Genomic DNA, 98,003 nt, shown 5'->3' on the forward strand with positions numbered 1-98,003 from the left:
TTTTATGGCGGAGACTTTTTTGCGTTGAAATATACTATTAAGTTATATTTATAAGTTTATACTTATTTTATAAAATTTCGGTTATATTTTGCATGGCAGGTAGAAACTTAAAAATGTAAAGGGAAATAAAAAATAGGTGATAAAGAAGATGAATACGGCGATTTACGGTAAATTTACACTTAAAAAACAGGATTGTCAGGCGGGGAAATACCCCTTGATTTTAAAAAATGAAAGCAGTATTATAATGGCAGATAGGGAACAAAACACCTTATCGAAATACGTTATTATTTATATTTTATGATAATTTATTCAAAATTATCCAGGAGGATGAGTACTATGAGCGCAAATGTAAAATTACTGATTGCCGTTGGCGCACTGATGTCGTTCAGCTTCATTGCTAATCTTCTTTAATATATAGTATTACATTATTACATTACTCCACAGGAGGGTGAATCACATGAACACAAACGTAAAACTTCTGATTGCTGTAGCTGCATTGATGTCGTTCAGCTTCATTGCAAATCTTATCTGATTGCATAAAGTAAAAGAACCGCTGTTGCCTGACGGAACAGCGGTTTTTTGGTGTCTGAAATGGGTGAGTATCGGACAATTGAGCTTCTGCTCTTAATTTGTACTACATTGTATGGTTAGAACTTTTTGTGCACAAATTAGAGGTTAACTGCCATACCTTATATCAAATCGAGCCAGGCGGGAAAGAAAATTATATGAAAATGGCACGTTCAAGACTTACAGTGACGAAATAGCCCAGTGCCGCAGATGGCCAGGATATTAAAAATTAAGCCTCGGACGGTACAGGAAACCCTAATTTTATTATACCGGTAAAGGAAAAATGTCAGGAATTGCAACGAAAACGGACCGCTCCTCTTGTTCGAAGTGATGACCGTAGCTGCAGTTCAGGGCGTGTATTCCCTACGTCGTATCAGCGAACCATTCCGTATCAATATTGAATATATGTAGTTGCTGAAAAAGCAGCCGGCCTCCGACTATATGACAATGTTTGGCCGTTTCTTTTACGACTCCTGGTGGAAGAAACGGCCATTTGTTTATCCATCTTGTGTGTCAGTTGCCTTAACTTGAGTCTGTATATTTTATGGAATGGTATACTGAAGTCTGAGATGATGACAGCCGTTCATCGAGGGGAAAGCATAGATGCTATCTCTAAGAGGGTATCCCAGCGGGTGGATGTCGGAATCAGTAATGCACGACGTCTGGTCCGGACAGAGCTGAATTACGTTGAAAATCAGAGTGCCATGGACGGTATCAAAGAAGCAGGGATGAAGTATTACCGCTTTTCTGCGACACTGGACCGCCGGACGTCAGCGACCTGCCGGGGACACGATGGCCATGTTTATCCCATTGGCGAATATCAGCCAGGCAGTACGGCCCCACCACTTCACCCGAACTGCCGTTCCACAATCGCCGGCAGCCTGTACGGGCCGGATAAAAAGAAGACCGGGACACGCATTGCCAGGAATGATAAGGGCAAGACATACTATGTTCCGGCTGACATGACATACCAGCAATGGTATGATAAATATATACAGCCAAGTATGATTCCGTCGGGTAAAGGTAATTGGAAAACCGACGATGATGATAAAATCATCGTTACGCAAAGGATTCCAGCCTTATCGCATTATCGTCCTTCGCTGAAAGGTACACCAAATAGTGTCGTAGAATATACTACAATGCGAGGAACGCAAAGGAATTATGCGTTGTATGATGAAAATGGGTTTATAGCAGTCCAGATAGATTATGGCAATCATGGCAACAGTAAACAGCACCCATATGGTGCTAACGGTGAACATAAGCATCTATGGACGTGGTAAGACGGAAAGCCAAAGAGAAGTAAGACTCAGGACTTAAGCGCAAAAGAGCAACATGTGTTCAGGGGGTGATTTTATGCCAGTAAAACAGTTTATGGATACTATAGATGTGGCTGATCTTGAGTTTGAATATAAGGGGAAGTGGTATTACATTTGTCCTGTGGATAATGGCTACAGCTGTGGTGAGGCTGGCAAAGATGACACCATTTTTAAAACAAAAGAAGATATTCTCGATAGATTTCTTATAGGTGGTATCTCATTCAGAGAAGTACTCCCTGATATTAATTGGTAAACGCATAAAATATCTTAAAGCACCAAGTGAAAGCGAGGTGCTTTTTTCATGCCCAAATGGAGGTGGCAGGTATGCAGTGTGTAACGGCAGATGAAGCGGTAACGCGCATTATTGCCAATGTGCAAAGTATCCGTGGTGAGCCGGCAGAGGATGCGGTTCTTATGATGTATGCAGATAAATTTGTCGGTTTTGTCTTGGATTATTGCAACCGAGAAGATTTCCCTAAAACGCTGATCTATACAGCGACGGATTACATATCACAATGGCTGGAAGATAAAGCGAATGGCGGGCGTCAGGGTGCATTGAAGAGCCTGGAGCAGAATGATACAAAATTCCAATTTGCTGTATCAGATATGACGCAATCGGGAAGCCAGACCGATGCGGATCTGCAATCTTTTACAGCCTGTCTTGCACTCTATCGATATCCGTTAAAACGTGTATAATGTAATCATAAGGAGGTGCAGTAGGATTATGGATGGAACATTTAGTGAGAAAGCTTTATTTGAAGTAATGACCGCGGCAGAAGCCGCAGAAAAATGGGGACTGAATCCGAGATCCATACAGCAAGCCTGTACTGGGTATAAGGGTGGGAAACCTAGATTTTTGGACACAGAGGCACGGAAGGCTGGAAGAATATGGCTCGTTACAAAAACAGGCATGGAACGACTATATGGACCTGAGCCAATTAAGTAGCGAGATTAAGCGACGCTAGATATTGACATTTAGGTGAGCTCATAGAGGAATAAAAAAAGAACGCTCCCGATTTTTCGAGAACGTTCTTTTTGCATGCAACCTTATACAACCAGCTTACAGGAAAAGTGACCTGGAAAGAAATATAAAGCATAAGAGTTTGCATTAGTCTCTTTTGGTGCGCCTAGAAGGATTCGAACCTTCGCACCCGGTTCCGGAGACCGTAAAAGACAAGGATACGCCAGTTATATCTATCTTGATAGAACGGCATAAATACGGCATTTCCCTACATTTTAGCAGGAGCGTGTTTTACACTGGTTTATCTATTTAAGCGGCAGAATAAGCGGCAAAATAAGCGGCAGATTATTGACGGCTTTTTATGGCGTCTTCGACCAGCGAGTTGAGGTACATCGTTGGAGTGGCGATGCGTGATTGCAGGACTTCTGCATAATATTTAGCGGTGGTGTCGATATTGGAGTGGCGGGCGAACTGGCTGGCTTCTTTCAGGTTGACTTTCTGCATGGCGTAAGTGACGGCCATTTTCCGGAAGCCCTGGGTATTGACCTTAGGCAGGTCATGTTTCTTCAAAAAGTCATGGAGCCAGTGCGTGAATGTGGACGGCAGAATAGGGGATCCATCTACATTCGTAAAGAATTTCGTACAATGAGGCATATTGAAGTATTGTTCTTTTTGTACTCGTTCTGCGTTGTACCGCTTCAATATATCTAATGTCATAGGGGCTATATACATTGTTTGTGCGCTGGAGGCCGTTTTTGTTTCCTGACGATAGATTACCTTGCCATCTACGAAAACGCCTGTTACAGCGACGCGCAGCGTCCCTCTTGCAAAATCCACGTTTGCTTCATCCAGTCCGCATATCTCTGACCGGCGCAGCCCGTCCGTAAAAGCCAGCATAAAGAACGCCTGATATTTTAGAGGAGCTTCAGTAAGCAGCAGATACAGAAACTGGGACAAATCCTGCTCCTGCATGATGGGCTGAGGCTTTGTCCGCTGCTTTGGCGGATCTACACGGGAACAGGGATTTTCATCTATCAGTTCCCAGCGGACCGCTTTATTCATGATGGCAGAGAGAAGTTTGAAATGCATCGCAATCGTCCGGCTGGACAACGGGCCTCGTTTATCAGCCCTGGCATTCGGTCCCTGGAGGGCCTTGATGAATAGATGGATATGTTTAGGCTTTAGTTTGTTGACGTGGATATGGCCAAGTAATTTATTGATTCTGGCAATAAGCTGCAGGTTCCGCTCTTGTGTCGTCGGCGACTGCTGGCAGCCGTAATTATCCCACCAGTATTTGATGATATCGGCAACTGTCCTGTCTGTTCGTGTCCGAACTCCTGATTTCAAAAGCTTTCGTTCAAAGACCACGGCTTCCCGCATGGCGGCTGTTTTGTTTAATTCGCCAGGCAATGTTTTGGTTCGTTTCCGTTGACGACCTAATTCATCGTACCCTAAATATGCTGTAGCTTCCCAGTTTTCTCCATGTTTTCTAATAGTAGCCATAATTGTGTCCCCTTTCTAGTGCTATTAACTGTATTCATCTTTATATTTGATAGCGATATAGTAGGAACCGTGCTTTTTTGTAATCACAACACCCCTTCATTCGTGCACAATTCAGAACGATTGTTCGGCTATGATTGTGAAAATTTACCCCCGTCCCAAGTGGATGGGGGATTTTTGTTTATTTATAGAATGCATATCCCTAATTTTTATAGGTGCTTGTATACAGACTAGCTTACCAGAACATCTACAAGTTAATAGGTTGACCTCCATACCATATATCCAACTGAGCCAGGAGGGAAGGGGTATATATCTACATCGGTTTTGACATCTTGAGTATGGCCGTCAGCGAATAACACCTGCACATATGTGAAGCACCCAGAAGCATCTGGCTTTACATACATTTTAAATAAATATGCAACGGCATTAATTGAATTTGGTTGAGGTACATCCGTAACTTTTACCCATAATTCTGTATGATCAGGATATTTTTGCACTGATCCATTATCTACGTAAACATTAGCCCCATTGTTATTCCCTATCCAATACCAACTGGAAGCAAAAGATGGCATTGTTAATGACAAAAATAAACATAACAAAATGGCTATTTTCTTAGTAGCAGACGCTTTCCCCATGAAAATCATCACCTTTCTAAAACTTTCTTTGCACCTCAAAATGATGTATTTTTGAGGCAAAACATGAAATAGCTATCAAAAACGACTACTTTTTGTAATTTCATTGTCGTTTTTTGATGGTTAAAACTTCCTTTAGCACCGTGCTCCAGAACGGTACCGGATTTTTTTTTTTTAATATTTTGAGATATCTTGCGCTTTTCAAAAGATAGTTACAATTTACGACAAATTAAGCGCAACTATCTAACGCAAAAACGCACTTTTGCAATGGTTACATTATTGATAATCTTGAATGATTAAGTCTCGAATGCGATTGGCAGCATCAACACGTTCAATTACACTGGGCGACCAACTATATCTAGTTGCACGACCTTTTCCCAAAGAAAAAATGATATGATTGTCGATAAGCGTGTTCAATGCTTTGCGAACCTTATAAGCTGATAAGCCTGTGTCTGATATAATTTGCGATTTACTAACATTCTTTTTTTCATTGATGTAAGCTAATACTTTTCTTGTATCATCATCTAATTCTGGATGTGCTCCACGTGGAGTAGCAACCCATAATTTCAGCGTAGTTGAATCAGTGGTGACTTCAAGTTCAGGCATTTGATATTTGTTGGCAATTGCAAATGTAAGAATTGTTTTTCCGCCTGTGCCCGCACGGTCAGATATACCCATTCGTCTGAAAAAGGTAATCAGTGTGTTATTACGCGGCAGAGATTTTCCACCTGCAAAAAATTGGGTAACAGAAACACGCATCATTCCGGGATTGTGAAAAGTATAAAAATAATTATCAACAACAACTTTTATATCAGAAGTATTATCAAAATAATCAGCGTGGATAAGCATGTTTGCAAGAGCTTCACGTAAGGCGGTCTTTAGCTCCACGGGAGACTTACGGATGCTATTTTCATCAAGTTCAAAAGAGTCTTCGATGGTTGCATTTAATTTTTCACGAACAATTTGGAAAAATCCAAATACATTCAAGTCTTTGTAGTTAAGGTCTCCAGTAGAAACACGATCAATCCACCTGTCAGTGGCAGAAATGCCACGACGGTTTATATATTCCAGGTGAAATTGTGGCAATTTGCTACGGATTGCATCATATGTTCCTAGAAATAAAAGGCCAGCGATTGTAAGTTTAGGTCTTCTTTTATCTTTTCGATCTAATTGGAATACACCCATTTCTATCAGAAATTCCAGATTATCCATTTCCAGATAATGCATCGATGGATTTCTAGCATTAATTATATTTTTGAATGCTAAAACACTTTCAAGATTCAAATCTTCAAGAGTATATTCATCTAATAATTCACTATCTAGGTCATCAGAAGCATTTCGTATAAAACGTCGAAGCTCATCATCAGAAACAATATAATCTCCTTCGTTTTTTCGTATATAGGTATAAGCGTAATTGTTGTTAAGATAAACTGGCTTTTTCGATTGCTCTTGTTCTGGAATAAAAATCGAGATTATACATTTACCGTCGATAGTATGCTTTATCACATTTTTATTTTCTAATAGATTGTGGCTTATTTTTGATTTATTATTGGCAGTGTTAAAAAGATCTCGAATGATCTGGTCCGGATTATTTACTCCAGTGATAGAGATATGCGGCTTTTCTTTGACTCCTAAGATAATAAAACCACCATGCGTATTTGCAAAAGCAGAGTATGTTTCCCAAATGTCTTTCGGTAATTTATTTAATGATTCTTTAAATTCAAGCTCATTAGATTCTGCTTGTTCACACAAATTATTAATAATTTGCGTGAGATCTTGTTTTATAGACAAATTAACCCCTCCTGGAAAGTGTGTGAATTTTTGCGCAATAATTATGTAGCGCCATATGAAAGATATGTTGCGTAGGAATGGCAATCAGTATTTTGCGTGCGAAAATCGTGCGAGAATCGTGCGAAAATCGTGCGAAAATCAGGTGAAGGAGTGAGGGTACGATAGCTAGGAACCCTTGCAATGCAATGGATGGGAGCGATTTTCATCGTGCGATAATCGTGCGATAATCGTGCGAAAATTGTGTGTTTCATCATGGTCTTTTTCTTTCTGTATTACCTTTCTTAAAGTTTCCCTCGCAGCTCAACGACTCTGCCGAGGATACGGACGGGAAGGTTTTTTATTTCTTTGTTTGAGTAAAAGTGTGGCTCGTAAACAGATGTATTTGTTGCAATCAGTGTGATACCTTCTTCCTGTTTTTTCACACGTTTGACCGTGGCTTCGTTACCATTTACCAGGACAATGGCGACGTCCCCGGATTCTACGTCTTCCTGTTTGCGGACAATGACAACATCGCCTTCCATCATCCTCGGTTCCATCGAATGGCCACGGATTTTTAATGCAAAAAACTCTCCTGTTGCGGCAAGTTCAGGGGTGATTTCTTCGTAGTCAAGTATTTCCTCCACGGCTTCGATAGGGATGCCTGCCACGACGCGGCCCAGCACCGGGATGCGGATGCCGCGGCCTTTTGGAGATGCTGTTTTTGTCGATGGGAGTAAATTCTCTAATGGGGTATTTGTTGCAGTAGCTATTAATTGCAGAGTGGAAACACTAGGGTTATACCTATTTTTTTCTATATCACCAATATAAGAACGAGAAAGATCAGTCTTTTTAGCCAGCTCTAATTGTGTCAGTCCAGCTGATTTTCTTGCATCTTTAATTCGTTCGCCGATACTTTTCATGGGAAATCCCTCCGTATTTCTTTTTGTGCGGTTTTTCCGTCCTTAAATGATATTATAATATAAATATGACGGAAATACTATACACTTATTTTGCAAGACGGAAATACAAGTATTTTTAAGAAAGCAGGAGGTGATACAAGTGAATAAGATTGGAGATGTACTAAAATCCGCTCGTGAAAAAGCTGGATTGACTCAAATGGAACTATCTAATAAAGTCGGTGTTTCGCGTGCGTATTATGCAGACGTTGAAAGAGGCCGATACACCCCTAGTTTGAAAGTATTATCACGATTGGCCGATATTTTAGGAATCGACCTTAATTTTTTAAAATTAGATGACGGAAATACAAGTAATTAAGGAGGCTGCATATGCCACTCTCTGATTCTATTGTACCGAGAAAGGAGGGAAACAAACATGTCAGGAATTGCGACGAAAGCAGCCAACTCCGTATTCTACAAGGCACGGATGGAGGCAAAGGAAGAAAATGAGATGCTCAGCAGCCGTGAAGGCGCGGCCGAAGTCCTCGGTATCGACCGGACCCGGCTGGCCCGCATCGAATTGGGAACTCTGACACCATACCCGGAAGAAGCCGTATTGATGGCCGACGCATACAACGCGCCGAACCTGATGAACCACTTCTGCACGGCGGAATGTCCAATCGGTAAACGCATCATGATGCAGGCCGACCTGGAACAGCTGGATAAGATGGCCATAGACATACTGACCGCAGTCCACGGAGTCGCCAACGTCAGCGACGCAGTACTGACCATCGTCGCCGACGGCAGAGTCAGCGGCGAAGAAATGGCCGAACTGCAGAAGGTGTTGCAAAATATGCAACAAGTGGCCAAAGCGGCGTCAGAGTTGCAGATCTATATCTCCAAAGCGAAAGGAGGCGTAAGAAAATTATGATTTTGAATGCAAACGATGTCATCAAACAGTATTTTACTGGGGCAGATGGCAAGCCGATGTTCTCCCGGGACATGATTTACCGCATGGCCAGGAGAAAAGAAATCCCGTCTATGAAAATCGGGCGCCGTGTTTTGTTCAGTGATAAAGCGATGGATCAATGGATAGCTGAGCAAAATGAATTACCTATTCCGGAATAGAAGGAGGCACGTAAATGACGGACAAGGAAAAGAGGCCATGCGAAGACATGGAACAGAAGAAACTTGACATAAAAGCTTTTTTACATGTGAAAAAAGGGCAACCATTGCCTGATTGCCCTTTCAGATTAAAAGTAACCGGTAAAACAAATGTTGATGTGATTGTTGGGGACGAAGCTGTTACAAAGAAAGCTTAGAAGAAAGATAATCATTCGTTGCCTGTTTAAGCATATCATCCCATGAATCGAAATCGGTAGCGTGTGAAACAAATTGGTCCCATACGTCATCAGGAATAGCTTCAAAATCTTCTTGTGAATCTACTACAAAGTTTCCGGCTTTTAAGAATTCATCAAAAGAAGAACAATCAGTATGCTTTTCCATAAAAGTTTTTGTGAACAACTTATCAAAGCTGATTGTGTGGGTACCTTCAAGATCGTGTACATTCTTTTCTAGACCCTTTAATGAATCTATCAACTCATCAAAACCATTAATGTTTGTACTCATAATACTCACCTCCCTTCATGGCCATTATACCAGACCGGGAGGAGAAAGGAGGAAATCATGGATCATGACATTTACAAGGGATTGCCCCCAATTTTAATGGCAAAGGACGTGTCCGAATTCTTAAGGATTGGCATGAATCAGGCCTACGAGATCATCAATGAAATCGGGTTCAGGCATGGGCGCACAGTCCGGTGTACAAAAAATCAATTAGTTGGCTTCGTGGAAGGAGGCGGAAGAAATGAAGACGGAACTACAAGAACCGCGGCCATGGATTAATTCCCGGCATCAGGCACACGTAGACGAAGAAATACAGACCGAACCGGATATCAGCATGGAGGCCTGGGATGAGATATTCAGGCTGCAGCGTCAGGCAGACAATGCCATGGCAGGATGCCTGTTCCTGGCCGGTATCATCGTCATGACATTCATGATTGCCTATATCATGTTTGTGAACGGCCTGATTGTACATTAAAAAAGCCGCTTACCTGTTGGCGCAGGCAAACGGCACATACAAAATAACTCACGTATATTATAGCAGGAGGAACTCAAAATGTCATTATCAAGATGCGAATTAGTTTTATCCGTAAAAGATGCAGAACGAGACCACAACAGATGGCTGGAACTTCGCAACATGGGCATCGGAGGCAGTGATGCATCGGTCATCGTTGGCGATAACCCTTGGAAAAGCCCATACGCGTTATGGCTCGAAAAGACGGGTCAGCTGGTGCCGGAAGACATCAGCGACAAAGAACCGGTTTACTGGGGCACGACGCTCGAAGACGTCGTAGCAAAGGAATTTACCAAGCGGTCCGGGAAACGGGTACGCCGCTGCGGCACTATGCAGAGTGTGGAAAATTCATGGATGCTGGCGAACGTAGACCGCCTGGTCATCGGGGAAGAGGCGGGGCTGGAATGCAAGACAGCTAATTCCTTCAGTATAAAAGAATGGGAAGATGATGGACTTCCGGATCCATACTATTGGCAATGTCAGCATTACATGATGGTAACCGGCCTTCCGGTCTGGTACATCGCCGTTCTCATCGGCGGACAGCATTACGACTATAAGTGTATTCCAAGGAACGATGAAGATATTACCTACTTGTTCCAGAAAGAATATGATTTTTGGAAACGCGTAAAATCTATGACGCCGCCGCCCATTGATGGAAGTGCATCTACGACAGAGGCACTGAAAGAGCAGTACCCCGGCGGGCAAACGGATCCGGTAGATCTTCCAGAGGAAGCAGCGGATGCATTATCTATCATTGATAATGCCAAGGAAGAAAAGAAGCGACTTGATGGCATAATCACGACACAGGAGAACATCATTAAGTGCATCATGGGAGACGATGAAATCGCCACTATAGGCGAACGGAAGATTACATGGAAGCGCCAGAAAGGACGCATCACGGTCGATACGAAAAAATTAAAGAAGGAATTTCCCGACGCCTACGAAGCCTGCATGAAACAGAGCAAGCCGACACGGATATTCCGGGTATAACTAGAGAGGAGAAAAAAGAATGGCAACTACTAAAGGAGGACTGGCCACATCCAAGAAAGTGGCCCCGGCGGCAGCATCGCCGATGAAGAACATGCAGGATCTGATTATTTCCATGAAAGGGCAGATTGAAGCGGCTCTTCCATCAGTCATCACGGGAGAACGGTTCGCGCGTATGGTCCTTACGGCCATGAGCAATACGCCGCAACTGGCATCCTGCACGCCTAAGAGCTTCTTAGGGGCCATGATGCAGGCGGCTCAGCTCGGACTTGAACCGAACACGCCACTGGGGGAAGCCTACCTCATCCCGTTCCGGAACCATGGAACGCTCGAATGCCAGTTCCAGGTGGGATATAAGGGGATGATTTCCCTGGCTCATCGCAGCGGCCTGTATGTACAGGCTCATGAGGTACACGAAAACGACGAATTCGACGTTGAATACGGCTTAGATCCGAAACTGGTCCATAAGCCTGTATTCAAGGACCGGGGGAATGTCGTAGCTTACTACGGCATGTGGAAAGACAAAGACGGGAATTTCGGATTCGAGGTCATGAGCCGGGAAGATATCGAAGCCCATGCCAGGAAATACAGCCAGAGTTACGGCAAAGGATTCTCACCATGGAAAACGAATTTCGACGAGATGGCCAAGAAGACCGTCATCAAAAAGGCGCTGAAATACGCACCGCTGACTACGGAGTTCATCCGCGGTGTAACAGCCGACGGGACCATCAAGACCGAACTCAGCAAGGATATGGTCGATGTCCGGGACGAAACAAATTACACCGACATCGAGGCCGAACCGGTCCCGGATAACGTAGATTCGAAGACAGGGGAAGTACATGATACACATCTGAATCATGAAACGGAAGATGACCGGATTTTAGAAGAATCATTAAATATGTGAGACAAGGTAATAACCGGGGATGCCTAAAAAGCGTCCCCGGCATCATGGCCAAAGGAGGGGCACACATACAATGACGAATAAAGAGGAATTCATCAAGCTTGCAAAGACTCATATAAAGCGGCCAGGCATCGATTATCTTTTGAGGACGATGGCTGCCCATGATTTTTTTACCGCCCCGGCTTCGACACGGTTCCACGGATCGTATGAAGGCGGCTTGGTAGAACACAGTCTCAATGTATATGACGAACTTAACCGACTGATTAATTATTACATGATGCCGGAATATACATCGGAAACAATTGCCATCGTTTCCTTGTTCCATGATTTGTGCAAGATGGATTATTACAAGATTGATTACCGCAACCGCAAGAACGAACAAGGAAAATGGGAACGGGTACCATACTATACCTGCGATGACCAGTTCCCTCTGGGGCATGGCGAAAAATCGGTCATGATTCTGCAGCAGTATATCAACCTTACGATGACAGAAATCATGGCCATCAACTGGCATATGGGCTTCTCGGATATCCGGACCCATGAATTTTCTGGTATTAACGCGATCGGCGGCGCTATGGAAAAGTACCCGCTGGTCGTATTGATGCATATGGCCGATTTGGCTGCTACGTATTTTGACGAAGGGAGACCTGAACAACAATGAAACAGCTCAACAAGATTAAGATCGTAGGAGATAAGGAAAAAATCAATCTTTTGTTTACGGATTATACCGACGGTTCGCACATGCTGACTCATGAGATAACGGGTGACGAACTGGCCCAGCCGGAGTTATATACGGCGATGGATGCCCTGAACCGGCACGTATTACAGATTCTTGACCTTCCCGATTCGTTCATCAACCGGATTCATCCTTATTCCGTAAGTTTCCGCCGGAACGGAAAGGACGGTGACCAGATGGCAGCGGTTATCAGTGCAAAATTCGATGTACCTGCAGGCGAAACTCAGATTGCCATCAATACGCCGGTGAAGAAATATCCGGAAGACGAAGTTGATAACCAAGACCCGGTGCATTTCTTCACTCCAGATGCAGTAAAGGCCCTGAACGAACTGGAATCCCAGGCAATGGCCTATATCAACGGAAAGCGTGCCCAGATGAGTTTATTCGAAGGGCAGGACGACGAAGATGAAGAGCCTGAAACAGAAGCACGGGAAGCTGACGAAAACGATTCTATCATTCCATTCAGCGCTTCCATCTAAGATTTACCGTACGATGTAACAGCATGACGGGAGAGAATCCATATGAAAAAAGGACTGGATTATTTCTCCTTTGATGTCGATTCGCTTGACCTGTAATGGAATGTGGGAAGCGGACGCGGTTCCGTTTCCCCATCCTGCAAGGGAGGTGATGCGATGGCCAGGCCGACGAAACAGGGACTTGATTATTTTCCCCTGGATGTCGGGTTTTTGCAGAACGTGAAAGTAAGACGAATAATGAGAGCGTGCGGAATACAGTCTATCCCGGTGCTAATCAGCCTGCTGGCTAATACCTATTGTGATGAGGGGTATTTCCTACGGTGGGACAGTGATATGCCTTTTCTGATTGCCGACGAGCTTGGGGTCAGCGAGGGCGCAGTTACCGCGGTTGTCGATAAGGCGACGCAGGTAGACTTCTTTAACGCCAATATGTATCAAAAATACGGCGTGCTGACGTCGGATGGGATTCAAAAGCGATTTTTTGAAGCAACAGCCCGCAGAACGTCAGTCCGTTACGACGCGAGATTTCTGCTCATAAACGTTTCTGACTACAAAAACCTAGTTAATGTATACAAAAACTCGATTAATGATGACAGTAATGAACAAAGTAAAGTAAAGGAAAGTAAAGTAAAGAAAAGTAGTAGTACGGGCGGCGACGGACTGACAGACGTCATCAATGCCTATCGGAAAAACATCTATCCTATGCCGGGTGAAATGGATCTTGAAAAACTCAAGGCCATGACGGCAGACTTTGGCAGTGACATTGTCGTGAAGGCAATCAACAGGGCTGTAGTCAGGAATAAACGAAACCTGGCATACGTGCATGGCATATTGAAACGCTGGCAGGCTAACGGATATGACGAGGAAGATGCCAGGAAGCATGACCCACTGGAAGAGCAGTACGACAAGATTCCTTTTTAGGAGGGAAACAACATGGAAAACGTATCAAACGTGCTGACAGATACGCAGCGTAGAATAAAGGCAAAAATTGAGCGGGCCAGGATGATGGCCTATACCAGGGAGACAGCCGCACCAGAATTGGCTACACCTCCCGATGGAATCCAGTGCAACCGCTGCGGCAATACAGGATGGATCTATCAGATCAGTGACGACGGATACGAAAGCGTGACGGCCTGCCCGGACTGCTATGAACGGCGTCAGGTAGTGCGGCGGCTCAAACAGAGCGGTATCAGCCCGCAGGATTATGCACGGTTCACACTGGATACATTTGATGCATATAAGACGCCGGACAGTGCAAAGATGAAGACACTGGCCGTGCGGTATCTGAAAGAGCATGTGACGGACGGCCCGGGATTCGGGATATTCGGAAGCAGTGGCATGGGAAAGACCCATCTCTGCATTGCCGTCTGCCAGGAACTCACACGGCGGTACCATGAGCCACACTATTATTTCAGCTACCGGGCAGAAATGCCCATGCTGGTGAAATCGGCGAAAAGCTTCCAGGACGACTATGAAGCATCCATGCATAAATGGAAGACCTGCCAGAACCTGTATATCGACGATGTTTTCAAGCTGTCGGATACAGGGAACGGGAAACTGGATGCACAGGAATTGAGAGTGTTCTTCGACCTGATTAATGCCAGGTACCTGAATCATAAGACGACGCTCTTTTCGAGCGAATATACCGTGAATGAGATGGCAAGGATTGATGGTGCACTGGGAAGCAGGGTGTACGAAATGATCAAGCCATATGGATTATCTGTAAATGGCCCAAATCAACGGCTGATAGGGTAGCGCTGAAGGAGGATGATCATATGAAATGGGTACGGACTGCCGAGCAGGTGCCGGATACATCGGTGCGTGTTCTGGTAGCGATGCACGTAACGACGCCATACCCGCTTGTAACGGGCGGTACGTTCCACGGCGACTATTGGACCGTCGATATGATTACCAGGCCTGTACGGGTCCAGGAGGTGCCATTTTGGGCGCCTATCGTACGGCCACCGAGAGCATAGGAGGATACGACATGGAAAAGAACCTATGCAATGACCTCGTGGCCATGCTTCTGTCACTGTCACGGCATGCCCAGCGGCATAATCATTACTTAAAGCAGAAGTCATGGCAGCGTTCCATCCGACATACGAAACAACGGAGCCACGTAAGGCATGCGAAATATGGATATAAGGGAGGAAAATAAAATGAAATTCGGAAAATATAGTCCAGATGTATCAAGCGAGGTGAGTAGCATGTGGGAAAAAACGCCGTATTGGACATACTCACTAAATGATGAATCGTGCCTTATCTCATTTGAGTACGCATCAAAGGGGCAGGCAATTAATGCGGCAATGGAAGATGCAGAAATAGAAGGAGCGAAACGGGTATGGATCGGACGGATTAATGAATACAGGACGTTAGTAGATGCAGAATCGGTTATTAATCAAGTACAGTTTGATGGAGCTGATGCGGCGGCAGAAGAAGATGTGAGCTGGCCGTTTGAATGTCTTGATAAAGTAGCCGACGATGATTTCGACGAGCTTGAATATATGCTTACAGAAGCATACAGAAAATGGGAAGATAAACATCCTGAATACAAACCAAAGGCGTATATGATAACGGATATCGAAGAATTCCAGGCAAGTAAGACAGATAAATGAAGGTGGTTTAATTGTTAAAAATTTTGGAGTTGTTCGGCGGCATTGGAAGCCCAAGGGTAGCATTACGAAATATGGGTATTCCTGTAAAGTCAATAGATTATGTGGAAATTGATGAAAAAGCAGTACGCAGCTATAATGCCATGTTTAAGAGCAAACTTCCATATAAGCCGCAGGACGTTCGCGGCTGGAATTTAAAGCCGGACATTCTTATTCATGGCAGCCCATGTCAGGACTTCTCGATTGCGGGCCATCAAAAGGGAGCGGACCCAGGTAGCGGCACACGATCATCGCTTATGTGGGAAACATTAAACATCGTTAAAAATATGGGATTGTGGAGACCTAAAGTCATTATCTGGGAAAACGTGAAGAATGTACGGTCAAAATACATGGTACATAACCATGAGCGGTACATGACCGAATTGAAAAAGCTGGGATATACAAGCAGTTTTCACATGTTAGACGCTAGAGACTTTGGCCTACCACAGGCCAGACAGCGAATATTTACTATCTCGGTGTTGGACGGTCAAGATTTTGACTTTTATGCACTCAAACAAAAGCCTATGCAACCCATTGCCAACTATCTAGAGGACGGACAAGTAGACGATTTTTATACCGTCAAAGCGCCAAGCATGTTACGAGCAATTGGAAAAACAGGGACTATACGCCGTCTGCCGATTATCAAAGATTACTGCTACACAATCACGGAACGACCGGACAGGGCGCCGGGGAGTGGTTGCCTTTCCATAGGTAATGGCAAATACAGATACTTGACTGAAAAAGAGTGTTGGCGGTTACAGGGATACAGCGATGAAGACTTTGAAGCGGCCGCTAAAGTGAGTAGCCGCAGAACCCTTTATAGGCAAGCAGGAAATAGCATTCCCGTACCGATTTTTGAAAGTATTTTTAATGTACTGCTATAAAATCTCATGGAAATGATGCAGATGGCGTTGCACTTTGATAGCGCAATGGAAAGCAAGGAATACGTAGAAAGGATGATGAGCGATGATCGCTGAAACAAGAATAATCTACGAAAGGCTACTAAAACAATATGCCGACAGCTTTAGACAGGCCGGAAAAGATGGAAGTGAAGAAAACGTCCGACGCTTTCAGGTCATGCATGATTTAGTGCTAAAACTGCTACAAATCAAGTTCGATAAGAAACTAGCGACCCGTATTTTAGATGCAATCGCCGCACGATCGCTGAACCATCACGTGGGCTATGATGATATTGATGATAGTGTTGACGACATTCGCGCACTGGACGCCATCGATTTTTTGTGGATGTACTGCCAACAGCGGGGAACGGGCGTTAACTGTAAAGGGTGCGCGATTTTCGATTGGTGCGTCGGGATGAGGGCCAACAAATGCCCTGGCAATCTAACAACCGGAGTAATAAATGACAATGAATAATATGAATCCGCAATGGTTAATATTACGGAGGTGATAACGAATGTATCAAGTACCAACAAATGATGGTATTGGCGTTACGGTATGCACTGGATAGAAGGAGCTACATATGTTATGGAACAAAGCAACGGAATGGATACCGATACAAAGGAGGCCGGTGATGGCGAGTAAGATAAACAGCAAGAAGATCATCGTGGACGGCATCCCATTCGACAGCAAAACAGAGGCGAAATATTACTGCCGCCTGAAGAAGCTGAAAGAGGATGGTAAAATTCGTCACATCGAGTGCCATCCAAAATATGAGCTACAGCCGGCCTGCGAACGGTATGGCAGGAAATACCGGCCGATGTACTACATTGCCGACTTCCTCGTCATCCAGGATGACGGGCAGAAAATTGTCATCGATATAAAAGGATATGGCATGGAAGACGCGGCATTGAAGCGCAAACTCTTCGTCTATAAGTATCCGGATCTGGAGCTCCGATGGATCGCAGCATCGAATAAATACAGCGAAACGGGCTGGATCGATTACGATGATCTGCAAAAAATCCGGCGTAAGGCCAGGAATGCGAGGGAACGGGGCTTGTCAATGACATAAATGTAATAGATAATCCATAAGCGGACAGGCTGACAAGGTCTGTCTGCTCCTCGCGTTATAAGGAGGGGAATCATGTATCACAACGACTATACCGTATTAGTAAAAGAATATCTGAACCGCTACACCGAGTTCAAGCAATACGTGGCAAATGTGGAGGCGGAAATTGAAGATTACAAAGAGATGCTGAAGCTATCGGCCGCTCCTAATGTCCCCAACCTGTCTGCAACTGGAGGTTGTGGCGGTGGAGATGGGACAAGCCAGCAGGAGAGGGCGTATTTCAAACGGGAAGACTTAGAGAAGCGGCTTGAAGACAGTTATCATGACCTTCTGGAAATGCTGCCGAAAATCCGCAAATTGGACCGGTCCCTGGACGCACTGAAAGCGACGAATCCCGTGGACTATCGCATCATCCGCGCCCGCTATATTGATGGCTCATCATGGGAAAGCACGGCCAGCTATGCAGGCGCCAGCGTGACCTATTGCCGTAATGAAGCACGCAAGGCCCTGCGGAGGCTGACCGGGGCCATGTTCGGGGAGGAATCCATCCCAATCCAGACGCACCTGGTATTTATCGACAATGATGATGGAAATTGTGGATAACTTTTTTTTCGTGTCGTTTTTTGACAGAATCGAGCAGAAAATAAAATATTTGAATACGGAAAAAGTTGGTCGGACGTGGTACGATAATAGCGTGGGAGTTGGGGATGACGCGAGGGAGGCTAATGCCCCGTACAAGTTCATCGGCTGACCTTGCGCATCCCACACACTGTCACGATATGCCCCTTCTTGTTTTCGGACTGCGGCGCCATGATGAATAATCATTGTGCCGCTTCCCTCTCCTTTGAGGGCATATTTATCATAGGCGCGTAGCTCAATCGGTAGAGTGGTGGTCTCCAAAACCATAGGTTGAAGGTTTGAATCCTTTCGCGCCTGCCAAATTGAATATATAGGGACTTAGCTGTGCTTGTCTGCGTGAATAGACCGGACATGGCAGCGGGTCCCTTTTTTCATGCCTGAAAGAATGAAAGAGGATGGTGGTGAGCATGTGACATGGCTAAACTGACGGAGAAACAGAAACGATTTGTTGATTATTATATCGAGACCGGGAATGCCAGCGAAGCGGCAAGAAGGGCCGGGTATAGTAAGGGAAGTATCGCAACTGCAAATAAGTGGTTAATCCCCAGAAATCACCATTTTAAGCCCGATTTGGCCGCGGCTATAGATGAACGCCTGCAGGAGCTGAAAAACGAGCGTACAGCGTCTCTCAGCGAAGTTTTGGAGTTCATGACGAGTACGATGCGCGGGGAAATAGAAGAAGATGTCGTGGTGACAGAAGGAACCGGCGACGGCTGCAGTGAAGCGCGGATTATTCAAAAACAGGTATCAGCACGGGATAGGCTGGAAGCGGCGAAGGCCCTTGAAAAACGATTAGGCCGGTTCCTTGCTCTTGAGAAGGAAGAGCAGGAACTCCGTAATGAAAAGCTCAGGGCGGAGGTCGCTGAGCTGAGCGCTGAAAAAGCGGATGATGATACGGTGCAGATTATTGACGATTTGTGTAAAGCTGAAGACGAGAAATTATAATTGCAAAAAAAAGACTGCGCATCGCACTGTGCAGTCTTTTAAGAGAAAAAAGATTCTTAACCCTTTGGTGGATATGGATCGTTGCCATGGGAATCTTTTTGGCTGATTTTGCCATCTCGATTGTGAATGACCAATTCCGTTCTTTGATTTTTGGAAATTTCACGGGCTTTATCAATGGCTTCTTGTTTTGTGTTGGTTAAGATGGTTGCGCGAGAATTTCCTTCCCCTTTGACGGCCCATTTGGTTCCGCGTGGGACAACATGTTGATTTGGCATAAATAATCACCTCCTTTTACTAAATTATATCATCAGGGAGGATATATGTCACAGAAGGTAATCAATCTGTATCGATGGGAAGTAGTTACTTTTCCATGGGGCACTGCTGTGAAAGAGCAGCGTACAGGTAAATGGATAGCACTTTTTTTGAGCCCTACAGGACAGATGGTCAATGTAGAAAAAATATCAGTTAAGCTTCATGAAAATGGGATTGAATTCTTGTGATTACAAGATGAGAGGTTAGATAAATGAAAATAGTGAAACTGAGTAATATCATAGCCCCTCATTTCTGGGAACTGCATCGGGATATCCGGAGTCATGGCCATACGTATTACTGGCTGGAAGGCGGGCGCGGATCCACGAAGTCATCTGATATCAGTATTGAGATACCGCCGCTCATGATCAAGAATCCGGAGTGTCATGCTGTTGTGCTCCGGAAAGTCGGCAACACTATCAAAAACAGCGTTTATCCGCAGATGCAGTGGGGCATTGATGCCCTGGGGCTGACGGATAAGTTCCGCTTCAAAACGTCGCCTCATGAGATTACGTATAAGAAGACCGGCCAGAAGATTCTGTTCTTTGGTGTCGATGACCCACAGAAAATCAAGTCCATCAAACTGCCGTTCGGTTATGTCGGGATCTGCTGGATAGAAGAACTGGACCAGTTCAGTGGTATGGAAGAGATCCGCAACCTCAACCAGTCACTGCTTCGTGGTGGTCCAATTTTCTGGGAGTTCTGTTCATTCAATCCGCCGAAGTCACAAAACAACTGGGTCAATGAAGAGAAACTCTTTGATGATCCGGACAGACTGGTCCATCATTCGACGTATCTGGGCGTGCCCCGGAAATGGCTGGGAGAACGGTTCTTTGAAGACGCGGAAAAGCTCAAAATCAAGAATGAAATGGCTTACCGTCATGAGTACCTGGGTGAAGTCACAGGCACAGGCGGGGCTGTCTTCGAGAACGTCGAAGATATGGACATGAGTGACAAATTTGTCGGAAATTTTGACAGGTTGTACTACGGCCTGGACTTCGGTTTTGCCGTAGATCCATTAGCTTATGTCGCTATGTACTACGATGCGAAACGAGAAGATCTGTATATTTTCGATGAAATCTATCAGCAGAAACTGACGAACAGCCAGGCGGCTGGATGGATAGCACAGCGAACCGGCGACAGGCTGATTATTGCTGATAGTGCAGAACCGAAATCTATCAAAGAAATGAAAGATTACGGACTACACATTACAGGTGCACGTAAAGGGCCGGACAGCGTAGAGCATGGAATCAAGTGGCTGCAGGACCGAGCGCATATTTATATCGATAAACGGCGATGCCCGAATACATTCCGTGAATTTATCAGTTATGAATACGAGCGGAATCGGGAAGGGCAGTTCATCAGTGCCTACCCGGACAAAAACAACCATGCTATTGATGCAGTACGATACGGCATGGGACCGGCAATGCCGCGGGCAGGTATCCATATTTTGAGGTGATTACATGGATTTAGAGACAGCAAAAAAGGTAATCAAACGATACATGGCAGGGCATGGAGAGTTCCAGGCACATGCGTGGACCGCAGAACGGTATTATCGTGTGCAGAATGATATCTTATTCCCTCCGTCAAAAAAAGAAAAGGAAGAAAAAGAAAATCCGCTCCGCCATGCAGATAACCGTCTGCCACACAGCTTCTATAAGCTACTGGTCAATCAGAAAGTAGCGTATATGTTTACGATACCGCCTACATTCGATGTAAAGAACGATGACCAGAACCAGCTGATTACGCAGTCATTGGGGGATTATTATGGAAAACGTTGTAAGGATTTGGCCGTCAATGCATCCAACGCAGGGATAGCATGGGTACATTACTGGATGGACAGCGAAAACGGTTTCACCTGGGGCGTCGTCCCCTCGGGAGAAGTGATTCCGGTCTGGTCTCCTAAACTGGATCATCAGCTTTTGGCTGTGCTCAGAGTATATCGCGATTTTGATGACAACGGGGATGTATACGACGTTTATGAATACTGGAATGATACAGAGTGCCAGGCATTCCGTAAGCGGGCCAGTGACGATATTGCTACAGGTTTGATGCCATGGCCATGTTTTACGGAATTTTATGATGCCGGTATATCGTCTGCAGCCAACCAGTTTATTCATCAGTTAGGAGACGTCCCTTTTATCCCGTTCTGCAATAATAATCTGACAAGCAGTGATCTGGACGACGTGAAGCCACTGATTGATGCATATGACAAAACCTATAGCGGATTCATGAATGACCTGGAAGATGTGCAGGAGGTTATTTTCGTCCTTACCAACTATGGCAGCGAAGACCTGGCGCCTTTCCTGAAGAACCTGAAATATTACAAGGCAATCAATATTGAGAACAATGGCAATGGTGATGCTTCCGGTGTTTCCACGCTGACTATCGAAATACCTGTCGAGGCGCGGGATAAAATGCTGGAACTGACCCGGAAATCTATTTTCGATATGGGACAGGGAATAGATCCACAGCAGCAGGGACTGGATAAGACGTCCGGAGAAGCGATGAAATTCCTGTATGCTCTGTTGGAACTCAAAGCGGGGATGATGGAAACGGAATTCCGGTTGGGATTCAACAAGCTGATACGGGCTATTTTACGTGTCCATGGACAGCAGTGCCAGAACATCATACAGACCTGGACCCGTACCAGTATCCGAAATGACGCAGAACTGGTTGATATGTGTAGTAAATCCAATGGTATTATCAGCCGTAAAACCATTCTCAAGAATCATCCTTTTGTCGAAAACGTAGATGATGAAGAAAAAGAGCTGGATGAGGAAGAAAAGAATCAAGCTGATAAAGACGATATCTATGGCGATTTGGACGGCAAGGGAGGTGATGGCGATGTATAAATGGCTCAAACGATATGCAGAGCAGTTCAGCGAAGATTTCCCGTTTAAATCTGTGATGGATAAGACGGAATATGAAATCTGCCGGATCATTCAGGAATGCTGTGAAAGAAATACAAAGTATGGGGCATCCGGGACTGGCTCCACAGGAACGACTACGTAAATAGGCTGGTATTACTTTGGCGCGGGTCGGTAACCGCGGTAAAAACCGGAAAGGAGATATAAAATGACGATTGAAGAATTAATCCAGAAATTGGGGATTGCTGATGATAAAAGAGAAGAAGCTTCCAAAACTCTTCATGATTATCTGGATGGCAATTATGTAACAAAATCTCGTTTCAATGAGGTCAACGAGGAAAAGAAGACCCTGAAGACAACAGTTGCAGAACGAGACAAGCAACTGGAAACCCTGAAGAATAGCAAAGGCGATACAGAAGCCTTGAAAGCGCAAATCAAACAGCTTCAGACGGAAAATAATCAGGCAAAAGAAAAATATGAAGACCAGATGAAGAATCTGAAACTGACTACGGCCATTCAACTGGCTATAGGTGATAGTGCGCAGGATGTCGGGATTGTTTCCGGATTATTTGACAGGGATAAGCTCATCCTTGGTGAAGATGGAAAAGTCACTGGCCTTGATGAACAGCTTAAGGCACTCAAGGAAAGTAAACCATTTTTGTTTAAAGCAGCACCTGGTAATCCGCCGAAATACAGCCCTAATGGTGGCGGCGGAAATAATTTGAAGAATCCCTTTGCTAAAGAGACATTCAATATGACAGAACAGGGCAAGCTGTTGCGTGAAAATCCAGAACAGGCCAAAGCCTTTGCAGCGGCCGTTGGAGTCACACTCAATGTATAGGAGGTAATGAATCATGGCAGGAACAACTTTGACAGACGTCATTGTACCGGAACTCTTTAATCCGTATGTCATCCAGCGGACAATGGAAAAATCGGCATTTTTCAGTAGCGGTATCATTACACGGAATGCAGCTTTCGATGCATTAGCCAGTGAAGCGGCCCGTACACATAATATGCCTTTCTTTGAAGATCTTTCTGGTGATGCCCAGAATATCGTAGAAGGAAAGTCAATCGAATTCCAGAAAATCACGTCTAATAAAGACGTATCGACAACTATCATGCGTCAGCAGAAATGGAGTGCTACCTCTCTTTCGGCGGCACTGGCAGGTAGTGACCCGATGCGTGCCATCGGAGACCTGGTTGCTGATTACTGGGCCCGTCAGTATCAGAAAGAACTGATTAATATTTTGACTGGCGTCTTTGGAGCCGATACGATGGCGGACCATGTGCTGGATATTTCTAAAAAGACAGGCAATGCCGCTAATATCAGTGCGTCTGCCGTCATTGATACTCTGCAGCTTCTGGGTGACGCTCAGGATCAGCTGACAGCGGTTGTTATGCATTCCGCAACCAAAGCATACCTTAAAAAACAGAATCTCATTACGACGGAACGGGATAGCACTTCCGTGGAATTCGATACGTATCAGGGACGCCGCGTCATTGTAGACGATGGATGCCCGGCCGCTGATGGTGTTTATACGACGTACTTCTTCGGATCGGGAGCAGTAGCTTATGGTGAAGGGAACCCGGTAGGTTTCGTGCAGACAGAAACGAAACGCGACCCGGACCTTGGCGCCGGTATCAACATGCTTTACAACCGTCGCTGCTTCATCATGCACCCCCGTGGAATCGCATGGCAGAATGCTGTACGTGCCAACGTAGAATCTCCATCCAGAGAAGAACTGGCAACGGCAACGAACTGGAAACGCGTGTATGAACCGAAAGCCATCCGTATCGTAGCATTGAAACATAAAGTAGGCTGATAAGGTCAGGTGATGGATGTGGACAGCGAAGAGTATTGGGCACAGAGAGCCATAGAGCGGGAAAAAGAATGGCACAAGAAATGCCAGGAAACCATTGAAAAGGAACTGGCCCGGTACTATCTTGCATCGCTGGGCCATATCCAGACCGATATAGCGGCACTGTATGGCCGGTTTGCCAAAGATAATGCACTGTCAGTCGAAGAAGCGCGCAGGCTGATTACGGGAAGTGAATACCGGCAGTGGCGTATGACGATTGAGGAATATATCAGGCAGATAAAGGAAAACGGGGACAAAGGTCTTGAACGGGAACTGAATGTCCTGGCCATGCGCAGCCGTATCAGCCGGCTGGATAAGCTGTACAGTGAAACCTTGATGGAACTGGATGCGTTAGGACATAAGGTTTCTGAGACTATGACGGATTTCCTCACAGATGCATACAAAGACAATTATTATCATGGGCTGTTTGATATTGGGAAGGAAATCGGATTGCCGGCCTCCTTTGCTAAAGTCAACCGTGATGATCTGACGCAGGTGCTCCGGAATCGATGGAGCGGGATGAATTACAGCCAGCGAATCTGGAAAAATCAGCGGCTGCTGGTACGAACACTAAAGTCTGAGATGATGACAGCCGTTCATCGAGGGGAAAGCATAGATGCTATCTCTAAGAGGGTATCCCAGCGGGTGGATGTCGGAATCAGTAATGCACGACGTCTGGTCCGGACAGAGCTGAATTACGTTGAAAATCAGAGTGCCATGGACGGTATCAAAGAAGCAGGGATGAAGTATTACCGCTTTTCTGCGACACTGGACCGCCGGACGTCAGCGACCTGCCGGGGACACGATGGCCATGTTTATCCCATTGGCGAATATCAGCCAGGCAGTACGGCCCCACCACTTCACCCGAACTGCCGTTCCACAATCGCCGGCAGCCTGTACGGGCCGGATAAAAAGAAGACCGGGACACGCATTGCCAGGAATGACAAGGGCAAGACGTATTATGTGCCAGCTGACATGACGTATGAAGAATGGTATAATAAACATATCGAATCAACTATTATACCAACTGGCAATGCAAACTGGAAAACTAATGAACAAGGATATGTTATTGTCACGAAGCAAATTCCCAAGATTATTAAACATTACCGGACTGCCACACATGCAGAACCTAATTCTGTAGTTATGCATTATGGAAAACCCGGACCACATGAGCAAATGGACTATGATTTTTATGATGAGAATGGGTATTTGGCAATGCAGATTCATTGTGGAAATCATCTTATGCCAAGAAAACATAAATTCGGTGAGTTTGGTGAACATGCAGCACATTGGGAATGGACGCAAAAAGAGGGGAAGTGGAAAGGGCACCCATTACCAAATACTGAATTAACAGAGAAGGAAAGGAGGCTGGTACATGATGGTATTGAGTTTAAACGAACTCAGAGATGAAATGGAAAATTGGACCGCTTATGAAAATTCTTTTGTTTATAAGGGCGTTGAATATGGACTACTCCATAATGCAAAAGATGGCAGTTATTATTTTGGACTGTGCAATACTCTGGATGATCATGGCCAGACTTTTCCCGATTTTGACTCTGCAGTAAATGCTTTGCTTGTAGATGGCCATTCTATTGCGGAGTTAATGCCGCAACTCAATTGGACTTAAGCCCAGTTGAATACTTAGCACTCACGATGTGGGTGCTTTTTTCATGCCCAAATGGAGGTGGCAGGTATGCAGTGTGTAACGGCAGATGAAGCGGTAACGCGCATTATTGCCAATGTGCAAAGTATCCGTGGTGAGCCGGCAGAGGATGCATCTCTTACGATGTATGCAAATAAATTTGTCGGTTTTGTCCTGGATTATTGCAACCGGGAAGATTTCCCTAAAACGCTGATCTATACAGCAACGGATTATATATCCAAATGGCTGGAAGACAAAGCGAATGGCGGGCGTCAGGGTGCATTGAAGAGCCTGGAGCAGAATGATACAAAATTCCAATTTGCCGTATCAGATATGACGCAATCGGGAAGCCAGACCGATGCAGATCTGCAATCTTTTACAGCCTGTCTTGCACCGTATCGAAAAGTCAGGTGGCCCGTATGACGATGCCATGGAACCGATGTAAGAATCTGCTCATGAAGTACATGTATAAAGACAGCGTCACCGTGTACCGGCAGCAGCCAGTAAAAGACGACGAAAGTGCCGATGATTATACGACGCAAGCCATCTATCAGGATATTCCGTGCCACCTGACACAATATGGAAAGGAACTGCAGAGCGGACAGAATCCGCGGGAATTCTTCACGAAGACGGACCTGCGCATCTGCCTGGATCCAGAATACGACATTTTGCCGAACGATGTCCTAGTCATCGTGCATGTCGGCCAAACCTTTACGCTTAATGCCGCGAAGGCTTTCAAGTATCCGGACCATCAGGAAATCAGCGTCCGCAGAGAGGATGAGGCGTAATGGGAATGCATTTTGGTGGCTTCGACGCCTTCGATGAGCGATTAGCCAAAATCGAGGAACAGGGAGCCAGAAAGATGAATCAGTTCGTCGCCCAGGAAGCAGAAGTAATCCGAGGGAAAGTCCAGAACAATACTCCTGTAAGAAAGGTTAACGGCGGCCGACTGAAAGGCGGCTGGAAACGGTCACGGGCCGTGCAGGGTAAAGCTGTGGTCTATAATAACGTTGAATATGCTGCCCATGTCGAGTATGGGCACCGGACGCGTGGTGGCAAAGGCTTCGTGAAGGGAAGTAAGATGCTCCATCGCGGGATGCTGCAGGCGGAAAAGACGTTCCGGGATGATGCCGATACTATCATAAAGGCGGTGCTTGATGAATGATTACACTGCGTGAAATCAAAGCGGCCATCGTAAACGTACTGAAAACAAAATACCCGGAATGCAGGGTGCACTTCGATAATGTAGAAAAATCGGATGCGCCTTATTTTTATGTCGAACTGATGCCGACAGCGACAACAGTCGATGATGTATATAGTGACCGGCTGGTACAGGTGGATATTACCTACATCCACCCGAAAGACGCCATGGGCCGGGTTAACCGCACAGCTGTTTATGATGTAGCAGATACTCTTGACAGGACAATCCGGCCGGTGCTGGCCATTATGGACCGGCACATCACTATTTTGGATGCAGAGATGACTGTCGTGGATGACATCCTGCATTATATTTTTAATCTTGATTTCCGTGACGCCTGGACCGATGAAGAAGCCGGCCGTGTCCAGTATGAACTGATGCAGTCGATGCAGTTGCAGGTGAACGGGACTGATCTGACAGAGGAGGAATAGACTATGCCAGCACAGGAACAGGAATTATTCGGTCTGCCGCAGGTACTGATTAATTTCCGTACGAAAGGCACGACAGCAATCAAACGGAGTGCCATGGGGATCGTTGCGATGATTCTCCACAATGAATCGAAAGATGAAATCCATAACTATACGATCCGGGATGTATCGGATATCCCGGAAACGGGTCTTACCGATGAAAACGTAGACCTTATAAAGAAATGTCTGCTCGGGACGCCGCTCCGGGTCCTGGTATATACACTGCCCCTTTCCACTGTAGAAGGAGCGACTAAGACACAGGCCAACGTCCTCAAGATGCTGGCCAATATCAAATGGAACTGGCTCTGTGCCCCGACATCCACGACGCAGGAACAGAATGACCTGGCATCTTGGATTAAGACGCAGCGCACGACGAAACGGAAAACTTTCAAGGCCGTATTGTCTGAACAGGCCGCCGACCATGAAGGTGTTGTCAACTTCTGCACGAACGATATCAAGGTGCAGACTGACACCGACAGCTCTGGCAATCCTGTCTATACAACGTATACGTCGTTACAGTATACAGCCCGAATTGCTGGTATTTTGGCAGGACTGTCTCTGGACCGCAGCGCTACGTACTTTAAGCTGACGGAAGTCGAAAGCGTAGAGGTCTACGAAGATATCGATACACTGATTGATAAAGGCGAACTGCTCCTGATTGATGAACAGGACGGCGATGGCGTCAAGATTGCCCGCGCCTGCAATTCCCTTACGACCTTCACCACGGACAAAGGTGAAGAATTCCGTAAGATTAAAATCATTGAAGGCATGGACATGATTACCGATGATATCCGGGATACGTTCAAGAAATATTACGTCGGCAAGGTCATCAACGACTACAACCATAAGATGCTGTTCATTTCGGCCATCCTGGTCTATTTCTCAGAAATCAAAGGGAACGTACTGGATGCCGATGCAGATAATACAGTTGACATCAACGAACAGTATCAGAGCAATTATGCCAAGCTTCACGGCGATGATCCGACAACGATGTCGGTCATGGAAATCCGCCAGTACAATACCGGTGATACGGTTGCTCTGGTCGGCAATATCCGTCTCGTAGATGCTATGGAAAATCTGACGATTGATTTTACCCTGTAAGGAGGTCTTATAAATGGCAAGAAGCCCATTTGATGTGCAGTATCGAGGTTGTAGACGCTGGAACGGGTCCCACGGCAAGGTATGGTGGGACAATGAATTGCTTTTTGAAATCGAAAAGTTTGAGGTAAACGTAGAGCCACAGCGTGAAGATGTGCTGATCGGTAACAGCGTAGACAGCAAAATCGTATCACTGAAAGGCACCGGGACGATTACAATCAAGAGCGTCATTAACCGCAATCTGAATAAATTCCTCGAAGAATGGAAAGCCGGGCACGATCCGCGGACGACACTGGTAGGTCTGCTGGAGGATCCAGATATGATTGATGCCCAAAAAGAACGCGTCTCAATCGATAATGTCTGGTTCAACAAATTGGATCTGATGAGTTTTGAAAAAGGCAAGGTAGTTGAAAAAGAATATCCCTTCGGCTTCACGCCGGAAGATACAGCTTATGTAGAAACCGTAGAATAGGAGGAGTGTTACATGGCAGTCAGTGTGCAGGATCTGATTAATCAGAAAGAAAAAATCGAGCAGAAGAAACAGGAAACATTTGATATCACTACCAGCGTCGGGGTAATGACCGTAAAGAAAATGTCTGGGAGCCTGATGGCCGACATTATCGATATGTCGGATGGCGGGGATGAATACTGCATCCTCAACAGCGTCGTAGCTCCGAATCTGAAAGACGCGGCACTGCAGCAGGCGTATGGCTGTGCAGAACCGACGGATATTGTCGATAAGCTCTTTGACGCCGGGGAAGTACCGGCTATTGCAAGAAAAATAGCCAGCCTGTCCGGATACGGAGAAAACATCGAAGCAAAGGTACATGAAGAAGTAAAAAACTGATTGAGGAGAACTGGGAAGCGGCTACGGCCGCTTTTCTGGTTCTCAGGGGTCATACACTGGACTGGTTCTTCCATCTGGATCCAGTGGAAAAGATATTCTGCTATCAGGCCATGATGCATGAACAGGAACGGCAGGAGCGGCTGATACTGCTGCCATTAAAAGTGAGAGGAGACCGGATGCTATGAGCAATTACATACTGAGCGCTACACTGGAACTCAAGGACCAGTTTACGGCGCAGGTCAATAAAGCAAGGTCCGGCTTCAAGGGCTTGACGGAAACCCTGAAAAACACAGGGAGCGCTTCGGATGCGGCCGCCGCCGGAATGGGAAAAGCCGGCACAGCGGCTGTCAAAGCAGCCGGCCAGGCGGACCGTGCCAAACGGGCCTTCCAGGGCATCCGCGGCATCTACGAAGCGACTATCCGCGCCAAGGATGACGCCACGGCGAAGATTCAGAGGGTCAAGACGGAGCTGAACGGACTCAAGGGGAAAACATACACAGTTGCCCTTAATATCAAACAGAATGGCGGTCTAAACGGGTTGAAAGACAAAGCTGGCAGTGTGGCCAACGGCATGTTGCTAGGAACGAGCGCTCAGATGTTGGCCGGTGCTGGTATCGGCTTCGGTATTTATGACACATTGAAAACCAGTATGGATTTCAGTGCAGCACTTTCTGGAGTAAAAGCCTTAGTGCCTGCAGGTGAAGATGCCGAAGCTGTAATGGATGCCGTTAAGAACAAAGCTATGGAATTGGGGCAAGCCACTGCGTTCGGGGACGTGGATGTTGCAAATGGCATGGCTGAGCTTTTAAAAGCGGGCCTTAGCCTGCAAGAGGTCTTAAATGGCGCAACGAAAGCTGCACTTGACCTTGTAACAGCTGGGGATTTGAGCCTGCCAGAAGCCGCAAAGACTATGTCAATTATGATGAATGTCTTTGATTTAAACGATGCATCCCACGCAGCCGACATCCTTACCGGCGCGGCTAATGCCTCGGCAACCAATGTACATGAAATGTCATATGCTATGGCCGAAGCTGCAGCCGGGGCCAAGTCGATGGGGGTGTCCTTTGAGGATACAAATGCGACGTTGGCACTATTTGCTAAAAATGGGTTGCTTGGCTCTGACGCTGGTACTTCTTTAAAAACGATGCTTTCTCGTCTGGTCCCTCAAACAGATCAGGCAGCTAAAGATTTCCAACGGTTAGGGCTTATGTCAGAAGATGGCTCAAACAAGTTCTTTGATGCTACGGGCAAGTTAAAGCCTATGAGAGAAGTGGCTGAAACCCTGAAAAAATCCTTGCAAGGCATGACTGCCGAGCAGAAACAAGCGGCATTATATACTATATTTGGGTCCGATGCCATTCGGGCAGCTACTTTCTTAGCCCAAGATGGTGCTGAAGGTATTGATAAAATGACGGCTGCCATGAAGCGTTTTACTGCATCTGGTGTGGCCGAAACCAAGATGGCTAACCTGCGTGGCGACATTGAGCAGCTGTCTGGGTCTTGGGAGAATCTTCAGATACTGATTATGGACGGCAAAGGGGAGAACGGCCTGCGGAGCTTCGTCCAAGAAGCAGATAAGCTCTTGAGCCACTTTAGCGGGAACGTAGAAAAGAATGGCCTTGGTATACGCTCTATCTTGTCCCTAATTGGGGAGGGCATCAAGGATTTGAAAGATAAATTCCTGGCCTTTGACGGTATCGGGTCTGTACTGGCAGGAGGTGCCCTGGCATTCGGGCTGAAGAAACTATATGACTTAGCACAAAAAGTACGCAGTTCCGTCCAGGGGCTGATAACGAAATCATCGAAGCCGCCTGCAGGACCAGAATCAAGTACGACAGGCGTAAAAGATATGATGGTATCAGCCAGGACCGTCATTGTAAATGGGAAGGAATCGCCATCGAATACGCCTTCCACTCAAGTACCGGGAACTCCAGGGACAAAGACACCATCTAAAACGAAGACGCCGTCATCGTCCCGTATCGGAGGTGTAATGAGGCGTCTTCCTGTATTGGGTGGATTGACGTATCTGGCTGGATCTGCGCTGAATGTTGCGTATGCCCCGGAAGAAGAACGGGGCGCAGCGATAAGCGGTGCTGTTGGTGGTGGGCTGGGATGGCTCGGCGGTGCGAAATTAGGAGCTATGGCCGGCGGTTTGGCTGGGCCTGTCGGCGCTGCTATAGGCGGTTTAGCTGGTGGGATAGGCGGTGGCCTTTTGGGCGAAAAACTAGGTGATGCGTTCGCGCGGATTGACTGGAACCGGATGAAGCAGCCATTCTCCCGTGCCCTGTCTGAAATGAAAGCCGATTTTGCTAACATGGGACCACGGTTTGATGCTGATGTACAGGACATGGCACAGAAAATGGGCCAGGCATGGGAGGATATGAAGACATCGGCAGGGCAAAAACTGGACAGCCTGAATGACTGGGCCAGTGATACCTGGGACGATATCCAGCAGGGAGCTGAATACACTGGGCAGGGAATCGTGAATAGTTTTTCCGAAGCCTGCGCAAATGCAGAAAATGCCTGGGCTGATTTCTGTAGCTGGTTTGATAGCAATGTTTGCCAGCCTTTGGCAGGGCTGGCCAGTTCCGCTGCAGATAAACTGACGGAATTAGGCTCTGCAGCGGCATCCGTCCCTACGTTTGGTGGTTCGGGACCGTTAGACAGTGCGTTTTCATCTATTTTCCCGCTCGGGCACAACGCATCCGGCTCGTCCTATTATTCCGGTGGCTGGACAGAAATCAATGAACGGGGCGGCGAAATCGTAGACCTGCCGCAGGGAAGCCGTATCTATCCACATGCTACGACTGAACGCATGATTCAGAATGAACTGGATGGCAGCATGCCGGCAGGCGGCCCGGTCGTCGTCAAAGGCAATACCTTCTATGTCCGGGAGGAAGCCGATATAGACCGCATCGCCTATAAACTAGCTAAACTGATTTCCCAGGGACATGTCAATTACGGAGGTGGTTACTGATGAGGATGGGCACGTTAGGCAATACGATTCAGGTCCTTTCGGCCATCTTCTCCAGTGGCGGAGTAAGCGGAAGACGGCAGATCATCATTGAAGGTCCTACAGGGCGCCTGGTCATACCGGTAACGCCGGCAAAGTATACTGTCGGAGATGGCCAAAAGAATAAAGTCGTCGATATTACACAGGTTGGGGAAGCTACAGTGTTTGGGATGCCCAAAGCCCGGACACTGTCATTTTCCTGCTTCTTCCCGTCTACTGTGCATGATTATCCGTTCGTCGTAGGTGATTACACAGACCCGACTGCTTGTGTTGAGAAGCTGACAGAATGGAAAGCGTCCCGGAAGCCGGTACGTGTCATCATTACAGATTCTCCAGTAAACATGCAGATGGCCATCATGGAGTTCTCCTACTGGGAGCAGGACGGCAGCCGGGATATCTACTATACGCTCAATTTCATGGAGTACAAAGAACTCAATGTCCCGGCGGCCAATAATGATAAGCCGATTGATGACGCGACAGGGCTTAAAGTGCGGCCGGTTGACCTGGATGCCAAAATCAAGGAAGAGCAGGCCAATGTCTCTAAAGGGAAAGCGTTGTTCCAAAAAGGATGCGACGTAATGGATATCGCTAAGAAGGCCTACGGGGATTATACCCATTGGCGTCGCGTTATCAAGAGTAATAACCTGAAGAGTCTGGTCATCAATAACGCCGGGCAAATCCGGAAGTGGGTGATTAAGAATTGATCATCAAACATAAGCAGGTTGTCACTGAAACAACAAAAGACGCAAGCGGACGGGAGACAACGACTCAGAAAGACGTGCTGAATGACATATCACGTCTGACAGTTGGTAAGATTACATGGGAAGGCTCGCGATTGCAGGTGGCCCGGAAACTGACATTTTCTTATGTCCAGGACGCCCGGGACCCGAACCTTCCGAACTATGTCATCAACTGTGGTGAGACGGTCTATGGTTATGATGAAGACGGGAACCTACAGTTCCAGGGCAATGTGTACAGTGTCGAAAAAAATGTACAGCAGTCTACCGTCACAGTCATGGCCTACGATAATCTGTTCATACTTTGCCGGTCTAAAACGACGCGGAAATTCACGAATATGCTGGCTGAGGACATTGCAAAAGCGGTCTGTAGTGAACTGGGTATCAAAGTCGGGAAACTGGCTGAAACAGGCAAGAAAGTCTCGTTTATTGCCCAGGAGAAAACAGGTTATCAGATCATCATGATTGCCTATACAGATGCAGCCAATCAAATCAACACCCAGAAGGAAAACAAGGATGATCCGGACGTTCTCTTCCATCCGGTCATGCGCGGCGATGAACTGGATGTCATCAAAAAAGGCGAACTCATCGAAGGGCTGGATGCCAATCAATACGTAAATATTGAGAACAGCCAGTATAAAGAATCCATCGAAAGCATGGTCAACAGCGTCATGATCACCGACCAGCAGGGCAACGTCACGGGCTACCAGACAAAAGATGAATGGATCCAGAAGTATTCCATGGTCCAGGACGTCTATAAGACGAATCCGAACGACAATGCCCAGGCAGAAATCAACAAGCTGTTCAAAGGGCCGGAACGGTCCGGGGTATTAGAAATGATTGGGGATTATGCCGCAAAGTCTTCCTACTCCATCCAGATTAGGGATATCCTGACGGAATTGTGCGGGAAATTCTGGATTAAATCTGATACGCATACATTTGAAAACGGTATCCATGAAATGCAATTGGAAATCGAGTTCGAAAACATTATGAACAAAGAAGAAAAGCCGAAAGAGATACAGACGAAGACAGGCCGCACATCGTCTGCGATTGGCAGTGCGAATTTGGCAGCGTCTGAAGGTGTACAGGCCGGTTTTGCCGCCTGGGAAGGAGCTACCATGCCAGACGGGCCGAATGGCTGTGTCGAAGCGGCTACACGTATTGGCAGCTATTACAGTCCTTTCCTGAAGCAGGAATGTGACAATGGTGTTGCCTCGGTCCCGACCTTGATGTCTGATGCCGGCGACGCCGTCATTCCTTTCGATGAATCGAACCTGGAAGTCGGGGACTGTGTTGTGTTCGATGGTGATGCGCACGTGGTTGTCTATGCAGGGGACGGCACGTATGTAGGAAATAACTCCAGTGGGAATGGAGGTGCTGGAGCTGTTGGTACTGGCGGTATCTATAATATTGGCATGACCCCGACGTCTATTATCAAGACGAGCCGGATGTAAGGAGATGATATTATGCCGGAACATATTCCATCTGCATCTCAATCAGCATCAGCCATTGTAGATATCATGCATACAGTAGCCCGGGGCGAACTGCCAAGAGGCGCCCAGGTCGGCATCGTCGAAGCCCCGCCTCCTGATATCGTTGTCCGGATGAATAATATACCATTGACGAAGAAGGACCTGTATATTTCAAGGTATCTGATGCCGGATTATACCCGTCATATGGTCGGGCAGACCAGTAACCGGGCTGGTGGTTCCGGAGACGCAGCGTATGAAAGTCATAACCATCCCATCGATAACGATGAGACGTGGACGGATACACTGAAACCGGGGACGCTGGTCCTCCTGATACCAATTTACGGCCAGAATGAGCAATTATACTGGCTGGCAGACAGTGGGGTGAAGTTATGAGTGCAGAATACCCCTTTACTGGGGCTGTATCGGTCAATACTTATACGTCAGATCTGCCAGTCCCTAAGGAATATGCCTGGGACTTCGATAAGGACTGTTTTTTGTATGACAAAATAGGCAGGCACGTCGTCGTTGAAAAGGACGAGGCCATCAAGGTATGGATCTACAAAGCCCTCAGCACGGAGCGTTTCCGCTACCTGGCATACAGCTGGCAGTATGGCATTGAACTCAGGCCGTTCATAGGCAAGGTCATGGGGGTACAGCAGAGATACAGTGAAATCAAACGGATTATCATTGAATGCCTGATGGTAAATCCGTACATCAGGAGTATTGACAATGTAGATATATCACATGATGGAGACAAAGTTTCTATTGCTATTACGATTACGACGATTTATGGGGAGGTGAGCGTCGATGTATGAAGCCAGAGAGCAGGATGAGATTTTAAAAGAACTGCAGGAAAACTCGAGTTCAACTGTATCGAGTTTTGAAGGCACCTTTACGTATGATTCGTTTGCTGCCAATAGTATCGAGTTCGCCAAACAGGAAGTTGAACGGGAACAAGCCTATAAAGCCATGTTTGCCCGGACCAGCTGGGGCGAATACCTTGAAATGAGGGCGGAGGAACATGGCATTTTCCGGCGACAGGCCGTCAAGGCCAAAGGAACGGCCACGGTATCCGGCAATGGGACTGTGCCACAAGGAAGTGTATTCCAGACGGCCACAGGTGTTGCTTTCTACACGACGAAAGCCGTCACAATTACCCGGTCCGGTGATGTACCTATTGAGTGCAGTACTGCGGGGGCAACTGGAAATGTAAAAGCTGGTACGATTACCGTCATCCCTATGTCTATCCCAGGTATCAGCTCCGTGACGAATGCCGACGCTACCTATGACGGATTTGATGAAGAGGACGACGCCACCTTATACAACCGGTTGATTTTTAAAGTACGGCAACCAGCTACTTCCGGGAATGTGAATGATTATATCGAGTGGGCGACATCTATAGCTGGTGTTGGTCATGTGACAGTCGTTCCACTCTGGAACGGTAACGGCACGGTAAAAGTCATCATTACAGACTCTAGCGGAAATCCGGCGTCATCGAATCTGTTGACACAAGTGGCCACCGCTATTGAAGCAAAACACCCTATCGGGGCTACAGTGTCTGTGGTCGCGCCGGCTATTTTAGAATTGCATATTGCGCTGACACCTACTGAGGGCAAAGGCGATGCCAACGCTATCAAAACGCTGTTGAACAATTACTTCGCGTCAAAAAATTTCGGTGGCGAGAAAGTTTCTTATGCGGTTGTAGGTAAAATGATTATCGACGATGAATCGACAAATGTCACAGATTATGATTCTCTCACTATCAACGGCGATACGAAAAACATTTCCTTAACAGACAAGCAGATACCGAAAGTAACGGAGGTGGTGCTGAATGGCTGATACTCCGGATTTTCAATTCTTACGGAATACAAAGGTTGACTTAAGCCGATATCTTCCGGCCTTCCTGTTCCGCGATGCCGTTTTTTCCAATACGTTGAATACCTTATCCTATGAGCATGAATTGCAACGGCTGACACTAACAGACGCTGCCAAGCAGGCATTTGTCCAGACCGCAACCTGGGGTCTGGATGACTGGGAAGAATTTGTAGGACTAGAACATGCCCAGGTAGATACAGTACAGACTAGAAGAAATAAGATCCTGATGAAGCTGACAGGCGTTGAGTCTGTGACGGTACCATTTCTTGAGGCTCTTATTAATCAATATATCGATGATAAAAGCGGCACCGTAACAGACCATCCTGAAACGTATAGCGCAGATTTCAACATCCCGCTTGTTGATAAAGCGAGTCTGCTTGGTATTGCCAAAGACGTGCGTACATATATTCCAGCTCATATCGGACAGGTGTATAAAGCGCACGCAGATACAAACGTAGAGAACCACATTGCCTTGCTGAAATCCACGGTAAAAACCATTGATGTTTATCCAGCAGCCATCGAAAAAATCGCCCCAGAATCGACATTCTACGTTGCTATGGCGATGACAACGACAGAAAGACTTACTTTGTATATAGGAGGTATTTGATGGCAACTTACAACCAATTTGTAGTGACAGATGCCGGGCGCGCCCTGCTGGCTAAAGCGGTCGCGAATAAAGGCACGTTCACGGTATCGTCTATCAAGACGAGCTCACATACGTATACGCAGAGCGCGATTGCAGCGCTCACATCGCTCGACGATATAAGACAGAGCTTCCCACTGGCATCAGCCACTACAGTAGACAGTACAACTATCAAACTCGAATTCAATGTTACCAATGTCGGCCTGTCCGCGTCGTATACGCTGGCCACGCTAGGCGTCTACGCGACGTACAATAACTCCGAGACGCTTTTTGCCGTCAGCACGGCGAATAACCCTGACGTGATGAATGCCGAGCAGGCAGGCGCGCTGGTACGCAATATCTTGACCACGGTCTACATCAAGACCTCGAATGCATCGAGTATCAGCATCGCCGTCGCAATGGACACGTACGTTACAAAAGCGATGCTCGACGCCGCAGAGACAAAAGCCCTGGATCGCGCACACCCGATTGGCAGCGTTTATTTGAATATCGGTGGTACAGATCCCGCAACGGCTTTTGGCGGCACCTGGAAGAAAATTGAAGGGTCGTACCTGCTGGCGTCGGGAAGCTATGCCGGAAAGACGCTTACAGCTGGCAAGACGGTCGGCGAGGAAATGCATAATATTACTATCACAGAGATGCCAATGCATAGCCACGGAGGCACGACAGATACGGGTGGTAAGCATAGACACTGGACGAATGGCGCGCTACCGCGCGATTTACAATGGGATGCGTGTGAAGGAAATGATAACGAGCCGGCAATAGGCTACGGCGACGGTTGCTGGCGGGGCCATCGAGTGGATGGCCATACGTCTTCGGACGGCGACCACACACACGAATTCACAACAAACGACGCAGGCGGCGGCGCGGGGATGTTGATTATGCCGCTCGCCACCGTCGTTGATGCATGGTATCGCACAGCATGAGGAGGTGAAACAGCATGTCAAATTTTTCGAGTGGCTACGCGCTGACGAATGCCGGAGCAAAGCTCATGGCAGATGTCGAAGCTGGCAAGCTCACGCTCAAGCTGACAAAGATGCAGCTCGGCAGCGGGCTGGCAAATACCGTCGATGATTATGCCGCACGATCGGCGCTCTTTGCACCGCAGAATACGATGGTCATCACGAGCATCACGACAGAGGACGTCGGCGATGTGCGCACGTGCTTACTCACTGCATCCCTGACAAGCGAAGCAGTAAACTCTGGCTATGAAGCGACAGAGCTAGGCGTTTTCGCGCAAGACAGTACTGACAAAGAAATCCTTTACGGGGTTTGCTATGACAGCATGCCTGGCTACATTGCATGTAAGACTGACGGTAATAATGTACAGATGGTTTTCCATGTGCGCATCGTCACGACGAGTAAAGCAATTGTCGAATTGGTACTACCAAAGACCGCCGAAGAGCTTGTTGCGCTGACACAGGAAAATTCCGCCAAAGCCATTGACTTCGCTACCGCTGCGGCAAAAAGCGCAGCTGATGCATCTACAAGCGATAGCTACGCTCAGGCCGCGATGAGTAGTGCGGCAGATTATGCCAGCAAAGCAAAAAGCAGCGCTACAGACGCAGCCTTGAGTGCCACCACCGCATCTAATCAGGCCGCCGCGGCTGCCGCATCGCATTCCGCGATAGCTGACGTGCAGGTCAGCGTAGAAAGGATGTATCGCGCCATGCGCTACGACATCGTAGGACCGCCGCCGGAGTACATGACGATTGCGAATTTCATTGTCGGCGCAGGCCCGGCGGCCATGGCATCGAGATAAAGGAGGTGAGGACACATGGCAGATACAACAACGGAAGGAACCGGCGGCTACTCTCGCATACAGCACTCCATCGCAACCGCAGCAGAATGGGAGAAATACAACCCGGCCATACGCCCGGGCGAATTGCTCTTTGTCAAAAAGCCCGACGGAAAGACAAGCGTCAAAGTAAACACCGGAGACAGCGACGCCCGATATGAGGACATCGACACTGTGTGGGACCAGGGTGTAGCAGAGCAGCTACAAACCAACCTGGCTGACACAAAAGCGGCATCCAGCGCGGCAGTAGACGCAAAGAACGCGGCCCAGACATACGCCCAGCAAGCGGAAGCGACAGCGAATGCTATCAAAGAAAAGGAGATTCTGGCCATCACGGACAGCGTGAGTCTAGCAATTAACACCGAGGATGGCGGCCTGGATCTCGTCATTACGACACAGTAAGGAGGATGAAACATGGCAACAGATATTGTAAATTTTCCGCGGCGCGAAGACTACACGCGCATCGCCGCGGCCATTGAATCACAAAACGATATTTTTAGGAATCATTTTAAAACAGCTGGAGAATCGGCAGTAAGGTCATGGGAGGGATTCCGCAACCTTTGCCGTGCCGGCGGCATCCGCACATACTACAGTGTAGGCGACCAGCTCCAATGCAAAAAAGGAGACACGACATTAACATGGGATATCGTGCATATCGGCGATGTCGAAGAGACGGGCGGCAACTACGTCATCTTGCAGACGCACGACTGCTTGCCAATGGACACAATGGAGTTTGACTCGCGTGAGGCGATTTTCTGCACGAAGACAGAACTTCCGGCAGGCACGTACCATTTTACGACGTCCACGTCCGGCATTACGGACCCGAATTGGACAGACTCTAGCAAATCTGGCTGGACAAAGAGCTGGCAGTTTACGACGACAAAAGCTGTGCCAGCTGGCGGCCAAATCAATTTTGCAAAAGGGATGGACTGGAATACGAGCCTTGCTCCGCTCGGCATCGCGACATACTCGACGCCGGCGGACACGACAGCGCTTGAGACGGTCACGCTTACAGAGGGCACCAATGGCACAGACCTTGCGACACTTGGCACGGTCAATCATGCGCAGCGCGTCTGCTATGGCTACAACCGCTGGAGCCAGTCTGGACTCAGACAATGGCTCAACAGCAAAGCAGGCGCGGGTGCATGGTGGAGCCCGCGCAATGATTTTGACCGACCTGAGCATTATGCGACATGGGCGGGCTTTATGAATGACCTCGATGCCGATTTCCTCGCCGTCGTCGCAAAGTCGAACCTCATCACGGACATCAATAAAATCAGTGACGCCGGCGGTCACGAAACGACACAGGACTACTTCTTCTTGCCGGCGATGGTCAATCTCAATGGTGGCAATAACTTCTACTCTAATCCCGGCTCGGCCGTGCAGGACATCGAAGATACGGTCGTCTGGGATTACTACACGAAATTCCGCCGCGATGGCAAAACAGGAACAAATGCCGAACAAGACGATAACCGCCGCAAGTACAAACAGGGGACCTCAACGGAATGGTCCTGGTGGGAACGGTCGCCGCACTGCGATCTTGCGTACTGCGTGCGCGTCACCGATGGCGGTCGCACCTGGTGGTTCAACAGCGCGTACAGCTGGAACGGCGTCGCCCCGGCTTGCCGCATCGAATAATCAATAAATCCGCCGCCCCTCGGCGGCGGATGGATAGAGGAGAAGAGAAATGGCTATACCGAAATCAAAGCGCACGACCACGCCGCTCAGCGTGCTTGTCGAAGCCGATACACTCGCATGCTACACGATACTAATTTGCACCGACGAAAGACGCTTTCCAAAGCGCTACCGCTGGTGTCTGACACAGCAGATTATTGATGTAGCCGTGCAAGCAAAGATGCATATCGCAAAAGCGAACTCAGTCTACGTCAATGACCGCGAGAGCGCGACACTCCGGCGCACGTATCAGCAGAAAGCCGTTGCTGACATTGCGGCACTCAGCGCCGCGATGGATACCGCTTTCAAGCTTTTCAGTGGCTTGCGTCACATCGACACGACGAGCAAGCCGAAGAAACGCATCAATATTGCGACGTGGACGGCGCAGCTCGATAAAGTCAAATCACTGCTCCTCGCGTGGAAGAAATCAGATACCGATTACAACTGCACCCGAAGAAGTGCCGTGTCGTGCCTGTGTCACGCGGCTTCAAATGGCTCGGTTTCCGGATGCGCGTCAAGCCGTCTGGCAAGATACTCGTCACGCTGAATAAGGACAAAATCTATCACGAGCGCAGAAAGCTCAAGAAGATGGTCAAGCTCATCAAAGCTGGCAAGCTGCCACGCGATACAGCCGAGGTAAGCCTGCGATGTTGGGCCGCTCATGCCGAGCATGGCAACAATTATAACGTCATCAAAAAGATGTATGAATATTATAGAAATCTATGGAGGGATGAAGATGTTTAAAGCAATCACAATGGAAGAGCGCTTACAGAAGGCGGAAACAACAAACCGAGCCCTGCGCTCTCAGCTCGATCAGAGCGTAGCACAAACGGCGTATGTCGCAATGATGAGCGGCGTAGACCTGCCGACAACAGAAACGACAAATATGGCGGAAGGAGGCGAAAACGATGAGTAAATGGTACGCAAAAATCAAGGGCTGGTATGAAGCCGGATGGTGGACGAAAAAAATGGTCAAGAATGCAGTCGTGAAAGAAAAAATTACGGCTGACGAATATAAGACGATTACGAGCGAAGACTATGTCGCTGATTGAAATTATTGACGTGCAGTGCGAAATCATCAAGATGCAGAGCAAACTAATAAAAAATATGGCCATTGAAATTGGTCAGGAAAATATCTTTGCAGAAGAGATGAGCCGCATTAATGCACTGAAAGAAAGAATCGAGGCGCAGAATGAATGAAAGCGAATTGGCAGTAAAATTAGATCGAATCGAGCAGCAGTTAACAGAGCTAAACAGAGAAGTCGTGCAAGCGATTGAATCCGGCAAATCGGCACATCATCGAATCGATGACTTAAAACGTGACATCTGCTGGACACTAGGCACAAGTGTGACAGTAGTTGGGATTTTTGCGTCAGTACTTACGTCGGTGCTGTCGCGTATGTAGGTGATGCCTATGATTGATAAAATCAATATCGTGGATTTAACGGTCATCATCGGTCTCGTCGTAGCGCTGGTGCTGGCCATTTTTTATGATCAAAATGAACTGGCTATGAGCATTGCCAGCGGGCTACTCGGCTATATCGGTGGCAATATCAAGACCGCCGCTACGACGAATAGGAGGAATGACGATGAAAGTGTACATTAATCCCGGCCACGATTTAGAGTATGACAGCGGCGCCGTACATACTGCCACGGATGGTACGGTAGACCTCAGAGAGTGTGACGTAGCCGCAAAAATCGGGGCAAAAGTAAAAGAATACCTCGAAGCGGCCGGATGTGAATGCCGGCTCCTGCAGTCCGATAATCTTTACTATGACAGCGACCACGACGACCGCCCCGTTGCTGTTTGCGCAGATGCCAACGACTGGGGAGCAGACGTTTTCGTGAGCATCCATTGCAATGCCGCTAATACGCTTGCACAAGGCACGGAAGTAGAATGCTATAAACGTCTGTCTGACGGAGGAGCATTGGCCGTCTTCATCCAGCGCCAGATTGTAAATGCCCTGGGCACGGTAGACCGTGGCGTCAAAGAGATGCCCCAGCTTATCGTGCTCAAACATACGGATATGCCTGCAGTACTCGTAGAGACGGCGTTTATTGACAATGACGATGATGCAGATCTGCTGGCTACCCGGTCGGATGAATTAGCTGCAGCCATTGCAAGAGGAATTACAGATTATCAGTGCAGTTTATGTTAATACTGGGAGGTGATCATTATCTGTCACTCTGAAAGGTGGTGATTGTCTCGGTATTTAAAATGCTATATATTATTGTGTTTATTGTATATATGGAGGAATGAATCATGAGCAAATGGACAGAAGTACGTGATGGATTAGTGTCTGCATTAGATGTTAATGAAGTGGCTGAAGCGGCAAAAGACCAGCTGACAGCCAGCTTAATCAATGATGGTATGCCGGCAATCGAAGCGGTAGCGGATAAATTTGTAGAGCAGGTACAGGCACAGGCCGCGTCTGAAACCGGCTGGAATGCGATTCGTGATAAATTTGTGTTGCCGCTGTTAATCAACGGCATGATTTGGCTGGCAAAATTGGTGCTGAACAAGAGCACTACAACAAAAACTGAATGACAGCTAAAATAAAGAAATCCCGTCAAGTCAGTATGCACTGGTTTGATGGGATTTCTTTGTTTGTTCTACATTACTATTTACATGCAATTATATTTATTTTTACGTAGTTTCAATGTAATAAGCGGCAAAAATAAGCGGCAAAGTAAAAAACAAGCGGCATCACATCGCTGTGAAACCGCTTGTTTACTGTGGTGCGCCTAGAAGGATTCGAACCTTCGCACCCGGTTCCGGAGACCGGTGCTCTATCCCCTGAGCTATAGGCGCATGTCATATAACGTACTTTCATATAATATCACGAATTAAAAATTATTTCAAGCCCGGACTGGCAGGTTCTTGTCATATTTTTACTGGCAACGTGTATCTATATATGGTATTATATACAATAGGCTAAAAATGGAGTTGACGCGATGATGGAACGTATCTATCTGGATCATGCAGCGGCAACTCCTCTGGATCAGAGGGTGCTGACTGCCATGATGCCGTATCTGACAAGTCAATATGGAAATCCGTCCAGCCTGCATTATTTTGGGCAGCAGGCCCGTGCGGCTGTACAGCTGGCACGACGACAGCTTGCTCATTGCCTGGGCGTTGCAGCCGGTGATGTGGTATTTACCAGCGGCGGCACGGAAGCAGATAATCTGGCCATACAAGGTTACCTGCGGGCCAATCATCCCCATGGTGGTCACTTGATTACGTCTGCTGTGGAGCATCAGGCTGTGCTGAATACGTTCAGGGCATTGGAGGCAGAAGGATATTCCCTGACCGTGCTTCCCGTTGATTCTGATGGCCGCGTCTGTCCGGAAACGTTACGACAGGCAATCCGTCCCGATACGGTACTCATTTCCATCATGTATGCCAATAATGAGACCGGCACGGTACAGCCTGTACAGAAACTAGGGGCTATAGCCAGGGAACATGATATCGTGTTTCACGTCGATGCCGTCCAGGCCTTTGGCTATCTGCCGGTACATCCTATAGAGGACGGCATTGATCTGCTGACTGTGTGCAGCCATAAAATATATGGACCAAAAGGAATGGGCGCTTTGTATATCCGCAAGGGAATACAGCTGGCTTCAGAGGCCCATGGGGGACCGCAGGAGCACCGGCTGCGTGCGGGAACCGAAAATGTAGCCGGCATCGTCGGATTTGGTATGGCTGCAGCCCTGCTTGAAGCGGAACGGCCGGAACGAATCGAAAAAGTCCGTATGTTAAAAAATCTGGTGTATCACGAGATGATTGAAGGTAACGGGATATTGCATCTCAATGGCACGTTATCCGGATCTTTGCCCAACATCATTGATTTCAGTGTAGACGGTATGGAAAGTCCGGTCCTTTTGATTGCCCTGGACCGGCAGGGAATTGCCGTGTCGGCCGGCTCGGCCTGCGAAGCCGGTGCTGTTGAGCCTTCCCATGTGCTGATGGCTATGGGAACTGATGATAAATGGCTCCGCAGTAGTATCCGCATGTCCTTTGGTCCGGAAAATACAGTCGAAGAGGTCAGGAAGACTATACAAGCCATCCGGGATATTACCAGACCTCTTAGAAAAGGAGTATAGATTATGACGAAATGTGTCGCCGTGGCTATGAGCGGCGGTGTCGATAGTTCTGTAACGGCAGCGCTCCTGAAGGAACAGGGCTACGATGTCATTGGCATTACGCTGCGTTTATGGGAAGAAGATCCATCCTGCCCGGCAGTCGAAAATGTTCATTCCTGCTGTTCTCTGTCTGCCGTTGATGATGCCAAGGCAGTGGCTTCTGTCATTGGCATTCCCCATTATACCCTGGATTATAGAGAATTATTCCATAACGATGTCATCGATTATTTTGTCCAGTCCTATGTAAAAGGACAGACCCCCAATCCATGCATCGCCTGCAATAAATGTATTAAATTCGGCCTGCTCTGGCAGCAGGCGCAGCAATTTGGCGCCCAATACCTGGCAACGGGCCATTATGCCCGCATTGTGTATAATGAAGCGCGTGGCATTTATGAACTGCTGCGGGGAACGGACCGGCGCAAAGATCAGTCATACGTCCTGTATCAGTTGACACAGGATTTGCTGCCACATATTGTATTTCCCATGGCAGAACTGGAAAAAGTACAGACGCGGGAACTGGCAAAACAATTCGGGCTTCCTGTTTTCAATAAGCCGGAAAGCCAGGATATATGCTTTATTCCCGATAATGATTATAAAGGTTTTTTAAAGAAGCGGGTCCCGCAATGCTTTAAACCGGGGAATTTCGTTGATGTACACGGCCATGTTGTCGGACGTCATCAGGGCATTCCCTGTTATACTATCGGCCAGCGCCGTGGCCTGCATCTCGGCGGTCCCGGAGGTCCGTATTATGTCGTCGCACTCGATGTGAAACGCAACCAGGTCATCGTCGGTTCAGAAACGGATTTGTTCCGTACAGAAGTCCGGGCCCGGGACCTCTCGTGGGTGGAAGGCCGGCCGCAGGGGACGTTTGCAGCATTGGGAAAGATACGTTATGCTGCCAAAGAATCTCCTTGTACGGTGTATCCCGGCAAGGATACGATGCGCGTCGTATTTGACACGCCGCAGCGGGCTGTGACGGCCGGACAGGCACTGGTATTGTATGACCGGGAAACGGGAGAACGGGTTCTCGGCGGTGGTGTCATTATTTAATGCTAGAGGAGTAATGAACGTGGCAACTAAATATATCCGTAATTTTTCAATTATTGCACACATTGACCATGGCAAATCGACGCTGGCAGACCGGCTTCTGGAAATGACCGGTACCGTTTCCAAAAGAGAAATGGAAGACCAGCTCCTGGATACGATGGATCTGGAACGGGAACGGGGCATAACGATCAAAGCCCAGTCGGCCCGCCTGATTTATGATGCCAAAGACGGTCATCAGTATACGCTGAATCTGATTGATACGCCGGGGCATGTTGACTTTAATTATGAAGTATCCCGCAGCCTGGCTGCCTGTGACGGGGCACTCCTGATCGTCGATGCGACCCAGGGCGTAGAAGCACAGACGCTGGCCAACGTATACCTGGCTCTGGAACATGACCTGGAAATCATCCCGATCATCAATAAAATCGACCTTCCCAGTGCAGACCCCGAACGGGTGCGCAAAGAGATAGAAGATGTCATCGGCCTCGATGCCAGTGATGCTATTGAAGTCAGTGCCAAAACAGGGCTTGGTGTCGATAAGGTGCTCGAAGCCATCGTACAGCGGATTCCGGCACCAGAAGATGCACCGGATAAGCCGCTGCGGGCCCTGATTTTCGATTCACATTTTGATTCGTACAAAGGAGCCATTGCCAATATCCGCATCATGGAAGGTAGTCTCAAAACAGGGGACCGGATCCGCATGATGTCCAGCGGGATGGAATTTGAAGTGACAGAAACAGGCGTCTTTATTCCCCAGATGCACCCCGTCGCGTCCCTTGAATGCGGCAGTGTCGGCTATCTGGCGGCGAGCATGAAAAATGTCCGCGATTGCCGCGTCGGTGATACGGTCACGCTGGCGGACCGTCCGGCAGCAGAACCACTGCCGGGATACCGCAAGGCGACGCCTATGGTATATTGCGGGCTTTACCCTGTAGAAACCAATGATTATGATAATCTGCGGGATGCCCTGGAAAAACTGCATCTCAATGATGCGGCCCTGTTATTTGAACCGGAAACATCGACGGCTCTGGGATTCGGGTTCCGCTGCGGCTTCCTGGGACTTCTCCATATGGACGTCGTCAAGGAACGGCTGGAACGGGAGTATGGTCTGTCTCTGATTACGACGGCTCCGTCGGTTATTTATCATGTATATTGCACAGATGGCACGATGGTCGCCGTCGATAATCCATCTCTTATGCCGGATATGACGAAAATTGATCATATCGAAGAACCCTTTGTCAAGACGACCATCATCATCCCGAAAGATATGGTAGGGACGGTCATGGAAATTTCCCAGAACCGGCGCGGTCAGTATCTGACCATGGATTATCTCGATGAAACCCGGGTTTCCGTCGTGTATAATCTGCCGTTGTGTGAAATACTGTATGATTATTTTGATACGTTGAAATCTTCGACGCGGGGATATGCTTCTCTGGATTATGAGCTCAATGGGTATCAAGCATCACCTATGGTGAAGATGGATATCCTGATCAACGGGGAAGTGGTCGATGCGCTGAGCGTCATCGTACATAAAGAATTTGCAGCCCGCCGTGGCCGGGCTCTGGTAGAAAAACTCCGCAGCCTCATCCCGCGGCAGCTTTTCCAGATTCCTATCCAGGCTGCTATCGGCAATAAAATCATTGCCCGGGAAAATGTAGCGGCTTTGCGCAAAGACGTACTGGCCAAATGTTATGGCGGTGATATTTCCCGTAAGCGCAAACTTCTGGAAAAACAGAAGGAAGGGAAGAAACGCATGAAGCAGGTTGGCAGTGTTGAAATCCCTCAGGAAGCCTTTATGGCCGTATTACAGGTAGATGAAAAATAATGACAGGTCTGTATATTCATATTCCGTTCTGCCGTCATAAGTGCCGATATTGCGATTTTCCCTCTTATGGCGGAGTAGAATCGTATATACCGGCTTATACGGAGGCCCTCTGCCGGGAAATCAGCACTTCTCCCCGGGAGGGCCTCGCTGTCGATACGATTTATTTTGGCGGCGGCACACCGTCGCTATTGACCATTCCTCAGATTGCATCCGTTCTGCAGGCGGTGACACAGCATTTTGTCGTCGATTCCCATGCGGAGATCACACTGGAAGGCAATCCGGACAGTCTGGACGGAGACTATCTGAAACAACTGCGCAGGCTGGGGATCAACCGGCTGAGCATGGGTATACAGAGTTTCCAGCCGCAGCTTCTGCACTCTCTGGGACGGATTCATTCACGCCGTCAGGCTGTAGAGGCAGTGGAATATGCAGTGCGGGCTGGTTTTGACAATCTGTCTGCCGATCTGATGTATGGCCTGCCCGGACAGACTCTGCAGATGGTATCCGATGATTTGGAGCAGCTTTTTCAGCTTCCCCTGTGTCATACCTCCGTATACAGCCTGATTCTGGAACAGGGCACCTGCCTGCATCATGATGTGACAACCGGTGCAGTATCGTTGCCGCCGGATGAACAGGTAGATGCCATGGCGTCTTTAGTCCATCAGGCTTTTGATGCGCATGGTTTTGACCATTATGAGATTTCTAGCTATGCCCGTCCGGGACGGCGGTCCCGTCATAATGTCAAGTATTGGACTTATGTACCCTACCTGGGATTCGGCGTTTCGGCTCATTCATTTGATGGCAGTGTACGGACAGCGCACATTGCCAATATTCCTCAGTATATCCGTGACGCCGGCAGACAATCTGTACTGGCGGAATCCGTCATTATTGATACAAAACGGGCACAGGAAGATTATTGTTTTCTCGCATTGCGTATGCGTGATGGCATCCTATATGATGACTTTGCCCGCCGTTTCGGCGTCTCGGTGGAATCAGAGTTTGGCAAAGTGGTGGAACGGCTGATGGCACAAGGGCTGCTGGAACAGACAGAGCGTGGCTGTCGTCTCACCAGCCTGGGACTGGCCTATGGAAATTATGTATTCAGCCAGTTTATCCGCTGATCCGGGGGAAGCGGCAGATATGGAAGGGAGTGTACCCATATGGTAGCAGATATTATCATCAATATAACGGCCAAACAAGTACAACAGACGTTTTCCTACGTCATTCCCGATGGTCTTCCCGTACGTACCGGATCCCGTGTTCTCGTCCCTTTCGGTCCGCGCCGGGAAGAAGGGATTGTACTGGCTGTACGGGAAGAACGGGATAGTGACCGTCAGTATCAGCTGAAGCCTGTCCTTTCTCTGTTATCATCACAGGCCGGGTTCCGGGACGAAATGATTCAGACCGCCTTGTGGATCAGCCAGTATTATCTTTGCGGGCTGGCAGATGCGCTGCGGCTTTTCATGATTGAAAAAAAGGGCATTACCCGGCGGGTTTATGTCCGCCCGGGCCCTGAACCGGCCGTGACAGAGGAAGAGAAGAGCATAGCAGCCTATGTGAAGGACCATAGTCCGGCAGAAAAAAAGCAGGTGTGCCGCCGGTTTGCTCCTGATTGTGTGGAGCAAATGATCCGGCAGAACCAGCTGGTCCAGGAGGATTATCTCCAGAATCAGATTGCCGATAAAACGGAAAAATGGCTGGCCTTCCAGTCCGACGATACGGCGGGTATCCTGAAACGGCGCCCCAGGCAGGCGGCTTTGCTGGAAGAACTGAAACGTGTCCGATCCGCTCCTTTCTCATACTGGATCCGCAAGGGGTATTCGCGGGATGTTCTGCTGCACCTGTGCCAGAGTGGATGTGCTGTGATGGAAGAAAAGCTGAGTCAGACCAGGGACCTGACACATCCGCTCAAAGGAGATGTTCCGTTTACGCTTACGGAAGAACAGCAGCGGGCTGTTGATGCGGTGCGGAACGACAGGGACGGATGCACCTATGTCCTTCACGGCGTCACGGGCAGTGGCAAGACGGAAGTGTATATGCAGCTGACAGAAGATGTACTCCAAAAAGGGGAACAGGTACTGGTCCTCGTTCCGGAAATCGCCCTGACCGGGCAGATTGTACGCCGGTTTATCCGCCGCTTTGGCAATGATGTCGTTGTCATGCACAGTCAGTTGTCTAAAGGGGAACGGCGGAATAACTGGCTGCGTATGGCAAATGGGGAGAGCCATATCTGTATCGGCGCCCGTTCGGCCGTCTTTACGGCAGTCCGCTCCCTGGGACTGGTCATCGTCGATGAAGAACACGACAGCTCCTATAAACAGGAAGAGTCACCGCGGTATCATGCTGTCGAAGTGGCGCGCAGGCGGGCTGCGTATTATGGCTGCCCCGTCCTGCTGGGAAGCGCTACCCCGTCTATTGCCGATTATTACCGGACACAGACCGGTCAGTACGTACTCCTGGAATTGACGCAGCGCGTGCTCAACCGGCCGCTGCCGTCGGTGCAGGTCGTTGATATGCGGGAAGAACTGGCCCGCGGCAACCGGCGCGTCATATCAGATGCCATGACAGACCTCTTGCAGGAAACGCTGCAGCAGAAGCAGCAGGCGATTATCTTGTTGAATCGTCGTGGATTTTCTACGTTTGTCATGTGCCGTAAATGCGGCTACGTTGTCAAGTGTGACACCTGTGATGTCGCTATGGTCTACCATAAACAGCAGGACCGGCTGCGCTGTCATTACTGTGATGCGGAAAAGCCGGTTCCCCTGCGGTGTCCGGCCTGTGGTAGCAAATATATCAAATTTTTCGGAACGGGTACGGAAAAAGTAGAAGAACAGCTTCGGGAACAATTTCCCCATGCCCGGATTGTCCGCCTTGATCAGGATACAACGGCCCGTAAGAATAGTGGTGACCATATTATTGAAGCCTTCCGGCGTCATGAATATGATATTTTACTGGGAACCCAGATGGTCGCCAAGGGGCATGATTTTGCCGATGTCAGTGCCGTGGGGATACTGGCTGCGGACAGTCTGCTCAATCTGCCGGCCTACTGGGCGGGGGAACGGACATTCCAGCTGCTGACCCAGGCTGCCGGCCGTGCCGGGCGCGGCACGATTCCCGGACGGGTCGTCATGCAGACCTATGCGCCGGAACATTATGTCATTCAATGTGCACAGCGGCAGGACTATGCGGCCTTTTATGCACAGGAAATACAGTACCGGAAGGAACTGTTGTATCCGCCATTTCATCAGATATTGAAAATCGTCATTACTGATGAGAATGAAAAAGCCTTGTGGGATACGGGAAATACACTGTCCCTCCTGCTGCAGAACTGGCATAGTGAAAGTGGCAGTGACACGGCCGTCATCGGTCCCTTTGTCGATATCATCAAAAAAGTGCGGAATAAATACCGCATTGTTATTTTATTGAAAGGACCGGATCTGGCATCAGTGAAAGAGTTTATCCGCACGAAACGGGAATTCTGGCGTCCCGGTGTTATCCTCGATGTAGACAGCATGGGCTGAAAGACCTGTTCCTTTCAAAAGAAAGCTGTTATAATGAATATGAATAGTTTTTATGAGCAACAGAATTGTATTATTACTATGTATTGAGGTGGGTATTATGGCACTCTTAAAAATTGTCAAAGCAGGTGCGCCGATTTTAAAAGAAACGGCTGCTCCGGTCAAGACTATTACGAAAAATACAAAACGATTACTGAATGATATGGCAGAAACCATGTATGAAGCAGAAGGCGTCGGGCTGGCAGCTCCGCAGATTGGCAAATCTCTGCAGATGATTGTCCTCGATGACGGTAATGGCCTCATCGAACTGATCAACCCGGAATTATTGGAAGCATCAGAAGAATTGCAGGATGGTCCTGAAGGCTGTCTCAGCGTTCCCGGATATTACGGCGACGTAAAGCGGAGCCAGCGTATCAAGGTACGGGCCCTGAACCGTCATGGCAAAGTTATCGTATATGAACCAGAAGGATTTCTGGCCCGGATTTTCCAGCATGAAATGGATCATCTCGTGGGAACCCTGTTTATTGAAAAAGCAACGAACTTGCGGAAAGTAGAAGAATAATGGAACCATTACAAATCGTCTTTATGGGTACGCCTGATTTTTCTGTCCCGTCGCTGAAAGCGATTCATGCTGCCGGTTTTACGATCCGGGCTGTTTACACGCAGCCGGACAAGCAGCGGGGACGGGGCAAAAAAGTATCGGCTTCTCCTGTCAAAGAATGTGCGGAAAAGCTGGGAATCCCTGTGTTTCAGCCACAAACTCTGAAAGACCCCGATATCATTGCAGGGCTGGCTGACCTGAAACCTGATGTCATCGTCGTCATTGCGTATGGCAAAATTCTTCCAAAGGCAATCCTCGATATTCCCCGGTATGGATGCCTGAATGTACATGGCTCGCTCCTGCCGGCATACAGGGGGGCAGCTCCTATACAGTATGCCATCAAGGATGGGGTACGGACCAGCGGCGTCACGATTATGATGCTGGACGAAGGTATGGACACGGGGAAAATGCTGAAAAAGGCAGAAATCGTCCTCGATGCCAAGGAAACGACGGGCACGTTATTTGATAAACTGGCTATTGTCGGTGCTGAAACGCTGATTCCAGTACTGAAAGACCTGCCTGCCTATGAAGCGGCAGCACAGAGCCAGGACGAATCGAAAGCGACCTATACGGCAAAAATTACAAAAGAAATGACTCATATCGATTTTTCCCAGCCGGCTGTCGTCATTGAACGGCTTATACGCACACTGGACCCTCATCCGGGTGCCTATATCCTTCATGAAGGACACCGCCTGAAACTATGGGCAGCCGATGTCGTTCCAGGTACGGAAGCCGAACCGGGGACGATTATTGAAGTCACGAAAACCTATATTACCGTACAGACCGGCTGCGATGCCCTGCGTATTCGGGAAGTACAGCCGGAAAGCCGTAAACGTATGGCGACGGCACAATTCCTGCAGGGGTGCCATCTGACCGTTGGCAGCATGTTATAAGGAGAGATGTGCCATATGGCCAAAGAGATGAATTTCTTCCTCGGCTATGCCGCACTGGCCGCCGGTGTTACGGCTGTCTGTTTATGGCTGGTATGGGCTGTGATGAAACCGGGGCTGGCGTATTACATATCCGATATGGCACTGGCAGTGGATATCTTCTTTGGACTCCTCCTATGCGGAACGGGATTGTTGTTTCTGCTGCTTCTGATGCTTGGTTTCACGTCGTGGGAACAGCCTGTACGGATCCGGCAGATTCTCCTGCAGTACATTGGATTTCTTTATCCGGTGATGCGGAAGCTTGCCTGGACGGATACGCGGAAAGAGATGCTGGCCCGCTCTTATATACAATTTTTAAACGGACTGGTCCTGAAACAGAATCTGCGTATTCCTGCAGAACAGGTACTGATTCTGGCACCTCATTGCCTGCAATGGGATCAGTGTCCCCATAAAATAACGCGCTGTGTAGATAACTGCCGGCAGTGCGGTCATTGTACGATTGGCAGTCTGCTGGCTGTTTCCCGCAGTCTGGGCGCCCATCTGGCCGTTGCGTCCGGCGGGACCCAGGCCAGACAGCTCGTTGGCACATTGCGCCCCAGGGCCATCGTGGCTATTGCCTGTGAGCGGGATCTCATCAGCGGCATGGAAGACGTCCTTCCGCTTCCCGTCTTAGGCCTTTTAAATGAAAGACCCTATGGTCCATGTTTTAATACTCAAGTAGATGTACCGGTCCTGTGCCGGCTTTTAGAACGACTGACAGGAGAAGATTATGAACGTACGCGAAACAGCATTTCACAGTTTACTCACCATATGTAAAGATGATGGATATAGCAATATCGTCGTCTCCAGGACGATTCAGAAAGACCATATGACGGACAGGGACCGCCGTTTTTATACGGAACTGGTTTATGGAACCATCCGCTATCTGAATTATCTGGACTGGATCATTGAAAAGCTGAGTTCCCGTACCATCAAAAAGCTTGACCCTGTGTGTCTGGTCATTTTACGCATGGGATTATATCAGATATTTGGTATGTCCAAAATACCCGAATCGGCGGCTTGCAATGAAGCGGTCAAGATGGCACGGCGTTTTGGCAACCGCGGTATGGCTGGCTTTGTCAATGCCCTGTTACGGAATAGTATCCGCCGCCGCTTGGAATTCCAGATTCCCGGTCTTGCTGAAGATGCTCCGCTTCATCTGTCTCTGACGTATCATCAGCCCCTGTGGCTGGTCAAAAAATGGATTCATGAGTATGGTACAGATGACTCGGTACGTATTTGCCAGTACTTCGATTCTATTCCCGACCTGTGTCTGAGGACGAACACACAGCGTATCAGCCGTGATGAACTGTTGCAGCGGTTTTCCCAGCGGGGACTAGAGGCTGTGGCGGCCTCTTTTGCGCCGGAAGGAATTTATCTTAAGGATAATCCGGGCATTCAGGATTTGCAGGAAATCCATGACGGACTGGCCATGATACAGGATGAACCGTCCCAGCTCGTCGCCCATGCACTGGATCCGCAGCCTCATGAACTCATTTTTGACGTCTGCGCGGCCCCAGGAGGCAAGACGACCCATATAGCGGCCCTGGCCGGCCCGGATACTACCGTCTATGGCTGTGATATCTATGAACATAAACTGAAACTCATTGAAAGCAATGCCCGTACGTTGCACCTTGCCAATGTACGGACCTTGTTGCAGGATGCCTGTACCATCGGCGAAAAGTATAGAGGAAAGGCCGACCGGGTACTGGTAGACGCACCCTGCTCCGGTCTTGGTGTCCTTAGGCGCAAACTGGATCTGCGCTGGCGGAAACGGGCAGAGGACTTGCAGAAACTGCCTGCACTGCAGAGCCGTATTCTGGAAAGCGCAGCTGCCTGCGTCCGGCCAGGTGGTGTTCTTGTCTATAGTACCTGCACGATGAATGATGGGGAAAACAGTCAGGTTGTCCAGAATTTCCTGCAGAATCATCAGGAATACAAGGCAGAAAACATCGGTACTCTCTGCGGACTCAATAAGTCCGGTCCATTCATCCAGCTCCTGCCGCAGGATGATGGGATGGATGGTTTCTTTATCGCACGTCTGAGAAAGGAAGAACATTGTGACTGATATTTTGAGCATGACAGAAAAGGAATTGCGTCATTTTCTGGAAACGAATGGCATGAAGCAGTTCCGGGCCAGTCAGATTTTTCATTACTTGTATAAGGATAATATCTGGCAATGGCAGGATATGCGCCTGCTTCCGCAAAAAGACAGAGAGTATCTCCAGGAGAAAGCACCGCTCTATATTCCTGATGTCGTGTCCCGGCTGGATGCGCCTGATGGGACCGTCAAGTTGCTGTTGAGGCTTTTTGATGGCAACACCGTGGAAACTGTACTCATGCGCCATCCCTACGGCAATTCGATCTGTCTGTCATCCCAGGTAGGCTGTGCCGTAAATTGTGCTTTCTGTGCATCAGCTAAAAATGGTTTTGTCCGCAATCTGACAACGGGAGAAATGATATCCCAGCTCCTGGCATTCCGGAAATATGTGACGGCAGACCTCCATTCCATCGTGCTCATGGGAACTGGTGAACCGCTGCTGAATTATGATGCTGTCATCAAATTTATGCGGCTGATTCACGAAAAGGATACTTTTTATCTTGGATATCGCAATATGACTCTTTCTACGTCAGGTATTGTTCCCCGCATGTACGATCTGGCAGCGGAACAGATGCCCATTACGCTGGCTGTTTCCCTCCATGCGCCGACAGATGAACTGCGCAGGCAGATTATGCCTATTGCACAGCAGTATCCTCTGGAAAAGGTACTGGAAGCAGCAGACCATTATTTCCAGGAAACAGGGCGGAAGGTCACCTTTGAATATATCCTGATCAAAGATGTGAACTGTAATTCTGCCTGTGCCCGCGGTCTCATTGATTTACTGGGAGGCAAGAATGTATTAGTCAATGCCATCCCTATTAATGATAACTATGATGTAGGATTATACCGGCCCGGTCATAAAGCTATACAGGATTTTGTGGAAACACTGCAGCGCCATGGTCTGTCGGTCACACTGCGCCGGGAAATGGGCAGTAAAATCCAGGCTGCCTGCGGACAGTTGCGCATAAAGCATCTGAATCCGTAAGAAGCAATTGACAGCATTCTTCAGATATGCTATGTATTATAGGAGTATAGAGTATACGCACCGTCGAGAGGACGTGAGAATTTGGGAACATATGGTGAATCTAAAATAGGCCTGGTGCGCAAAGTCAATGAAGATTCATACTATATCAGTGCTGATCAGGATGTATTGGCCGTTGCCGATGGCATGGGCGGATACGTTGGTGGCGAAATAGCCAGCAAGACAGCTGTTAAAGCGATTGCCTATTATTTTGATAATTACACATTTACAGCTCCCGTACAATTGGAAAAAGCCGTTCAATATGCCAATTCCTGCATTCTCAGCAAGACGATGATTGATCCGTCGCTGAAGGGGATGGGAACGACTGTATCGTTAGTGACCTTATCGGGCGAACGGGCTTTCTGGGCACATGTCGGCGACAGCCGGATTTATCTGTATCATGATCATGAATTGCAGCAAATCTCGAAAGACCATACGATTGTACAGGTCCTGATGGAAAAAGGAAAAATCACAGAAGAAGAAGCCAAGGATCATCCGAAGCGGCATGTTCTTACCCGTGCCGTCGGCGTTGACCGCAATTTATTAGTAGACAGCGGAATTTTCCAGATACATCATGGTGACCGGCTGCTCCTTTGTTCTGACGGATTAACCTCTTTTGTCAGCCAGGAAGAATTATGTGAGGCACTGGGGAATACAGCACTCAGTGAACGGGAAATCATTAATACGTTATTTGACCGTGTGTATGAAAATGGTGCAAAAGATAATGTGACAGCTGTACTTAAAACCGTTGAGTGAACAGATACCTGCTATGAAAGTGGTGGAAATCAGAAATGATTGGTCATATCTTAGACAATCGATATAAGATATTGGAAAAAGTGGGTAGCGGCGGCATGGCCAGCGTGTACAAGGCACAGGATATCCTCCTGGACCGTATTGTCGCGGTCAAGGTCCTGCATAGCAAATATGCCAGTGATCACGATTTCGTCGTGCGCTTCCGTCAGGAAGCCCAGGCTGCGGCCAAATTGTCCCATCCCAATATTGTAAATATATATGACGTCGGTTACGACGAAAATGCGCATTATATCGTTATGGAATATGTGCGCGGCGAAACACTGAAGGAATATATTGAAAAACATGGACATCTGCCAATCAATACGTCTATCCAGATTACTTTTGATATTGGCGAAGCATTGGAACACGCCCATGCGAACGGGATTGTCCATTGTGATATCAAACCGCACAATATCCTGGTGACAGAAACCGGGCGGATCAAAGTGGCCGATTTTGGCATTGCCAGAGCCATTAATTCCAGTGCGACTAATAAAGGGGATAACTCTGTTCTTGGATCGGTTCATTATTTTTCACCGGAACAGGCCAGCGGTGGTAAAATCGATGAACGGACGGATATTTATTCCCTCGGCGTCGTCATGTATGAAATGATGACCGGCGTCGTCCCCTTTGAAGGAGATACGGCTATCAGTGTGGCCCTGCAGCATGTGCAGGACGATATCCCCCTGCCGAGCAAGTACAACCGCCGGATCCCGCAGCTGGTAGAACGATGCATACTGAAGGCCATGGCCAAGAATCCGGACGACCGGTTCCAGTCTGTTACAGAAATGATGTCGGAACTGCGAATGGCCCAGGGATTTGTCAATACTAATAAGGCCAAGGGCGCACCGCCGATTATCAAAAATAATTTTAATACGCAGAAACTGCAGCCGCTGAAAGAACGGCAGGAACCCAGAAAGAAGGGCATTATTGCCCGTTTTGTCGATTCAATCAGCAATCATTCCAAAAAATCTATTATTATCGGGATGATGCTGGTATTTGTAGCGACTTTTGCCTGGGCCTTTTTCTCCTTCGGTAACTTCTGGAGTACAGAAAATATCACCGTACCCGATGTGACGGGAAAACAGGTGGAAATCGCCAAGAGTATATTGAAGAAGAAAAATCTCGATGTGTCTGTCAAAGAAGTGGAAAGCTCCGATGTGCCAATTGGTGAAGTCATCAGTCAGACTCCGTCAGGTGGTGCTGTCGTCAAAGCACAGCGGACGATCCATCTGACAGTCAGCAAGGGCAATAAGGGAGAAGAAGTGCTGATCCCGGATCTGAAAGGGCTGACGATGGATGAGGCAGAAAAAATCCTGAAAGAAATAGGCCTTTCCATTGGTAAGGTCAAGTATGAAGCCAGTGATTCTGTCGAAAATGGACATATCATCAGTCAGAGCCCCAAATCGCCTAATAAAGTAGAAAAGGGTACGAAAATCAACCTCGTGGTCTGCCGAAAGAGCAGCGATGAAACGAAACAGACCAAGGCACTGCCGGATACATCGGGCATGAGCCTTGACGCGGCAATTAAAGCCCTGCAGGATGCAGGTTATAATGTCGGAAATATTTCCAATCTCGACAGCTCCAAAGACCAGAGCCAGGCGAAAGTTACGGGTCAGTCCCAGCAGGGCGATTCCGTCGATTTGTCTGTTGAATACCCGGCAGCAGCGCCGGCAGCCGATCCCAACGCCAATAATCAGGAACAGGCCGGTACGACTCATACGGGTATGGTCAATATCAGCGTTCCGTCTGGTGCTTCCAGCCAGCATGTCCAGATTGTCGTCAGCGATGATAATGGGTCCCGTGTCGTCTATGACCGGAATCAGTCTGGCGGGGACAGTATCAGCAAGAGCGTCAGTGGGACAGGCCGTACGAGAGTCAAAGTATATATCAATAATTCACTGGTTCAGGACCAGTACATTTAATACGCCCCAGGGCAGAGGAGGATTATGACAACAGGCCGGGTCATCAAGAATTACAATGGTTTTTATTACGTCGATACAGGAAAACAGGAGCTGGTGGAATGCCGGCGCAGAGGTAAATTGAAAGCAAAGATTCTCGTAGGGGACCAGTTATCCCTGACGATGGTGGATAACCACAAGGGCGTTATCGAGGCCGTCCTGCCACGGACGAATGCGCTCCGGCGCCCGGCGGTGGCCAATATCGACCAGATGTTCATCATCATGGCCGCCCAGTCACCGGACCCCAACCAGTTCCTGGTGGATAAAATGCTCATGACGTGTGAATACGCCGGCATCCATCCAAAGCTCTGCTTTAATAAGTGTGACCTGGACCGGGATACGGCAGAACAGTACCAGGCTTTTTATCAGGACTGCGGATATGACGTGTATCTCGTATCGGCCCGGACAGGGGAAGGGATAGATGCGCTTCTGCGGCTTCTGCCGCAGAAGATGACAGCCTTCGGCGGTCCGTCCGGCGTAGGAAAGTCCAGCTTGTTGTCGCGGATTCTGGGACGGGATTTGTCTGTCGGCCAGGTCAGTGAGAAAATCAAACGGGGCCGTCATACGACACGGCATTCAGAGATACTCCGCGTAGATGATCACACCTATGTGGTTGATACGCCGGGATTCAGCTCCCTGGAATTTGAAAACCTGGAACCGAGAGAACTGATACAATTGTTCCCTGACATGATGCCGTATACCGGTACCTGCCGGTTTAATTCGTGTCTTCATTATCATGAACCGGACTGCAGTGTCAAACAGGCTGTCACAGAAGGGGCGATAAAGGAAGAACGCTATATGACGTATTGCAAAATTTTGGAGTCTATTCTGGAAAGGAAACGATTTGCATGGTAACTATCTGTCCGTCTATTTTATCAGCCGATTTTGCCCGCCTGGCCGATGAAGTCAAAGACGTTGAAAAAGGCGGCGCTGATTATATTCACCTCGATCTGATGGATGGACATTTCGTGCCCAATCTGACCTTTGGTGTGCCCGTGATTGCCAGTCTGCGCAAGTATACGGCAGTTCCTTTTGATGCCCATCTCATGGTAGAACACCCGGAAACGTATATCGACGGGCTGAAGGCGGCTGGCGTCACCTATGTGACGGTCCATCAGGAAGCCTGTACTCATCTGGACCGGGTCATCCAGCAGATCCACGAAGCCGGTATGAAAGCAGGTGTCGCGCTCAACCCGGCAACCCCGGTCTCTTCCCTGGAATGTGTGGCCGGAATCGTCGATATGATCCTTATCATGAGTGTCAACCCCGGCTTTGGCGGTCAGACATTCATCTCTTATGCGCTGGATAAAATCCGTGCAGCCCGGTCTCTCCTGACGAAGTGCGGCAATACGACGGCTGTCATTGAAGTCGATGGCGGTGTCAATGGCAAGACCGTCCAGGCTGTGAAAGATGCGGGAGCGGATTTCCTCGTAGCCGGCAGTGCCGTCTTTGGCGCGGCGGACAGGACCGCAGCTATTGCAGCTCTGCGCTGAGGATATGCGGCGCTTGTATTTCTTTTTTTCTTATGGTAAAATACTTTTTGTATGAAAGAACTGAATAGAAATAGTCTTTGGGGCAAGGTGAGAAAGCAGGGCTTTCAATTCCTGACCGGCGGTAGAGTCCGCTAACTCCTTATCAGGAGCTGAACCGATGGGATTTCGGTACCGACAGTATAGTCTGGATGGGAAAAGACGGCACGGACGTGTGTGTTTAGTGTGCTCAAAAAGGCTATTGGTATGGGTATGTACCGATGGCCTTTTTTATTTCTTTGGCAGGAAAGGAAGGACAATCTTGGAACCGATAGAATATATGCAGGAAGCCCTGTCTCTGGCCAGACTGGCACTGGGATATACGTCACCCAATCCGGCTGTCGGGTGTGTCATCGTAAAAGATGGCCGGATCGTAGGACGGGGCTATCACCGCAAGGCCGGTACACCTCATGCAGAAGTATGGGCACTGCGGGAAGCGGGAGATCAGGCTGAAGGCGCGACGGTATACGTTACATTAGAACCGTGTGCCCATTATGGACGGACGCCACCCTGCGCCCGGACACTGGTAGAAAAGAAAGTGGGAAAGGTCGTCATGGCCATGCTTGATCCCAACCCCCTCGTAGCCGGGAAAGGGGCTGCTATTTTGCGGCAGGCCGGTATTCCCGTGGAAGTAGGCCTTCTTTCCCGCGAAGCAGCCCAGCTCAATGAAGTATTTATCAAAAATATGATGGTTGAAAAGCCATTTATTGCCGCTAAACTGGCTCAGAGTCTCGACGGCCGTATTGCGTCAAGAACTGGCAAATCCCAGTGGATTACTAATGAAGAAGCACGGAAGGAAGGTCATTATCTGCGCTCCATATATGATGGCATCCTCGTAGGCATCAATACGATTCTGACGGATAATCCCCTCCTGACCTGCCGGATAGAACGGAAAGAGCAGGATGCACCGCATCAGCCGGTACGCATTGTCCTGGATACCCATGGCCGCATACCGGAAACGGCACTGGTTATTACTGATAAGACGACTGACACGATAGTCGTTACGACGACTTTGTGCCATACAGATAAGATGCGCCGTTTGAAAGAACTAGGGGTCCGCGTTGTTCTGGCCCCGCTGACAGGGGACGGTCATATCGATCTGGTACAGGCACTGGATCTGTTATGGAACGAAGGCATACGCAGTATCCTCGTGGAAGGCGGCAGTACCGTGCAGGGCAGCTTTTTTGATCACAAGCTCGTCGATAAGATATATGCTTTCGTTGGCAATAAAGTAATCGGCGGTTCACAATCGCTGCCATCTGTTGGAGGAAAAGGCGTTGATGATCTGGCCGAATGTATGCCTCTTTCTTATGACAGTGTTAAAATGGTCGGCGATAATCTGCTGATTACCGCCTATAATACAGAAAGGGAGGGTGCCTATGTTCACTGGCATCATTGAGGAACTGGGGACAATCCGTGCTATGGACCGGCGTACGGACTCCATTGTCCTCACCATAGAAGCCCATACGGTGCTGGAAGGTACCCGCATCGGCGATAGTATTGCCGTCAACGGCGTCTGCCTGACGGTGACATCCCTGACTGATACATCGTTTACGGCAGATGTCATGCATGAAACGATGCGCCGGACGTCATTCTGCGAGCTTCGTACAGGATCATCGGTCAATCTGGAACGGGCAATGCAGGTCGGCGGTCGTTTGGGCGGGCACATCGTCAGTGGCCATATTGACGGTACGGGTCATGTATCGCGTGTAGAAAATGACGGGATTGCCCGGGTCATCACCATTTCTATTCCCAGAGATATAGCCCCCTTTATCGTAGAAAAAGGCTCTATTACCATTGATGGAATCAGCCTGACCGTCGTCTCTGCCGGCAGCAGTCAGTTTTCCGTATCCATCATTCCCCATACGATGAGCCATACGACGTTGATGGATAAGCATCCCGGTGCCATCGTGAATCTGGAGACGGATATTGTCGGTAAATACATTCATCGCTTCATGGAAACAGGTCCTGCAGAAAGCCGGAAAGGCGTCACTATGGAAATGCTGTTGGAAAATGGATTTTAACATATCCCAAAGTTTACTATATTAATCATTAGGAGAGTGGTACGAATGGTACAAGTAAAAGAAGGTAAATTAATAGGTTCTGGTATTAAAGTAGGGATTGTCGTTGCCCGTTTCAATGAATTCATCTGCAGCCGTCTTCTCGGCGGCGCCTATGATGCGCTGAAACGTCACGGCGTGGCTGATGATGACATTACGACAGCCTGGGTTCCCGGTTCCTTTGAAATTCCCCTCATTGCCCAGAAGATGGCAGAATCGGGCAAATACGATGCCGTCATCTGCCTGGGAGCCGTCATCCGCGGGGCAACCAGCCATTATGACTTGGTATGCAACGAAGCAGCCAAAGGGATTGCCCAGGCAAGCCTCAAGACAGGCGTTCCTGTCCTGTTTGGCGTCATTACGACAGAAAATATCGAACAGGCCATCGAACGGGCTGGTACGAAGGCTGGTAATAAAGGCTTTGACGTGGCAACCAGCGCCATTGAAATGGTCAACCTCATTAAAGAATTATAAGCACAGAAACGCTGCACGCCAGATGATGGTGTGCAGCGTTTTACGTAGCAGTTTTTCTATAGAGTGGTATCCTCGTTCAGTCCGTATCGTCTTCAATATCCGGCTCCGGACTGGTCGTAAAACCGATAACCCGGCGTGGTTCTTCCGGATTGCTGCGTTTGACTGCGACGAGTAGCAGGTTCAGCTGGGACAGGTGCTGGACCAGTTCGACGCGGGAACCGTCTTCCAGTTCTCCGTAAAACACGATCATATTCGGATCCCAATAGCCAACATCCTGGATAGAAAAGGTGATATTGCCGGCCGATACGAGGCGGCCGCCGGCCTGCAGATCGTCTGGCAGGTCTTCTTCAAATTTATTGATTAATGTGACTACCCGTTTGTACATATCCGAAGCCAGATAAGGAGTTTCCGGATCTTCCTCCTCATCGGTCGTCCCGGCGGGATTGACCAGGACCAGCTTGGTATCTTCGTCTTCCGCCTTTGCCGTATTCTTCAGGACCGGATCTGCTGCCACAGGTTCTGTAGCTGTTTTCGGTTTTTCTGTCATATAGAGTCCTCCTCTCTGCATTTTGTTTATATATCTTATTTCGACGACACACAGTCTGATTCCTGCTATAGGAGATGACTAGTATTTTCCGTACCGGAATAGTATAATATAAAGTACCTTATTACGGAGAAAGGATACATTATTTATGCACATAGAAGATAAAATTATACATTATACATCAGACGAACTGATTCGTGTTTCTGTGGCAGTGACGCGCACGATTACACAGAAAGCCCGGACCTGCCACAACTTGTCTCCTGTGGCGGCAGCAGCCCTGGGCCGGGCCATGACCGGGTCGGTCCTGCTCGCCGGAGATTATAAGAACCATGAAGGCGTATCGCTGAAATTTAACGGTGACGGCCCGCTGGGAGCCGTTCATGCCGACTGCTTCGATTCCCGTTATGTCAGAGGATACGTGGATCATCCGCAACTGGATATTCCACTCAAGCCGAATGGAAAACTCGACGTCAGCGGAGCCGTGGGACAGCATGGGCAGCTTTCAGTGACACGGTTTACACCGGAAAAAATGACCTATACCAGTCAGGCCGAACTCGTATCGGGAGAAATTGCCGAAGACCTGGCCTATTATCTCCTTACGTCAGAACAGGTCCCCTCGACAATCAGCCTGGGCGTGCTCGTAGCGCGGGATTATTCCATTGCTGCGTCGGGCGGATTCCTGGTGCAGGCTCTTCCCGGGGCAAAGGATGAAGATCTGGCACGGGTAGAAGCCAATATCACCTGTATAGGGCCGATTACGTCGTACCTTAGCAATCATCCCGACGGAGAAGAACTGGCCGGCATTATTCTGGGCGGCATGCATTATAAAGAATTGTACCGGCAACCTTTGTCGTGGCGCTGTACCTGCTCTCGGGACCGAATTAAAAATGTGCTCATGTCGTTGCGCCCGGCCGATAAAGAAGAATTGCTGAAGGATCCGCAGGTAGAGATGACCTGTCAGTACTGCGGTGCCAGATATGTCATCAGCCATGACGAGCTGGCGGCGATGTTCAAACAGAAAGAGACGTGATATTTTATGGGACATATTGCTATTATCGGGGGGACAGGCATTTGTGACCCGACGATGCTGGACCATGTAACGTCGGGGCAGATGGAAAATTATTATGGCACGATCCGCTATACGCGGGGGACGTACAAAGGGAAAGAAATCATCTTCCTGGCACGCCATGGCAAATACCATTCCATTCCTCCCCATCTCATCAATTACAGGGCCAATATCCTGGGGTTAAAGAAATTGGGCGTGACGACCATTTTGTCAACGACTGCCGTAGGGGCCATCAACCGGGACTACGAGCCCGATGAATTTGTCCTTCCCGATCAGTTTATTGATTTTACCAGTCACTCCCGTCATGGTTCGTTTTTTGATGGCGGCAGCAATGGCGTCGTCCATGTCGATATGACCGAGCCGTACTGTCCGTCTCTGCGGGAGACGGTTGTACAGGCGGCCCAGGACCTGTCGTATGCGCTTCATCCGGCAGGCACCTATGTCTGTACGGAAGGTCCGCGGTTTGAAACGCCGGCTGAAATCAAGATGTTTGATAAATTAGGCGGCGATATCGTGGGCATGACAAATGTGCCGGAAGTGTGTCTGGCACGGGAAGCAGAAATGTGTTATGCGACTATTTCTATGGTCACTAATTACGCCGCCGGGATTTCCCCGGTTCCGCTGACCCACGCAGAAGTAGTCGAAAAAATGGTGCAGAATTCGAAGCGCCTGCGCAAACTGGTCATGCATACCGTAGATTTGTACGATGACCGTGATTGTTCGTGCCGTCATACGTTGAAAGATTATGGAGGTTTTTCAGTCTGATGAAAACGTTAGCTTGGAAAAACCATACCCTGCAGCTTCTTGACCAGACACGGCTGCCGGGAGAAAAACGGTATCTTTGCTGTACCCGCTGGCAGGAAGTACGCGACGCCATCCGCGTCCTGGCTGTCCGGGGAGCTCCCGCTATAGGAGTAGCAGCCGCTTATGGGATGGTACTGGCTGCCCGTGACATCGCATCAGCCGGTCCGGATAAACGGCAGTTTGAAGTGCAGCTGGAAGAAGCCGGACGGGGACTGGACGGGGCAAGGCCGACAGCAGTCAATCTCCACTGGGCAGTACAGAAGCAGATGAACCTGGCCAGAAAGACATTATCCTCCCACACAGTGGCAGAAACGGCAGATGTACTGGAACAATCAGCTTGTGCCACTGAGCAGGATGATGCGGAAATGGACCGCCACATGGGACAATTCGGAGCAGCAGAACTGGGAAGGAGCCGGCATCCTCTGACCATCCTGACCCATTGCAATGCAGGAGCGCTGGCTACAGCCGGTATCGGAACAGCACTGGGCGTTATCCGGACTCTCCATGAAGAGGGACTCATCCACCGCGTCTATGCCGATGAAACGAGGCCGCTGCTCCAGGGGGCACGCCTCACGGTGACAGAACTTATGGAAGACCAGATCCCGGTGACACTCATTACCGATAATATGGCTGCCTGGGTCATGAAGACGAAAGGCATAAACGCTGTGATTGTCGGAGCGGACCGCATCGCTGCCAACGGTGATACGGCCAATAAAATCGGCACCTATGGCGTCGCGGTCCTGGCCCGTGCCCACGGCATCCCTTTTTATGTGGCAGCACCGGCTTCTACCTTTGATCTGACCCTGTCCGATGGGACGGCAATCCCGATAGAGGAACGAAATCATGATGAAGTGCGCCGTCTGAGCGGAATCCTGACGACCCGGCCCGATGTAGACGTGTTCAATCCCGCCTTTGACGTAACGCCTCATGACTATATTACAGGCATTATTACAGAAAGAGGCATCATCCATCATCCCGATGCCGCCAGTCTGACAGCATTTTTTAGAAAAGAGGGTTAATAATTATGGAATCTATTATTCGCGACATCTCACTTGCTAAAAGCGGTCATGAAAAAATCAGCTGGGTAGACCGGCACATGCCGGCATTAAATGCCATTGGCGACCAACTGAAGAAAGACCAGACCTTTAAAGGGAAGACCATCTGCGTCAGCGTCCATCTGGAAGCCAAGACGGCCTATCTGGCTGAAGTACTGCACCGGGCCGGAGCCAACGTCATCGTTACGGGCAGCAATCCTCTGTCCACACAGGATGATGTAGCGGCAGCTCTGGTAGAAGATGGTCTGACCGTTTATGCCTGGTATGGTGCGACGGATGAAGAATATTTTGGCTTCCTCAATAAGTCTCTGGACCATCATCCCGATATCATCATTGATGATGGCGGAGATCAGGTCCATCTCCTGCACACGACACGGGCTGATGCCATGGAAAACCTTCTGGGTGGCACGGAAGAAACGACGACCGGGGTTAACCGTCTCCATGGACTGGATAAAGCAGGGGCGTTGAAGTTCCCCATGATAGCGGCGAACGATTCGTACTGCAAATACCTCTTTGATAACCGCTATGGTACAGGTCAGTCTACGTGGGATGGAATCATGCGTACGACCAATCTGACCGTCGTGGGCAAGCGCGTCGTCGTCGCCGGCTATGGCTGGTGCGGCAAAGGTTGTGCCATGCGAGCCAAAGGCCTGGGAGCTCATGTCATAGTCACCGAAGTAGACCCTATCAAAGCGATTGAAGCCGTCTTTGACGGATTTGAAGTCATGCCTATGGCAGAAGCGGCTAAAGTAGGGGATATTTTTGTTACCCTGACGGGTGATAAAGATGTCATCCGTGGAGAACATATGAAGAACATGAAAGATGGCGTCGTCCTGGCCAATGCCGGTCATTTTGATGTCGAAATCAACAAACCGGAACTGGAAGCCCTGGCAGTACGCCATTTTGAAGCCCGCCACAATATCGAAGGATACGAACTTCCCAATGGACACGTTATCAATCTTCTGGCTGAAGGGCGCCTGGTCAATCTGGCTGCTGGCGATGGTCATCCTGCAGAAATCATGGATTTGTCCTTTGCCGTGCAGGCCCTGGCTGCCAAATACATTCTGGAACATCACGCCGAACTGGGAAATCACGTATACGTCCTGCCTCATGAAATCGACACGGAAATCGCCAAGATTAAATTAGCCTCTATGGGATATGCCATCGATACGTTGTCAGAAGAACAGCGCAAATACCTCAATCTGGACTAAGGGGGCCGTGACAGGGATGAAAAAGACGCTGATTAAAAATGTCGGTATATATCAAAACCATACGGTGACGGAACATCAGAACATTGAAATCACCGATGATAAAATCACGGGATTTCCCAAAGATAAGGACGTATTATTCTGTGCCTATGATGAAGTGCTCGACGGTCACAACATGCTGGCTCTGCCCGGGTTTGTCAATGCCCACAATCATATTGCCATGACGGTATTCCGCAGTTATGCCGACGATATGGATCTTATGGACTGGCTGCAGAATAAAATATGGCCTGCCGAAGATCACCTCGACGGCGATGTCGTCTATGCCCAGACCATGCTGGGAATTGCAGAAATGATCCGTTGTGGCACGACGAGTTTTGCCGATATGTATTTCTTTATGGACGATACGGCCCGGGCCGTAGAAGAATCGGGTATCCGGGCATGCCTGTCCCGGGGTATGACGGGCATCACGCCCAGCGCAGAAACGGCACTTAAAGAAAGTAAACAGTTATTCCTGGACTGGCACAAGAAAGGGGATGGCCGCATTACGGTCATGCTCGGGCCTCATGCCCCTTATACCAACACGCCGGAATATCTGCACCGGGTAGTCGATCTGGCTCATGAACTGGGTGCGGAAATCCATACCCATCTTTCGGAAACGAAAGGGGAAGTGGAAAATATCAAAAAACAGTATGGCAAATCGCCCATTGCCTGGTTCGATGAACTGGGATTGTTTGATACGGGATGCCTGGCTGCCCATTGCGTCTGGGTTGACGATGATGATCTGGATATCATGGCCAGAAAACATGTACGCGTGGCCCATAATCCGGGAAGCAATCTGAAACTGGCCAGTGGCTTTGCCCCTATTCACAAGATGCTGGATAAAGGCATTGTCGTCGGTCTCGGGACAGATGGTGCATCGAGCAACAACAATCTGGATATTATGGAAGAAATGCGACTGGCTGTGCTGGTCCATAAAGCTAATACGCTGGACCCGCTGGTCATTCCCGCGGAAACGGCGGTCAATATGCTGACCGAAGGCGGCGCCAGAGCACTGGGATATAGTGACATAGGACGGCTGGAAACGGGGTATAAAGCCGATATCACCCTCATAGACCGCAGCGGCCTTCACTGGTATCCTCATCATGATACGCTGTCCCTTCTGGCCTATGCTGCCAATAGCATGGATGTCGATACGGTCCTGGTCAACGGTAATATCTTGTTGCGCCATAAAGAATTTACGACTCTCGATATTGAAAAAATCAAATCCGAAGCGGAACGGACAAAAAATAAATTATTTGCTTCGTTATAACATATTATCGGAGACAGAGGCAGGTAAGCGGCCCGGAAAATTCCTGGCCGCTTTTTTCTGTATGACACTGGTTCATAGACAGGGTTTGTGATAAAATATATGGATGACTGTAGCAATGAAATATAACACATACCCATAGGGTGTGCAGCGAAAGGAAATGACATGGGGTCGATGTTTTCACCATTAACGAAAAATATTGGGATAGATTTGGGAACCTGTACGACACAGGTATTCGTAGAAGGACGGGGCATTGTCATGTCGGAGCCGTCCATTTTGGCGACAGACGAACGCAACCGCAAAACGATTGCCGTCGGTCATGCAGCAGAACAGCTGCTTGCCAAGTCGCCGGAGACGGTCAAAATCCACAGGCCCCTTTTAAACGGCGTCATCGCCGATTATAATGTAACGCGTACGATGCTGGGATATCTCCTGAGCAAATGCGTCCGCAGTGTACAGCGGCTTCGTATTATGGTCGGCGTACCGGCAGCTGCTTCCAACGTCGAAAAAAGGGCTGTCATGGAAGCTATTTTCCAGGCCGGGGCCAAAGAAGCCTATCTGATTGAAACGGCCGCTGCCGCAGCTATCGGTGCCGGACTGCCTGTCTATGATCCTGTAGGGAATATGGTCATCGACATCGGCGGTGGTACGACTAATATTGCCATCATTTCATTAGGGGGCATTGTCATTTCCCGTTCTGTCCATCTGGGAAGTCTCGATTTTGATGATGCCATTAAAGAGTATATCCGCCAGCAATATGCCATTGTCACAGAAGATACGACACTGGAAGAAATGAAAATACATAATGGATCAGCTGTACTGCCGCTGGAAGACCGGGGATATTATTTCACGGGCCGTGGCATCGACGATGGCCTGCAGCAGGAAGTGGGCGTCAAATCCAGCGAAATCTACCGGGTCATCGGTAAGCCGCTGGTCAAGATTCTGGACCTGGCCCAGGATGTCCTGAGAGAAACACCTCCGGAACTGTCGGCAGATATCATGGAACACGGTATTGTCCTGACCGGGGGAGGTTCTATGCTTCATGGCATGGACCAGCTCTTTTCCCAGGAACTGGGCGTGCCTGTCGTAGTGGCTGCAGAACCGGAACTGGCCGTTGCCCGCGGGACAGGCAAGGCTCTCCATGACAGAGAAAAATTAGGTGCCCTCATCGAAGGGGCAGAACGTATTTACAGAAGGAGATTTTAACATTGTATTCGTTCGGTAAAAAGAGTATCCTTGTCGTACTCGTATTATTCATTATTATAGCTGTTGTCGGCTGGGCCTGGCGCCAGCGGGATTCCCTGCCTTTTATCACAAAACCGCTGCAGATTGTGGCAGCACCGTTTGAATATGGTGCCAGCCGTATTATGGACACATTGTCTTCCACATTCCATATCGTAGATATCAGCCTGAAAAACCGCATTGAATGGGAATCTCTGGAAAAAGAAAATGCTGAATTGAAAGAACGCAGCGTCGATTATGATGAAATCCTGGCTGAAAATAAACGGTACCGCGAACTTCTCGATTTTAAAGCTGCCCATCGTCAGTTCAATGTGCGGGCCGGCTCTGTTATTTCGCGGGATTATGGCACGTGGAGCAATACCATGGTCATCGATATTGGCAGCGAAGATGGCATCGAAGAAAATATGGCTGTTGTGACTCCGGCCGGTGTCGTAGGATTTATCAGCGATGTATACCCTCATTCCTCACGGGTCCAGCTCCTGACCGATCCCCGGACGAGTATCGGGGCTATCGTACAGCGTCCTGAATCGCGCGTATCTTCCGTCGTCCGTGGAAATGGCAATGTCCCGACAGAACCGCAGTTTGTCAATATTGCCAAGGATGCCGATATTCTGGAAGGCGATACGCTGGTAACATCGGGATTTGGATCTATTTATCCGAAGGGATTGTACATCGGAACCATCGTGTCTATCCACCAGGACGACAATGATTTCGTCAAGTATGCCGTCATCCGTCCCGGCGTCGATTTTTCGAAACTGGAAGAAGTGTTTGTCATCACTCATTCGACGGATACGACGTCGTATGAAAAACCGGATGTTTCACCGAAGCTCGTGCCACAGACCCAGCGTGACAAAGTAGAAGGCGTCAAAGGAGCTGCTGCATTATGAGAAAGTTAGCCTGCCTGGTTACGGCTTTTGTCGTATTCATACTGCAGGGATCGGTGCTTCCTTTTCTTTTTAGCGGCGTGACCCAGCCGAATCTGATTTTTCTGTTCGTCGCTCTCATGTCGCTCCACCATGGGAAAAAGGTAGCTATTTATACGGCACTCCTGGGCGGTTTTGCCCAGGATGTCGTCCTTGGCAATTTCTTTGGCATCCACCTGCTGCCGTATCTGATCATTGCCTGCATTGCCAGTTATATCGGCCAGTACATTGAAGAAGAACAATGGCTGCTGACGCTGCTCATCGTGCTGGCTGCAACCTTCCTGGACCTGGTCCTGACCTGCCTTGTCCTGTTCGTTTCCGGGCAATACATCAATATCATCGCCTATCTTGTTGAATTCAGTGTGCCCATGCTTATCTATCACGGGATTCTGGCACTGCCGGTTGACCATCTGGTGTGGAAACTGCGCCGTAAGGAAATGTATTATAATTTTGCCGATTTCCGCTGACAGGCCTGAAGCACAAGGAGTGTAATACATGCTAGAAGCTTTAATGAAAAAAAAGAACCAGGACGGACGGTTCCGCTATCTGTACTGGATTGTCATTTTTATCTTTGCTGCCCTGATTTGCCGCCTGGTCTATCTGCAGCTGTTTGAAGGCAGCTATTACCACGGGCTGGCAGAAGGAAACCGCCTGCGTGCTATTCCCATAGCGGCTATGCGTGGCGTCATGTACGACCGCAATGGCCAGATTCTCGTCGGTTCCCGTCCCATCTTTATGGTTACTTATGTCCCGACGAAAAAGGGCATATCCGATGCCGAACTGGATTCCCTGGCAAAACTGCTCAATGTACCGAAAGAGAAGCTGCAGGAAAAAATCGACAAGGGAAAAAATTCCTTTGAACCGACCATCCTGGCCCAGGATCTGACCCAGGATATCGTCACACGGGTAGAAGAACGGCGCAATGACCTGCCCGGTGTATCTGTCGATGTCCAGCCAATCCGCTATTACCCGTATAATTCTATGGCTGCACAGGTATTCGGCTATGTCGGGCAGATCGACGAAGAAGATATGAAACGACTGCAGGGGCAGGAAGGTGTTTCCAGTATCACCCAGATTGGCCGGGCTGGGCTGGAAGCCTATTATGATGATCTGCTGCGCGGTAAAGACGGTGGCCGTCAGGTTGAAGTCGATGCCAGCGGTACTCCCGTCAAGGAAATGGAACGCAAAAACCCCGTACCGGGACATAATTTCCATCTGACTATCGATCTCAATCTGCAGAAAGCGACAGAAGATGCCCTGGACCGCCAGATTGCCAACGGCATCGGTACCCATGGGATTGCTGCCGTGGCTATTGATCCCAACACAGGGGCTGTCCTGGCAATGGCCAGCCGGCCTTCGTATAACCCGAACTGGTTCACCCGGGGGATTACCGAAAAAGAATGGGCTCAGATCAACAATAATCCCGCCCATCCCATGGAAAACCGCGTTATTGCCGGCGAATATCCTCCCGGATCAACATTTAAACTGATTACTGGCACGGCAGCTCTGGAATTGAAGAAGGTCACGCCTGACGAAATGATTTTCGATAGCGGCCGTCACTGGCTGGTCGATATGCGCAATGCCGGCGGCGAAGCGCTGGGCTGGCTGAATTTTACAGAAGCACTGGCCAAATCGGATAACGTGTATTTCTACGAACTGGGACGTCGTGTCGGTATCGATAAACTGGCTGAATATGCCCGCATGTTCGGTATGGGCAAAAAGACGGGCATCGCTCTGCGCGGTGAAGCGACCGGGCTGGTTGCCAGTGAAGAGTATAAAAAGAAGAATTTTAATCAGGACTGGTACCTGGGCGATACGTTCAACTCGGCTATCGGACAGGGGTTCCAGCTGGTCACGCCGCTGCAGGCAGCCATGATTGTCAGCGAAGTTGCCAACGGCGGCATCCAGTATAAGCCATTCCTGGTCAGCCGTATTGATAATCTCGATGGTACACCGTATAAGATTTTTGCTCCCGAACAGGTAGGGACTCTGCCTGTTTCCAAGTCCACACTGGATCTGGTCCGGGAAGGGATGCGTAACGTTGCCGAAGAATCTGGTACAGCCGGTTCGCTTTTCGCCGGATTCCCTATCCAGGTAGCCGGTAAGACCGGGACTGCGGAAAACTTTGGCGGCGCTGATCATGCCTGGTTCGTGGCCTATGCTCCCTTTGATCATCCCCGCATTGTCATCGCTGTCCTGACGGAACAAGGCGGTTTTGGCGCCCTGGCTTCCGGACCGGTTGCAAAGAGCATGCTGGAAGAATTCTTCCAGGTCGGAGCTTATGCTGATGGCAAGAGCCCGGCTCATGATGCAAAAGATAAAAAGAATTGATAGAGAAAGGAGTTTTCTTCCCATGTCTTATATTATTGCTGTCGCCTCAGGAAAAGGCGGTGTTGGCAAGACCCTGGTTACGGCCACGCTGGCTGTCTCATTAGCAAAAAAAGGATATTCGGTCCTGGCAGCCGATGCGGACATGGGGCTGCGTGATCTGGATCTGCTGTTCGGTGTACAGGATGAGGTCCTGTATGATGCCGTCGATGTCATGAAGCAGCGCTGTACCGCAGAAGAAGCGATTATACCTGTCATGCCGCAGCTTGATTTTCTGGCGGCCAGTCAGAAACATACATGGGAAAAAGTAGATGCTCCGACGTTTCAGTATACACTGGAGTCCCTGGCTCCGGACTATGACTATATTCTCATCGATTGTCCGCCCGGGCGGGGGAGAGCTTATAAGGACGCCGTAGCCATTGCCGATGAAATCCTCTTTGTCGTTGAACCGTCCTGGTCTTCCATCCGTGACGCATCGCGGGTCATGCAGTTCTGCAATAAGCATAAACAGTTCCATTATGCGGCACTACTCAATAATTTTTATGATAGTGCCGACGGTTTTGTACCGGTGAAGGAAGCCCTGGAATCGCTGCCAGCAGAACATGTGGCCGGTGTGCTTCCTCATGACAGTACAGTCAACCGGCTGGCCCAGGAAGGGGATATCGTCCATCTGGATGAAAAAATTCCTTTTTATCAGGCAATGGAACAGACCGTCGCGTATCTTACCGGGCACGTGCCTGTTTCTATCCCGGACCTTGTGAAATTCCTGCCTCTGGAGGAACAGCCGGCCCACGTTTCGAAAGGAACCGAAGAGGAACGGACGTGCGAAACAAATGCTGCTGCAGACGAAGCGATTCCAGCTGGCGCCATGGAAGAACTGGTAAAAGCGGCAGCTCACGTGATTCCCGGTTCTATGGAAACTACGGATGAACCGGAGGCCATCGTACAGGAACAGGCAGACGCAATGGCTGAAAACGTTGGCTCTTCTACAGAACCGGGCAGTGATAGTCAGTCTGTTTCTTCTCTGATGCGCGTATCTTTGAAGCAGCGGCGCAACCAGTCCCGCATGTGGCGTCAGTACCGCCGATAGGAGTCAGTAAGAATGTTTAAAAGAGAATGGAAAAATTTAGATAAAGTCATGTTGTTTTCGACGATTCTGATTGTCTGCTGCAGTCTCTGTATCATTGGCAGTGCGACTCACATCAACAAAGGAGTCATCAATTACGATTTCGTAGCTAAGCAGGGTGGGGCTTTTGTGCTGAATCTCCTGATCGTCCTGTTTTTTAGCCGCTTCGATTATACGCGGCTGAAGCATTTTGCCAAACCACTCTATGTGTTGAATCTGCTTTTTCTGCTGGCGGTCATGTTCGTCGGCACATCTGCTCTGGGGGCACAGCGCTGGATCCAGGTCGGACCAATTACTATCCAGCCTTCGGAATTTTCCAAACTGATCATGATTATCTGCACGGCGGCCCTGTTATCCGATAAAGTAGACAAACTGAATTCCTTTAAGAGCCTGCTCCCTGTCGGCCTGTTTGTAGGGATTCCCTTCTTGCTCGTACTGAAGCAGCCGGACCTGGGGACCAGTCTCGTATTTCTGGCGATTACCCTTGGCATGCTCTTTGTAGCCAATATCAAACTGTCCCTGTTGCGCAATATCTTTGCAGCCGGCGTCGTCCTGGCGCCTATTGGATGGCATTTCATGAAAGATTATCAGAAGTCCCGTATTCTCGTATTTCTCGACCCAAATGCCGATCCCTTCGGTGCCGGGTACCATATCATCCAGTCCAAAATTGCCATCGGTTCCGGTGAACTATTTGGCAAGGGACTCTTTCAGGGAACCCAGAGCCAGTTGAATTTCCTGCCGGAAAATCATACGGACTTTATTTTCTCGGTCATCGGGGAAGAGTTGGGCTTTATGGGCTGTATCGTCATTTTATTCTTGTATTTTCTGCTCATCTACCGGGGCCTTGTCACGGCTAAAGAATGTAAGGATCCCTTTGGCATGCTCCTGGCAACGGGCATCGTTTCCATGTGGGCGTTCCAGGTTCTGGTAAATGTCGGCATGACCTGCGGTATCATGCCGGTTACGGGGATTCCGCTGCCCTTTATGAGTTATGGTGTCAGTGCCCTGACGACGAATATGCTGGCTATGGGCCTGTTGATGAGTATTTACATGCGGCAGCAGACGATGATTTTCTGATGCTGGTCTGCAACCTGATAGGAGGTTTCTCTTTGTCACGAACTGTTGTAATCGATCCTGTCCTGCTGAGCAAAGTCAGTAAGCCCGCCCGCTACGTGGGGGGAGAATGGAACAGTGTCGTAAAAAATCATGAAGATGTCAAACTGACCGTTGCCTATTGTTTCCCCGACGTATATGAAGTGGCCATGAGCCATCTGGGCCTGCGCATTCTCTATGCGCTGCTCAATGAACGGAAGGACGTGGCAGCGGAACGGGTCTATGCGCCCTGGCCGGATATGGAAGAGCTCATGCGTAGTAAAGGATATCCGCTCTTTTCTCTGGAAACGAGGACGCCGGTCATCGATTTTGACTTTGTCGGATTTACGCTGCAGTATGAAATGAGCTTTACCAATATCCTGAATATGCTCGACCTGGCAGGGATTCCTTTATTTTCCCGGGACCGGGGAGAAGATATGCCTCTCGTCGTAGCCGGTGGCCCTTGCGCCTATAATGCAGAACCGTTGGCCGACTATATTGACCTGTTCTGCCTGGGCGAATCGGAAGAATCGGTACAGCTCCTGGCAGACACGATCATTGCCTGGAAAGAAGCCGGGAAACCGGGCGGTAAGAAAGGGCTGTTGAAACAACTGGCCGGCCAGCAGGGAAATTACGTTCCTGCCTTTTATGGACCCCGGTATGATGAAGATGGGCAGTATCAGGGCCTCACGATCCTCGAAGAAGGCGCTCCGGCCCAGATTGAAAAGTGTGTCGTATCGGACGTGGAGCACGTATATTTTCCGACGAAGCCTATCGTACCCAATATCGACATCGTTCATAACCGGGCTGTATTGGAATTGTTCCGCGGCTGCAGCCGGGGATGCCGGTTCTGTCAGGCCGGGATGCTCTATCGACCGGTGCGGGAAAAATCGCCGCAGCGGCTGGTGCAACTGGCTAAGGATATCATAAAAAATTCCGGCTACAACGAAATATCTCTCATGAGCCTGAGTTCCGCTGACTACTCCTGTCTTCCCGAATTGGTCGATCAGTTGCTCGATGCCTTTAAAGATCAGAAGGTCAGCGTCAGTCTGCCGTCTCTGCGCATTGACAGTTTTTCCATCGATATCGCCAAAAAAGTACAGCAGGTCCGCAAAAGTGGTCTGACACTGGCACCGGAAGCGGGCACGCAGCGGCTGCGCGACGTCATCAATAAAGGTGTCACGGAAGAAAATCTCATGCAGGCCTGTGAAAATGCCTTCAAAAATGGATGGTCTACTGTCAAATTGTATTTCATGATGGGCCTTCCTACGGAGACCGATGAAGATCTGGCCGGTATTGCCGACCTGGCCTACAAAGTATTGAATCTGTACCGCCAGATTACTCACAAAAATAACGGAAAAGTGACGGTTTCTGTGTCTAGTTTTGTTCCCAAGTCTCATACGGCATTCCAGTGGTTCGGCCAGCTGCCCATCGAGGAAATCCAGCGCAAACAGCAGTATATCAAGAGTCTGATCAGGGACAAGCATATATCGTATCACTACCATGATGCCAAAACGGGCCGCATGGAAGCAGCTTTTGCCCGGGGAGACCGCCGTATGGGCCGGGTGCTGTATGAAGCGTGGAAACTGGGTTGTAAATTTGATGGCTGGACAGAACTCTTCGATTACGAAAAGTGGATGCAGGCCTTCCGGAATGCCGGCGTCAATCCCGATTATTATGCTGCCCGTACGCGGCCTACGGAAGAAGTGCTCCCGTGGGACCATCTTTCCAACGGGGCGTCCAAGGCCTTCCTCAAGAGAGAGTGGCAGAAAGCACTGGATGGCAGCTTGACCCACGACTGCCGTCATCTGAGCTGTACCGGCTGTGGCGTCTGTCCTTCGCTGGGCGTTCATGTCAAAGACTATAAGGAAGGAGACAGCCATGGAAAGATTACGTTTAGCTGTTAAAAAAGAGGGAGCGCTGCAATTCCTTTCCCATCTGGATTTTGCCCGTTGTGTCCGGTATGTTATTATCCGTGCCAGACTGCCCATTTTGTATTCCGAAGGGTTCAATCCCCATATGAAGCTGAGTTTTGCTTCAGCCCTCGGCGTCGGTGTCGGTGCTGACGTGGAATATCTCGACATGGAACTGGCAGAGCTGGTACCTGTCGCAGATGTGATAGGACGGATGAACGCTGTATCGCCTGATGGCTTTTCTGTCCAGGACGGCAAGTATATCGATGCCAAAGCTCCCAAACTCATGGCCGTCGCAAACTACGCCGTGTATGACATCAAAGGCCCTGTTACCCGGCCTATAAGCCAGGACGAACTGGACGGCATCCTGAAGGCATTCAATGAAAAGCCCGATGTGGCCTATGAAAAGGTATCGGTCAAAAAGGGCCATAAAGTACGTCTCATCGCCGTAAAAAATCATGTCATCGAACCCGTGTCCGGTATAGTAAAAAAAGATACGGTATGTCTTCACGCAGGGATTCTGGAAACGGAGGACGGGGCCATCAAACCGCAGCAGGTGTGGGACGTCCTCAGGACACAGTTCGGGCTCCCTGTGCAGGCAGATCTCGTGCTGGCCTGGCGGCGGGGCATTTATGTCCGCCGCGATGGGATGAATTATTCGCTGTTTGACGGCGTATAGGAACTACGGAAGGCAGCGTCGCTATAAAGGCAGGTGAAGACCTATGAAGACAATTATTGGCAATATCATGCCCGAAGAAACGCGGATAGCTATCCTAGATGAGGGGATACTGCGTGATTTTTCTGTAGAACGGAATGACGAGAATCATATTGTCAATCATATATACAAGGGGACCATACAAAATATTCTGCCGGCCATGCAGGCTGCCTTTGTCAATATAGGACGCAGAAAGAATGCCTTTTTGTTCCTTGGCGATCTCTTTCCCCGGGCAGCGACGAAGGAACAAATCCAACAGACCCGCATTTCTATCGGCCAGAGCGTACTCGTCCAGGTCGTAAAGGAAGAACAGGGGAGCAAAGGCCCTAAAGTAACGGCCAATATCAGTCTGCCCGGCCGGTATGCCGTGCTGATGCCGACAGTAGATTATATAGGCGTTTCCAAGAAAATCCGGGATGAACAGGAACGGGACCGTCTGCGTGCCATCGCAAGCCGGCTGAAACCGGAGGGCATGGGAATCATTATCCGGACCGTTGCCAATGGTATAGCAGAAGCAGAGCTTATAGCGGATATTACCTATCTGCTCCATACGTGGCAGAGTGTACTGCGTCGGTATGAACTGGCCCGTAAACCCAAATTGCTGTATCGGGAAGCAGACCTGGTCATGCGGACTATCCGTGATTATTGTACAGACGATGTCAAAAAAATCGTCGTCGATGATAAAGAAACGTATGAGCGGATTTGTCAGGTCCTGCCGGATGACAGCTGGAGACAACGGGTCAGCCTGTATCAGGGTGATGAACCTGTATTTGAATTATATCATCTGGAAGAGCAGCTGCGCAGTCTGGTAGCGCGGGAAGTCCCCCTTCCATCGGGAGGCAACCTCATATTCGACCGGACCGAGGCATTGACCGTCATCGACGTTAATAGCAGCCGGTATACGGGCAGCAGCACTCTTCAGGATACGATTTTCCACGTCAATAAAGAGGCGGCTGTAGAAATTGCCCGCCAGCTGCGCCTCCGCGACATTGGTGGCATCATCATTATTGATTTCATCGATATGGCCCAGCCGAACCGGCGGAAGGAAATCCTGGACATACTGGAGAAGGAAACGGCCCAGGACTGCACCAAGACCCATGTTATGGGTATGACGGCCCTGAATCTGGTAGAAATTACCCGTAAGAAATCGCGGCAGGGACTGCATCAGGTCCAGTTCAGTCCCTGTAATGTCTGTGGCGGTTCGGGATATCTCTATTCTCCTGAAACGGTGGCTATCCAGATCATCCGCCGACTGCGCCATATGGTGCAGGTACGCCACGTGAAAGGAGATCTTCTGATTTGTGCCCATCAGGACGTAGTCGATTTCCTCAAGGAACGCAAGCGGCGGGAACGGCTGGAACGGGAATTATCGCGGACTCTTCACTTTGAAGTATCGGACCATCCGAACCGGGAAGTTTTTTCTATCTTGTCGTGGCATCCATAAAAGGAGGCGTCTCATATGAATCAAATGGTAAAGGCAGTGATGAGCTGCCTTTTTTTTGCAGGTATGTGTTCCAGCGTGCTGGCAGCGGATGTCCAAAGCGGGTATCTGCAGTCCAAAGTCCGGTATGAAGCGGCCATGGCATCGCTGGCATCATATGACGACAAACCGGGCAGACTGGCCCGGCAGGAATACAGGGAAGAAGGCTGGCAGATCGAAAACCTTACGGGAATCAGCAAGTCTTCACAGGCCGAATTTATCTTGTTGCACAAACAAGCTGTCGAAGAACATCCGGCCCGCTACATCCTGGCTATTTCGGGAACGGTGGATAAAAAAGATATTAAGAGCGACCTGAGGACCCGGTCCGTCCCTTTCCACCAGGAGGATAGAAAGGAACCGGGACGGGAAGTGCCTTCTGTACACAAAGGGTTCGATGACTATGCCCGGACGATCCTCAATACGAGAATGGGGAAGGGAACCGTTGCAGATACAATGTCTTCCATCATTTCCAACAGGGAAGCAGATCTGCTTGTGACGGGTCACAGTCTGGGCGGCGCGGCGGCATCACTTATCGGTGCCCGCATGGCAGACCAGGGATTTTCTCCTGGGGATATACGGATTATCACCTTTGGTGCGCCCGCCGTGGGAAACCAGGCCTTCGCCGATGCCTATGGACAGGCTATGAATCTGGAACGGGTCGTCATCGAAGGAGATCCGGTCCAGCATGTCCTGCAGACGTTTCGTATGCCGTACAATCAATTTGGAACGAAAATTGTCTGGAAGGACAGTCCCGATTCGTATCATTTTCGTCACCACATGATTGTCTATGCCGATGCGGCACTGCGCCAGTACTATGATAACTTGTGGGCCTATGAGCAAAAGACCGGACAGACCGTCTTTAGAGACCGTCATCCCGTGGTACATTCCGATATATATGTAGCACCTCCTGTATTCCGTCTCGATGAGGACCTCAGCGATGATACGCCGTATATGCGGGCTGTCATTCATCACACGTTGTATCGTTCCATCGATGGGGCAGCTTTTTCGCCGTCCTATGAGGAAACTATGGCTGAATCGTGTCAGGCTGCTGCGCGTCTCCATAAGCCGTATATCATGCAGGAGTATATTACCGGGCAGAAACTGAAAGAAGAGGAGCATGTCTATCGTATCAGCGTAGCCAGACACATATATGATCAGCAGGGCCGGTTCCTGTCGGCAGAGGAGTATACGACCGATACAAGCCTGTTTACGCCCATCCTGGCAGTGCTATATTGTCAGAAACAGATAAAAATATAGAGTTATAAAGAGCTAATAACTGTTATTTACTCTTTATAACAGTTAAAAAATCGCTGCATTATACCAATTGATAGGAAATAGAGATGGCATGTACAGCAAAAAAACGGGGCGGCAACAAAATGAACGATGAAAATCATTTTGTTGCCGCCTCGTTTTGTATGTGCTGCGCTGTTCTTACTGGATGTAGAATGTCATGCTGACCGTTTCGCTCAACGTGTTGGTACCGGCTTCTACGGGTGCCATATCGGCAGCTTCTACTTTCATCAGACGGGCATTCATAGCACCGGCATATGCCCTGCTATAGGAAGGCGTGCGGCCGCTGATGTTGATTTCTTTTACTTTGCCGAGTTGTCCGCCTGCAGCCATTGCGGCAGCTTCAGCGGCACTGCGTCCGTTATGGACGGCTTCTTTTATCAGATTGTTTTTGATGGTGTCGGCGTGTTCATTGGTAAACGTCATTCCCATGACGCGGTTGGCACCGGCCTGTCCTGCTTTTTCGATGATCCGCGGAATGAGATCAAAATCAGAAACGCGGATGCGCAGGTTATTTGTCACGGTATAAGAGACAATCTTTCTGCCATTGGTATCATAATTCGGCGTCATATTGAAGTCTGTCGTCCGAAGATCATCCTTGGTAACTCCCAGCGCTTTAACGGCATTGGTGACCTGATTCATGACCAGGTTATTTTCGCTGCGGGCCTTCTGGACATCATTGGCAGTGCTTTCCATGCCAATCGTGATATAGGCCGTGTCTGGTGCGACCTCCTGTTCGGCATATCCCGTTACATTGATGACGGACGGCGTTTGTTCCGCTGCATTTGCGACAGCAGGAACCGTGACGCTTGCCGTGGCTAGCAGTACTGTAAGTGTCAGAGCTTTTAAGAAACGATGTTTCATGGGTAAAATACCTCCTTATGACTTATTTACTATATCCTTCTTATTGGATTCTGATACGAGTATTATACAGCAAAATGTCTCTCCTGAAAATGCTACAGAGCGTTTGAACCGCCGTCAGTGCTAAATTGTAAATAAACTGTGATATTTACTTCAATCATCTTTTTTATCTCCCAATGTAAATTATGACTTGTATTTGTTAACAGAGTGTACTATAATAAGCGAAGGATAAAAAGCTAGGGGCGCCGCAAGGCTGAGAATGACCCTTGAACCTGATTCGGGTAATACCGACGTAGGGAAGCTGTTACCGGATATGATAGCTCACCCTGCGGGTTGAGCTTTTTTTATTGTGTTTTTTTGAATTTTTTTGGGATATGTTTAGGAGGATGTGTCATGAACTACACCACACAGATGGATGCCGCCCGTAAAGGTATCGTTACGCCGCAGATGGAAATCGTCGCCAAAAAGGAACAGATGCCCGTAGAAAAACTGATGGAACTCGTTGCCAGCGGTAAAGTCGCTATTCCTGCCAACAAGCTTCATACGGCACTCAGCCCGGAAGGCATTGGCAAAAACTGCCGTACGAAAATCAATGTCAATCTCGGCGTCTCACCGGAACACAACAATCATGAAGAAGAACTGCAGAAAGTCCAGAGTGCTATCGACATGAAAGCCGAAGCCATCATGGACCTTTCCAACTTCGGAAAGACACGGGATTTCCGCCGCAAACTCGTCGGCATGTCTACCGCCATGATTGGTACTGTTCCTATGTATGATGCCGTCGGTATGCTGGATAAAGATCTAAAGGATATTACGGTAGAAGAATTTTTCTCCGTCGTCGAACAACATGCTGAAGATGGCGTAGACTTCATGACTATCCATTGTGGCATGAATCAGAAAACGGCAGAACGGATCAAACGCAATCCCCGTCTGACCAATGTCGTATCCCGTGGCGGCTCCCTGCTCTTTGCCTGGATGGAAATGAACAAGCAGGAAAATCCGTTCTATGAATACTATGACCGCCTCCTCGACATCTGCGAAAAATACGACGTCACTCTGAGCCTGGGCGATGCCTGCCGTCCCGGTTGTACCCATGACTCGACCGATGCAGCCCAGATTGAAGAACTGATTACTCTCGGCGAATTGACGAAACGGGCCTGGGACCACAATGTACAGGTCATGATAGAAGGCCCGGGCCATATGGTCCTCACGGAAATCGCTGCCAATATGAAGATTGAAAAGCGCCTCTGCCACGAAGCCCCGTTCTATGTACTGGGACCTCTGGTTACCGATATTGCACCGGGCTATGACCACATCACCAGCGCAATCGGCGGTGCCATTGCTGGTTCGTGCGGTGCCGATTTCCTCTGCTATGTCACACCGGCCGAACATCTGCGCCTGCCGTCCGTAGAAGACGTCAAAGAAGGCATCATCGCTACACGCCTGGCAGCCCATGCCGCTGACCTTGCAAAAGGTATCCCGGGAGCACAGGAATGGGACGACGCCATGAGTAAAGCCCGCGTCGATGTAGATTTTGAAAAGATGATTTCCCTGGCAATCGATCCCGTCAAGGCCAGAGCTTATTATGAATCGAGCAAACCGGAATGTGAAGGGACCTGCTCCATGTGCGGCCGTATGTGCCCGGCCCGGACGATGAAGAAAATCCTCGCCGGTGAAGACGTATCCCTTCTTGAAAACTGCTGATAGTGGCAGCAACATAATTCTTTCTCATAGATATGCCAGAAAGCGTCTCTCCCACGTAGTTGTGGGACAGGCGCTTTTGGCATATCTGTAGCGGATTCTGTCTATTTCCAGACCAGGAGCAGCGTTGCGCCAAATTCTTTCTTGAACTGGCTCAGAAGCTGTTTCATTTCGTAATCGGCGGCATTATAAGTGGCCCCTGGCGTCACCGTGAGAATGAGGACGACGACGTTTTCGGCGTGGGCCACTTCGATGCTTTCTACGAGCTGTTCGTACGTCAGGTCCGATGCTTCTGCCAGTGCCAGCAATATGGACAGGCGGCGGATCATGATCCAGTCCTCTTCAGAAGGCATGTGGGCATAGCGGTAGGAACGCAGGATTTTCCGGCTGATACCGTGATGGAACCCGGCAATGAACGAGGCGATGATTTGTTCCATCTGGGTCAGGCCGTACAGAGAGGCATGACCGATCATAAATGCTGAGTGCCGGGCATGATCATAATAATTGATGATTTTACCTACATCGTGAAGACGTGCCGCCGTCAGGAGAAGACGGCGTTCTCTCGGCCCATAGCCATGGAGTGGCTGTAGCTGGTCGAAGAGCATGGACGCGACACGTACGACCTGGTTGATATGCTGATAATTCGTGTTAGGCAGGGTCTTGAGAAAATTACTGATACTTTGGTCGAGGATATCGTCGAAGCGGGGTTTTTCCATACCCGTATATGCCGCATAATATTCGAAAAACAGTCCGTCACGAAGCCCGCAGCCACTGATGATCATTTCCTGGCTGCCGGTCACGCGGAATAACGTATCAATGACTTCGGCACCGGCAACGATGAGATCGGCCCGGTCGGCAGACAGGCCAGACAATTTTTTCCGGTTTGCCGCCGTGCGGCTGATGATTTCCGTATAGAGATTGAGAAAATTGTCGTAAGGCAGGATATAGTTATGAATTTTGGAAAAATCATATCCTATGGCCCGCTGATCCATCTTGGCAAAGGTACGGGCCGTACCGCCGACCCCGATAAGGGGAAGCCCTGTATTGGCAATGAACGGTACGTCTTTCAGCTTTTCAGCGATATATTCCTGACAGGCAGTAAGGGAAGCAGTATCGGGATTGCCCTGGGTTGCAAATTTTTCGGTCAGTGTCACGGCACCGATGGGTACGGAGACGGACTTTTCAATTTCCCCGTTGCGGACAAGGGATAATTCCACGCTGGCCCCGCCCAGATCGAAGAGAACAAAATCGCGTTCGTTGATCGTATTAATGACGCCGAGATACCCAAGGTATGCTTCCCGTTCGCCGGTGATGACATTCATGGTAATGCCTGTTTCCTTATTGATCCGGCGCAGGAATTCATCGCCGTTCGACGCATTGCGGACGGCTGCTGTAGCGACGGCGATGCAGTTTTCAATGTGGCCGACATCCATCATGTGTTTATAGACTTTCAGGCAGGTCATGGCCCGTTCCATGCCTTTATCGCGGAGCAGGCTGGTCTGGCTGAGGCCTCTGCCCAGGCGGATGGGTTCTTTTTCCTGATACATAAATGAATAGGCACCGTTATCGGCTATCTGCAGGGCAACAAAACGGATCGAATTGGAGCCCATATCGATGATGGCTAATTTTTCCATATCTTACCTCTCTCTACTGTGTTGATGATAGTATTTCAACAATATTCCCTTTAAATCATCATTATACCAGAAATATGGTCCGGTGGGGGACGGATTATGGGAATAGAAGAAAAATTTTTACACGAATTATACATAAAAAGAAAGTATGGTCCGTGAAAATCATGTATAATAAAGATATTGAATTTTGGACAAGTGAGGGTGGATTATGGAAAATTCTATGCGGCACTATGCCGGTATCATCCATATTGGTACGGTGAATATGGCCATGAAAATCATCTCGTATACGTCAATGGAGGATATGGAAGTCATTGAAAATGTATCCCAGGAGGTTATGTATGGGGAGGAAGTATTCAAGACCCATCACGTCAGTTTCCGGTCTCTGAATGAAATCTGCCGTATCCTCAATGGGTTCAAACAACTGCTGTGCGATTATGATATCCACGATGTACGAGTTATTACGACGACGGCAATCCGCGAAGCCGATAATATGCTCAACGCACTGGATCAAATCCGGGTGCGCACCGGCTTTGATGTCGATGTCATCCATATGACCAAAGAAATCTATTATAAATTCTTTGGGCTTTACTATCATGTCCTGGAAGGGACCTTTAATTTTGCCGGACATGCTGTCCTGCTCGTCGATATCACATCCGGCGGCATGGGGCTGACATGCTGGCAGAATGACCAGCTTCTGTTCCAGCAGAACGTGTACCTGGGGTCGTTGCGGATCCTGGAAAATTTCACCCGGAAACAGCGGGAAGACATATCCTTTCCTACGGCGGCCCGGGAATTCATCCACGGCAGCCTGTCACCGCTCTGGGCCAGCGTCCATGAACACGATATCCGCTATGTCGTCCTCTCGGGCAAAAGTGCCACCCTGCTGGGCCGCCTCATGCAGATTGTGCCACAGCAGGGCGTCACGCTCATTGAACCGCAGCGGTTCCGCGACTTTGTCCATTCCTTCCACGGACTGACCCCGTTTAAACTGATGCAGCGGTTCGGCCTTTCTGAAAGCGTTGCCAACGTCCTCATGCCGACGATTATGCTGTATTACGAACTGTTCCGCACCATCGATGTGGATATGGTCGTCCTCATGGGCACGACATTCACTGAAGGCTATTCCATGCATTACGTTGCAGAAAAGACCAACGATTCCTATATGGAACACCAGCGCCGTCTCCTTTTGGGACTGGCCCGGACTATAGCCGGGAGATATCTGTACAATCCCGACCATTCGTCCCGGGTGGAATCGTATTCCGTCGAAATATTCCGCGCTCTCTATGCCCGCTGCGGCCTGGAATACCGGACGGGATATCTGCTGCAGCTGGCGGCGATCCTCCATGAGACAGGGAAGTTCATCAACATGCGCAAGCACCGTGTCTGTTCCTATGAATTAATCCGGCAGACCGACTTATTCAGCCTGTCTGATGAAGAAAAAGAAATCGTAGCCAGTGTCGCGTCGTACATCAATCCCGATATGCCGTCGGACCATGCCGACTGGATCAACCGGGCGCTGCGGCCGGGACTGGAAGTGCTGGTAGCTAAATTACAGGCTATTTTCTCGCTGGCCGACGCAATCGACAAGAGCCACCGGGGTAAGATTCCGTCCATCCGGGCGGTCCTGGGTGATAAAGAACTCCGCCTGTACTGTCAGACGGAGGTAGATATATCACTGGAACGCTGGTCTTTTATACAGGCTGGCAAAAATTTTGAAGAAATTTTTGGTATCACTCCCAGATTATTGAAAGAGAAGGTGTAACGAGTGGACTTTTTAGACCCCCAATACTATTTGAACCGGGAATGCACATGGATTAAATTCAATGAACGGGTGTTGCGCGAATCGGTGGTACCATCCAACCCGCTTCTGGAACAGCTTAATTTTGTAGCCATCAGTGCTTCCAATCTCGATGAATTCTTTATGATCCGCGTAGCTGGTGTCAAGCATCTCATCGAAAGCGGCGTGCCGCACCATGATATCGCCGGCATGACGCCGCAGGAACAGTTTTCTGCCATTGAAACGATGGTCCATAAACAGGTGGGCCAGCAGTACGCCTATCTCAATGATATCCGGGACCGCCTGCGCGGGGAAGGGCTGCGGTTTGTCAAACCGTCGGAGCTGACGGAAGAACAGCATATCTGGCTGGAACAGTATTTTGAACGGGAAATCTATCCGGTCGTCACGCCCATGGCTGTAGACCCCAGCCATCCTTTCCCGTTCCTGAGCAGTCTGAGCCTCAACCTGGCCGTTCTCCTACGGCGCCGGGAAGGGGACAGCAGCGTCAAGACGGCCATCCTCCCTGTCCCGTCTTCTGTACTGGACCGGATAATCAAAGTGCCGGGAACGGGGGACGAAAAACAGTTCCTGTTTCTGGAAGATGTACTCAGTACGTTTGCCGAACGGTTTTTCCTGGGTTGTGAAATCCTGGAAGCTACGCCATTCCGCGTGACCCGCGATGCCGACCTCGATATTGACGATGATGCCGAAGACCTTCTGGCAGAGGTCGTCAAATCACTGAAAAAAAGGAAAAAAGGTGCCGCTGTCCGGCTGGAACTGGCCGTTTCTGCCAGCCGCATGGTGAAGACCCTGCTCATGACGGAGCTGGCTCTGGAAGAACGCGATGTGTATATGATTCCCGGACCACTGGACTGCAAGGTATTTTTCTCCTTTACCGGCATCGAAGGGTACGACCACCTGCGCTATGCGCCAGCGTTCCCCCAGCCGTCGTGGGAACTGGAAAAGCTTCATGCCCCCGACATGTGGCAGGCCATTTCCCAGCAGGATATCATGGTCCATCATCCCTATGAAACTTTTGAAACCGTTGAAAAATTCGTCCGCCTTGCCGCAACGGACCCGGATGTGCTGGCCATCAAGCAGACCTTGTACCGCGTGAGCAGCAAATCGCCGATTATTGCTGCCCTGGCCCAGGCTGCCGAAAATGGCAAACAGGTCACGGTACTCATGGAAGTCAAGGCCCGGTTTGATGAAGAAAATAATATCCACATGGCGGCCAAGCTGGAAAAGGCCGGCTGTCACGTCATTTATGGGATCATGGGCCTGAAGACACATTCTAAGATTACCCTCGTCGTGCGCCGCGAAGAAGAAGGCATCCAGCGCTATGTCCATGTAGCGACGGGAAATTATAACGGCAAGACGGCTCGTATCTATACAGATGTGGGTATACTGACGTCCAACACGCTCATCGGTATCGACGCCTCGGCCTTTTTCAATCTTCTGTCGGGATATTCCGATCCTCCCCAGTGGAATAAACTGGCCGTAGCACCACTCAATCTGCGGCAGCGTATTTATGAAGAAATCGACCAGGAAATCGATTGGGCCCGGAAAGGGAAGAAGGCTCTGATCATTGCCAAGATGAATTCCCTCCTCGATAAAAAAGTCATTGCCCGCCTGTATGAAGCTTCCCAGGCCGGCGTCCGGATCCAGCTCATCGTCCGCGGTATCTGTGTGCTGCGGCCTGGTGTTCCCGGACTTAGCGAACATATCGAAGTCCACAGCATCGTAGGCCGGTATCTGGAACACAGCCGTCTCTTCTATTTCTATAATAATGGCAAAGAAGATGTCTTTATTTCCTCGGCAGACTGGATGCCGCGCAATCTGAACGAACGGGTCGAACTCATGATTCCTGTCGAATACCCGCCTCATAAAGAACGGGTCAAGGGCATCCTGAACCTGTATTTCCATGATAACGTCAAAGCCTATGCCATGAACGGCGACGGGACATACCGCTATCTGGCCGATACGCGCAGGGGGGAACCCATTCATGCCCAGGCGATGCTGCAGAAAGAGGCAGAAGACCATACGCGGCAGCTGAAGAAAAAGGACATCAAAACCAGGGTGCTGACCCGGACTTCTGGGGATGAATGACACATTTTAGTTACAAATCCGGCCTTATTTTGACAGATACCCCCACTTTCTGCTAAAATCTATAGGATAGTGGTGTATTTGAAATAAGGAGGATATGGATGAGAAAACGTATTTCCCAGGGCTTTACGCGTATGTATGTGACTCTGATCGCTTTGCTGGTACTGGTCTCCCTGACGGGTTTTGTGGACCGGGGCAGGGCTGTGACCATAGAAGCAGATGGCAGAACCCATACGGTCTATACCCATGCAATCAATGCGGAAGCGCTCCTGCGTGAAAACAATATTTCCCTGGGCCATCACGATGAAGTAGAACTTTCGACAGACACACTGAAAGAAGGTACGACGGCGACAGTACGCCGGGCCGTGCCGGTGACAATAGAGTATAAGAACCAGAAGAAGACCATCCGGACTGCGAAAAAGACCGTGCAGGAAGCGGTCGAACAGGCCGGATATGATGTGGAAAACTACCGGGCCTATGGCGACGTATCGGCCCCTGTAAAGGAGAATATGACCATAAAAGTGGGCGTGTTGTCCCGCAAGGAAATTACGGAAGATGAAGTGGTTCCGTACGCCATCGAAAGTATCCCTGATGAAACGCTGGGGCAGGGCGAAGAACAGGTCCTGCAGCAAGGCGTCAACGGTCGCAAGACGGTCCGCAATTATCTTGTCAGCCTCGATGGGCAGATTATTGGAAAGGAGCACATTTCTACGACGCTGGTTGCGGAAATGCAGCCTCTCATCCGCCATGTTGGCACAAAGGAAACGGTAGAAATCAATACGGGTACCATATCCAAGTATAAAGCCGTATATACCATGGTCGCCACGGCCTATCTGCCTACTGATGGCAATGGCGAAGGCATTACAAAGATGGGGACGCGGGCCCGGTATGGTGAAATTGCCGTCGATCCTAACGTCATCCCTCTGGGTACGACCGTCTATATTCCAGGCTATGGCGTTGCCCGGGCAGAAGATACGGGCAGTGATATCCTCGGCAACCGGGTAGATCTGTGTATGCTCGACTATAACCAGTGCATGCAGTTCGGACGCCGGACCGTGCTGGTCTACATATTGGAATAACCGGAGGAGTCCTTGTAACGTAAAAGAGGCGCTGCATGATTTTATATGGAAATCATGCAACGCCATTTTTGCGTCTCTTTATGTGGTTTTCTGTCAGTCTTTCCGGGAAGCGGCCGGATCCGTTCCCAGCAGGGGCTGGAATGCTTCTGGTTCTGTTTCTTTGATGGATTCGTATTGTTCTTCTGCCATCTTCAGGTCTATCGGCGTGTGGACGTCGAAGAAGATAGCATCTTCCTGCTTATCCTTGCGGACCGGTATCTGCACCAGATCAATCTGGGGGAAGAAGGAATGGAGCAGGTTATTCCCTTCGGCGATTTTCTTCCGCATGAGAGGCATGAGACGGCGGTTATACACGGCATGGAGACAGATGTCGGTTCCATCCTGGACAGGAACGACGGCATCGGCCGCCTGGATGTGGAAGGACATCTTTTCAATCATGGGAACGGAAATGAACGGCATGTTGACGCCAATGACGAAGATATTTTCCGCGTCCGTGTACTGGAATGCCGTCGCCACAGCTCCCAGCGTTTTTGCGCCTCTATAGACATCTTCTACGAGCAGGGCGTCTTTGAGACAGTCGATATCCTTAAAAATAGCCTTGTCGTTGGTTACGACCATCGGGGATTTGTCGAAAATAAAATCGAGCAGGGTGTAAATCGTTTCAATTAGTGTCGTCCCTTCAAACGAAGCCAGCGCTTTGTTATATCCCATACGGGAGTCGTCGCCGCCGGCAAGGATGACAGGTTGCAGGGTATCCATTTGTTCAAACATGAGCCGTACCTCCTTAAATTAGTTCATTATGTGGCCTCACTACTATGTCTTCACGGCAAGGGTATAGCTCCGTATGTGACGTTTGTACCCAGAAGACAATATAATATTATCTTACCATATTATAATTTTTTTATCTACCCAAACTGATAGGAGAAGTCGTGAAAAAAAGGCTTGTGACCCTATACGTCTTGTGATATAATATGAAAGGTTCAAAATACACACGCACCGTCGAGCTTGTAACTGTGCCGTTTGCGCGGTTTTCACAGGCGATGACCGGGCGGAGGAAAAAACAGGAGGAATCACAATTATGGCAGTAGTATCAATGAAACAATTATTAGAAGCAGGCGTACATTTTGGTCATCAGACCCGCCGCTGGAACCCGAAGATGGCACGCTTCATTTTTACGGAACGCAATGGCATTTATATCATCGACCTGCAGAAGACCGTCAAGAAAATGGATGAAGCTTACAATTTCGTCCGTGACCTGGCAGCCGAAGGCGGTAAAGTCCTTTTCGTAGGCACGAAAAAACAGGCTCAGGAATCCATTAAGAACGAAGCAGAACGTTGCAACCAGTTCTATGTCAACGAACGCTGGCTCGGAGGTATGCTCACCAACTTCCAGACTATCGAAAAACGGGTAAAACGCCTGAAAGCACTGGAAAAAATGGCAGAAGACGGTACATTCGAAGTACTGCCGAAAAAAGAAGTTACCCTGCTCAAACACGAAATGGATAAACTTCAGAAATACCTCGGCGGTATTAAAGATATGAAGAAGCTGCCTGATGCTCTTTTCATCATCGATCCGAAGAAAGAAGAAATCGCTGTAAAAGAAGCACGTAAACTGAATATCCCCATTATCGCAACGGTAGACACGAACTGCGATCCCGATGTCATCGATTATCCGATTCCGGCTAACGATGATGCAATCCGTGCCGTCAAACTCCTGACAGGCAAAGTCGCTGATGCTGTTCTTGAAGGCAACCAGGGCGAACAGACCGAAGAAGGCGCTGAAGCCGAAGCTCCGGCAGAAGAAGCAGAAGAAACAGCTGAAGAAAACTAATACCCAGGACAGTCCTGCGTGGTATGCTGAAAGGAGCTGTCGCACAAGGCAGCTCCTTTTTTAGACCGTATCGCAGAATGCCCGGGATAGTACACGGTACTATATCGAAAACTATATTCTCATTATATTTCAGGTTTAGGAGGAATACTCATGGCTATTACAGCAGCAATGGTAAAAGAATTAAGAACAAAAACGGGTGCAGGCATGATGGACTGCAAAAAGGCACTGACCGAAAGCAACGGTGATATGGACAAGGCAATCGACTTGCTTCGTGAACATGGCCTGGCTGCAGCAGCTAAAAAAGCAAGCCGTATCGCTGCTGAAGGGTTGGTTTATTCTTATATCCATGGCAATGGCCGTATCGGCGTTCTCGTCGAAGTAAACTGCGAAACGGACTTCGTTGCCCAGACAGACAACTTCAAAGCTCTCTGCAAAGATATCGCTATGCAGATTGCCGCAGCCAAACCGGCTTATCTCAAGAGAGAAGAAGTACCGGCAGATGTCCTCGAACATGAAAAAGAAGTTCTCCGTCAGCAGGCTCTGAACGAAGGCAAACCGGAAAAGATTGTCGAAAAGATGATTGTCGGCCGGATTGAAAAATTCTATAAAGAAAACTGCCTCCTCGATCAGGAATTCATTAAAGATTCCGATAAGACGGTCCAGCAGGTCGTCAACGAAGCCATTGCAAAAATCGGTGAAAAAATTGATATCCGCCGCTATGCCCGCTATGAACTCGGTGAAGGCCTCCAGAAGCGCAGCGATGATTTCGTTTCTGAAGTAATGGCACAGGTAAAATAAGTTTAATACGATTCCTATAAGAGAACACCGGTTTTCAGTGTTCTCTTATTTTCTAACAGGAGGAGCCATTATGGACAGAAAATATAAGCGTGTAGTTCTTAAATTGAGCGGGGAAGCTCTTGCCGGATCACAGGGATACGGCATTGATCCGGTTACGGTAGATGTCATTTCCAAACAGGTCGTCGAAGTAGCCAAGAAGGGAATCCAGGTAGCCATCGTCGTAGGCGGCGGCAATATCTGGCGCGGCCTGTCAGGCAAAGCCAAGGGCATGGACCGCGTATCGGCCGACTATATGGGCATGCTGGCAACGGTCATGAATGCCCTGGCTCTGCAGGATGCCATCGAAAAGAACGGCGTCGTTACGCGCGTACAGACAGCCATTACTATGCAGCAGGTAGCAGAACCGTATATCCGCCGCCGGGCTATCCGTCATATGGAAAAAGGCCGGGTCGTCATATTCGGGGCTGGTACGGGGAATCCCTATTTTTCGACGGACACGACAGCTGCCCTGCGCGCGGCAGAAATCGATGCGGACGCCATCCTCATGGCCAAAAATGGCGTAGATGGCGTATATGACAGCGATCCCAAGGTCAATCCCGATGCCAGGATGTATACGCACCTTTCCTTCCTCGACGTCATCCAGAAACAGCTGGGTGTCATGGATGCGACGGCTACGACGCTGTGCATGAACAACAATATACCTATTGTTGTGTTCAATATCGATACGAAAGGAAATATCGTCGCTGCCTGCAGCGGGGAAGAAATCGGTACGCTCGTCGATAAAGAAGGATAATCGTTCCTGCGTAGACAAAAAGGCATAAAAGCTGTATGATATAATTAACGAAAAATATGATGAGGAAGTGATTTTCATGGATGTACAGAATACATTGACACAACACGAAGAAAAGATGAACAAATGCATAGAAGCCTTGAAGCGTGACCTAGCTTCTATCCGCACCGGCCGTGCCAGTACGTCTCTCCTGGACCGGGTCATGGTCGATTATTACGGTTCCCAGACACCGGTCAAACAGGTGGCCAACGTATCGGCACCGGAACCGCGGCTGATCACCATTGTTCCCTGGGAACGGAGCATGCTGAAAGAAATCGAAAAAGCCATCCTCAAATCCGATCTGGGCCTCAACCCGAACAATGATGGTACTATGATCCGCCTGGAAATCCCGCAGCTGACAGAAGAACGGCGTAAGGAATTCGGCAAAAAGGTAAGCAAGCACGCCGAAGAAGCCAAAGTCGCTATCCGAAACCTGCGCCGGGACTGCAATGATCTGTTCAAAAAAGCGGAAAAGAAAAAAGAAATAACCGAAGATGAAAGTAAAGAAGCACAGACCAAAATCCAGAAAATGACAGATCAGAAAATCAAAGATATTGACGCTCTGAAGGATAAAAAGACTAAAGAAGTCATGGAAGTATGATGGATATACGGATTCTCATTGGCATGCCTTTATGGTATGCCAAATCTGTATTAGAGGGTAAAAACATTCCCTATGTCCTGGAACAGACGGTTTCGCGGAGTCATTTCTTTACGTGTGACGATCAGGAAATCTATGTCATCCGGGCCGTGGAAACAGATGGCGTTGTCCATCTGTTGTACAATTACAGCCTGAAAGCAAGCGACAGCGTGCAGCAGGCTCTTCATAATGGAGAATAGGATATGTTTGATACACTTTTTAAAAATACAGGCCGCCAGCCTGCTTCTGAAGAAACATCTTCCCTGGAAGAACAGCTGGACCGCCAGAATATTCCCCACCATGTAGCCATCATCATGGATGGCAACGGCCGCTGGGCGAAACGGCAGGGGAAACCCCGTACGTACGGTCATCATGCCGGTGCCGATACACTCAAGCGCATCGTCGTTGCTGCCGGTGAACTGGGAATCCAGGTCCTGACCGTATATGCTTTTTCAACGGAAAACTGGAAGCGTCCGGAGACAGAAGTTTCCTATATCATGAAGCTCATGAATGAATATCTGAGCAAAAATCTCTTGGAACTGGACGAACATAATGTGCGCCTTCATTTCCTCGGCGATATGAGCCGTCTTCATCCGGTACTCCAGGATTCCTTCCGCAAGGCCGAAGAAGAAATGAAGGATAATACGGGCCTTACGCTCAATGTAGCCGTCAATTATGGCGGACGCATGGAACTGGCACGGGCAGCGCGCCTTTTGGCAGAAGACGTACAGAAAGGCCGTATCAGTCCGTCGGATATTACCGAGGACACGCTGGCTGGCTACTTGTATACGGCTCCGGAAAATGATGTGGATCTCCTGATTCGTCCCGGTTCGGACAAGCGGGTCAGCAATTTTCTGCTCTGGCAGATGGCCTATGCCGAGTTCTGGTATACAGACCTGTGCTGGCCTGACTTTACAAAGGACACTCTCATAGAAGCCATCTTATCTTTCCAGGGCCGGGAACGCCGGTTTGGCGGCTTGAAATAAGGAAGGTAAACAGACAATGTTGGCTAAACGAATCATTACAGGTATCGTAGGCGGAGGCCTGACGATATTCATCATTTACGAAGGGAACTGGCTCTTTTTTATCATGATGACTCTGCTGGCCCTCCTGGGCTGGCGTGAATACGTGCGCATGCTTCATGCCGTCAAGGCCAATCTGACCGAATATGCCGGCTACGTATGGCTCGTTGCCGTATTTGGTTCCTGGTGGTTTGCCGGGATCAAGCTGTTGTTTTTGCTCTGCGTCATCATGATGAGCTGGATCCTTCTGCGTACGGTGGCCCGCCATAAGAGCGTAACTCTTTCGGACAGTGCCTATTCGCTGTATGGACTATTATATATTGGCGGAGGATTTCTTGCCATGCTGGCCCTCCGGAACGGCATGCTGGCATCGTATCTGACCGGTGCGTTCCAGAATGTCATGCTCGAGCCGGCCCGCTTTTTTGTATTTCTCCTCGTCTTTTCCACCTGGGCGAGTGATACTTTTGCCTTTGTGGCAGGGAAGACCATGGGGAAGAACAAGCTCTGCCCCACTATCAGCCCGGGAAAGACCAGAGAAGGCGCATTGGGCGGATTTATCGGCACCATCGTCGTGGCATTGATTTTCTCTTTGATTTTTAAATTTTCACTTCTTCACGGCCTGGCTATCGGATTGATCATTGCCATCATGGCTCCTCTGGGAGATCTGGTAGAATCGGTTCTCAAACGGACATGCGGCATCAAAGACTCGGGGAATATCATCCCCGGTCATGGCGGTATTCTCGACCGTTTTGACAGCCTGCTTTTTGCCGCACCGGCTGTGTATGCGTATCTTATGCTTGTAGCATAAGCGTCAGGACAGAGTTCCTGCCGTGAACGAAAGGTGTTTGAAGTTTGGGTATTACTATCGCAGCAACGATTTTTGTTTTCAGCCTCATCGTGTTTGTCCATGAATTCGGCCATTTTATCACGGCTAAATTATCGGGCATGCAGGTAGATGAATTTGCTATCGGATTCGGCCCTAAAATCTATAGCTATCAATACGGTTCCACCCTGTATTCTCTGCGGGCCGTTCCTCTGGGCGGGTTCAACCGGATCCAGGGAATGACAGAACAGGAAGAATTAAATGAGAAATCCTTCCTCAATAAGAAAGTCCGCTATCGTCTGATTGTCATCGCTGCCGGGGCATTCATGAATTTTGTCCTGGCCATTGTCATCATATGGGGCGTCATGTTTACCGTGGGCACCCATGAAGTTTCGACCGAACCAGTCGTCGGCTCTGTCATGGAAAATTCGGCAGCTGCCCAGAGCGGTATGGAAACAGGGGACCGCATCGTCACCATCAGTGGCGTGCCAATCCGGGAGTGGAAAGACATTTCGAAGGCTGTCAATGATCACAGCAGGGACGTCCTTTCTGTCGTCGTCAACCGGAATGGTGAGGATGTGGATCTGACTATGGTTCCTACGTATGATACCCAGTCCAAGCGGGCGCTTATCGGAGTCGTTCCTGTCGTTACGCGCAAGCAGCACGGCTTTTTTGAGTCGTCATACATGGCAGTGGAGCGGACAGGGCAGATCTGCTATGCTATGGTGGCGGGCATGTATGGCATGATCCGCGGCACGGAAAAGGCGGACCTGGCCGGTCCTCTGGGTGTAGCACAGCTGGCAGGGCAGGTAGCGTCTGTCGGATTTGTCAATCTGCTCATGTTTACGGCATTCCTCAGCATTAATCTGGGTATCCTCAATCTGCTCCCCATTCCGCTTCTGGACGGGGGCTATATCATCATGCTGATCATTGAAGGAATCACAGGACACCGGCTTCCCAAGCGGGCCTTGTACTATATCCAGATTGCCGGTATCATCATACTGGGATCGTTGTTTTTGTTTGCCATGATACAGGATATTAGTCGTTTTAGCATATAGGGGTAGTATACAATGATTACACGAAGAACATCACGGCCCGTGACGCTGGGAGCAGTGACGGTCGGCGGTGCGGCGCCTGTTTCGGTGCAGACCATGTCTACTATCAATCCTGCCGATACCAGCCGGGCTATTGCAGACGTACAGCGTCTTTCTCGTCTGGGAGCAGAAATCATCCGCTTTGCCGTACCGGATAAAGCGGCGGCGCTGGCTTTGAAAGATGTCGTTGCGGCATCTCCTGTGCCCCTGGTAGCCGACATCCACTTTGACTATCAACTGGCACTTTTGTCGGTAGACAGCGGAGTACAGGCCCTGCGGATCAACCCGGGCAATATCGGTTCTGATGAGCACGTAGTCAGAGTCGTAGAAAAAGTACGACCATCGGGGATTCCCATCCGCATCGGCATCAATAGCGGCTCTCTTCCGGAAGACATCCTGAAAGAGTATGGAGGCCATCCTACTGCTGACGGCATGGTAGAAGGGGCATTGCGCCATATACGCATTCTGGAAAACATGGATTACCGGAACATGGTGATTTCACTCAAATCGTCCCAGGTTCCGCTCATGATCGAAGCCTATGAAAAATTGGCAGCCAAGGTACCTTATGCCCTTCATCTGGGCGTCACCGAGGCAGGGCTGGCCAGTACGGGAACGATAAAATCAGCTATCGGCATCGGGACGCTTCTCTATGAAGGAATCGGAGATACAATCCGTGTATCCCTTACCGATGATCCGGCCAAAGAAATCAAGGCTGGTCAGGATATCCTGAGTGCTCTCGGTCTGCGCCAGTTCGGGCCGGTCCTTATTTCCTGTCCTACGTGCGGACGGACACAGGTTCATCTCATCGAGCTGGCAAAAGAAGTCGAAGCGGCTCTGCAGGGGATTACGGCTCCACTAAAGATTGCCGTCATGGGCTGCGTCGTCAATGGCCCGGGTGAAGCCCGTGAGGCTGATTTTGGCATTGCCGGCGGCAATGGCAAGGGAATCATCTTTTCCCACGGACAGGTACTGCGGACCGTGACAGAAGATAAGCTGGTGGACTCACTGCTGGAAGAAATAAAAAAATCCATATCGTAGTAAATGTAGTAAATGAAGAAATGCACTGACAGACAGAATATATTCGTTTGCCAGTGCTTTTTTTGGGTCTAGTCCAACTTTTGTGGTTGGGCTAGACCTTTTTT

113 protein-coding genes, 2 tRNA genes and 2 riboswitches are annotated in these 98,003 nt (G+C 49.0%); of the genes, 104 read left to right on the forward strand and 11 right to left on the reverse strand.

The features are described 5' to 3' along the window. The first annotated feature begins 148 nt into the window (after positions 1-148). The 5 genes from DW949_RS13635 (at position 149) to DW949_RS08120 (ending at position 2,829) form a co-directional block, all read left to right on the forward strand. Complete coding sequence (locus DW949_RS13635; RefSeq protein ID WP_158570658.1) at positions 149-301, forward strand: hypothetical protein; 153 nt, start codon at positions 149-151, stop codon at positions 299-301. 838 nt (positions 302-1,139) lie between these two features. Further along, positions 1,140-1,847 carry a minor capsid protein gene (locus DW949_RS08105; protein WP_233539545.1) on the forward strand — a complete coding sequence of 236 codons (708 nt, stop codon included), beginning with the start codon at positions 1,140-1,142 and terminating at the stop codon, positions 1,845-1,847. A gap of 73 nt (positions 1,848-1,920) precedes the next feature. Continuing rightward, the gene (locus DW949_RS08110; RefSeq protein ID WP_118022733.1) at positions 1,921-2,136 is read left to right on the forward strand and encodes a hypothetical protein; all 216 of its coding nucleotides are present in this window, start codon (positions 1,921-1,923) and stop codon (positions 2,134-2,136) included. Positions 2,137-2,207: 71 nt separating this feature from the next. Further along, positions 2,208-2,579: a hypothetical protein gene (locus DW949_RS08115; protein ID WP_118022734.1), complete on the forward strand. Its 372-nt coding sequence runs from the start codon at positions 2,208-2,210 to the stop codon at positions 2,577-2,579. Positions 2,580-2,607: 28 nt separating this feature from the next. Further along, the gene (locus DW949_RS08120; RefSeq protein ID WP_118022735.1) at positions 2,608-2,829 is read left to right on the forward strand and encodes a helix-turn-helix domain-containing protein; all 222 of its coding nucleotides are present in this window, start codon (positions 2,608-2,610) and stop codon (positions 2,827-2,829) included. A 360-nt stretch (positions 2,830-3,189) separates the two neighbouring features. Here DW949_RS08120 and xerC read toward each other — a convergent pair whose 3' ends face one another. From xerC to DW949_RS08140, 4 genes are all read right to left on the reverse strand, one after another. Further along, positions 3,190-4,347 carry a tyrosine recombinase XerC gene (gene xerC / locus DW949_RS08125; RefSeq protein WP_118022736.1) on the reverse strand — a complete coding sequence of 386 codons (1,158 nt, stop codon included), beginning with the start codon at positions 4,345-4,347 and terminating at the stop codon, positions 3,190-3,192. Positions 4,348-4,598: 251 nt separating this feature from the next. Further along, positions 4,599-4,979: a hypothetical protein gene (locus DW949_RS08130; RefSeq protein WP_118022737.1), complete on the reverse strand. Its 381-nt coding sequence runs from the start codon at positions 4,977-4,979 to the stop codon at positions 4,599-4,601. Positions 4,980-5,252: 273 nt separating this feature from the next. Continuing rightward, complete coding sequence (locus DW949_RS08135; protein WP_158570659.1) at positions 5,253-6,767, reverse strand: RNA-binding domain-containing protein; 1,515 nt, start codon at positions 6,765-6,767, stop codon at positions 5,253-5,255. Between the two features lie 281 nt (positions 6,768-7,048). Then, the gene (locus DW949_RS08140) at positions 7,049-7,666 is read right to left on the reverse strand and encodes a LexA family transcriptional regulator (RefSeq protein ID WP_118022739.1); all 618 of its coding nucleotides are present in this window, start codon (positions 7,664-7,666) and stop codon (positions 7,049-7,051) included. Between the two features lie 139 nt (positions 7,667-7,805). Between DW949_RS08140 and DW949_RS08145 the strand changes: the two genes are divergently transcribed. The 4 genes from DW949_RS08145 to DW949_RS08160 are packed head-to-tail and all read left to right on the forward strand — an operon-like array spanning position 7,806 to position 8,964. Continuing rightward, positions 7,806-8,021, forward strand: a complete 216-nt coding sequence (locus DW949_RS08145) for a helix-turn-helix domain-containing protein (RefSeq protein ID WP_118022740.1) — start codon at positions 7,806-7,808, stop codon at positions 8,019-8,021. 57 nt (positions 8,022-8,078) lie between these two features. Continuing rightward, a complete protein-coding gene (locus DW949_RS08150) occupies positions 8,079-8,573 on the forward strand; it encodes a helix-turn-helix transcriptional regulator (protein ID WP_118022741.1) in 495 nt (164 codons plus the stop codon). Beyond that, complete coding sequence (locus tag DW949_RS08155) at positions 8,570-8,770, forward strand: helix-turn-helix domain-containing protein (protein ID WP_199595816.1); 201 nt, start codon at positions 8,570-8,572, stop codon at positions 8,768-8,770. The genes DW949_RS08150 and DW949_RS08155 overlap by 4 nt, the downstream gene beginning before the upstream one ends. A 14-nt stretch (positions 8,771-8,784) precedes the next feature. Continuing rightward, a complete protein-coding gene (locus tag DW949_RS08160) occupies positions 8,785-8,964 on the forward strand; it encodes a hypothetical protein (protein WP_118022742.1) in 180 nt (59 codons plus the stop codon). Here DW949_RS08160 and DW949_RS08165 read toward each other — a convergent pair. Beyond that, positions 8,948-9,271: a hypothetical protein gene (locus DW949_RS08165; protein WP_118022743.1), complete on the reverse strand. Its 324-nt coding sequence runs from the start codon at positions 9,269-9,271 to the stop codon at positions 8,948-8,950. The two genes, DW949_RS08160 and DW949_RS08165, sit on opposite strands and share 17 nt — an antisense overlap. A gap of 57 nt (positions 9,272-9,328) precedes the next feature. On the opposite strand from DW949_RS08165, the gene DW949_RS08170 reads away from it, so the two are divergent. The 17 genes from DW949_RS08170 to DW949_RS08245 all read left to right on the forward strand — a co-directional run bounded on the left by DW949_RS08170 (position 9,329) and on the right by DW949_RS08245 (position 19,080). Further along, positions 9,329-9,547 (forward strand): hypothetical protein, encoded by a 219-nt coding sequence (locus DW949_RS08170; protein ID WP_118022744.1) that lies wholly within the window; start codon positions 9,329-9,331, stop codon positions 9,545-9,547. Continuing rightward, on the forward strand, positions 9,510-9,743 hold the full coding sequence (locus tag DW949_RS08175) for a hypothetical protein (RefSeq protein WP_118022745.1): 234 nt from the start codon (positions 9,510-9,512) through the stop codon (positions 9,741-9,743). Before DW949_RS08170 ends, DW949_RS08175 begins: the two co-directional genes overlap by 38 nt. A gap of 78 nt (positions 9,744-9,821) precedes the next feature. Beyond that, the gene (locus DW949_RS08180) at positions 9,822-10,769 is read left to right on the forward strand and encodes a YqaJ viral recombinase family protein (protein ID WP_118022746.1); all 948 of its coding nucleotides are present in this window, start codon (positions 9,822-9,824) and stop codon (positions 10,767-10,769) included. Positions 10,770-10,788: 19 nt separating this feature from the next. After that, a complete protein-coding gene (locus DW949_RS08185; RefSeq protein WP_118022747.1) occupies positions 10,789-11,670 on the forward strand; it encodes a recombinase RecT in 882 nt (293 codons plus the stop codon). A gap of 70 nt (positions 11,671-11,740) precedes the next feature. Next, complete coding sequence (locus DW949_RS08190; protein ID WP_118022748.1) at positions 11,741-12,328, forward strand: hydrolase; 588 nt, start codon at positions 11,741-11,743, stop codon at positions 12,326-12,328. Then, the gene (locus tag DW949_RS08195; RefSeq protein ID WP_118022749.1) at positions 12,325-12,882 is read left to right on the forward strand and encodes a hypothetical protein; all 558 of its coding nucleotides are present in this window, start codon (positions 12,325-12,327) and stop codon (positions 12,880-12,882) included. Before DW949_RS08190 ends, DW949_RS08195 begins: the two co-directional genes overlap by 4 nt. A gap of 153 nt (positions 12,883-13,035) precedes the next feature. Further along, positions 13,036-13,800, forward strand: a complete 765-nt coding sequence (locus DW949_RS08200; RefSeq protein ID WP_118022750.1) for a Lin1244/Lin1753 domain-containing protein — start codon at positions 13,036-13,038, stop codon at positions 13,798-13,800. A 12-nt stretch (positions 13,801-13,812) separates the two neighbouring features. Then, on the forward strand, positions 13,813-14,634 hold the full coding sequence (locus DW949_RS08205; RefSeq protein ID WP_118022751.1) for a DnaA ATPase domain-containing protein: 822 nt from the start codon (positions 13,813-13,815) through the stop codon (positions 14,632-14,634). A gap of 20 nt (positions 14,635-14,654) precedes the next feature. Continuing rightward, on the forward strand, positions 14,655-14,855 hold the full coding sequence (locus DW949_RS08210; protein WP_118022752.1) for a hypothetical protein: 201 nt from the start codon (positions 14,655-14,657) through the stop codon (positions 14,853-14,855). An 11-nt stretch (positions 14,856-14,866) separates the two neighbouring features. After that, complete coding sequence (locus DW949_RS13640) at positions 14,867-15,037, forward strand: hypothetical protein (RefSeq protein WP_158570660.1); 171 nt, start codon at positions 14,867-14,869, stop codon at positions 15,035-15,037. A gap of 1 nt (position 15,038) precedes the next feature. Beyond that, entirely contained in the window at positions 15,039-15,494 is a 456-nt protein-coding gene (locus DW949_RS08215) for a hypothetical protein (protein ID WP_118022753.1), read from the forward strand. 11 nt (positions 15,495-15,505) lie between these two features. Then, complete coding sequence (locus tag DW949_RS08220) at positions 15,506-16,414, forward strand: DNA cytosine methyltransferase (protein WP_118022754.1); 909 nt, start codon at positions 15,506-15,508, stop codon at positions 16,412-16,414. Positions 16,415-16,496: 82 nt separating this feature from the next. Then, positions 16,497-16,904, forward strand: coding sequence for a hypothetical protein (locus DW949_RS08225; protein ID WP_118022755.1), 408 nt, complete (start codon positions 16,497-16,499; stop codon positions 16,902-16,904). A 157-nt stretch (positions 16,905-17,061) separates the two neighbouring features. Beyond that, complete coding sequence (locus DW949_RS08230; RefSeq protein WP_199595819.1) at positions 17,062-17,499, forward strand: DUF1064 domain-containing protein; 438 nt, start codon at positions 17,062-17,064, stop codon at positions 17,497-17,499. Between the two features lie 72 nt (positions 17,500-17,571). Continuing rightward, positions 17,572-18,099, forward strand: coding sequence for a hypothetical protein (locus tag DW949_RS08235; protein WP_118022756.1), 528 nt, complete (start codon positions 17,572-17,574; stop codon positions 18,097-18,099). Between the two features lie 260 nt (positions 18,100-18,359). Next, positions 18,360-18,435: transfer RNA gene (locus tag DW949_RS08240), tRNA-Trp, on the forward strand. A 114-nt stretch (positions 18,436-18,549) separates the two neighbouring features. Next, positions 18,550-19,080: a terminase small subunit gene (locus DW949_RS08245; protein ID WP_118022757.1), complete on the forward strand. Its 531-nt coding sequence runs from the start codon at positions 18,550-18,552 to the stop codon at positions 19,078-19,080. A 56-nt stretch (positions 19,081-19,136) separates the two neighbouring features. On the opposite strand, the gene DW949_RS08250 is transcribed toward DW949_RS08245, so the two are convergent. Next, entirely contained in the window at positions 19,137-19,355 is a 219-nt protein-coding gene (locus tag DW949_RS08250) for a DUF2188 domain-containing protein (RefSeq protein WP_118022758.1), read from the reverse strand. A gap of 45 nt (positions 19,356-19,400) precedes the next feature. On the opposite strand from DW949_RS08250, the gene DW949_RS08255 reads away from it, so the two are divergent. The 33 genes from DW949_RS08255 to DW949_RS08415 all read left to right on the forward strand — a co-directional run bounded on the left by DW949_RS08255 (position 19,401) and on the right by DW949_RS08415 (position 43,130). Continuing rightward, the gene (locus tag DW949_RS08255; protein WP_118022759.1) at positions 19,401-19,580 is read left to right on the forward strand and encodes a hypothetical protein; all 180 of its coding nucleotides are present in this window, start codon (positions 19,401-19,403) and stop codon (positions 19,578-19,580) included. A gap of 23 nt (positions 19,581-19,603) precedes the next feature. After that, on the forward strand, positions 19,604-20,848 hold the full coding sequence (locus DW949_RS08260; RefSeq protein ID WP_118022760.1) for a PBSX family phage terminase large subunit: 1,245 nt from the start codon (positions 19,604-19,606) through the stop codon (positions 20,846-20,848). A 4-nt stretch (positions 20,849-20,852) separates the two neighbouring features. Next, entirely contained in the window at positions 20,853-22,244 is a 1,392-nt protein-coding gene (locus tag DW949_RS08265) for a phage portal protein (RefSeq protein ID WP_118022761.1), read from the forward strand. Then, on the forward strand, positions 22,237-22,404 hold the full coding sequence (locus DW949_RS13725) for a hypothetical protein (protein ID WP_199595821.1): 168 nt from the start codon (positions 22,237-22,239) through the stop codon (positions 22,402-22,404). The genes DW949_RS08265 and DW949_RS13725 overlap by 8 nt, the downstream gene beginning before the upstream one ends. 63 nt (positions 22,405-22,467) lie before the next feature. Then, positions 22,468-23,100: a phage scaffolding protein gene (locus DW949_RS08270; RefSeq protein WP_118022762.1), complete on the forward strand. Its 633-nt coding sequence runs from the start codon at positions 22,468-22,470 to the stop codon at positions 23,098-23,100. A 13-nt stretch (positions 23,101-23,113) separates the two neighbouring features. Further along, entirely contained in the window at positions 23,114-24,082 is a 969-nt protein-coding gene (locus DW949_RS08275; protein ID WP_118022763.1) for a major capsid protein, read from the forward strand. A 12-nt stretch (positions 24,083-24,094) separates the two neighbouring features. Further along, the gene (locus tag DW949_RS08280; RefSeq protein WP_233539541.1) at positions 24,095-25,528 is read left to right on the forward strand and encodes a minor capsid protein; all 1,434 of its coding nucleotides are present in this window, start codon (positions 24,095-24,097) and stop codon (positions 25,526-25,528) included. Continuing rightward, on the forward strand, positions 25,494-25,745 hold the full coding sequence (locus DW949_RS08285; RefSeq protein WP_118022764.1) for a hypothetical protein: 252 nt from the start codon (positions 25,494-25,496) through the stop codon (positions 25,743-25,745). Before DW949_RS08280 ends, DW949_RS08285 begins: the two co-directional genes overlap by 35 nt. A 66-nt stretch (positions 25,746-25,811) precedes the next feature. Next, positions 25,812-26,183 (forward strand): hypothetical protein, encoded by a 372-nt coding sequence (locus DW949_RS08290; RefSeq protein ID WP_118022765.1) that lies wholly within the window; start codon positions 25,812-25,814, stop codon positions 26,181-26,183. After that, on the forward strand, positions 26,180-26,548 hold the full coding sequence (locus DW949_RS08295) for a hypothetical protein (RefSeq protein WP_118022766.1): 369 nt from the start codon (positions 26,180-26,182) through the stop codon (positions 26,546-26,548). Before DW949_RS08290 ends, DW949_RS08295 begins: the two co-directional genes overlap by 4 nt. Beyond that, a complete protein-coding gene (locus tag DW949_RS08300; protein ID WP_118022767.1) occupies positions 26,548-26,925 on the forward strand; it encodes an HK97 gp10 family phage protein in 378 nt (125 codons plus the stop codon). The genes DW949_RS08295 and DW949_RS08300 overlap by 1 nt, the downstream gene beginning before the upstream one ends. Continuing rightward, the gene (locus DW949_RS08305) at positions 26,922-27,389 is read left to right on the forward strand and encodes a DUF6838 family protein (RefSeq protein ID WP_118022768.1); all 468 of its coding nucleotides are present in this window, start codon (positions 26,922-26,924) and stop codon (positions 27,387-27,389) included. The genes DW949_RS08300 and DW949_RS08305 overlap by 4 nt, the downstream gene beginning before the upstream one ends. A gap of 3 nt (positions 27,390-27,392) precedes the next feature. Further along, on the forward strand, positions 27,393-28,526 hold the full coding sequence (locus DW949_RS08310; RefSeq protein ID WP_118022769.1) for a phage tail sheath C-terminal domain-containing protein: 1,134 nt from the start codon (positions 27,393-27,395) through the stop codon (positions 28,524-28,526). Between the two features lie 13 nt (positions 28,527-28,539). Then, on the forward strand, positions 28,540-28,995 hold the full coding sequence (locus DW949_RS08315; protein ID WP_118022770.1) for a phage tail tube protein: 456 nt from the start codon (positions 28,540-28,542) through the stop codon (positions 28,993-28,995). A 12-nt stretch (positions 28,996-29,007) separates the two neighbouring features. Further along, complete coding sequence (locus DW949_RS08320; protein WP_118022771.1) at positions 29,008-29,370, forward strand: hypothetical protein; 363 nt, start codon at positions 29,008-29,010, stop codon at positions 29,368-29,370. A 181-nt stretch (positions 29,371-29,551) separates the two neighbouring features. Next, a complete protein-coding gene (locus DW949_RS08325) occupies positions 29,552-32,347 on the forward strand; it encodes a phage tail tape measure protein (protein WP_118022772.1) in 2,796 nt (931 codons plus the stop codon). Then, entirely contained in the window at positions 32,347-33,087 is a 741-nt protein-coding gene (locus tag DW949_RS08330; protein WP_118022773.1) for a hypothetical protein, read from the forward strand. Before DW949_RS08325 ends, DW949_RS08330 begins: the two co-directional genes overlap by 1 nt. Further along, positions 33,084-34,574: a hypothetical protein gene (locus DW949_RS08335; protein ID WP_118022774.1), complete on the forward strand. Its 1,491-nt coding sequence runs from the start codon at positions 33,084-33,086 to the stop codon at positions 34,572-34,574. Before DW949_RS08330 ends, DW949_RS08335 begins: the two co-directional genes overlap by 4 nt. Before the next feature lie 12 nt (positions 34,575-34,586). Continuing rightward, positions 34,587-34,985 (forward strand): DUF2577 family protein, encoded by a 399-nt coding sequence (locus DW949_RS08340; protein ID WP_118022775.1) that lies wholly within the window; start codon positions 34,587-34,589, stop codon positions 34,983-34,985. Next, on the forward strand, positions 34,982-35,407 hold the full coding sequence (locus DW949_RS08345; protein WP_118022776.1) for a DUF2634 domain-containing protein: 426 nt from the start codon (positions 34,982-34,984) through the stop codon (positions 35,405-35,407). The genes DW949_RS08340 and DW949_RS08345 overlap by 4 nt, the downstream gene beginning before the upstream one ends. Further along, complete coding sequence (locus tag DW949_RS08350; protein ID WP_118022777.1) at positions 35,400-36,431, forward strand: baseplate J/gp47 family protein; 1,032 nt, start codon at positions 35,400-35,402, stop codon at positions 36,429-36,431. Before DW949_RS08345 ends, DW949_RS08350 begins: the two co-directional genes overlap by 8 nt. After that, entirely contained in the window at positions 36,424-37,074 is a 651-nt protein-coding gene (locus DW949_RS08355; RefSeq protein ID WP_118022778.1) for a putative phage tail protein, read from the forward strand. The genes DW949_RS08350 and DW949_RS08355 overlap by 8 nt, the downstream gene beginning before the upstream one ends. Next, entirely contained in the window at positions 37,074-38,036 is a 963-nt protein-coding gene (locus DW949_RS08360; protein WP_118022779.1) for a hypothetical protein, read from the forward strand. The genes DW949_RS08355 and DW949_RS08360 overlap by 1 nt, the downstream gene beginning before the upstream one ends. A gap of 14 nt (positions 38,037-38,050) precedes the next feature. Next, positions 38,051-38,872 carry a hypothetical protein gene (locus DW949_RS08365; RefSeq protein WP_118022780.1) on the forward strand — a complete coding sequence of 274 codons (822 nt, stop codon included), beginning with the start codon at positions 38,051-38,053 and terminating at the stop codon, positions 38,870-38,872. A 15-nt stretch (positions 38,873-38,887) separates the two neighbouring features. Then, a complete protein-coding gene (locus tag DW949_RS08370) occupies positions 38,888-39,310 on the forward strand; it encodes a hypothetical protein (protein WP_118022781.1) in 423 nt (140 codons plus the stop codon). Positions 39,311-39,322: 12 nt separating this feature from the next. After that, positions 39,323-40,546, forward strand: a complete 1,224-nt coding sequence (locus DW949_RS08375; RefSeq protein ID WP_118022782.1) for a DUF6273 domain-containing protein — start codon at positions 39,323-39,325, stop codon at positions 40,544-40,546. A gap of 49 nt (positions 40,547-40,595) precedes the next feature. Next, on the forward strand, positions 40,596-41,129 hold the full coding sequence (locus DW949_RS08380) for a hypothetical protein (protein ID WP_233539542.1): 534 nt from the start codon (positions 40,596-40,598) through the stop codon (positions 41,127-41,129). Positions 41,130-41,318: 189 nt separating this feature from the next. Beyond that, entirely contained in the window at positions 41,319-41,498 is a 180-nt protein-coding gene (locus DW949_RS08390; RefSeq protein ID WP_118022783.1) for a hypothetical protein, read from the forward strand. Beyond that, a complete protein-coding gene (locus tag DW949_RS08395) occupies positions 41,491-41,634 on the forward strand; it encodes an XkdX family protein (protein WP_118022784.1) in 144 nt (47 codons plus the stop codon). The genes DW949_RS08390 and DW949_RS08395 overlap by 8 nt, the downstream gene beginning before the upstream one ends. Next, positions 41,621-41,782: a hypothetical protein gene (locus DW949_RS13645; protein WP_158570661.1), complete on the forward strand. Its 162-nt coding sequence runs from the start codon at positions 41,621-41,623 to the stop codon at positions 41,780-41,782. Before DW949_RS08395 ends, DW949_RS13645 begins: the two co-directional genes overlap by 14 nt. A 214-nt stretch (positions 41,783-41,996) precedes the next feature. After that, entirely contained in the window at positions 41,997-42,188 is a 192-nt protein-coding gene (locus DW949_RS08405) for a hypothetical protein (RefSeq protein WP_118022786.1), read from the forward strand. Then, positions 42,172-42,741, forward strand: coding sequence for an N-acetylmuramoyl-L-alanine amidase (locus DW949_RS08410; protein ID WP_118022787.1), 570 nt, complete (start codon positions 42,172-42,174; stop codon positions 42,739-42,741). The genes DW949_RS08405 and DW949_RS08410 overlap by 17 nt, the downstream gene beginning before the upstream one ends. Positions 42,742-42,845: 104 nt before the next feature. Then, positions 42,846-43,130, forward strand: a complete 285-nt coding sequence (locus DW949_RS08415) for a hypothetical protein (protein ID WP_118022788.1) — start codon at positions 42,846-42,848, stop codon at positions 43,128-43,130. Positions 43,131-43,319: 189 nt separating this feature from the next. Here the strand turns inward: DW949_RS08415 and DW949_RS08420 are convergent. Further along, positions 43,320-43,394: transfer RNA gene (locus DW949_RS08420), tRNA-Arg, on the reverse strand. A 143-nt stretch (positions 43,395-43,537) separates the two neighbouring features. Here DW949_RS08420 and DW949_RS08425 point away from each other — a divergent pair. The 17 genes from DW949_RS08425 to ribE all read left to right on the forward strand — a co-directional run bounded on the left by DW949_RS08425 (position 43,538) and on the right by ribE (position 62,580). Next, complete coding sequence (locus DW949_RS08425) at positions 43,538-44,686, forward strand: cysteine desulfurase family protein (protein WP_233539543.1); 1,149 nt, start codon at positions 43,538-43,540, stop codon at positions 44,684-44,686. Between the two features lie 3 nt (positions 44,687-44,689). Further along, entirely contained in the window at positions 44,690-45,775 is a 1,086-nt protein-coding gene (mnmA, locus tag DW949_RS08430) for a tRNA 2-thiouridine(34) synthase MnmA (RefSeq protein ID WP_118022789.1), read from the forward strand. A gap of 19 nt (positions 45,776-45,794) precedes the next feature. Beyond that, positions 45,795-47,597, forward strand: a complete 1,803-nt coding sequence (lepA, locus tag DW949_RS08435; RefSeq protein WP_118022790.1) for a translation elongation factor 4 — start codon at positions 45,795-45,797, stop codon at positions 47,595-47,597. Continuing rightward, complete coding sequence (gene hemW, locus DW949_RS08440) at positions 47,597-48,718, forward strand: radical SAM family heme chaperone HemW (protein ID WP_199595824.1); 1,122 nt, start codon at positions 47,597-47,599, stop codon at positions 48,716-48,718. Before lepA ends, hemW begins: the two co-directional genes overlap by 1 nt. A 39-nt stretch (positions 48,719-48,757) precedes the next feature. Further along, positions 48,758-51,118: a primosomal protein N' gene (priA, locus tag DW949_RS08445; protein WP_118022792.1), complete on the forward strand. Its 2,361-nt coding sequence runs from the start codon at positions 48,758-48,760 to the stop codon at positions 51,116-51,118. Between the two features lie 97 nt (positions 51,119-51,215). Continuing rightward, a complete protein-coding gene (gene def / locus DW949_RS08450; protein ID WP_118022793.1) occupies positions 51,216-51,677 on the forward strand; it encodes a peptide deformylase in 462 nt (153 codons plus the stop codon). Further along, positions 51,677-52,609 (forward strand): methionyl-tRNA formyltransferase, encoded by a 933-nt coding sequence (gene fmt / locus DW949_RS08455; RefSeq protein WP_118022794.1) that lies wholly within the window; start codon positions 51,677-51,679, stop codon positions 52,607-52,609. Before def ends, fmt begins: the two co-directional genes overlap by 1 nt. Positions 52,610-52,624: 15 nt before the next feature. Beyond that, on the forward strand, positions 52,625-53,422 hold the full coding sequence (locus DW949_RS08460) for a DUF116 domain-containing protein (protein ID WP_158570662.1): 798 nt from the start codon (positions 52,625-52,627) through the stop codon (positions 53,420-53,422). Continuing rightward, positions 53,376-54,713: a 16S rRNA (cytosine(967)-C(5))-methyltransferase RsmB gene (gene rsmB / locus DW949_RS08465; protein ID WP_118022796.1), complete on the forward strand. Its 1,338-nt coding sequence runs from the start codon at positions 53,376-53,378 to the stop codon at positions 54,711-54,713. The genes DW949_RS08460 and rsmB overlap by 47 nt, the downstream gene beginning before the upstream one ends. Next, positions 54,706-55,731, forward strand: a complete 1,026-nt coding sequence (gene rlmN / locus DW949_RS08470; protein ID WP_118022797.1) for a 23S rRNA (adenine(2503)-C(2))-methyltransferase RlmN — start codon at positions 54,706-54,708, stop codon at positions 55,729-55,731. Before rsmB ends, rlmN begins: the two co-directional genes overlap by 8 nt. A gap of 81 nt (positions 55,732-55,812) precedes the next feature. After that, positions 55,813-56,523, forward strand: a complete 711-nt coding sequence (locus tag DW949_RS08475) for a Stp1/IreP family PP2C-type Ser/Thr phosphatase (protein WP_118022798.1) — start codon at positions 55,813-55,815, stop codon at positions 56,521-56,523. A gap of 35 nt (positions 56,524-56,558) precedes the next feature. After that, on the forward strand, positions 56,559-58,481 hold the full coding sequence (gene pknB, locus DW949_RS08480; RefSeq protein ID WP_118022799.1) for a Stk1 family PASTA domain-containing Ser/Thr kinase: 1,923 nt from the start codon (positions 56,559-56,561) through the stop codon (positions 58,479-58,481). A gap of 24 nt (positions 58,482-58,505) precedes the next feature. After that, positions 58,506-59,372 carry a ribosome small subunit-dependent GTPase A gene (gene rsgA / locus DW949_RS08485; RefSeq protein ID WP_118022800.1) on the forward strand — a complete coding sequence of 289 codons (867 nt, stop codon included), beginning with the start codon at positions 58,506-58,508 and terminating at the stop codon, positions 59,370-59,372. After that, positions 59,366-60,010 carry a ribulose-phosphate 3-epimerase gene (rpe, locus tag DW949_RS08490; protein ID WP_118022801.1) on the forward strand — a complete coding sequence of 215 codons (645 nt, stop codon included), beginning with the start codon at positions 59,366-59,368 and terminating at the stop codon, positions 60,008-60,010. Before rsgA ends, rpe begins: the two co-directional genes overlap by 7 nt. A gap of 69 nt (positions 60,011-60,079) precedes the next feature. After that, a riboswitch (FMN riboswitch) is annotated at positions 60,080-60,214 on the forward strand. Between the two features lie 94 nt (positions 60,215-60,308). Then, complete coding sequence (gene ribD / locus DW949_RS08495) at positions 60,309-61,445, forward strand: bifunctional diaminohydroxyphosphoribosylaminopyrimidine deaminase/5-amino-6-(5-phosphoribosylamino)uracil reductase RibD (protein ID WP_118022802.1); 1,137 nt, start codon at positions 60,309-60,311, stop codon at positions 61,443-61,445. After that, positions 61,426-62,070, forward strand: a complete 645-nt coding sequence (locus DW949_RS08500; protein ID WP_118022803.1) for a riboflavin synthase — start codon at positions 61,426-61,428, stop codon at positions 62,068-62,070. The genes ribD and DW949_RS08500 overlap by 20 nt, the downstream gene beginning before the upstream one ends. Positions 62,071-62,115: 45 nt before the next feature. After that, the gene (gene ribE, locus DW949_RS08505; protein ID WP_118022804.1) at positions 62,116-62,580 is read left to right on the forward strand and encodes a 6,7-dimethyl-8-ribityllumazine synthase; all 465 of its coding nucleotides are present in this window, start codon (positions 62,116-62,118) and stop codon (positions 62,578-62,580) included. 76 nt (positions 62,581-62,656) lie between these two features. On the opposite strand, the gene DW949_RS08510 is transcribed toward ribE, so the two are convergent. Next, complete coding sequence (locus tag DW949_RS08510) at positions 62,657-63,127, reverse strand: DUF6173 family protein (RefSeq protein WP_233539544.1); 471 nt, start codon at positions 63,125-63,127, stop codon at positions 62,657-62,659. Positions 63,128-63,272: 145 nt separating this feature from the next. On the opposite strand from DW949_RS08510, the gene hslO reads away from it, so the two are divergent. From hslO to DW949_RS08585, 15 genes are all read left to right on the forward strand, one after another. Continuing rightward, on the forward strand, positions 63,273-64,154 hold the full coding sequence (hslO, locus tag DW949_RS08515; protein ID WP_118022805.1) for an Hsp33 family molecular chaperone HslO: 882 nt from the start codon (positions 63,273-63,275) through the stop codon (positions 64,152-64,154). A 6-nt stretch (positions 64,155-64,160) separates the two neighbouring features. Next, the gene (mtnP, locus tag DW949_RS08520; protein WP_118022806.1) at positions 64,161-64,955 is read left to right on the forward strand and encodes an S-methyl-5'-thioadenosine phosphorylase; all 795 of its coding nucleotides are present in this window, start codon (positions 64,161-64,163) and stop codon (positions 64,953-64,955) included. After that, on the forward strand, positions 64,955-66,013 hold the full coding sequence (gene mtnA, locus DW949_RS08525; RefSeq protein WP_118022807.1) for an S-methyl-5-thioribose-1-phosphate isomerase: 1,059 nt from the start codon (positions 64,955-64,957) through the stop codon (positions 66,011-66,013). The genes mtnP and mtnA overlap by 1 nt, the downstream gene beginning before the upstream one ends. A gap of 5 nt (positions 66,014-66,018) precedes the next feature. Continuing rightward, the gene (locus tag DW949_RS08530; RefSeq protein ID WP_118022808.1) at positions 66,019-67,260 is read left to right on the forward strand and encodes an adenosylhomocysteinase; all 1,242 of its coding nucleotides are present in this window, start codon (positions 66,019-66,021) and stop codon (positions 67,258-67,260) included. A gap of 16 nt (positions 67,261-67,276) precedes the next feature. Next, the gene (locus DW949_RS08535; protein ID WP_118022809.1) at positions 67,277-68,566 is read left to right on the forward strand and encodes an amidohydrolase; all 1,290 of its coding nucleotides are present in this window, start codon (positions 67,277-67,279) and stop codon (positions 68,564-68,566) included. Positions 68,567-68,728: 162 nt separating this feature from the next. Next, positions 68,729-69,769 carry a rod shape-determining protein gene (locus DW949_RS08540; RefSeq protein ID WP_118022810.1) on the forward strand — a complete coding sequence of 347 codons (1,041 nt, stop codon included), beginning with the start codon at positions 68,729-68,731 and terminating at the stop codon, positions 69,767-69,769. A gap of 2 nt (positions 69,770-69,771) precedes the next feature. Then, positions 69,772-70,692, forward strand: coding sequence for a rod shape-determining protein MreC (gene mreC / locus DW949_RS08545; RefSeq protein WP_118022811.1), 921 nt, complete (start codon positions 69,772-69,774; stop codon positions 70,690-70,692). Then, positions 70,689-71,195, forward strand: coding sequence for a rod shape-determining protein MreD (mreD, locus tag DW949_RS08550; RefSeq protein ID WP_118022812.1), 507 nt, complete (start codon positions 70,689-70,691; stop codon positions 71,193-71,195). The genes mreC and mreD overlap by 4 nt, the downstream gene beginning before the upstream one ends. 28 nt (positions 71,196-71,223) lie before the next feature. Beyond that, a complete protein-coding gene (gene mrdA / locus DW949_RS08555) occupies positions 71,224-73,059 on the forward strand; it encodes a penicillin-binding protein 2 (RefSeq protein ID WP_118022813.1) in 1,836 nt (611 codons plus the stop codon). Between the two features lie 22 nt (positions 73,060-73,081). Next, complete coding sequence (locus tag DW949_RS08560; protein WP_118022814.1) at positions 73,082-74,146, forward strand: AAA family ATPase; 1,065 nt, start codon at positions 73,082-73,084, stop codon at positions 74,144-74,146. Between the two features lie 12 nt (positions 74,147-74,158). Further along, positions 74,159-75,259, forward strand: a complete 1,101-nt coding sequence (gene rodA / locus DW949_RS08565) for a rod shape-determining protein RodA (RefSeq protein WP_118022815.1) — start codon at positions 74,159-74,161, stop codon at positions 75,257-75,259. Then, positions 75,259-77,181 (forward strand): TIGR03960 family B12-binding radical SAM protein, encoded by a 1,923-nt coding sequence (locus DW949_RS08570; RefSeq protein WP_118022816.1) that lies wholly within the window; start codon positions 75,259-75,261, stop codon positions 77,179-77,181. The genes rodA and DW949_RS08570 overlap by 1 nt, the downstream gene beginning before the upstream one ends. Next, on the forward strand, positions 77,156-77,866 hold the full coding sequence (locus DW949_RS08575; protein WP_118022817.1) for a TIGR03936 family radical SAM-associated protein: 711 nt from the start codon (positions 77,156-77,158) through the stop codon (positions 77,864-77,866). Before DW949_RS08570 ends, DW949_RS08575 begins: the two co-directional genes overlap by 26 nt. 43 nt (positions 77,867-77,909) lie before the next feature. After that, positions 77,910-79,346 carry an Rne/Rng family ribonuclease gene (locus DW949_RS08580; protein WP_118022818.1) on the forward strand — a complete coding sequence of 479 codons (1,437 nt, stop codon included), beginning with the start codon at positions 77,910-77,912 and terminating at the stop codon, positions 79,344-79,346. A 15-nt stretch (positions 79,347-79,361) separates the two neighbouring features. Continuing rightward, positions 79,362-80,639, forward strand: a complete 1,278-nt coding sequence (locus DW949_RS08585; protein WP_118022819.1) for a lipase family protein — start codon at positions 79,362-79,364, stop codon at positions 80,637-80,639. A 174-nt stretch (positions 80,640-80,813) separates the two neighbouring features. Here the strand turns inward: DW949_RS08585 and DW949_RS08590 are convergent, their stop codons facing one another. Next, positions 80,814-81,536: an SIMPL domain-containing protein gene (locus tag DW949_RS08590; RefSeq protein ID WP_118022820.1), complete on the reverse strand. Its 723-nt coding sequence runs from the start codon at positions 81,534-81,536 to the stop codon at positions 80,814-80,816. A 225-nt stretch (positions 81,537-81,761) separates the two neighbouring features. Continuing rightward, positions 81,762-81,849: riboswitch (TPP riboswitch) on the forward strand. Positions 81,850-81,926: 77 nt separating this feature from the next. Between DW949_RS08590 and thiC the strand changes: the two genes are divergently transcribed. Next, positions 81,927-83,237, forward strand: coding sequence for a phosphomethylpyrimidine synthase ThiC (gene thiC, locus DW949_RS08595; RefSeq protein WP_118022821.1), 1,311 nt, complete (start codon positions 81,927-81,929; stop codon positions 83,235-83,237). Between the two features lie 101 nt (positions 83,238-83,338). Here thiC and DW949_RS08600 read toward each other — a convergent pair whose 3' ends face one another. Further along, a complete protein-coding gene (locus DW949_RS08600; RefSeq protein WP_118022822.1) occupies positions 83,339-84,868 on the reverse strand; it encodes a Ppx/GppA phosphatase family protein in 1,530 nt (509 codons plus the stop codon). 205 nt (positions 84,869-85,073) lie between these two features. On the opposite strand from DW949_RS08600, the gene DW949_RS08605 reads away from it, so the two are divergent. From DW949_RS08605 to DW949_RS08615, 3 genes are all read left to right on the forward strand, one after another. Then, the gene (locus DW949_RS08605) at positions 85,074-86,627 is read left to right on the forward strand and encodes a Ppx/GppA phosphatase family protein (protein ID WP_118022823.1); all 1,554 of its coding nucleotides are present in this window, start codon (positions 85,074-85,076) and stop codon (positions 86,625-86,627) included. Between the two features lie 3 nt (positions 86,628-86,630). Further along, on the forward strand, positions 86,631-88,751 hold the full coding sequence (gene ppk1 / locus DW949_RS08610) for a polyphosphate kinase 1 (protein ID WP_118022824.1): 2,121 nt from the start codon (positions 86,631-86,633) through the stop codon (positions 88,749-88,751). A gap of 98 nt (positions 88,752-88,849) precedes the next feature. Beyond that, positions 88,850-89,827, forward strand: coding sequence for a ubiquitin-like domain-containing protein (locus DW949_RS08615; protein ID WP_118022825.1), 978 nt, complete (start codon positions 88,850-88,852; stop codon positions 89,825-89,827). A gap of 93 nt (positions 89,828-89,920) precedes the next feature. On the opposite strand, the gene DW949_RS08620 is transcribed toward DW949_RS08615, so the two are convergent. Next, complete coding sequence (locus DW949_RS08620; protein ID WP_118022826.1) at positions 89,921-90,598, reverse strand: molybdenum cofactor guanylyltransferase; 678 nt, start codon at positions 90,596-90,598, stop codon at positions 89,921-89,923. Between the two features lie 307 nt (positions 90,599-90,905). Between DW949_RS08620 and rpsB the strand changes: the two genes are divergently transcribed. From rpsB to ispG, 9 genes are all read left to right on the forward strand, one after another. Next, positions 90,906-91,658, forward strand: coding sequence for a 30S ribosomal protein S2 (rpsB, locus tag DW949_RS08625; RefSeq protein ID WP_118022827.1), 753 nt, complete (start codon positions 90,906-90,908; stop codon positions 91,656-91,658). Positions 91,659-91,808: 150 nt separating this feature from the next. Beyond that, positions 91,809-92,456 carry a translation elongation factor Ts gene (gene tsf / locus DW949_RS08630; RefSeq protein WP_118022828.1) on the forward strand — a complete coding sequence of 216 codons (648 nt, stop codon included), beginning with the start codon at positions 91,809-91,811 and terminating at the stop codon, positions 92,454-92,456. Between the two features lie 70 nt (positions 92,457-92,526). Further along, entirely contained in the window at positions 92,527-93,249 is a 723-nt protein-coding gene (pyrH, locus tag DW949_RS08635) for a UMP kinase (protein ID WP_370448735.1), read from the forward strand. Between the two features lie 76 nt (positions 93,250-93,325). Then, on the forward strand, positions 93,326-93,886 hold the full coding sequence (gene frr / locus DW949_RS08640; protein WP_118022829.1) for a ribosome recycling factor: 561 nt from the start codon (positions 93,326-93,328) through the stop codon (positions 93,884-93,886). Next, positions 93,883-94,122, forward strand: a complete 240-nt coding sequence (locus DW949_RS08645; RefSeq protein ID WP_118022830.1) for a hypothetical protein — start codon at positions 93,883-93,885, stop codon at positions 94,120-94,122. Before frr ends, DW949_RS08645 begins: the two co-directional genes overlap by 4 nt. 3 nt (positions 94,123-94,125) lie before the next feature. Further along, on the forward strand, positions 94,126-94,908 hold the full coding sequence (locus DW949_RS08650) for an isoprenyl transferase (protein ID WP_118022831.1): 783 nt from the start codon (positions 94,126-94,128) through the stop codon (positions 94,906-94,908). A gap of 16 nt (positions 94,909-94,924) precedes the next feature. Next, positions 94,925-95,752, forward strand: a complete 828-nt coding sequence (locus DW949_RS08655; RefSeq protein WP_118022832.1) for a phosphatidate cytidylyltransferase — start codon at positions 94,925-94,927, stop codon at positions 95,750-95,752. Between the two features lie 44 nt (positions 95,753-95,796). After that, positions 95,797-96,825 carry an RIP metalloprotease RseP gene (rseP, locus tag DW949_RS08660; protein ID WP_118022833.1) on the forward strand — a complete coding sequence of 343 codons (1,029 nt, stop codon included), beginning with the start codon at positions 95,797-95,799 and terminating at the stop codon, positions 96,823-96,825. Between the two features lie 12 nt (positions 96,826-96,837). Then, positions 96,838-97,899: a flavodoxin-dependent (E)-4-hydroxy-3-methylbut-2-enyl-diphosphate synthase gene (ispG, locus tag DW949_RS08665; RefSeq protein ID WP_199595825.1), complete on the forward strand. Its 1,062-nt coding sequence runs from the start codon at positions 96,838-96,840 to the stop codon at positions 97,897-97,899. The last annotated feature ends 104 nt before the right edge of the window (positions 97,900-98,003 follow it).

Origin of the sequence: Megasphaera sp. AM44-1BH, from assembly GCF_003467125.1 — a bacterium.
Lineage (GTDB): Bacteria > Bacillota > Negativicutes > Veillonellales > Megasphaeraceae > Megasphaera.

Coding starts and splice junctions, on each gene's coding strand:
- ispG (WP_199595825.1), top strand. CDS start 96,838: ATGATTACACGAAGAACATCACGGCCCGTGACGCTGGGAGCAGTGACG.
- DW949_RS08350 (WP_118022777.1), top strand. CDS start 35,400: ATGTATGAAGCCAGAGAGCAGGATGAGATTTTAAAAGAACTGCAGGAA.
- DW949_RS13635 (WP_158570658.1), top strand. CDS start 149: ATGAATACGGCGATTTACGGTAAATTTACACTTAAAAAACAGGATTGT.
- DW949_RS08130 (WP_118022737.1), bottom strand. CDS start 4,979: ATGGGGAAAGCGTCTGCTACTAAGAAAATAGCCATTTTGTTATGTTTA.
- DW949_RS08290 (WP_118022765.1), top strand. CDS start 25,812: ATGCAGTGTGTAACGGCAGATGAAGCGGTAACGCGCATTATTGCCAAT.
- DW949_RS08395 (WP_118022784.1), top strand. CDS start 41,491: ATGAGTAAATGGTACGCAAAAATCAAGGGCTGGTATGAAGCCGGATGG.
- DW949_RS08300 (WP_118022767.1), top strand. CDS start 26,548: ATGGGAATGCATTTTGGTGGCTTCGACGCCTTCGATGAGCGATTAGCC.
- mreD (WP_118022812.1), top strand. CDS start 70,689: ATGAGAAAGTTAGCCTGCCTGGTTACGGCTTTTGTCGTATTCATACTG.
- mtnP (WP_118022806.1), top strand. CDS start 64,161: ATGGGACATATTGCTATTATCGGGGGGACAGGCATTTGTGACCCGACG.
- DW949_RS08175 (WP_118022745.1), top strand. CDS start 9,510: ATGAAGACGGAACTACAAGAACCGCGGCCATGGATTAATTCCCGGCAT.
- DW949_RS08115 (WP_118022734.1), top strand. CDS start 2,208: ATGCAGTGTGTAACGGCAGATGAAGCGGTAACGCGCATTATTGCCAAT.
- xerC (WP_118022736.1), bottom strand. CDS start 4,347: ATGGCTACTATTAGAAAACATGGAGAAAACTGGGAAGCTACAGCATAT.
- DW949_RS08255 (WP_118022759.1), top strand. CDS start 19,401: ATGTCACAGAAGGTAATCAATCTGTATCGATGGGAAGTAGTTACTTTT.
- mtnA (WP_118022807.1), top strand. CDS start 64,955: ATGAAAACGTTAGCTTGGAAAAACCATACCCTGCAGCTTCTTGACCAG.
- DW949_RS08285 (WP_118022764.1), top strand. CDS start 25,494: ATGATGGTATTGAGTTTAAACGAACTCAGAGATGAAATGGAAAATTGG.
- pknB (WP_118022799.1), top strand. CDS start 56,559: ATGATTGGTCATATCTTAGACAATCGATATAAGATATTGGAAAAAGTG.
- DW949_RS08345 (WP_118022776.1), top strand. CDS start 34,982: ATGAGTGCAGAATACCCCTTTACTGGGGCTGTATCGGTCAATACTTAT.
- DW949_RS08260 (WP_118022760.1), top strand. CDS start 19,604: ATGAAAATAGTGAAACTGAGTAATATCATAGCCCCTCATTTCTGGGAA.
- DW949_RS08405 (WP_118022786.1), top strand. CDS start 41,997: ATGATTGATAAAATCAATATCGTGGATTTAACGGTCATCATCGGTCTC.
- DW949_RS08410 (WP_118022787.1), top strand. CDS start 42,172: ATGAAAGTGTACATTAATCCCGGCCACGATTTAGAGTATGACAGCGGC.
- hemW (WP_199595824.1), top strand. CDS start 47,597: ATGACAGGTCTGTATATTCATATTCCGTTCTGCCGTCATAAGTGCCGA.
- DW949_RS08620 (WP_118022826.1), bottom strand. CDS start 90,598: ATGTTTGAACAAATGGATACCCTGCAACCTGTCATCCTTGCCGGCGGC.
- DW949_RS08140 (WP_118022739.1), bottom strand. CDS start 7,666: ATGAAAAGTATCGGCGAACGAATTAAAGATGCAAGAAAATCAGCTGGA.
- DW949_RS08340 (WP_118022775.1), top strand. CDS start 34,587: ATGCCGGAACATATTCCATCTGCATCTCAATCAGCATCAGCCATTGTA.
- pyrH (WP_370448735.1), top strand. CDS start 92,527: ATGGACAGAAAATATAAGCGTGTAGTTCTTAAATTGAGCGGGGAAGCT.
- DW949_RS08355 (WP_118022778.1), top strand. CDS start 36,424: ATGGCTGATACTCCGGATTTTCAATTCTTACGGAATACAAAGGTTGAC.
- tsf (WP_118022828.1), top strand. CDS start 91,809: ATGGCTATTACAGCAGCAATGGTAAAAGAATTAAGAACAAAAACGGGT.
- thiC (WP_118022821.1), top strand. CDS start 81,927: ATGAACTACACCACACAGATGGATGCCGCCCGTAAAGGTATCGTTACG.
- rsgA (WP_118022800.1), top strand. CDS start 58,506: ATGACAACAGGCCGGGTCATCAAGAATTACAATGGTTTTTATTACGTC.
- DW949_RS08570 (WP_118022816.1), top strand. CDS start 75,259: ATGCTGGTCTGCAACCTGATAGGAGGTTTCTCTTTGTCACGAACTGTT.
- DW949_RS08560 (WP_118022814.1), top strand. CDS start 73,082: ATGTCTTATATTATTGCTGTCGCCTCAGGAAAAGGCGGTGTTGGCAAG.
- DW949_RS08530 (WP_118022808.1), top strand. CDS start 66,019: ATGGAATCTATTATTCGCGACATCTCACTTGCTAAAAGCGGTCATGAA.
- DW949_RS08265 (WP_118022761.1), top strand. CDS start 20,853: ATGGATTTAGAGACAGCAAAAAAGGTAATCAAACGATACATGGCAGGG.
- DW949_RS08460 (WP_158570662.1), top strand. CDS start 52,625: ATGGCCAAAGAGATGAATTTCTTCCTCGGCTATGCCGCACTGGCCGCC.
- DW949_RS08280 (WP_233539541.1), top strand. CDS start 24,095: ATGGATGTGGACAGCGAAGAGTATTGGGCACAGAGAGCCATAGAGCGG.
- DW949_RS08325 (WP_118022772.1), top strand. CDS start 29,552: ATGAGCAATTACATACTGAGCGCTACACTGGAACTCAAGGACCAGTTT.
- DW949_RS08510 (WP_233539544.1), bottom strand. CDS start 63,127: ATGACAGAAAAACCGAAAACAGCTACAGAACCTGTGGCAGCAGATCCG.
- DW949_RS08585 (WP_118022819.1), top strand. CDS start 79,362: ATGAATCAAATGGTAAAGGCAGTGATGAGCTGCCTTTTTTTTGCAGGT.
- DW949_RS08600 (WP_118022822.1), bottom strand. CDS start 84,868: ATGGAAAAATTAGCCATCATCGATATGGGCTCCAATTCGATCCGTTTT.
- DW949_RS08360 (WP_118022779.1), top strand. CDS start 37,074: ATGGCAACTTACAACCAATTTGTAGTGACAGATGCCGGGCGCGCCCTG.
- DW949_RS08105 (WP_233539545.1), top strand. CDS start 1,140: ATGACAGCCGTTCATCGAGGGGAAAGCATAGATGCTATCTCTAAGAGG.
- DW949_RS13645 (WP_158570661.1), top strand. CDS start 41,621: ATGTCGCTGATTGAAATTATTGACGTGCAGTGCGAAATCATCAAGATG.
- DW949_RS08650 (WP_118022831.1), top strand. CDS start 94,126: ATGTTTGATACACTTTTTAAAAATACAGGCCGCCAGCCTGCTTCTGAA.
- DW949_RS08580 (WP_118022818.1), top strand. CDS start 77,910: ATGAAGACAATTATTGGCAATATCATGCCCGAAGAAACGCGGATAGCT.
- DW949_RS08415 (WP_118022788.1), top strand. CDS start 42,846: ATGAGCAAATGGACAGAAGTACGTGATGGATTAGTGTCTGCATTAGAT.
- DW949_RS08215 (WP_118022753.1), top strand. CDS start 15,039: ATGAAATTCGGAAAATATAGTCCAGATGTATCAAGCGAGGTGAGTAGC.
- DW949_RS13640 (WP_158570660.1), top strand. CDS start 14,867: ATGGAAAAGAACCTATGCAATGACCTCGTGGCCATGCTTCTGTCACTG.
- DW949_RS08150 (WP_118022741.1), top strand. CDS start 8,079: ATGTCAGGAATTGCGACGAAAGCAGCCAACTCCGTATTCTACAAGGCA.
- DW949_RS08225 (WP_118022755.1), top strand. CDS start 16,497: ATGATCGCTGAAACAAGAATAATCTACGAAAGGCTACTAAAACAATAT.
- DW949_RS08645 (WP_118022830.1), top strand. CDS start 93,883: ATGATGGATATACGGATTCTCATTGGCATGCCTTTATGGTATGCCAAA.
- DW949_RS08235 (WP_118022756.1), top strand. CDS start 17,572: ATGTATCACAACGACTATACCGTATTAGTAAAAGAATATCTGAACCGC.
- DW949_RS08180 (WP_118022746.1), top strand. CDS start 9,822: ATGTCATTATCAAGATGCGAATTAGTTTTATCCGTAAAAGATGCAGAA.
- DW949_RS08320 (WP_118022771.1), top strand. CDS start 29,008: ATGGCAGTCAGTGTGCAGGATCTGATTAATCAGAAAGAAAAAATCGAG.
- rsmB (WP_118022796.1), top strand. CDS start 53,376: ATGAACGTACGCGAAACAGCATTTCACAGTTTACTCACCATATGTAAA.
- DW949_RS08575 (WP_118022817.1), top strand. CDS start 77,156: ATGGAAAGATTACGTTTAGCTGTTAAAAAAGAGGGAGCGCTGCAATTC.
- ribE (WP_118022804.1), top strand. CDS start 62,116: ATGGTACAAGTAAAAGAAGGTAAATTAATAGGTTCTGGTATTAAAGTA.
- DW949_RS08375 (WP_118022782.1), top strand. CDS start 39,323: ATGGCAACAGATATTGTAAATTTTCCGCGGCGCGAAGACTACACGCGC.
- DW949_RS08270 (WP_118022762.1), top strand. CDS start 22,468: ATGACGATTGAAGAATTAATCCAGAAATTGGGGATTGCTGATGATAAA.
- mrdA (WP_118022813.1), top strand. CDS start 71,224: ATGCTAGAAGCTTTAATGAAAAAAAAGAACCAGGACGGACGGTTCCGC.
- DW949_RS08230 (WP_199595819.1), top strand. CDS start 17,062: ATGGCGAGTAAGATAAACAGCAAGAAGATCATCGTGGACGGCATCCCA.
- DW949_RS08160 (WP_118022742.1), top strand. CDS start 8,785: ATGACGGACAAGGAAAAGAGGCCATGCGAAGACATGGAACAGAAGAAA.
- DW949_RS08535 (WP_118022809.1), top strand. CDS start 67,277: ATGAAAAAGACGCTGATTAAAAATGTCGGTATATATCAAAACCATACG.
- fmt (WP_118022794.1), top strand. CDS start 51,677: ATGGAACCATTACAAATCGTCTTTATGGGTACGCCTGATTTTTCTGTC.
- DW949_RS08195 (WP_118022749.1), top strand. CDS start 12,325: ATGAAACAGCTCAACAAGATTAAGATCGTAGGAGATAAGGAAAAAATC.
- hslO (WP_118022805.1), top strand. CDS start 63,273: ATGCACATAGAAGATAAAATTATACATTATACATCAGACGAACTGATT.
- DW949_RS08295 (WP_118022766.1), top strand. CDS start 26,180: ATGACGATGCCATGGAACCGATGTAAGAATCTGCTCATGAAGTACATG.
- DW949_RS08370 (WP_118022781.1), top strand. CDS start 38,888: ATGGCAGATACAACAACGGAAGGAACCGGCGGCTACTCTCGCATACAG.
- DW949_RS08170 (WP_118022744.1), top strand. CDS start 9,329: ATGGATCATGACATTTACAAGGGATTGCCCCCAATTTTAATGGCAAAG.
- DW949_RS08365 (WP_118022780.1), top strand. CDS start 38,051: ATGTCAAATTTTTCGAGTGGCTACGCGCTGACGAATGCCGGAGCAAAG.
- DW949_RS08615 (WP_118022825.1), top strand. CDS start 88,850: ATGAGAAAACGTATTTCCCAGGGCTTTACGCGTATGTATGTGACTCTG.
- DW949_RS08275 (WP_118022763.1), top strand. CDS start 23,114: ATGGCAGGAACAACTTTGACAGACGTCATTGTACCGGAACTCTTTAAT.
- mnmA (WP_118022789.1), top strand. CDS start 44,690: ATGACGAAATGTGTCGCCGTGGCTATGAGCGGCGGTGTCGATAGTTCT.
- DW949_RS08245 (WP_118022757.1), top strand. CDS start 18,550: ATGGCTAAACTGACGGAGAAACAGAAACGATTTGTTGATTATTATATC.
- DW949_RS08165 (WP_118022743.1), bottom strand. CDS start 9,271: ATGAGTACAAACATTAATGGTTTTGATGAGTTGATAGATTCATTAAAG.
- DW949_RS08540 (WP_118022810.1), top strand. CDS start 68,729: ATGGGGTCGATGTTTTCACCATTAACGAAAAATATTGGGATAGATTTG.
- DW949_RS08605 (WP_118022823.1), top strand. CDS start 85,074: ATGGAAAATTCTATGCGGCACTATGCCGGTATCATCCATATTGGTACG.
- DW949_RS08250 (WP_118022758.1), bottom strand. CDS start 19,355: ATGCCAAATCAACATGTTGTCCCACGCGGAACCAAATGGGCCGTCAAA.
- priA (WP_118022792.1), top strand. CDS start 48,758: ATGGTAGCAGATATTATCATCAATATAACGGCCAAACAAGTACAACAG.
- DW949_RS08315 (WP_118022770.1), top strand. CDS start 28,540: ATGGCAAGAAGCCCATTTGATGTGCAGTATCGAGGTTGTAGACGCTGG.
- DW949_RS08210 (WP_118022752.1), top strand. CDS start 14,655: ATGAAATGGGTACGGACTGCCGAGCAGGTGCCGGATACATCGGTGCGT.
- frr (WP_118022829.1), top strand. CDS start 93,326: ATGGATGTACAGAATACATTGACACAACACGAAGAAAAGATGAACAAA.
- DW949_RS08425 (WP_233539543.1), top strand. CDS start 43,538: ATGATGGAACGTATCTATCTGGATCATGCAGCGGCAACTCCTCTGGAT.
- DW949_RS08390 (WP_118022783.1), top strand. CDS start 41,319: ATGTTTAAAGCAATCACAATGGAAGAGCGCTTACAGAAGGCGGAAACA.
- def (WP_118022793.1), top strand. CDS start 51,216: ATGGCACTCTTAAAAATTGTCAAAGCAGGTGCGCCGATTTTAAAAGAA.
- DW949_RS08120 (WP_118022735.1), top strand. CDS start 2,608: ATGGATGGAACATTTAGTGAGAAAGCTTTATTTGAAGTAATGACCGCG.
- DW949_RS13725 (WP_199595821.1), top strand. CDS start 22,237: ATGTATAAATGGCTCAAACGATATGCAGAGCAGTTCAGCGAAGATTTC.
- DW949_RS08305 (WP_118022768.1), top strand. CDS start 26,922: ATGATTACACTGCGTGAAATCAAAGCGGCCATCGTAAACGTACTGAAA.
- DW949_RS08380 (WP_233539542.1), top strand. CDS start 40,596: ATGGCTATACCGAAATCAAAGCGCACGACCACGCCGCTCAGCGTGCTT.
- DW949_RS08310 (WP_118022769.1), top strand. CDS start 27,393: ATGCCAGCACAGGAACAGGAATTATTCGGTCTGCCGCAGGTACTGATT.
- DW949_RS08185 (WP_118022747.1), top strand. CDS start 10,789: ATGGCAACTACTAAAGGAGGACTGGCCACATCCAAGAAAGTGGCCCCG.
- DW949_RS08155 (WP_199595816.1), top strand. CDS start 8,570: ATGATTTTGAATGCAAACGATGTCATCAAACAGTATTTTACTGGGGCA.
- DW949_RS08500 (WP_118022803.1), top strand. CDS start 61,426: ATGTTCACTGGCATCATTGAGGAACTGGGGACAATCCGTGCTATGGAC.
- rpe (WP_118022801.1), top strand. CDS start 59,366: ATGGTAACTATCTGTCCGTCTATTTTATCAGCCGATTTTGCCCGCCTG.
- DW949_RS08200 (WP_118022750.1), top strand. CDS start 13,036: ATGGCCAGGCCGACGAAACAGGGACTTGATTATTTTCCCCTGGATGTC.
- DW949_RS08190 (WP_118022748.1), top strand. CDS start 11,741: ATGACGAATAAAGAGGAATTCATCAAGCTTGCAAAGACTCATATAAAG.
- rpsB (WP_118022827.1), top strand. CDS start 90,906: ATGGCAGTAGTATCAATGAAACAATTATTAGAAGCAGGCGTACATTTT.
- DW949_RS08655 (WP_118022832.1), top strand. CDS start 94,925: ATGTTGGCTAAACGAATCATTACAGGTATCGTAGGCGGAGGCCTGACG.
- DW949_RS08590 (WP_118022820.1), bottom strand. CDS start 81,536: ATGAAACATCGTTTCTTAAAAGCTCTGACACTTACAGTACTGCTAGCC.
- DW949_RS08205 (WP_118022751.1), top strand. CDS start 13,813: ATGGAAAACGTATCAAACGTGCTGACAGATACGCAGCGTAGAATAAAG.
- rodA (WP_118022815.1), top strand. CDS start 74,159: ATGTTTAAAAGAGAATGGAAAAATTTAGATAAAGTCATGTTGTTTTCG.
- DW949_RS08330 (WP_118022773.1), top strand. CDS start 32,347: ATGAGGATGGGCACGTTAGGCAATACGATTCAGGTCCTTTCGGCCATC.
- DW949_RS08110 (WP_118022733.1), top strand. CDS start 1,921: ATGCCAGTAAAACAGTTTATGGATACTATAGATGTGGCTGATCTTGAG.